Annotated in this window: 115 protein-coding genes and 2 pseudogenes (1 of these 117 running past the window's edge); 18 read left to right on the plus strand and 99 right to left on the minus strand. The window is 61.8% G+C overall.

Annotation, left to right across the window (positions count from 1 at the left end):
• The 15 genes from F753_RS44755 to ccmA form a co-directional block, all read right to left on the minus strand.
• On the minus strand, positions 1-656 hold a 656-nt coding region (locus F753_RS44755), incomplete at its 3' end, for a thiopurine S-methyltransferase (protein ID WP_023446662.1).
• Between the two features lie 61 nt (positions 657-717).
• The gene (locus F753_RS44760) at positions 718-2,106 is read right to left on the minus strand and encodes a sigma-54-dependent transcriptional regulator (RefSeq protein ID WP_023446663.1); all 1,389 of its coding nucleotides are present in this window, start codon (positions 2,104-2,106) and stop codon (positions 718-720) included.
• Positions 2,107-2,111: 5 nt separating this feature from the next.
• On the minus strand, positions 2,112-3,299 hold the full coding sequence (locus F753_RS44765) for a sensor histidine kinase (protein WP_023446664.1): 1,188 nt from the start codon (positions 3,297-3,299) through the stop codon (positions 2,112-2,114).
• Positions 3,300-3,461: 162 nt separating this feature from the next.
• Positions 3,462-4,931: a sigma-54 dependent transcriptional regulator gene (locus F753_RS44770; protein ID WP_023446665.1), complete on the minus strand. Its 1,470-nt coding sequence runs from the start codon at positions 4,929-4,931 to the stop codon at positions 3,462-3,464.
• A 373-nt stretch (positions 4,932-5,304) separates the two neighbouring features.
• Positions 5,305-5,601: a flagellar protein FliT gene (gene fliT, locus F753_RS44775; RefSeq protein ID WP_014820829.1), complete on the minus strand. Its 297-nt coding sequence runs from the start codon at positions 5,599-5,601 to the stop codon at positions 5,305-5,307.
• Positions 5,602-5,751: 150 nt separating this feature from the next.
• Positions 5,752-6,192, minus strand: coding sequence for a hypothetical protein (locus tag F753_RS50085; RefSeq protein ID WP_041207339.1), 441 nt, complete (start codon positions 6,190-6,192; stop codon positions 5,752-5,754).
• 17 nt (positions 6,193-6,209) lie between these two features.
• Positions 6,210-7,430 (minus strand): c-type cytochrome biogenesis protein CcmI, encoded by a 1,221-nt coding sequence (ccmI, locus tag F753_RS44785; RefSeq protein ID WP_023446666.1) that lies wholly within the window; start codon positions 7,428-7,430, stop codon positions 6,210-6,212.
• Positions 7,427-7,897 (minus strand): cytochrome c-type biogenesis protein, encoded by a 471-nt coding sequence (locus F753_RS44790; RefSeq protein WP_023446667.1) that lies wholly within the window; start codon positions 7,895-7,897, stop codon positions 7,427-7,429. The genes ccmI and F753_RS44790 overlap by 4 nt, the downstream gene beginning before the upstream one ends.
• A complete protein-coding gene (locus F753_RS44795; protein ID WP_014820832.1) occupies positions 7,894-8,424 on the minus strand; it encodes a DsbE family thiol:disulfide interchange protein in 531 nt (176 codons plus the stop codon). The genes F753_RS44790 and F753_RS44795 overlap by 4 nt, the downstream gene beginning before the upstream one ends.
• Position 8,425: 1 nt before the next feature.
• Entirely contained in the window at positions 8,426-10,399 is a 1,974-nt protein-coding gene (locus tag F753_RS44800; protein ID WP_023446668.1) for a heme lyase CcmF/NrfE family subunit, read from the minus strand.
• Positions 10,396-10,863, minus strand: a complete 468-nt coding sequence (gene ccmE / locus F753_RS44805; RefSeq protein ID WP_014820834.1) for a cytochrome c maturation protein CcmE — start codon at positions 10,861-10,863, stop codon at positions 10,396-10,398. Before ccmE ends, F753_RS44800 begins: the two co-directional genes overlap by 4 nt.
• On the minus strand, positions 10,860-11,036 hold the full coding sequence (gene ccmD / locus F753_RS44810) for a heme exporter protein CcmD (RefSeq protein ID WP_014820835.1): 177 nt from the start codon (positions 11,034-11,036) through the stop codon (positions 10,860-10,862). Before ccmD ends, ccmE begins: the two co-directional genes overlap by 4 nt.
• Positions 11,033-11,788, minus strand: a complete 756-nt coding sequence (locus tag F753_RS44815; protein ID WP_003299562.1) for a heme ABC transporter permease — start codon at positions 11,786-11,788, stop codon at positions 11,033-11,035. Before F753_RS44815 ends, ccmD begins: the two co-directional genes overlap by 4 nt.
• A gap of 93 nt (positions 11,789-11,881) precedes the next feature.
• Positions 11,882-12,553 (minus strand): heme exporter protein CcmB, encoded by a 672-nt coding sequence (gene ccmB / locus F753_RS44820; protein ID WP_014820836.1) that lies wholly within the window; start codon positions 12,551-12,553, stop codon positions 11,882-11,884.
• Entirely contained in the window at positions 12,550-13,185 is a 636-nt protein-coding gene (gene ccmA, locus F753_RS44825; RefSeq protein WP_014820837.1) for a cytochrome c biogenesis heme-transporting ATPase CcmA, read from the minus strand. The genes ccmB and ccmA overlap by 4 nt, the downstream gene beginning before the upstream one ends.
• A gap of 136 nt (positions 13,186-13,321) precedes the next feature.
• On the opposite strand from ccmA, the gene fliK reads away from it, so the two are divergent.
• Both fliK and F753_RS44835 read left to right on the plus strand, forming a co-directional pair.
• Positions 13,322-14,851, plus strand: a complete 1,530-nt coding sequence (gene fliK, locus F753_RS44830) for a flagellar hook-length control protein FliK (protein ID WP_023446670.1) — start codon at positions 13,322-13,324, stop codon at positions 14,849-14,851.
• A complete protein-coding gene (locus F753_RS44835; RefSeq protein ID WP_023446671.1) occupies positions 14,848-15,180 on the plus strand; it encodes an EscU/YscU/HrcU family type III secretion system export apparatus switch protein in 333 nt (110 codons plus the stop codon). The genes fliK and F753_RS44835 overlap by 4 nt, the downstream gene beginning before the upstream one ends.
• Here F753_RS44835 and F753_RS44840 read toward each other — a convergent pair.
• From F753_RS44840 to flhA, 15 genes are all read right to left on the minus strand, one after another.
• A complete protein-coding gene (locus F753_RS44840; RefSeq protein ID WP_023446672.1) occupies positions 15,161-15,601 on the minus strand; it encodes a rhodanese-like domain-containing protein in 441 nt (146 codons plus the stop codon). The two genes, F753_RS44835 and F753_RS44840, sit on opposite strands and share 20 nt — an antisense overlap.
• A 136-nt stretch (positions 15,602-15,737) precedes the next feature.
• Positions 15,738-16,151 carry a DUF2802 domain-containing protein gene (locus tag F753_RS44845; RefSeq protein ID WP_023446673.1) on the minus strand — a complete coding sequence of 138 codons (414 nt, stop codon included), beginning with the start codon at positions 16,149-16,151 and terminating at the stop codon, positions 15,738-15,740.
• Between the two features lie 3 nt (positions 16,152-16,154).
• A complete protein-coding gene (locus F753_RS44850) occupies positions 16,155-16,634 on the minus strand; it encodes a chemotaxis protein CheW (RefSeq protein ID WP_014820842.1) in 480 nt (159 codons plus the stop codon).
• 83 nt (positions 16,635-16,717) lie between these two features.
• Positions 16,718-17,518 (minus strand): CheW domain-containing protein, encoded by an 801-nt coding sequence (locus tag F753_RS44855; RefSeq protein ID WP_023446674.1) that lies wholly within the window; start codon positions 17,516-17,518, stop codon positions 16,718-16,720.
• A gap of 87 nt (positions 17,519-17,605) precedes the next feature.
• Positions 17,606-18,394 (minus strand): ParA family protein, encoded by a 789-nt coding sequence (locus F753_RS44860; protein ID WP_031298305.1) that lies wholly within the window; start codon positions 18,392-18,394, stop codon positions 17,606-17,608.
• Positions 18,395-18,480: 86 nt separating this feature from the next.
• A complete protein-coding gene (motD, locus tag F753_RS44865; RefSeq protein ID WP_023446676.1) occupies positions 18,481-19,323 on the minus strand; it encodes a flagellar motor protein MotD in 843 nt (280 codons plus the stop codon).
• A 5-nt stretch (positions 19,324-19,328) separates the two neighbouring features.
• On the minus strand, positions 19,329-20,069 hold the full coding sequence (locus F753_RS44870) for a flagellar motor protein (protein WP_014820846.1): 741 nt from the start codon (positions 20,067-20,069) through the stop codon (positions 19,329-19,331).
• A 16-nt stretch (positions 20,070-20,085) separates the two neighbouring features.
• A complete protein-coding gene (locus tag F753_RS44875; protein WP_023446677.1) occupies positions 20,086-21,201 on the minus strand; it encodes a protein-glutamate methylesterase/protein-glutamine glutaminase in 1,116 nt (371 codons plus the stop codon).
• 53 nt (positions 21,202-21,254) lie between these two features.
• Positions 21,255-23,447: a chemotaxis protein CheA gene (locus F753_RS44880; RefSeq protein ID WP_023446678.1), complete on the minus strand. Its 2,193-nt coding sequence runs from the start codon at positions 23,445-23,447 to the stop codon at positions 21,255-21,257.
• Positions 23,448-23,458: 11 nt separating this feature from the next.
• Positions 23,459-24,253 (minus strand): protein phosphatase CheZ, encoded by a 795-nt coding sequence (locus F753_RS44885; protein ID WP_014820849.1) that lies wholly within the window; start codon positions 24,251-24,253, stop codon positions 23,459-23,461.
• A gap of 23 nt (positions 24,254-24,276) precedes the next feature.
• A complete protein-coding gene (locus F753_RS44890) occupies positions 24,277-24,651 on the minus strand; it encodes a chemotaxis response regulator CheY (protein ID WP_011913679.1) in 375 nt (124 codons plus the stop codon).
• Between the two features lie 74 nt (positions 24,652-24,725).
• Entirely contained in the window at positions 24,726-25,451 is a 726-nt protein-coding gene (gene fliA / locus F753_RS44895; RefSeq protein ID WP_014820850.1) for an RNA polymerase sigma factor FliA, read from the minus strand.
• A 17-nt stretch (positions 25,452-25,468) separates the two neighbouring features.
• On the minus strand, positions 25,469-26,296 hold the full coding sequence (gene fleN, locus F753_RS44900; protein WP_023446679.1) for a flagellar synthesis regulator FleN: 828 nt from the start codon (positions 26,294-26,296) through the stop codon (positions 25,469-25,471).
• A gap of 91 nt (positions 26,297-26,387) precedes the next feature.
• The gene (flhF, locus tag F753_RS44905; protein WP_023446680.1) at positions 26,388-27,680 is read right to left on the minus strand and encodes a flagellar biosynthesis GTPase FlhF; all 1,293 of its coding nucleotides are present in this window, start codon (positions 27,678-27,680) and stop codon (positions 26,388-26,390) included.
• A 15-nt stretch (positions 27,681-27,695) separates the two neighbouring features.
• Complete coding sequence (gene flhA / locus F753_RS44910; RefSeq protein WP_023446681.1) at positions 27,696-29,816, minus strand: flagellar biosynthesis protein FlhA; 2,121 nt, start codon at positions 29,814-29,816, stop codon at positions 27,696-27,698.
• Positions 29,817-30,037: 221 nt separating this feature from the next.
• On the opposite strand from flhA, the gene sodC reads away from it, so the two are divergent.
• A complete protein-coding gene (sodC, locus tag F753_RS44915; RefSeq protein ID WP_023446682.1) occupies positions 30,038-30,559 on the plus strand; it encodes a superoxide dismutase family protein in 522 nt (173 codons plus the stop codon).
• Between the two features lie 43 nt (positions 30,560-30,602).
• On the opposite strand, the pseudogene flhB reads toward sodC, so the two are convergent.
• From flhB to fliE, 18 genes and pseudogenes are all read right to left on the minus strand, one after another.
• Positions 30,603-31,740, minus strand: a pseudogene (gene flhB, locus F753_RS44920) (flagellar biosynthesis protein FlhB).
• A gap of 27 nt (positions 31,741-31,767) precedes the next feature.
• Positions 31,768-32,544, minus strand: coding sequence for a flagellar biosynthetic protein FliR (gene fliR / locus F753_RS44925; RefSeq protein WP_014820856.1), 777 nt, complete (start codon positions 32,542-32,544; stop codon positions 31,768-31,770).
• Between the two features lie 4 nt (positions 32,545-32,548).
• The gene (gene fliQ, locus F753_RS44930; protein WP_023446684.1) at positions 32,549-32,818 is read right to left on the minus strand and encodes a flagellar biosynthesis protein FliQ; all 270 of its coding nucleotides are present in this window, start codon (positions 32,816-32,818) and stop codon (positions 32,549-32,551) included.
• Between the two features lie 11 nt (positions 32,819-32,829).
• Positions 32,830-33,606, minus strand: coding sequence for a flagellar type III secretion system pore protein FliP (fliP, locus tag F753_RS44935; protein ID WP_023446685.1), 777 nt, complete (start codon positions 33,604-33,606; stop codon positions 32,830-32,832).
• Positions 33,606-34,025 (minus strand): flagellar biosynthetic protein FliO, encoded by a 420-nt coding sequence (gene fliO, locus F753_RS44940; RefSeq protein WP_023446686.1) that lies wholly within the window; start codon positions 34,023-34,025, stop codon positions 33,606-33,608. Before fliO ends, fliP begins: the two co-directional genes overlap by 1 nt.
• 1 nt (position 34,026) lies before the next feature.
• The gene (gene fliN, locus F753_RS44945) at positions 34,027-34,500 is read right to left on the minus strand and encodes a flagellar motor switch protein FliN (protein WP_003299587.1); all 474 of its coding nucleotides are present in this window, start codon (positions 34,498-34,500) and stop codon (positions 34,027-34,029) included.
• Between the two features lie 40 nt (positions 34,501-34,540).
• Entirely contained in the window at positions 34,541-35,512 is a 972-nt protein-coding gene (fliM, locus tag F753_RS44950) for a flagellar motor switch protein FliM (RefSeq protein ID WP_014820859.1), read from the minus strand.
• Positions 35,513-35,525: 13 nt separating this feature from the next.
• The gene (gene fliL / locus F753_RS44955) at positions 35,526-36,059 is read right to left on the minus strand and encodes a flagellar basal body-associated protein FliL (RefSeq protein ID WP_031298308.1); all 534 of its coding nucleotides are present in this window, start codon (positions 36,057-36,059) and stop codon (positions 35,526-35,528) included.
• A gap of 244 nt (positions 36,060-36,303) precedes the next feature.
• Entirely contained in the window at positions 36,304-37,542 is a 1,239-nt protein-coding gene (locus tag F753_RS44960) for a flagellar hook-length control protein FliK (protein ID WP_031298309.1), read from the minus strand.
• A gap of 165 nt (positions 37,543-37,707) precedes the next feature.
• Positions 37,708-38,058 (minus strand): Hpt domain-containing protein, encoded by a 351-nt coding sequence (locus F753_RS44965; protein ID WP_014820862.1) that lies wholly within the window; start codon positions 38,056-38,058, stop codon positions 37,708-37,710.
• A 28-nt stretch (positions 38,059-38,086) separates the two neighbouring features.
• Positions 38,087-39,778 (minus strand): ATP-binding SpoIIE family protein phosphatase, encoded by a 1,692-nt coding sequence (locus tag F753_RS44970; RefSeq protein ID WP_031298312.1) that lies wholly within the window; start codon positions 39,776-39,778, stop codon positions 38,087-38,089.
• 1 nt (position 39,779) lies between these two features.
• Positions 39,780-40,085, minus strand: a complete 306-nt coding sequence (locus F753_RS44975) for an STAS domain-containing protein (RefSeq protein ID WP_003299593.1) — start codon at positions 40,083-40,085, stop codon at positions 39,780-39,782.
• A 237-nt stretch (positions 40,086-40,322) separates the two neighbouring features.
• Complete coding sequence (gene fliJ, locus F753_RS44980) at positions 40,323-40,775, minus strand: flagellar export protein FliJ (RefSeq protein WP_023446690.1); 453 nt, start codon at positions 40,773-40,775, stop codon at positions 40,323-40,325.
• Positions 40,776-40,778: 3 nt separating this feature from the next.
• Entirely contained in the window at positions 40,779-42,137 is a 1,359-nt protein-coding gene (gene fliI / locus F753_RS44985) for a flagellar protein export ATPase FliI (protein ID WP_023446691.1), read from the minus strand.
• Entirely contained in the window at positions 42,127-42,903 is a 777-nt protein-coding gene (fliH, locus tag F753_RS44990; protein ID WP_023446692.1) for a flagellar assembly protein FliH, read from the minus strand. The genes fliI and fliH overlap by 11 nt, the downstream gene beginning before the upstream one ends.
• Before the next feature lie 19 nt (positions 42,904-42,922).
• Positions 42,923-43,939, minus strand: a complete 1,017-nt coding sequence (gene fliG, locus F753_RS44995; protein WP_014820867.1) for a flagellar motor switch protein FliG — start codon at positions 43,937-43,939, stop codon at positions 42,923-42,925.
• Positions 43,932-45,713 (minus strand): flagellar basal-body MS-ring/collar protein FliF, encoded by a 1,782-nt coding sequence (gene fliF / locus F753_RS45000; RefSeq protein ID WP_023446693.1) that lies wholly within the window; start codon positions 45,711-45,713, stop codon positions 43,932-43,934. The genes fliG and fliF overlap by 8 nt, the downstream gene beginning before the upstream one ends.
• Before the next feature lie 13 nt (positions 45,714-45,726).
• Complete coding sequence (gene fliE / locus F753_RS45005; RefSeq protein WP_003299599.1) at positions 45,727-46,056, minus strand: flagellar hook-basal body complex protein FliE; 330 nt, start codon at positions 46,054-46,056, stop codon at positions 45,727-45,729.
• 255 nt (positions 46,057-46,311) lie between these two features.
• Between fliE and F753_RS45010 the strand changes: the two genes are divergently transcribed.
• Positions 46,312-47,499 (plus strand): benzoate/H(+) symporter BenE family transporter, encoded by a 1,188-nt coding sequence (locus F753_RS45010; RefSeq protein ID WP_023446694.1) that lies wholly within the window; start codon positions 46,312-46,314, stop codon positions 47,497-47,499.
• Positions 47,500-47,544: 45 nt separating this feature from the next.
• Here F753_RS45010 and F753_RS45015 read toward each other — a convergent pair whose 3' ends face one another.
• Positions 47,545-48,306, minus strand: coding sequence for an SDR family oxidoreductase (locus tag F753_RS45015; protein ID WP_014820870.1), 762 nt, complete (start codon positions 48,304-48,306; stop codon positions 47,545-47,547).
• Positions 48,307-48,523: 217 nt separating this feature from the next.
• Here F753_RS45015 and F753_RS45020 point away from each other — a divergent pair, with 217 nt between their 5' ends.
• Positions 48,524-49,528, plus strand: coding sequence for an NADP-dependent oxidoreductase (locus tag F753_RS45020; protein WP_023446695.1), 1,005 nt, complete (start codon positions 48,524-48,526; stop codon positions 49,526-49,528).
• 51 nt (positions 49,529-49,579) lie between these two features.
• On the opposite strand, the gene pyrF is transcribed toward F753_RS45020, so the two are convergent.
• Complete coding sequence (gene pyrF, locus F753_RS45025) at positions 49,580-50,275, minus strand: orotidine-5'-phosphate decarboxylase (protein ID WP_023446696.1); 696 nt, start codon at positions 50,273-50,275, stop codon at positions 49,580-49,582.
• Between the two features lie 166 nt (positions 50,276-50,441).
• On the opposite strand from pyrF, the gene F753_RS49330 reads away from it, so the two are divergent.
• Together F753_RS49330 and F753_RS45030 are read left to right on the plus strand one after the other, a co-directional pair.
• A complete protein-coding gene (locus F753_RS49330) occupies positions 50,442-50,609 on the plus strand; it encodes a DUF2897 family protein (RefSeq protein ID WP_014820873.1) in 168 nt (55 codons plus the stop codon).
• A gap of 122 nt (positions 50,610-50,731) precedes the next feature.
• On the plus strand, positions 50,732-53,299 hold the full coding sequence (locus tag F753_RS45030; RefSeq protein ID WP_023446698.1) for a bifunctional diguanylate cyclase/phosphodiesterase: 2,568 nt from the start codon (positions 50,732-50,734) through the stop codon (positions 53,297-53,299).
• 27 nt (positions 53,300-53,326) lie between these two features.
• Here F753_RS45030 and F753_RS45035 read toward each other — a convergent pair whose 3' ends face one another.
• The 7 genes from F753_RS45035 to F753_RS45065 form a co-directional block, all read right to left on the minus strand.
• Positions 53,327-53,845 (minus strand): superantigen-like protein SSL4, encoded by a 519-nt coding sequence (locus tag F753_RS45035; RefSeq protein ID WP_023446699.1) that lies wholly within the window; start codon positions 53,843-53,845, stop codon positions 53,327-53,329.
• 33 nt (positions 53,846-53,878) lie between these two features.
• Positions 53,879-55,309, minus strand: a complete 1,431-nt coding sequence (locus F753_RS45040) for an aminotransferase-like domain-containing protein (protein ID WP_023446700.1) — start codon at positions 55,307-55,309, stop codon at positions 53,879-53,881.
• 110 nt (positions 55,310-55,419) lie between these two features.
• Complete coding sequence (locus tag F753_RS45045) at positions 55,420-56,217, minus strand: OmpA family protein (RefSeq protein WP_031298314.1); 798 nt, start codon at positions 56,215-56,217, stop codon at positions 55,420-55,422.
• Positions 56,214-56,570 (minus strand): DUF4398 domain-containing protein, encoded by a 357-nt coding sequence (locus F753_RS45050; protein WP_041207346.1) that lies wholly within the window; start codon positions 56,568-56,570, stop codon positions 56,214-56,216. Before F753_RS45050 ends, F753_RS45045 begins: the two co-directional genes overlap by 4 nt.
• 8 nt (positions 56,571-56,578) lie before the next feature.
• Positions 56,579-57,403: a substrate-binding periplasmic protein gene (locus F753_RS45055; protein WP_031298316.1), complete on the minus strand. Its 825-nt coding sequence runs from the start codon at positions 57,401-57,403 to the stop codon at positions 56,579-56,581.
• Positions 57,404-57,529: 126 nt separating this feature from the next.
• Positions 57,530-58,459 carry an electron transfer flavoprotein subunit alpha/FixB family protein gene (locus tag F753_RS45060; protein WP_023446704.1) on the minus strand — a complete coding sequence of 310 codons (930 nt, stop codon included), beginning with the start codon at positions 58,457-58,459 and terminating at the stop codon, positions 57,530-57,532.
• On the minus strand, positions 58,460-59,209 hold the full coding sequence (locus F753_RS45065) for an electron transfer flavoprotein subunit beta/FixA family protein (RefSeq protein WP_023446705.1): 750 nt from the start codon (positions 59,207-59,209) through the stop codon (positions 58,460-58,462). It abuts the gene before it with no gap.
• 330 nt (positions 59,210-59,539) lie between these two features.
• Here F753_RS45065 and F753_RS45070 point away from each other — a divergent pair, with 330 nt between their 5' ends.
• Complete coding sequence (locus F753_RS45070; RefSeq protein ID WP_023446706.1) at positions 59,540-61,195, plus strand: electron transfer flavoprotein-ubiquinone oxidoreductase; 1,656 nt, start codon at positions 59,540-59,542, stop codon at positions 61,193-61,195.
• 64 nt (positions 61,196-61,259) lie between these two features.
• Here F753_RS45070 and F753_RS45075 read toward each other — a convergent pair whose 3' ends face one another.
• The 4 genes from F753_RS45075 to F753_RS45090 all read right to left on the minus strand — a co-directional run bounded on the left by F753_RS45075 (position 61,260) and on the right by F753_RS45090 (position 64,185).
• The gene (locus F753_RS45075) at positions 61,260-61,829 is read right to left on the minus strand and encodes a DUF1285 domain-containing protein (protein WP_023446707.1); all 570 of its coding nucleotides are present in this window, start codon (positions 61,827-61,829) and stop codon (positions 61,260-61,262) included.
• A 55-nt stretch (positions 61,830-61,884) separates the two neighbouring features.
• Entirely contained in the window at positions 61,885-62,499 is a 615-nt protein-coding gene (locus F753_RS45080) for a DUF4823 domain-containing protein (protein WP_014820884.1), read from the minus strand.
• 130 nt (positions 62,500-62,629) lie between these two features.
• On the minus strand, positions 62,630-63,526 hold the full coding sequence (locus tag F753_RS45085) for a radical SAM protein (RefSeq protein WP_023446708.1): 897 nt from the start codon (positions 63,524-63,526) through the stop codon (positions 62,630-62,632).
• A gap of 38 nt (positions 63,527-63,564) precedes the next feature.
• Entirely contained in the window at positions 63,565-64,185 is a 621-nt protein-coding gene (locus tag F753_RS45090) for a TetR/AcrR family transcriptional regulator (RefSeq protein WP_003299617.1), read from the minus strand.
• Positions 64,186-64,260: 75 nt separating this feature from the next.
• Between F753_RS45090 and F753_RS45095 the strand changes: the two genes are divergently transcribed.
• Complete coding sequence (locus tag F753_RS45095; protein ID WP_031298318.1) at positions 64,261-65,394, plus strand: aminotransferase class V-fold PLP-dependent enzyme; 1,134 nt, start codon at positions 64,261-64,263, stop codon at positions 65,392-65,394.
• A 204-nt stretch (positions 65,395-65,598) separates the two neighbouring features.
• Here F753_RS45095 and F753_RS45100 read toward each other — a convergent pair whose 3' ends face one another.
• The 14 genes from F753_RS45100 to F753_RS49335 form a co-directional block, all read right to left on the minus strand.
• On the minus strand, positions 65,599-66,996 hold the full coding sequence (locus F753_RS45100) for an amino acid permease (protein WP_023446710.1): 1,398 nt from the start codon (positions 66,994-66,996) through the stop codon (positions 65,599-65,601).
• 108 nt (positions 66,997-67,104) lie between these two features.
• A complete protein-coding gene (locus tag F753_RS45105; RefSeq protein ID WP_023446711.1) occupies positions 67,105-67,890 on the minus strand; it encodes a TatD family hydrolase in 786 nt (261 codons plus the stop codon).
• 119 nt (positions 67,891-68,009) lie between these two features.
• Positions 68,010-68,366, minus strand: coding sequence for a PilZ domain-containing protein (locus tag F753_RS45110; protein WP_003283656.1), 357 nt, complete (start codon positions 68,364-68,366; stop codon positions 68,010-68,012).
• A 31-nt stretch (positions 68,367-68,397) separates the two neighbouring features.
• Complete coding sequence (locus F753_RS45115; RefSeq protein ID WP_023446712.1) at positions 68,398-69,384, minus strand: DNA polymerase III subunit delta'; 987 nt, start codon at positions 69,382-69,384, stop codon at positions 68,398-68,400.
• On the minus strand, positions 69,377-70,009 hold the full coding sequence (tmk, locus tag F753_RS45120) for a dTMP kinase (protein WP_023446713.1): 633 nt from the start codon (positions 70,007-70,009) through the stop codon (positions 69,377-69,379). The genes F753_RS45115 and tmk overlap by 8 nt, the downstream gene beginning before the upstream one ends.
• On the minus strand, positions 70,006-71,076 hold the full coding sequence (gene mltG / locus F753_RS45125) for an endolytic transglycosylase MltG (RefSeq protein ID WP_023446714.1): 1,071 nt from the start codon (positions 71,074-71,076) through the stop codon (positions 70,006-70,008). Before mltG ends, tmk begins: the two co-directional genes overlap by 4 nt.
• Positions 71,073-71,888, minus strand: coding sequence for an aminodeoxychorismate lyase (gene pabC, locus F753_RS45130; RefSeq protein ID WP_023446715.1), 816 nt, complete (start codon positions 71,886-71,888; stop codon positions 71,073-71,075). Before pabC ends, mltG begins: the two co-directional genes overlap by 4 nt.
• A gap of 2 nt (positions 71,889-71,890) precedes the next feature.
• A complete protein-coding gene (fabF, locus tag F753_RS45135; RefSeq protein WP_031298320.1) occupies positions 71,891-73,135 on the minus strand; it encodes a beta-ketoacyl-ACP synthase II in 1,245 nt (414 codons plus the stop codon).
• Positions 73,136-73,308: 173 nt separating this feature from the next.
• Entirely contained in the window at positions 73,309-73,545 is a 237-nt protein-coding gene (gene acpP / locus F753_RS45140) for an acyl carrier protein (RefSeq protein ID WP_003283670.1), read from the minus strand.
• Between the two features lie 194 nt (positions 73,546-73,739).
• Complete coding sequence (gene fabG / locus F753_RS45145; protein WP_023446717.1) at positions 73,740-74,483, minus strand: 3-oxoacyl-ACP reductase FabG; 744 nt, start codon at positions 74,481-74,483, stop codon at positions 73,740-73,742.
• 14 nt (positions 74,484-74,497) lie between these two features.
• The gene (fabD, locus tag F753_RS45150; RefSeq protein ID WP_031298324.1) at positions 74,498-75,436 is read right to left on the minus strand and encodes an ACP S-malonyltransferase; all 939 of its coding nucleotides are present in this window, start codon (positions 75,434-75,436) and stop codon (positions 74,498-74,500) included.
• Between the two features lie 62 nt (positions 75,437-75,498).
• Positions 75,499-76,569 carry a phosphate acyltransferase PlsX gene (plsX, locus tag F753_RS45155; RefSeq protein ID WP_023446719.1) on the minus strand — a complete coding sequence of 357 codons (1,071 nt, stop codon included), beginning with the start codon at positions 76,567-76,569 and terminating at the stop codon, positions 75,499-75,501.
• Positions 76,570-76,572: 3 nt separating this feature from the next.
• Positions 76,573-76,755: a 50S ribosomal protein L32 gene (rpmF, locus tag F753_RS45160; protein WP_003293518.1), complete on the minus strand. Its 183-nt coding sequence runs from the start codon at positions 76,753-76,755 to the stop codon at positions 76,573-76,575.
• 12 nt (positions 76,756-76,767) lie between these two features.
• Positions 76,768-77,295 (minus strand): YceD family protein, encoded by a 528-nt coding sequence (locus F753_RS49335; RefSeq protein WP_014820897.1) that lies wholly within the window; start codon positions 77,293-77,295, stop codon positions 76,768-76,770.
• 103 nt (positions 77,296-77,398) lie between these two features.
• On the opposite strand from F753_RS49335, the gene F753_RS45170 reads away from it, so the two are divergent.
• Positions 77,399-77,977: a Maf family protein gene (locus F753_RS45170; protein WP_023446721.1), complete on the plus strand. Its 579-nt coding sequence runs from the start codon at positions 77,399-77,401 to the stop codon at positions 77,975-77,977.
• Between the two features lie 14 nt (positions 77,978-77,991).
• On the opposite strand, the gene sppA is transcribed toward F753_RS45170, so the two are convergent.
• The 3 genes from sppA to rluC are packed head-to-tail and all read right to left on the minus strand — an operon-like array spanning position 77,992 to position 80,597.
• Positions 77,992-78,975, minus strand: a complete 984-nt coding sequence (sppA, locus tag F753_RS45175) for a signal peptide peptidase SppA (protein ID WP_023446722.1) — start codon at positions 78,973-78,975, stop codon at positions 77,992-77,994.
• Positions 78,965-79,651, minus strand: coding sequence for an HAD-IA family hydrolase (locus tag F753_RS45180; RefSeq protein WP_023446723.1), 687 nt, complete (start codon positions 79,649-79,651; stop codon positions 78,965-78,967). The genes sppA and F753_RS45180 overlap by 11 nt, the downstream gene beginning before the upstream one ends.
• The gene (gene rluC / locus F753_RS45185; RefSeq protein WP_014820901.1) at positions 79,644-80,597 is read right to left on the minus strand and encodes a 23S rRNA pseudouridine(955/2504/2580) synthase RluC; all 954 of its coding nucleotides are present in this window, start codon (positions 80,595-80,597) and stop codon (positions 79,644-79,646) included. Before rluC ends, F753_RS45180 begins: the two co-directional genes overlap by 8 nt.
• A gap of 558 nt (positions 80,598-81,155) precedes the next feature.
• On the opposite strand from rluC, the pseudogene rne reads away from it, so the two are divergent.
• Positions 81,156-84,309, plus strand: a pseudogene (rne, locus tag F753_RS45190) (ribonuclease E).
• Between the two features lie 384 nt (positions 84,310-84,693).
• Here rne and murB read toward each other — a convergent pair.
• The 8 genes from murB to F753_RS45230 form a co-directional block, all read right to left on the minus strand.
• Entirely contained in the window at positions 84,694-85,713 is a 1,020-nt protein-coding gene (gene murB / locus F753_RS45195; RefSeq protein ID WP_023446726.1) for a UDP-N-acetylmuramate dehydrogenase, read from the minus strand.
• Positions 85,710-86,174: a low molecular weight protein-tyrosine-phosphatase gene (locus F753_RS45200; RefSeq protein ID WP_023446727.1), complete on the minus strand. Its 465-nt coding sequence runs from the start codon at positions 86,172-86,174 to the stop codon at positions 85,710-85,712. Before F753_RS45200 ends, murB begins: the two co-directional genes overlap by 4 nt.
• Position 86,175: 1 nt before the next feature.
• Entirely contained in the window at positions 86,176-86,940 is a 765-nt protein-coding gene (kdsB, locus tag F753_RS45205; protein ID WP_023446728.1) for a 3-deoxy-manno-octulosonate cytidylyltransferase, read from the minus strand.
• A complete protein-coding gene (locus F753_RS45210; protein WP_003299639.1) occupies positions 86,937-87,122 on the minus strand; it encodes a Trm112 family protein in 186 nt (61 codons plus the stop codon). Before F753_RS45210 ends, kdsB begins: the two co-directional genes overlap by 4 nt.
• A 45-nt stretch (positions 87,123-87,167) precedes the next feature.
• Positions 87,168-88,172: a tetraacyldisaccharide 4'-kinase gene (gene lpxK, locus F753_RS45215; protein WP_023446729.1), complete on the minus strand. Its 1,005-nt coding sequence runs from the start codon at positions 88,170-88,172 to the stop codon at positions 87,168-87,170.
• Positions 88,172-88,600, minus strand: a complete 429-nt coding sequence (locus F753_RS45220) for an ExbD/TolR family protein (RefSeq protein WP_014820907.1) — start codon at positions 88,598-88,600, stop codon at positions 88,172-88,174. The genes lpxK and F753_RS45220 overlap by 1 nt, the downstream gene beginning before the upstream one ends.
• Positions 88,597-89,229 (minus strand): MotA/TolQ/ExbB proton channel family protein, encoded by a 633-nt coding sequence (locus F753_RS45225; protein WP_031298327.1) that lies wholly within the window; start codon positions 89,227-89,229, stop codon positions 88,597-88,599. The genes F753_RS45220 and F753_RS45225 overlap by 4 nt, the downstream gene beginning before the upstream one ends.
• Before the next feature lie 71 nt (positions 89,230-89,300).
• Complete coding sequence (locus F753_RS45230; RefSeq protein ID WP_031298329.1) at positions 89,301-91,526, minus strand: DNA internalization-related competence protein ComEC/Rec2; 2,226 nt, start codon at positions 91,524-91,526, stop codon at positions 89,301-89,303.
• 150 nt (positions 91,527-91,676) lie between these two features.
• Here F753_RS45230 and F753_RS45235 point away from each other — a divergent pair, with 150 nt between their 5' ends.
• Complete coding sequence (locus F753_RS45235; protein WP_003299644.1) at positions 91,677-92,192, plus strand: DUF2062 domain-containing protein; 516 nt, start codon at positions 91,677-91,679, stop codon at positions 92,190-92,192.
• 6 nt (positions 92,193-92,198) lie between these two features.
• Here F753_RS45235 and F753_RS45240 read toward each other — a convergent pair whose 3' ends face one another.
• The 3 genes from F753_RS45240 to F753_RS45250 are packed head-to-tail and all read right to left on the minus strand — an operon-like array spanning position 92,199 to position 95,396.
• Positions 92,199-93,443: a lipoprotein-releasing ABC transporter permease subunit gene (locus tag F753_RS45240; RefSeq protein ID WP_031298331.1), complete on the minus strand. Its 1,245-nt coding sequence runs from the start codon at positions 93,441-93,443 to the stop codon at positions 92,199-92,201.
• Entirely contained in the window at positions 93,443-94,141 is a 699-nt protein-coding gene (gene lolD, locus F753_RS45245) for a lipoprotein-releasing ABC transporter ATP-binding protein LolD (protein ID WP_003299646.1), read from the minus strand. Before lolD ends, F753_RS45240 begins: the two co-directional genes overlap by 1 nt.
• 7 nt (positions 94,142-94,148) lie before the next feature.
• A complete protein-coding gene (locus F753_RS45250; RefSeq protein ID WP_023446734.1) occupies positions 94,149-95,396 on the minus strand; it encodes a lipoprotein-releasing ABC transporter permease subunit in 1,248 nt (415 codons plus the stop codon).
• Between the two features lie 36 nt (positions 95,397-95,432).
• Here F753_RS45250 and F753_RS45255 point away from each other — a divergent pair, with 36 nt between their 5' ends.
• The 3 genes from F753_RS45255 to F753_RS45265 are packed head-to-tail and all read left to right on the plus strand — an operon-like array spanning position 95,433 to position 97,099.
• Positions 95,433-96,068, plus strand: a complete 636-nt coding sequence (locus F753_RS45255; RefSeq protein WP_003299648.1) for a PilZ domain-containing protein — start codon at positions 95,433-95,435, stop codon at positions 96,066-96,068.
• Between the two features lie 3 nt (positions 96,069-96,071).
• Positions 96,072-96,380, plus strand: a complete 309-nt coding sequence (locus F753_RS45260) for a hypothetical protein (RefSeq protein ID WP_023446735.1) — start codon at positions 96,072-96,074, stop codon at positions 96,378-96,380.
• Positions 96,377-97,099 (plus strand): glycerophosphodiester phosphodiesterase, encoded by a 723-nt coding sequence (locus F753_RS45265; RefSeq protein ID WP_023446736.1) that lies wholly within the window; start codon positions 96,377-96,379, stop codon positions 97,097-97,099. Before F753_RS45260 ends, F753_RS45265 begins: the two co-directional genes overlap by 4 nt.
• Positions 97,100-97,244: 145 nt before the next feature.
• Here F753_RS45265 and sthA read toward each other — a convergent pair whose 3' ends face one another.
• From sthA to F753_RS45315, 10 genes are all read right to left on the minus strand, one after another.
• Complete coding sequence (gene sthA / locus F753_RS45270) at positions 97,245-98,639, minus strand: Si-specific NAD(P)(+) transhydrogenase (protein WP_003299651.1); 1,395 nt, start codon at positions 98,637-98,639, stop codon at positions 97,245-97,247.
• Between the two features lie 165 nt (positions 98,640-98,804).
• Positions 98,805-99,032, minus strand: a complete 228-nt coding sequence (nqrM, locus tag F753_RS45275; protein WP_003283705.1) for a (Na+)-NQR maturation NqrM — start codon at positions 99,030-99,032, stop codon at positions 98,805-98,807.
• Complete coding sequence (locus tag F753_RS45280; protein WP_023446737.1) at positions 99,029-99,952, minus strand: FAD:protein FMN transferase; 924 nt, start codon at positions 99,950-99,952, stop codon at positions 99,029-99,031. Before F753_RS45280 ends, nqrM begins: the two co-directional genes overlap by 4 nt.
• Positions 99,953-100,082: 130 nt before the next feature.
• Positions 100,083-101,309 (minus strand): NADH:ubiquinone reductase (Na(+)-transporting) subunit F, encoded by a 1,227-nt coding sequence (gene nqrF, locus F753_RS45285; RefSeq protein WP_172602804.1) that lies wholly within the window; start codon positions 101,307-101,309, stop codon positions 100,083-100,085.
• A 12-nt stretch (positions 101,310-101,321) separates the two neighbouring features.
• Positions 101,322-101,930 carry an NADH:ubiquinone reductase (Na(+)-transporting) subunit E gene (nqrE, locus tag F753_RS45290; RefSeq protein WP_014820916.1) on the minus strand — a complete coding sequence of 203 codons (609 nt, stop codon included), beginning with the start codon at positions 101,928-101,930 and terminating at the stop codon, positions 101,322-101,324.
• Positions 101,930-102,604, minus strand: coding sequence for an NADH:ubiquinone reductase (Na(+)-transporting) subunit D (locus tag F753_RS45295; protein ID WP_172602757.1), 675 nt, complete (start codon positions 102,602-102,604; stop codon positions 101,930-101,932). Before F753_RS45295 ends, nqrE begins: the two co-directional genes overlap by 1 nt.
• The gene (locus F753_RS45300; RefSeq protein WP_014820917.1) at positions 102,601-103,395 is read right to left on the minus strand and encodes a Na(+)-translocating NADH-quinone reductase subunit C; all 795 of its coding nucleotides are present in this window, start codon (positions 103,393-103,395) and stop codon (positions 102,601-102,603) included. The genes F753_RS45295 and F753_RS45300 overlap by 4 nt, the downstream gene beginning before the upstream one ends.
• Complete coding sequence (locus F753_RS45305; RefSeq protein WP_023446738.1) at positions 103,388-104,599, minus strand: NADH:ubiquinone reductase (Na(+)-transporting) subunit B; 1,212 nt, start codon at positions 104,597-104,599, stop codon at positions 103,388-103,390. Before F753_RS45305 ends, F753_RS45300 begins: the two co-directional genes overlap by 8 nt.
• Before the next feature lie 3 nt (positions 104,600-104,602).
• On the minus strand, positions 104,603-105,940 hold the full coding sequence (locus tag F753_RS45310) for a Na(+)-translocating NADH-quinone reductase subunit A (RefSeq protein ID WP_031298333.1): 1,338 nt from the start codon (positions 105,938-105,940) through the stop codon (positions 104,603-104,605).
• 334 nt (positions 105,941-106,274) lie between these two features.
• Positions 106,275-107,726: a glyceraldehyde-3-phosphate dehydrogenase gene (locus tag F753_RS45315; RefSeq protein ID WP_003299659.1), complete on the minus strand. Its 1,452-nt coding sequence runs from the start codon at positions 107,724-107,726 to the stop codon at positions 106,275-106,277.
• 158 nt (positions 107,727-107,884) lie between these two features.
• Between F753_RS45315 and mfd the strand changes: the two genes are divergently transcribed.
• From mfd to F753_RS45330, 3 genes are all read left to right on the plus strand, one after another.
• Positions 107,885-111,331 (plus strand): transcription-repair coupling factor, encoded by a 3,447-nt coding sequence (mfd, locus tag F753_RS45320; RefSeq protein WP_031298334.1) that lies wholly within the window; start codon positions 107,885-107,887, stop codon positions 111,329-111,331.
• A complete protein-coding gene (locus F753_RS45325; RefSeq protein WP_023446741.1) occupies positions 111,332-111,850 on the plus strand; it encodes a CsiV family protein in 519 nt (172 codons plus the stop codon). It begins immediately after the preceding gene.
• A 73-nt stretch (positions 111,851-111,923) separates the two neighbouring features.
• A protein-coding gene (locus tag F753_RS45330) for a DEAD/DEAH box helicase (protein WP_023446742.1) crosses the window boundary here: on the plus strand, positions 111,924-113,996 show its 5' portion. It continues 258 nt past the right edge of the window; only the first 2,073 of its 2,331 coding nucleotides appear in the window; the start codon lies at positions 111,924-111,926; its stop codon lies off the right edge, out of view.

The raw sequence follows: 113,996 nt of genomic DNA on the forward strand, positions 1-113,996 counted from the left end.
CCCCGCCGTTGCAGCCAATGGAAGTGCTCCTCGAGCCGCGTCAGACCGCGCTCGCGCATCCGCGGATTACGCTCCAGCACTTCCTTGGCTTCCAGCAGTTCCACGCTCCACTCAGCGGCGTACAGGTCGCGCACCTCACTCGTACCCACCGCGAAGGGCGGGCCTTCCATCTCTGCTTGGTCATAATCCAGCGTAACCAGAAGCTGCTGACAGCCGGCCGGGAGGATGCTCGACATCAGTGCCGCGTACCGCTGACGCATCGCGTGCGGCAATGCGATCAAGGCGGCGCGATCATAGACCGCCTGGCAGCCGAGGACATCGGCCGCACTGAGCGCGAAAAAGTCGCCGCAACGGATCTCCAGGGTATCGGAGCGATAGACCTTGAACGGCCCACGCTGGGAAATTTCAGCTTCGAGCTGCTGCTCGGAAAAAAATGCGTCTACAGCCTTCTCACTCAGCTCCACCCCCACGACATTGAACCCTTGCCCGGCCAGCCAGGCCAGATCCAGACTCTTGCCGCACAACGGCACCAGCACCATCGCACCATCAGGCAACGCCAGTCGCGGCCAGTGGCGACGCATGCCGGGATGAACATCGTCAAGGTGGAAACCAATCTCGTTGCGAGCCCAGCGCTCCTGCCAGAAGTCTTTGTGCACCTGGAAATCTCCATCATGAGGATGGCGGCAGCTTATCAGAGCGAGGTTGAGGGGAGCGCGCTCAGCCCGCGTAGAGCGATGCCTCGACATCCATCCCGGCGTCGCGCATCTGCGCCAGCTTGTAACGCAGGGTGCGCGCACTGATGCCCAGTCGATCAGCCGTCTCCTTGCGCCGTCCACGTTCGGCACGCAGGGTATCGATGATCAACTGAAACTCGCGGCGGCGCAGATCATCCCCCAGCCCCGAACAGGCCCCCGCCTCCCCTGCAGCGCCCTCGCACGGTTGTGCCGCGCTGCTGGCGACAGGCAAGCTGGTGACACCGCCCACACCCGCCAGGCACAGATCCTGCGGCTGGATCACGCCGCTCTGCTGAAGAATCAACGCTCGCTGTATCGCGTTGTCCAGTTCGCGTACGTTGCCCGGCCACGCGTGCGCCACCAGGCAGCGCTGCGCCTCGGCCGAAAGCCGCGCAGGCGCCTGGCGCATCTTCCTGGCGTGGCTGACCAACAGGCGTTCGGCGAGCGGCAGAATATCGGCCGGGCGCTGCCTCAGCGGCGACCACGCCAGTGGGAAGACCGAAAGACGGTAATAGAGGTCCTCACGGAAGCGACCCGCCGCTACCTCGCCAGCGAGATCACGGTTGGTGGTGGCGAGCACACGAATATCCAGAGCGATAGGCTTCCGCCCACCGACCCGCTCGACCTCTCGCTCCTGCAGCACACGTAGCAGTTTCGCCTGCAACCCCAACGGCATCTCGGATATCTCGTCGAGCAGTAAAGTACCGCCGTCGGCCTGCTCGAACTTGCCAGGCTGACTGGCAATCGCGCCGGTGAAAGCGCCCTTCTCATGCCCGAACAGGGTTGCCTCGAGCATGTTGTCTGGAATGGCAGCGCAATTGATGGCAATAAATGGCTTGCCGTGCCTCGGTGACTGCTGATGGATATAGCGCGCCAGCACCTCCTTGCCAGTACCTGACTCACCGGAGATCAGTACAGTGGAGTCACTTTGCGCCACCCGCCGGGCAAGAGCCAGCAGCTGCTGGCTGGACGGCTCGAGCGCCACCGGCCCCTCTGCCTCGGTAGCAGCGATGCCGTTCACATGACGCCCCAAGAGCTCAAGCAATGTGCCTGGCTCGAACGGCTTGACCAGATAATCGACAGCGCCCTGGCGCATCGCATCCACCGCCCTCGTTACCGCGCCAAAGGCGGTCATCAGCAGCACGGGCACCTGCGGATAGCGTTGCCGAACCAGCGAGAGCAGTTCGTGGCCGTCCATGCCGGGCATGTTCACGTCACTGATGACCAGGCCGAATGACTCTTCCTGCAGCGCACACAAGGCCGCTTCGGCGCAATCGACGGCACGGTACTCGTAGCCCCCAAGCTGCAGCGTGATGCCCAGGGCTTCGCGCAGGGCGTGATCGTCTTCGACGAGAAGTATCGTGGCGGCCATACAGGTCACTCCGGTTTGTGAGTGGCGGGAATCAGCGGCAGGCTCATCAGCGCACAGGTTCCGCGGCCTGGCCGCGAGCGCAACTGCAGGTCACCTTGATGGGCTCGGGCAACGGCCTTGGCCACTGCCAGACCCAGGCCGGTTCCCGTGGTTCGGGTGGTGAAAAACGGCTCGCCCAACCGGCCCAGTGTTTCGGCGTCGATGCCTTTACCGCAGTCGCTTATGCACATCCGCACCGTTTCGTCGCGGCGATACAGGTGGACCTTCAGACGCGGCGCCCCGACGCTGGCCTGTAACGCATTTTCGATGAGATTGAGCAATGCTCCGACCAACGTATCGCGATTGCACAACACCTCCACCCCCTGCACGTCACACTGCCAGCGCACGCTGGCGCCGTGCAGACGTGGCTCGCCGGCCGAACGCAGCGCCGACAACAGCGCAGCCGGACTCAGTCGGTCGTTCAGCGGCAGATCACCGCGGGCGAAGATCAGCATGTCACGGACCTGATGCTCCAGTTCGTGCAGACGAGCCTTGAGGCTACCGGCGAAGCGCTGCTGTTGCTGTTCGCTCAGCCCCCCCTGCTCGAGGTGACTGGCATATAGCAACGCGGTGGACAGCGGAGTGCGAATCTGGTGGGCAAGCGAAGCCACCATGCGCCCTAGCGACGACAGCCGTTCATGGCGCGCCAGCTGATCCTGGAGTCGGCGGGTCTCGGTAAGGTCGGTGAGCAGTACCAGCTGACCAGGTTCCCCGGCAAGCGAGCGCGTAGCGATGGATAGGCGGCGACCATTGCGTAGCGATATCTCGTGCCCGTCGTCCCGCCGCGGTGCAAAACAGCGGCCAATCACCTCGCGCCAGGGGTGCCCCACGAGTGGATCGCTCAACAGCTCAAGAGCAACCGGGTTCGCATCGCGCACTACACCCTGCCCATCGATCACGATGACGCCACCTGGCAGCAGGTCGAGAACGCTCTGCAATCGCTGCGCGAGACGCTCTTTCTCCTCCAGCTCCTGTCGTCGAAGCTCGCCGGCCTCGGCAAGTTGCCCCTTGAGCTCGGCGACGCGTACCTGCAATAGCTCCTCGGATTCACCAAGCTGTCCGGATACCTGACGAAAGAGCTCCAGCGATCGAGTCAGCGCCAGCACGTCTAGGGCATCGAATGAACTTTCGGATGGCTTGGTGACGGAATTCACGGGTCGCTTGCGCCTGTCAAAAGAAAGTCGGTTGACGGGGACCAGCAATCTTCGTGCCCGGCACTCAGCACGTCCCGCCATCGGCACGACCATGCCAAACGAAAAAAGCCACCTGATCCAGGTGGCCTTTTTGAACGTCTTTTTAGAACCGCTAGCAGCGTGCTAGTCGCCCATATCGTCGTCGCGACGATTCATGCCGTACTTGCGCATTTTCTCGACCAGCGTGGTTCGGCGAATCCTCAACCGCTCGGCCGCCCGAGCCACCACGCCACCAGCATCTTCGAGAGCCTGATGAATAAGCCCCTGCTCCAGATTGCCGAGGTATTCCTTGAGATCCAGACCCTCGATCGGCAGCATCGCCTGAGCTTCGGGTACTACCATTGGCGCACTGATTGCCGCACGCTCCTCCATCTCATCATGCAGGCTGGTCGCGTACTGCTCATCATCGTCGTCGACGTGGCGAAACTTCTTCGGCAGCTCCATTACCCCGATAACGCCATAGGGGTGCATGATCGCCATGCGCTCTACCAGGTTGGCCAGCTCGCGGACATTACCCGGCCAGTCGTGCCGGCATAGCGACATGATTGCAGCCGAGTTGAAACGTATAGAGCCGCGCTTTTCATGCTCCATGCGCGAGATCAGCTCGTTCATCAGCAACGGGATATCCTCGACACGCTCCCGTAGCGGCGCCATCTCGATGGGGAAGACATTCAGACGATAGTAGAGGTCCTCGCGGAAGGTCCCCTCCTCGATCATTTTCTCCAGGTCCTTATGCGTCGCCGCGATGATGCGCACATCGGCATTCTGCGTACGGTTGCTGCCAACACGCTCGAAGGTGCGCTCCTGCAGAACCCGCAGCAGTTTGACCTGCATCGGCAACGGCATGTCGCCTATCTCATCGAGAAACAGTGTGCCGCCCTCGGCAAGCTCGAAACGACCCGCGCGAGCAGTAATCGCACCGGTAAAGGCGCCCTTCTCGTGACCAAACAGTTCGCTTTCCAGCAACTCCGCCGGAATCGCTCCGCAATTGACAGGTACAAAAGGCCCCTGACGCCGCTTCGAGTGATAGTGCAGATTTCGCGCAACCACTTCCTTGCCGGTGCCGGATTCACCAAGAATCAGCACACTGGCTTCGGTGTCGGCGACCTGTTCCATCATCTGCCGGACGTGCTGCACCGCTCGGCTGGTGCCGACCAGGCTGCGGAAAAGATTGGGCTCGCGCTGGCGACCACGGGACTTTGCCTGGTCGTACATCTCGCGATAGACCTGCGCACGGTGCAGGGAGTCGAGCAGCTTGTTATAGCTGGGTGGCATTTCCAGGCTGGTCAGCACTCGGCGTCGCAGATCGTCCGGCCAGTCCGCCGGAGCGGGCTCACCGATCAGCATCAGCGGGACATTCTCATCCCATTTGCCCATCTGCTTGATCAGTTCGACAGCGCCGCCCTTGGAGGACACGTCGCCCAGCATGACACCGTTGACAACACGGCTGGACTCGAGGGCGGCGACCGCCTCCTGCCATTCACTGCTTGAACAAGCCAAATGATCCTCGCTGAGAAAGTTCAGGATGACGGCCAGGTCGCGCCGGCGGTCGTGATCATCGTCTATCAACAAAATCTTGGTTTCACGCCACATCTTGTTTATAGGGCTCTAAAGAAGCTGAAAGAAAGCCTGCGCTCGCATCCATGGAAGAACGGCGATCACACTGATGGCAGATGGAACGTAGATTAATGAAAAAATGAACTGAGTCAAATTTATGGCGTGAATTAGCGACCAAAGAACGAGCCAAAAATCAGTACCTTGAGAGACACCTCAAGATCGATTTGAAGACTTCGGTGCACGATGACCGCGAAGATAGGTATTTACCAGGCAATAAGCGCCAATTAGCCGCTCGCCAACAAAAGGGTAGCGGCATAATGCCACATACTTTGTAATGATAAATATTGAGGAAGAATTCAGCCCCAGTGATCCTTGGAAGAATTTGAAGCTGTCGGGCCTGAGGCCACGCTTAGGCGAACAGCTGGTAGACCTTGGTACCCTGTTGAGACTGATTCAGCTGACGCAGCTCGCTTGCGACCCGTGCCTGTTCAATCTGGCAGGTCATTACCAGCTCACCATACAGATCAAGAAGCTCCTGCAACCGCTGACGAACCACGCCGTTGTCGCGTTCATGTGCCTGCATCGCCTCGTCGACGGCATTACGGCACTCGCGATCCAGCATACTGATTGCGGCCCAGTCCTGCTGCGTCAGCGCATCGCGTAGAGCGGAACCAGTTTCTTCGAGGCGCTTGACGGAAGCATTCATTATCGACTCCGGGGCATGAGCCCGATGGACGGCATAGGCCGAGCCAGCTGGGAACGTTGCAGTGCAACGGTGCTGAACCTTTATCGGCAATAGGCAAGCCGCCTTTAGGCTGAAGCGCAAAAAGTTAGCGCCTGCTGCCGAGGACTAACATCAATAGCGGTCACGAAGACCCGGCGGAACACTGGGCGGCGCGACCGGCTCCCACGGGCCATCGGGGCGCCCAGCACAGTACCAGTCGCCATCCCACCGGTAATACAGGCGCTCCCGGTAAAAGAGATCACGCCCCTCCACGACATAGACCCCGAGACGATTGTCCCAGTGCGCAGCCACGTGCGGTGGCGGCGCATAACGCGGATGGCTCTTCTGGGTAGTTGGAGCCCTGGGTGCCGGTGGCGCCTTGATAGGAGGGGGTGAGATAACCGGCCCACTGGGCTCGGGCGCACGCGGCACCGGACTTGGAGCAGGCCCCTGAGGCGCGGAACCGTAGGGATTACCTGCGCAAGCGCCGAGCGCCAATGTCAATCCGAGCAGTACGACCCGCGGGCCGAACCGCGCAAGCCTAAGCGGGTGTGCTGACGAATTCGTGTGCATCTCTACCTCATGGGTGTTCAGGGAGCCTCGGCGCGGTCGATCACCAGATCAATGGCGTTATCGCTCGCAGTATCAAGCGCTTCGCTTTGACCCATCCACTCACCTTTTGTTGCGTCGCCGGAACGGGAGACCCGCGCCATTACCGTGACCTGCTCGACGCTGGAGATCTTCATCGAAGGCACCATCGCATCGGCATCGCCAAGCGTGACGGTTGCAGGCAGATCGGCAATCGTCAGGCGCTTTGCTGCCAGCGGAACGGGTGGCCCCGCTACTGCGCGAGCGAATACGAAAACCGTATCCTGCGGCGAAACCGATTCCGCCACCTTCGGATCCAGCGCAACCTGAATCTGCAGCGTGGCCCCTGCGGCATCAGCCTTCTCGCTTGCCGCTGATGCCTGTTCGGTGGTGGAACTGCCCCCTTCGATCTGCTGCCGCGCCCGCTCGATGCCGCCACGGATCGCTTCGCGCGAAGGATCTTCTTCGGGAAGCGCCGCAACCAGTTGCTCCCAGAAGCGCACGGCATCCGGATAACGCGCTTCCTCGAATGCCGCGATGCCAAGCAGGCCGAGACTGGTCACTTCCTGCGGATCGCCCTGCAGCGCTTCGTCAGTAAGGGCTTGCAGCTTATCGGACCACTGACGGTCACCGGCAAAATACAGCGCCTGCGCCAGCTGACCGAGCAGCTCGGGCTGACGGCCCGCAATTTCCACCACGCGCCCGAAAGCCTTGGCCGCGTCGGCTGGACGCTCCTGGTTCATATAAGTACGACCCAGGAAGTACCAGGCTTCGGCAGAATCCGGCTGCTCCTGTACGGCCTGCTCTAGATGAGCGGTCATTTCTTCGACTGTGCGAGGCTGCTCCGAAAACTGTCGAGCCATCTGAACTTTGTCGCTGGCGCCCCAATACATATAAAGCCCGTAGCCCATCAGGGGCACCAGAACCGCCGCAATCAGCGGAACGCTGCGACCAAGCTGGGCGATTCGCGGCTTGTCGCTATTCTCGGTGTCCTCCAACAGCTCGCGTGCAGCATCTGCTCGCCCAGCCTCCAACTGCTCGGCGGTCAAGGTTCCGGCAGAGTGCTGAGAGGTCAACTCGGCAAGGCGCTCTTCATACAAGGCAACGTTCAGCGCCGTACGATCTTCTTCGGCCTGGGCTCGACGGCCACGCAGGATGGGTAGCAACAAAAAGGCCAATGCCACCAGCAGCAAGGCGCCGGCGGCTATCCAGAAATCGATCATGAGTCTTTTTTATCCAGAAGCTGGGCGAGACGTTCGCGCTCGGTCTCGGAAAGGGTTAATGCAGGTGCCTTTTCGACCCGGCGACGACGCACCAGAATCACGGTCAGCACGCCGAAGCCGAGGACCAGCAAGCCAGCCGGCCCATACCAGAGCAGCATGGTTTTCGCGTTTACCGGCGGCTTGTACCGAACGAAATCGCCGTAGCGATCGACGAGATAGTCGACGATCTGGTCATTGCTTTTGCCCTCTTCCAACATGCGGAAGATTTCCTGGCGCAGATCCATGGCGATCGGCGCGTTGGAATCGGCGATGTTCTGGTTCTGGCACTTCGGACAGCGCAGCTCTTCGGTTAGGGTGCGGTAGCGCTCACGCTCGGCTTCGTCCCTGAATTCATAGGTATCGATTGCTGCCTGGGCGGTCGTGACCAGGAACAGACCAAGCAGCGCGCCGCAGATCAGTCGTTTCATTCGTCCACCAGCTCCTGATAGAGCGCTGCCAGCTGTTCTCGCCAGACCCGATCGTCGATCACGCCGACGAACTTGTGGCGGATGATGCCCTGCTTGTCGATGAGGAAGGTTTCAGGAGCACCATAGACTCCCAGATCCAGCCCAAGACTGCCGCGTTCGTCGCGGATGTTCAGCTGATAAGGATCGTGGAACTCGTTGAGCCACTTCAACGCCGCGGCGTTGTCGTCCTTGTAGTTGACTCCATGAATCACCACACCCTGAGCTGCAAGACGGTTCAGCACTGGGTGCTCGACCTTGCAGGCGACACACCAGGTCGCCCACACGTTGACCAGCGCCGGCTTGCCCTTGAGGTCCTCGGCGGTGATGACGCGCTGCTCGTCTTCCACCGACGGCAGCGAGAATGCCGGTAGTGGCTTGCCGATCAGCGCCGAAGGCAGCTCGGAAGGATCGAGGAACAGGCCGCGATAAAGGAACACTGCAACCACCAGGAAAATCACCAGCGGCAGCAACATCAGCAATCGTTTCACATCAGGCTCCTTGTGCGGCCATGCCCAGCGCTTCGCGCACGCGGGTCTTCACCTTGACTCGATAACGACGATCACTCGCCGCCAGCACACCGCCGAGCCCCATCATCAGCGCTCCGAGCCAGATCCAGCGAACGAAGGGCTTGATGTGAACACGCACGGCCCACGCCCCATCACCCAGCGGCTCACCCAGCGCGACATAAAGGTCGCGGGTGAAGCCCGCATCGATACCCGCCTCGGTCATCGGCATTTGCTGCACGGTGTACAGGCGCTTTTCCGGGTGCAGCGTGGCGATCTGCTTGTCGCCGTCGAGCACGCGAATGGTCGCCTTGTCCGACGTGAAGTTAGGTCCTTCGTGATGCACCGCGCCTTCGAAGACGAACTCATAGCCGCCAAGTGACAGCGACTCCCCAGGAGCCAGGCGCAGATCGCGCTCCGCACTTTGGTGGCTGGTGAGTACCACGCCAATGGCACAGACCGCCAGCCCGAGGTGCGCCAGATGCATGCCCCAGTAGCTTGGCGCGAGGCTGCGCATGCCCTTGAACAAACCCTTGTGGCGCGTCTTGTCCAGCAGATCACGGACGCCAGCGATCACCACCCAGGCCGCCAGCAAGGACACTGCAAGCACCGCCCAGTTGAAGTCACCGAACAGCAACGAGCCCAGACCACCAAGCACTACGCTGGTGATCAGCACTGGCGTGAGCATGCCGAGCAACCACTTCAGCGGAGTGTCCTTCCAGCGCACCAGGATTCCGACACCCAACGTCAGCATCAGCGCGCCAATCAGCGGAACGAACATCGCATTGAAGTACGGTGGGCCGACGGAAAGCTTGGCACCGGACAATGCGTCCAGCAGCAGCGGATAGAGCGTGCCGAGGAGAATCATCGCCGTGGCGACGACCAACAGCAGGTTATTGACTAGCAGCAGAGTCTCGCGCGACCACAGGCCGAACCCGACCTGGCTTTTGACCACAGGCGCGCGCATGGCAAACAGCGTCAGCGAGCCGCCTACCACCATCAGCAGAAAGATCAGAATGAACACGCCACGCTCGGGATCGGTAGCAAACGCGTGCACCGACGTCAGCACGCCGGAACGGACCAGGAAGGTCCCAAGCAGGCTCAGCGAGAACGCCGCGATTGCCAGCAACACGGTCCAGCTCTTGAACACGCCGCGCTTCTCGGTCACTGCCAAGGAGTGAATCAGCGCCGTACCGACCAGCCATGGCATGAAGGAAGCGTTTTCCACCGGATCCCAGAACCACCAGCCGCCCCAGCCGAGCTCGTAATAGGCCCACCAGGAGCCAAGGGCGATGCCCAGGCCGAGGAAGGCCCAGGCGACGAGCGTCCAAGGACGCGACCAGCGTGCCCAGGCCGCGTCAAGGCGACCACCGAGCAACGCGGCGATCGCAAAGGCGAACGCCACCGAGAAACCCACGTACCCCATGTAAAGCATGGGCGGGTGGACGATCAAACCGAAATCCTGCAGTAGTGGATTGAGGTCACGTCCATCCATTGGAACCTGCGGCAGCAGCCGCTCGAAGGGGTTCGAGGTGACGATAAGAAAGAGCAGGAAACCGATGCTGATCAAACCCATGACGCCGAGCACGCGCGCCAGCATGTCTTCCGGTAGCTGGCGGGAGAAGATCGCCACGGCAAAGGTCCAGCCGGCCAGGATGAAGGCCCACAGCAGCAAGGAGCCTTCGTGAGCGCCCCAGACTGCGCTGAACTTGTAGTACCAGGGCAAGGCACTGTTGGAGTTGTGGGCGACGTAGGCAACGGAGAAATCGTCGACCATGAAGGCGTAGGTCAGGCAGGCGAAGGAGAAACCGAGAAAGGCGAACTGACCCCAGGCCGCTGGTTGGGCCAGGCCCATCCACTGTCGGTCACCGCGCCAAGCACCGATCAGCGGCAGCGTGGCCTGGACCACTGCCAGGCACAGCGCCAGAATCATCGCCAGATGGCCGAGCTCGGGAATCATTTCGCGTACTCCTGCTTACCGCCCTCGTAGTGCTTCATCATGCCGCTCTTCTCCAGCGCCTGAGTTACTTCGGGCGGCATGTAGTTTTCGTCATGCTTGGCCAGCACTTCGTCGGCAACCAGAACACCCTCGGAATTGACCCGACCCAGCGCGACGATACCCTGCCCTTCGCGGAACAGGTCCGGGAGAATTCCCTGGTAAGTGATAGTGATCGCCTTGGCGCCATCAGTGACACGGAAGGCGACGCTGAGTGAGTCGTTGGTACGCTTCACCGAACCCTCTTCGACCAGGCCGCCTGCTCGAATCCGGGTGCCCTCAGGAGCCTCCCCCGCTGCGATCTGGGTCGGTGTGTAGAACAGGTTGATGTTCTGCTGCAGAGCGGACAACGCCAGCGCCACGGCGATACCGACACCGGCGAGGATCGCCAGGACGATGAAAAGACGCTTCTTGCGCACCGGATTCACTTCGACTCCTCCCGGCGCAAACGACGCGCCTCATCTTGCAGGTAACGCCGGCGTGCCAAGGCTGGCAGCGCGACGTTGAGAATCAGGACAGCCAGGCTGATGCCATAGGACGTCCAGACGTACACGCCATGATTGCCCATGGCGATGAAATCCGCGAAGGATGAAAAGTTCACGAGTTGTTTCCTACCAGAGCCTTGACCTCATTCTTCACCCAGCTGGCGCGCGATTCGCGACGCAGCACTTCCAGGCGCATGCGCATCAGCAGCACCACGGTGAAGAAGCAGTAGAAGCCGATCACCATCACCAGGAGCGGCAGCCACATTTCCACTGGCATCGCCGGTTTTTCGGTGACGGTGAACGTTGCCGGCTGGTGCAGCGTGTTCCACCACTCCACCGAATACTTGATGATCGGGATGTTCACCACTCCAACGATGGCCAGCACAGCGCACGCCTTGGCCGCGCTGTCACGATTGCTGATCGCCTGTCCGAGCGCAATGATGCCGAAGTACAGAAACAGCAGGATGAGCATCGAGGTCAGCCGCGCGTCCCATACCCACCAGGCACCCCAGGTCGGCTTGCCCCAGACCGCGCCGGTCAACAGGGCGATAAAGGTCATCCAGGCGCCGATGGGGGCGGCCTGCTGCAGAGCCACATCGGCCAGCTTCATCTTCCAGACGAGCCCGACCACCCCCGCCACGGCAAGCATCACGTAGATCGACTGAGCGAGAAACGCAGCCGGCACGTGGATATAGATGATCCGGAAGCTGTTGCCCTGCTGGTAATCCTCAGGCGCGAACGCCAGACCCCAGACCACACCGACGCTGACCAGCAGCACGGCTGCCCAGGCAAGCCAGGGCAGCCAGCGGCCGCTGATCTCGTAGAACCATTTGGGTGAGCCCAGCTTGTGAAACCATGTCCAGTTCATCGGATGACTCGTCGTCCAGCGGGACCTTGCAAATGCAGGCCCCGAGATTCGTTACGTCGACCGGGTGTGAGCACCGGCCATCTGGGTGTGTCGCTATTCGCCAACGCTGATCTTCAGCCCGGCAGCTATCGCAAAGGGTGTAAGGGTAACGGCCAACGCAGTCAGACTGGCCAGCCAAAGCAGGTGACCGACTGCCGGCAGACCTTGCAACGACGCTTGCAGGGCGCCGCTGCCGAGAATCAGTACCGGGATGTAGAGCGGCAGGATGAGCAACGCCAGCAGCAAGCCACCCCGCTTCAATCCTACCGTCAACGCCGCGCCCACCGCACCGAGCAGACTCAGAATCGGCGTCCCCAGCAACAGTGAAACCAGCAGCACCGGAATGGTCCCAAGCGGCAGACCCAACATCAAGCCCAACAGCGGCGCCAGCAGCACCAGCGCCAACCCGGAAAAAGCCCAGTGCGCCAGTACCTTGGCGAGAACCAGGAGCGCGAGCGGGTGCGGCGAAACGACCCACTGCTCGAGCGAGCCATCTTCGAAATCACTGCGAAAAAGACCATCCAGTGACAGCAGAACGGCCAATAGTGCTGCCACCCAGACCAAGCCGGGAGAGATGGTTTGCAGAAGCTGAGTCTCCGGCCCTACCGCAAGCGGGAACAACGCGATAACGATGGCGAAGAACACCAGCGGGTTGGCCAGCTCAGCCGGGCGACGGAACAGCAGACGCGTCTCGCGCGCCAGCAGAAGAGTGAATACGCTGCTCATGCGGCTCGCTGTCCCAGATCGAGCTCACAGTAGCCGGTAGGCTTTTCCGTCAGGCTGTGGTGAGTGGTCAGTACGACCAGTCCGCCCTGCTCGCAATGCGCTGCGAGATGCCTCTCAAGCTGAGCCACGCCATGTTTGTCGAGGGCGGTAAATGGCTCATCGAGAATCCACAGCGGCGGTGGCGAGAGATACAGACGCGCCAACCCCACGCGGCGCTGCTGGCCAGCAGAAAGGGTATGACAGGGCACGTCTTCGAACCCGCGCAGTCCCACTTCGGCAAGTGCATGCCATATCGCCTCGCGGCTGGCCGGCTGGTGCAACGCACAGAGCCAGGTGAGATTCTCCTCAGCTGTCAGCAAGCCCTTGATGCCAGCAGCATGGCCGATCCACAACAGGTTGCGTGCCAGTTCACCACGCTGAGCGCTGAGCGACCGGCCCTTGAGCAGCACCTCGCCTGCGGTTGGTTGCATCAGGCCGCATAGCAGGCGCAGCAGACTGGTTTTGCCGCTGCCATTGGGCCCGGAAATCTGCAGCATTTCCCCACTCTCGAGACGCAGATCCAGCTTGTCGAAAAGCAGCCGCCAATCCCGTTCGCAAGCGAGGGCTACGGCTTCGAGAAAGGGAGTTGACACGGCTGGCGACACCTCAAGATGAAAAAGGCCTGGCCGCTATACTCAGGAAGCAGGGCCAGGCGGGCGGAATTATACATGGCAACCTTTGGTGCCGAGGGCCGCGAACGCGAAAGGTTGTAAGAGCATTTGAGGAAAGATGACCGAGATCAAGAGTACCACTGCCCTGCCCCCAAGCAGCGCGCCGCGCCAGGCGGCAGCGGCGAATGACCTTGCTTTGAAACTGCTGCAACCAATGCAAGGCCTTCTGGCGGCTGGCGAAAACGCCGAAGCGGAGGTAGTCAGCATCAGGGAAGCGGCGCAGGCATTTCGGCTGGTGCTGCGGCTGACCATGGGCAGCGGGCGCCAGGCGACCGTCGAGGTCAGCAGCAACAAGGCGCCGCCACCCGGCACCGCATACGTCATCACCGCCCTGTCCGACACCCGGTTGCTGGCCGCTCCACAGATCGCCGGGCGCCAGCCCGCCTCGATGATCGACCTTCAGCAACTGCCGGTCGGCAGCGTCATCCAGGGCCGTGTCGTGGCGACCAGTCAACAGCAATCGGAGGACGGGCAGAAGATCTTCAAGGCGGTCATCAGCCTGCTCAACAGCCCCGTCGCTGGACAGAAGCTGAATATCGAATCAGCCAACCCGCTGGCACTCGGCAGCCTGCTGACAGCGCAGGTCAAGGGCGACCAATCCCTCGCATTCCTTCCGCTGAGCGGACGCCTCGATCAGCTGCATCTCGGCGAGCAACTGGGCGCCCAACACAACCGCCAGGCCTCGCTGGAAGGCCTGTTCAAGGCTCTACAGGGTGGTACCGGGGCTCTCCCCGAGGGGCTGCGCGGCGCCGCCGAAAAACTGCTGGGGCTGATACCCCAAATGCAGCAACTGGGCGATGCCAAGGCACTCGCCGCAGCGCTGGCCAGGAGCGGCGTGTTCCTTGAGGCGCGCTTGCTGGCCGGGCAAACCGAAGGACTGCAGGGCGACCTCAAGGCTGGGCTGCTGCGCCTACTGGCGCAAATGCCCAATCTTCCAGGTAGCACGCCGCTGGCCAGCGCCCAGGCCAGTGCCGCCATGGGCCAGTCGTTGCCTGCATTTGCGCGGCAAGCGCTGGGCTCCCTGGCGCAAAGCAATGTCCGTCAGCTCGCGCTGGGGTTCCCGCTACCAACCCGACTGCCGCCTGGCCTGGAAGAAGAAGCCGACCTCGAAATGCTGCTCAAGCTCGCAGCCGCCGCGGTATCCAGGCTGCAGACCCATCAACTGTCCAGTCTCGCGCAGACACAAATCGGCCCGGACGGCGCCCTCCTCACCACCTGGCAGCTGGAGCTGCCAATGCGCGACCAGCGCGATATCGTGCCGCTGCAAATCAAGCTGCAGCGCGAAGAAGAGCCGAGAAAGCAGGAAAAGGAGCGTGGCGAGCCGCTCTGGAAGATCGAACTCGCATTCGATGTCGCACCACTCGGGCCACTGCAAGTTCAAGCACAGTTGACGCGCGGCACCCTCACCAGCCAGCTGTGGGCCGAGCGCAGTGCCACGGCCCAGTTGGTGGCGACCGAACTTACCCATCTGCGTGAGCGCCTACAGGCAGCCGGGCTGAGTGTCGGAGAACTGAGCTGCAGGCAAGGAACGCCACCGCAGGGTCCGAGCACCAATCTGGAGCAACGCTTCGTGGACGAAAAGGCATGACCGACAAGCAGCCACGCCAGGCAATCGCGCTCAGCTATGACGGTGTCAACGCGCCAAGTCTGAGCGCCAAGGGTGATGACGAGCTGGCCGAGACGATCCTCGCCATCGCTCGGGAACATGAGGTGCCGATCTACGAGAACGCCGATCTGGTGAGATTGTTGGCCAAACTGGAGCTGGGCGACGAGATCCCGGAAGCGTTATACCGCACCATCGCGGAGATCATCGCCTTTGCCTGGTACCTCAAGGGCAAATGCCCGCCAGGGTTCCACGAACGGAGCTCAGGCGAACCAGCGCCGCCCCTGCCGCAACTCAGTGGGCCTGCGCGTTGAGTACGACGGCTGCACGATCTTCACCAGTGACCTGAGGGAGATCGTGCAGCTGCCAGGCGAAATAGCCGGCACGAAAATAGAACACCCGCTGGTAGCCCCAGGCCACGGCCATTCTTGCGGCTTCCGCGCTGCGCGGGCAGATTTCGCTGTCGCAGTAAATCACCAGCGGAAGCTCACGCGGCCACTCCGGCCCGGCCAGGCTGACGAAATCACTGGCCAGATCGAAGTGCACGGCGCCTTCCACGTGGCCCCATAACCATTCGCGGTCGGCACGCACATCGATGAAGACGGCGCCCAGTTCATGAAGGCGCTTGGCTTGAAAGACGTTTACGGTCATTGCGCCGTCCACATCGTCTGGCGCCTCGACGGCCTGAGCGCCAAGCGAAACCAGGAACAGCAACAGAATGAGAGTAAGCCGCATCATTGCCCTCCTCGTCCCAAGCATGGGACCTGGACAAGCTCAGCAATGCCAAGCTGATACGGATTGGAATGTGCAGAGTGTGGGAGGTTCCGGCACAAGGTCCGGAAGGGACGACCAGTCGACGGAAAAACCGCAATCAGGGTTTCTTGCGAGCCTGATGCAGTTTGCTCATCAGCTCCGCTTCGGATTGCGACAGGCCACAGGACTGCGTCAGGTCGTCGACGCTTGCGCCCATGCCGACCAGTTTGGCCGCCTGGGAGAAGGAGAAGTTGTTGGGGTCGCGCTGTTCCAGCTGGGTGAGCTTGTCCGGCAACGGCGCCAGCGTGCGACTCAACTCACGCAACTCATCGCCCATGCGCAAGCTGCCTTCCAGATAGGCATCCAGGCGGCTGCTCAGCTCCTTGATGCGCTTATCCCTGTTCGCATCGCGTTGCTGCTGTTGTTCGGCCAGAAACCGCTGCCGCCTGAGCAGCCACAGGCAGAAGCCCAGCAGCCCAAGACAGCAGAAGGCCAGCGCAACCAACGCTGCGACCAGCGACGCGATCAGCATGTATCAGATGCTCTCAAGCTCGGCCCATTCTTCTTCGCTCATCATCTTGTCGAGTTCGACCAGAATCAGCAGCTCGCCGTTCTTGTTGCAGACGCCCTGAATGAATTTGGCCGACTCATCATTACCGACGTTGGGCGCAGTTTCGATCTCGGATTGGCGAAGATAGACCACCTCGGCAACGCTATCGACCATGATGCCGATGACCTGACGATCCGCCTCGATGATCACGATTCGAGTATTGTCCGATACCGACGCGGTTTCCAGGCCGAAACGCTGACGCGTGTCGATCACCGTCACCACATTGCCGCGCAGGTTGATGATGCCGAGCACATAGCTCGGAGCACCCGGTACCGGCGCGATCTCGGTATAACGCAACACCTCCTGGACCTGCATCACGTTGATACCGTACGTCTCGTTGTCCAGACGGAAGGTCACCCATTGCAGTACAGGATCTTCGGAACCCTGCGCAGACGTCATCTTCATAGCCCCACCTTCTTCAGTTACCGCAATGGCGGTCGATTCTATCGCCGGGCCGCGCAACAGGCGCGACCGTCAATTGTTTGCTTTCAATGCGTCCGCGGCTTCGTCGCGCCCTGCATCTGTTTCACAGCGCCACTGGCGATCAGCTCGGCCAGCGCAGTCACGTCGACCAGCGCGCACATATGCTCGATTACCGTACCGGCCAGCCATGGACGCTGGCTGCGCTGCGTACGCCACTTGACCTCACTGGGGTCGAGGCGAATCGAGCGACTGACCTGATGGACCGCCAGCCCCCATTCGTAGCCCTGAACCGAGATCACGTACTGCAACCCCTCGCGGAAGTCGTCACGATACCGATCAGGCATCACCCAGCGCGCGGTGTCCAGCACCTTCAGATTGCCTGACTGGCTCGGCAGTATGCCAAGAAACCAGTCGGGCTGACCGAACAGCGGCGTCAGTTCCTGCCCGGCCAGCGGATAGATGGAGCCCAGGCACACCAGCGGCACCGCCAGGGTCAACCCTGCCACATCGAACAGCAGACACTCGAAAGGCTCCTCACCCCAACCCGGATGGGCGTCAGGCACGGCTTCGACTGGCTCGCTGGGCAGCTGCGGCGCAACCTCGAGCGCCACGACCGGCTCAAGAGTCGGCACCGAAGGCATCGTCAGAGGCGCTTCCACCACGGGCGGCGGCGCCGGCTGGACTATTTCAAGACGCGGCGGTTGGCTCTGCCGCGTATCACGCAGTTGCTCCTCGAGCACGGCCGCCTGGAATTCGTCCTGACTGACCGAGTCGGCCAGTTCGATGGCAGCGTCCTGCAACAGCCCATCGAGATAGGACTGCAGCGCCTGCTGGGATCGGGTTTCGGTTAGGACGGTGCGGCTCATGGAACGAACTCGTTATGAGAATCTGAACAGGCTATCGGCCACTGGCGCGACAAACTTGAGCTGGCAGGCGCCGAGCGGCATGGCACTTCACGCCACCTGCGGAGACACTTGCGAGGCCAGCAGATGCTTGAGCAAGGCCCGATAGGCAAGAACCGCACGACTGGTCGGATCGAACTGCGAAGGCGCCAGGCCGGCGCGGCTGGCATCGCGCAGCCGTGTATCGACCGGGATGAACGCTGGCCAGAGATGATCGGCATAACCGGCTCGCAGTACCTTGAGCGTATTCATCGAGGCCTGGGTGCGGCGGTCGAACAAGGTCGGCACGATGGTGTAAGGCAGCGCTTGCTTGCGCGAACGGTTGATCATCGACAGCGTGCTAACCATTCGCTCGAGACCCTTCATCGCCAGAAACTCCGTCTGCACCGGAATCACCAGCTGCTGACTGGCAGCCAGCGCGTTGACCATCAGCACACCGAGCAGCGGCGGGCTGTCTATGATGGCGTAATCGAAGTCCTGCCAAAGCTGCGACAGGCTCTTGGCAATGACCAGCCCGAGGCCGTTCTGCCCGGGCGACTGGCGCTCGAGTGTCGCCAGCACGGTACTGGAAGGCATCAGCGAGATACGCTCGTGACTGGTGGCCAGCAGCAGCTGCCACGGCAGGCCATCCGGCACGGTACCCTGGTGCTGGAAGAGATCGAAGACGCTATGGTCCAGGTTATCGGGATCATGCCCGAAATAGCTGGTCATCGACCCATGCGGATCCAGATCCAGCACGACGACGCGCTTGCCGGAATCGGCCAGCAAGCCCGCCAGTGCGATCGACGTAGTGGTCTTGCCCACCCCACCCTTTTGATTGGCTACAGCCCAGACTCTCATTGATCTTCCACCCGGCGAAGCTGACCGGAACGGCATTGCCTGAAACGGCAAAGCGACGGTGTTTTGACGACTGCGCCCTGAAGCGCTTACATGGACACAGCCGGTGCAGATTGTGTGCCAGCCCGACGCAATGCATCGTCAGGCCGTACATTGCTGCTGCCCATTCCGGTGACACTCCGGCGCACATCGAGATTACGCGACACCACCAGAATCACCCGCCGGTTGCGCGCCCGGCCTTCGGCCGTCGCGTTGTCCGCCACGGGCTGAAATTCGCCATAGCCCACCGCTGCCATCCGCGAAGGGTCCACCCCCTGCGCTGCAAGCATCCTCACAACGCTGCCAGCGCGGGCTGCGGACAGCTCCCAGTTGGTAGGGAACTGGCTGGTGCTGATTGGCAGATTGTCGGTAAACCCTTCGACATGGATCGGGTTGTCGAAAGGGGCCAGAATTCCGGCGACCTTGTCGATCAGCAGAAATGCCTGGTCGTTGGGAAGCGCATCGCCGCTGGGGAACAGCAGGCTGGAGTTGAGTTCGATCTCGATCCACAGCTCATTGCCACGGATCGTCAGTTGCTCGTTGGCGATCAGCTCGCCGAACGTCTCGCGCATGCTCTGCGCAATTCGCTCCAGCGGATCGAGGGTCGGCTTCCCCGCCGACGAAGCCGGGCCCGACAGATCCTCGACCTGGGACACATCCGCCTCGGTGGTCCGAGGTCGCTCCTCACCGATGGGGATGGGCTTGACCGAACGATCGACCTGATTGAACACGCCGACCAGCGAATCGGAGAGGATCTTGTACTTGCCCTCGTTGATCGAGGAGATCGAGTACATCACCACGAAGAAGGCAAATAACAGCGTGATGAAGTCGGCGTAGGACACCAGCCATCGCTCGTGATTCTCGTGCTCTTCCGGTGGTCTGCGTCTGGCCATGGCGGTCAGTCCATGAAGCCTTGCAGCTTCATCTCGATGGAACGCGGATTTTCGCCCTCGGCGATGGACAGCACGCCCTCCAGCAGCATCTCGCGATAGGCGGTCTGCCGCTGGACGACGCTCTTCAGCTTGTTGCCGACCGGCAGCACCAGCAGGTTGGCGAAAGCGACGCCATAGATGGTCGCCACGAACGCAACGGCGATGCCGCTGCCCAGCTGGCTGGGATCGGCCAGATTGCCCATCACGTGGATCAACCCCATTACCGCGCCGATGATGCCGATGGTCGGCGAGTAGCCACCCATGCTCTCGTAGACCTTGGCCGCGCGCAGGTCACGCCCCTCCTGGGTATACAGATCGACCTCGAGGATGCTGCGAATCACTTCCGGCTCGGCGCCATCGACAAGCAACTGCAGGCCCTTGCGCGCGTATGGGTCGGGCTCCGTCTCGGCGACCGGTTCGAGGCCGAGCAACCCCTCCTTGCGCGCAGTATTGCTCCAGGTAGTGACCATGAGGATGCCGCGCGCGAGATCGATGCGCGGCGGAAAGAATATCCAGCGACCGATACTCATCGCCCGCATGAACACGGCGATGGGCGTCTGCAGCAGGACGGCACCCAGGGTACCGCCAAGCACGATCAACGCGGCCGGCCCATTGAGCAGCGCCGAGATATGGCCGCCCTCGAGAAAATTGCCTCCAACGATGGCGACGAACGCCAACAGCAGCCCGATCAGGCTGAGCACGTCCATTAGAGGCGGGCCTCCATCAGATGCACGCCTCGGCCAGATTGCGACCGATATCGTCGAGCCCGTAGACCGCATCACTCAGGTTGGCTTTGACCACCGCCATCGGCATGCCATAGATCACGCAGCTGGCTTCATCCTGCGCCCACACCTGGCTGCCGCTCTGCTTGAGCAACCGTGCGCCTTCGCGACCATCGGCACCCATGCCGGTCAGCACCACCGCCAGCACCTTGTCGTGAAACGACTTGGCGGCCGAACCGAAGGTAACGTCGACGCAAGGCTTGTAGTTGAGGCGATCATCGCCCGGCAGGATGCGGACCGCACCGCGGCCGTCGATCATCATCTGCTTGCCACCCGGTGCCAGCAAAGCAAGCCCCGGACGCAGCACGTCGCCGTCCTCGGCTTCCTTGACACGAATGCGGCAAAGCTTGTCCAGACGATCGGCGAAGGCTTTGGTGAACGCGGCCGGCATGTGCTGGATGAGCACGATCGGCGCGGGGAAATTCGCTGGGAGCTGAGTGAGCACACGCTGCAGCGCCACCGGACCGCCAGTAGACGTACCGATGGCCACCAGCTTATACGCCTTGCGCTTGGGCGCCGGCGAACGAGCTGCCGGCGCCGCGGGCGCTGGCGCTGTAGCGCCGGTCCGAGGCGCTGCAGTAGCCAATGTCGAGGCAGTGCCACGCGCGGATACCGGCGGCGTACTTACGCTCGAGGTACAGAACGTGCTGTAGCGCCGGTTGCTGCGCGAAACGGTATGTACCTTCTCGCACAGCAGCTGCTTGACCTTATCCGGATTACGCGAAATGTCTTCGAAGTTCTTCGGCAGATAGTCGACGGCGCCGGCATCCAGTGCATCGAGGGTGACCCGAGCGCCTTCGTGCGTGAGCGAGGAAAACATCAACACCGGTGTGGGGCAGCGCTGCATGATCTGCCGCACCGCCGTGATGCCGTCCATCATCGGCATCTCGTAGTCCATGGTGATGACATCCGGCTTCAACGCCAGCACCTGGTCGATCGCCTCGCGTCCGTTGGTGGCGGTGCCGACGACCTGGATATTCGAATCAGAGGAAAGGATTTCCGAGACGCGCCGACGAAAGAAGCCGGAATCGTCGACGACCAGGACCTTGACTGCCATACATCACTCCTAGCGGCAGCGCTCCCATCCGAGGTAAGCGCTGCCTGACTGAATCAAATCCTGCGTGCGTAGCGCTTGAGCATGCTGGGAACATCGAGAATCAGCGCGATGCGGCCATCGCCGGTGATCGTCGCACCGGACATGCCAGGCGTACCCTGCAGCATCTTGCCAAGCGGCTTGATGACCACTTCTTCCTGTCCCACGAGTTGATCGACGACGAAGCCGATGCTCTGATTGCCGACGCTGAGAATTACTACATGGCCTTCACGCTGCTCTTCCTGAGCCGCATCGTTGACCAGCCAGCGCTTGAGGTAGAACAGCGGCAGCGCCTTGTCGCGGACGATCACCACTTCCTGGCCATCGACGACGTTGGTCCGCGACAGGTCGAGGTGGAAGATCTCGTTGACGTTGACCAGCGGGAAGGCGAAGGCCTGGTTGCCGAGCATGACCATCAGGGTCGGCATGATCGCCAGGGTCAGCGGCACCTTGATCACCACACGCGAGCCCTGGCCCTTGGTGGAGAACACGTTCACCGTGCCGTTGAGCTGGGAAATCTTGGTCTTGACCACGTCCATGCCGACACCGCGGCCGGACACGTCGGAAATTTCGGTCTTGGTCGAAAAGCCCGGCGCGAAGATCAGGTTGTAACACTCCAGATCGCTCAGGCGATCGGCGGCATCCTTCTCCAGCATGCCTTTCTCGACGGCCTTGGCGCGCAGGACGTTGGCATCCATACCCTTACCGTCATCACTGATGATCAACAGGATGTGGTCGCCTTCCTGCTCGGCGGAAAGCACCACCCGCCCGGTACGCGGCTTGCCGGCGGCTTCGCGCTCCTCGGGCATCTCGATACCGTGGTCGACCGCGTTACGCACCAGGTGCACCAGCGGATCGGCCAGGGCTTCGACCAGGTTCTTGTCGAGGTCGGTTTCTTCACCAACGAGCTCGAGGTTGATCTCTTTCTTCAGGCTGCGAGCCAGGTCGCGGACCAGGCGCGGGAAGCGACCGAAGACCTTCTTGATCGGCTGCATGCGGGTCTTCATCACCGCACTCTGCAGATCGGCCGTCACCACGTCGAGGTTGGAGACGGCCTTGGCCATCGCCTCGTCGCCGCTGTTGGAGCCCAGGCGTACCAGACGCACCAGCACCAGCTCGCCGACCATGTTCATGATCTCGTCCAGGCGTGCGGTATCGACGCGCACGGTGGTCTCGGCCTCGGCCGGAGGCTTTTCCGCAGGACCAGCAGCGGCCGGCTTGCTCACCGCAGCTGCCGGAGCGGCCTTGGCCGGAGCAGCAGCACGGGCAGGCTCAGGCTTGGGCGCCGGTTTGATCGGAACAGCCGCAGCAGGTTCAGCCGGAGTCTCGACGACCGCAGGCTCGAACTTGCCCTTGCCATGCAGTTGATCGAGCAGTGCTTCGAACTCGTCGTCGGTGATCTCGTCAGCTGCACCAGCTGGACCACCGCCTTTTGCCGGTTCGGCGCTTGCTGGCGCAGCGGGTTCAGCCGGGGCCGCTTCGAACTTGCCCTTGCCATGCAGCTGGTCCAGCAAGGCTTCAAATTCGTCATCGGTGATTTCGTCACTGGTCGGCGCAGCAACGAACTCGCTCTCGGCAGGCATCGAGGCACCCGCAGCGGCAGAGAATTGTCCCTTGCCATGCAGCTGGTCGAGCAGCGACTCGAATTCGTCGTCGGTAATCTCGTCGGTGGCAGGGCCAGTCGCTACTTCGGCCGCAGCCGGCTCGCTGGCGGCCGGCTGAATGGCATCGAGCATCTGTTCGAATTCGCTATCGGCGCCCTCGGACCGGGATTCGGCCACGACCTGCGGTTCGACTGCCGGCGCTGGCTCATCAGCCGAGGCTGGCTCCGCCAGACGTGCCAGCGCCGCAAGCAACTCACGCGAGGCTGGCGTCGGCTCGACGCGCTCGCGGACCTGGCTGAACATCGCGTTCACGGCGTCGAGCGCCTGCAGAACGACATCCATCAGTTCGGAATCGACTCGACGCTCACCCTTGCGCAGGATGTCGAAGACGTTTTCGGCGATATGGCAGCACTCCACCAGCTCATGCAGCTGGAGGAACCCGGCACCGCCCTTGACCGTATGGAACCCGCGAAAAATCGCATTGAGCAACGCCATGTCATCGGGGCTGCTTTCCAGCTCCACGAGTTGCTCGGACAATAGTTCGAGAATCTCGCCGGCCTCTACCAGGAAGTCCTGGAGGATTTCTTCATCGGCGTCGAAGCTCATATTCACTTCCCCTAAAAGCCCAGGCTTGAAAGCAGATCATCGACATCGTCCTGGCCGGAAACGACGTCTTCACGCATATCGGCATGCATCTGCGGACCTTCACCCTTGGAAGGCTCTTTTTCTTGTTTTTTCTTTTCCTGCTCGGCGCGCATCGCTTCGCGGTCATGCTGGATGCCCGCCACGCGATCGACCTGCCCCGCCATCAGGACCAGGTTAAGCAGGTTGCTTTCGAGTTCAGTGATGAGACGCGTCACTCGCTTGATCACCTGGCCCGTCAGGTCCTGGAAGTCCTGCGCGAGCATGATTTCGCTGAGGTTCTGCGACAGCTGGCCGCCATCGTTCATGCTGCGCTGCAGGTACTGGTCGATGCGCTTGACCAGATCGCGGAACTGATCGGCATTCATCTCACGACGCATGAAACGCTGCCAGTCGGCTGTCAGGCTCTGCGCCTCATAGCTCACGTAGTTCACCAGCGGCGCTGATTCTTCGACCAGGTCCATGGTGCGGTTGGCAGCCTTCTCGGTCATCTCCACCACGTAGGACAGGCGATCGGTCGCGTCCGTGATCGGCGACGGATCGCCGCCAGTGGCGCAGGTGTCCATTTCGAGCTTGACGATGGCGTTGTGCAGCTCGCGTGTGAGCTTGCCAACCTCCAGATAGAGCCCGTGGTTGCGCACCTGATTCAGCTCATTGAACATCTGCGTCGCTTCATCGAAGCGGCCCTGCTGCAGACTTTCGATCAACTTGGGTGCATGCGCCTTCAGAGTCGCTTCGAACTCTGCCAGGCTTTGGTCTGCTTGCGTCATAGTGCCCTCGCGGCGTTGCTGCTTCAGCCGTTGACGCGCTCGAAGATCTTCTCGATCTTCTCCTTGAGCACCTGGGCAGTGAAAGGCTTGACCACATAGCCGTTAACCCCGGCCTGGGCGGCTTCGATGATCTGATCGCGTTTCGCTTCGGCCGTCACCATCAGCACCGGCAGGTGCTTGAGGCGCTCATCGGCACGCACGGTGCGCAGCAGATCGATCCCGCTCATGCCCGGCATGTTCCAGTCGGTCACCAGGAAGTCGAAGCTGCCGCTCTTGAGCATCGGCAGCGCGGTAGTACCATCATCCGCTTCGGCGGTGTTGGTGAACCCCAGATCACGCAGGAGGTTCTTGATGATTCGTCTCATCGTCGAGAAGTCATCGACGATGAGGATTTTCATGTTCTTGTCCAAGTCGACCTCCGTAAGTCCCAAAATGCCTCAGCAAACCGAGCACGTCATACCGCAAACAATCGTCAATTGGCGCGCCATTCGCCGAGGCGCGCGCGCAAGCGCGCAGCGCACTGGCTATGCAACTGGCTCACACGCGACTCGCTGACCCCCAGCACCTGACCGATTTCCTTCAAATTCAATTCTTCGTCGTAATACAGCGACAGCACCAGCTTTTCACGCTCGGGCAGGTTGGCGATGGCGTCGGCCAGCGCCTGCTGAAAACGTTCATCCTCGAGATCACGGAACGGCTCCGGGTGGAGACTGGCAGCGTCTTCCTCGAGCTCGCCATGATCGCCTTCCTGCAGCAGATCGTCGAAGCTGAACAGGCGACTGCCCAGCGTATCGCCCAGAATGCCGTAATACTCGTCGAGACTTAGCTTAAGTTCGGCCGCAACCTCATGATCTTTAGCGTCGCGCCCGGTTTTCGCTTCGATCGCCCGGATCGCCTCGCTGACCATCCGCGAATTGCGATGCACCGAACGCGGCGCCCAGTCACCCTTGCGGACTTCGTCCAGCATGGTGCCGCGAATGCGGATACCGGCGTAGGTTTCAAAGCTGGCACCCTTGCCGGCGTCGTATTTCTTAGCTGCTTCCAGCAGTCCGATCATTCCAGCCTGAATCAGATCGTCCACTTGCACGCTTGCAGGCAGACGCGCCAACAAGTGGTAAGCGATTCGCTTGACCAACGGGGCGTACTGATCGATCAGGCGGTACTGCGCATCCTTTGCCTGAGCCTTGCTGTAATACATAGCGGATCCGGCACCTGTCATTCGTGGCTGGGTGAAGCGGGGCTGATGAGGCGCTCTACGAAGAACTCGAGATGACCCCGCGGCGTCGCCGGCAGCGGCCAGGTATCAACCTTCTGCGCGATCGCCTTGAAGGCTAGTGCACATTTCGAGCGCGGGTACGCTTCATAGACTGCGCGCTGCTTCTGCACGGCCTTGCGCACCGCTTCGTCGTAAGGAACCGCACCGACATACTGCAGCGCCACGTCGAGAAAGCGCTCGGTAACCTTGGTCAGCTTGGCGAACAAATTGCGGCCTTCCTGCGGTGCGTGCGCCATATTGGCCAACACGCGGAAGCGGCTGATGCCGTAATCGCGGTTCAGCAGCTTGATAAGTGCATAGGCGTCGGTGATGGACGTGGGCTCGTCGATGACCACCAGCAGCACTTCCTGAGCTGCGCGCACGAAGCTCACCACGGAATCGCCGATGCCAGCCGCGGTGTCGATGATCAGCACGTCGAGCTCGTCGCCAAGCTCGCTGAACGCCTGGATCAACCCGGCGTGCTGCAGGGAAGACAGCTGCACCATGCTCTGCGTGCCGGATGCGGCCGGCACTACGCGGATGCCGCCCGGCCCCTGGATCAGTACGTCGCGCAGATCACATTCGCCGGCGATGACGTCAGCCAGGGTGCGCTTGGTGGTAAGCCCCAGCAGCACGTCGACGTTGGCCAGGCCAAGGTCGGCGTCAAGCAACACCACACGCCGGCCGAGGTCCGCCAGCGCCAGTGCCAGATTGACCGACACGTTGGTCTTGCCGACGCCACCCTTGCCGCCAGTCACCGCAATCACCTGTACGGGATGCATACCCATGTTCACATGCCTATATCTTGCTGGGGCCTTGCGGCCGGCGATGCGTCCGCATGGCACGCATCTGATTCATTCGAGTACCGCTGTCGCAGCATCATCCAGCCCGCCGTGACGAGCCGTTGTACAACCCGGCGAACATGTCGGCCATGGTTTCTTCGCTCGGCTCCTCGCCGGACTGCAGGCTCACCGCCCGACTGACCAGCTGATGGCTGCGCGGCAGATGCAGGTCGTCAGGAATCCGGGGACCATCGGCCAGGTAGGCTATCGGCAAATGCTGGCTGATCGTGAGACCGAGCACATCGCCAAGGCTGCCCGCCTCGTCGAGCTTCGTCAGGATACAACCGGCCAGCCCACAACGACGATAGTTGTGCCATGCGGCCTTGAGCACCTGGCTCTGGCTGGTTGCCGCCAGCACCAGGTAATTCTTCGATTTGACGCCTTTGTCCGACAGCGCTTCGAGCTGCATGCGCAGCGTCGGATCGCTTGCCGGCAAGCCGGCGGTGTCGATCAGGATGATCCGCTTACGCGCCAGCGAGGCCAGCGATTTGCTCAGCGGCTGACTAGGATCGATCTGCACCACCGGCACGTCGAGGATCCGGCCCAGTGTCTTGAGTTGCTCCTGCGCACCGATCCGATAATTGTCCATGCTGGCCAGCGCAATGCTCTGCGCGCCGTGTTTCAGCACGTAGCGAGCAGCCAGCTTGGCCAGCGTCGTGGTCTTGCCGACGCCTGCTGGGCCGACCAGAGCAATCACACCGCCCTCTTCCAGCGGCTCGTTCTTGGTGACCTTGATTGCCTGCGCCAGATACGCCAGCACCATGCGCCAGGCCTGACGCGGCTCGTTAATGCCGGCGACCTTTTCCAGCAGGCTACGCGACAGCTCGGCCGGCAGGCCCAGGCGCTGCAGACGGCGCCAGAGGCCTGCCTGCTGCGGGCGACGGCTCTGCTCCTGGCCCCAGGCGATCGAGCCGAGCTGCACTTCGATCAGCTCGCGCAAACCGTGCAGTTCCGAGTACATCGCTTCGATGGCACGGGAGTCGGCTGCGGGGGAAGGCTCGGCGACCGTATCGGGCTGTGCCTTGCTGGCCGCGACGACAGGCTTCTCGTCAACCAGTTGACGATCCTGCATCTTCGCGCGCGGCGCAGCGCTCAGCTCGGCATGTGCATTGGCCAGGCGCGACTGCGTCTTGCGCAATTCGGCTTCCAGCGCCGGGTTGGGCTTGTTGGCCGCCGGCGCGGACTGCATGGGGTAATCGAGCACAGCGGTCAGCTCGACGCCACCGGCCACCCGGCGATTGCCGATGATCACGGCATCGGCGCCCAGCTCGTCGCGAACCATTTTCATGGCGATGCGCATATCGGCGGCGAAGAAACGTTTGACCTGCATGGCCTGCACCCTCGGTTAATTCTGACCCACCGTCGAGACGATGGTGACCTGCTTGTTGTCCGGTATTTCCTGGTAGGCCAGAACATGAATGTTCGGTACCGCCAGACGCGCGAATCTCGACAGCATCGCCCGTACCGGGCCGGCTACCAGCAGTACCGCCGGCTTGCCGAGCATTTCTTGACGCTGTGCTGCTTCTACCAGAGACCTTTGCAACTTTTCGGCCATTCCCGGCTCCAGCAAAATGCCGTCTTCGGAGCCTTGACCCGCCTTCTGCAGGCTATTGAGCAAAATCTGTTCCAACCGAGGCTCCAGAGTGATCACAGGCAGCTCCGGCTCTAGTCCCACAACGTTTTGCACGATTGCGCGAGACAACGCGACGCGTACCGCAGCAACCATTGCGGCGGGATCTTGACTCTTGGCGGCCGCATTGGCGATGGCCTCGGCGATGGTCCGGATGTCGCGCACCGGCACCTGCTCCTGCAGCAAGGCTTGCAGCACCTTGAGCAGCGTGGACAGCGAAACCATCCCGGGCACCAGCTCCTCGGCCAGCTTGGGCGAGCTCTTGGCCAGCAGCTGCAACAGCTGCTGGACCTCCTCATGGCCAAGCAGTTCGTGGGCATGCTTGTGCAGCACCTGATTGAGGTGGGTGGCGACCACGGTACTGGCATCCACCACGGTATAACCAAGCGACTGCGCCTGATCACGCTGGCTCGCTTCGATCCAGACCGCCTCCAGCCCGAACGCCGGGTCTCTGGCGGTAATGCCATTGAGCGGCCCGAACACCTGGCCCGGGTTGATCGCCAGCTCCCGATCCGGATAGACCTCAGCCTCGGCCAGACTCACCCCCATCAGCGTCAAGCGATAGGCGTTGGGCAACAGATCGAGGTTGTCACGGATGTGAACCGAGGGCATGAGAAAACCCAGGTCCTGCGAGAGCTTCTTGCGTACGCCCTTGATTCGCGCCAGCAGCTGGCCACCCTGGTTGCGATCCACCAGCGGAATCAGACGGTAGCCAACTTCCAGCCCCACCATGTCCACCGGGGTTACATCGTCCCAACCCAGCTCCTTGGTTTCGGCCGCACGCTGGGCCGGGAGCAGATCCTGCTGTTTCTGTACTTCCTGCTCGGCCTTCTTCACAACCTGCTTCTGCCGATGCCAGATCCAGTAGGCACCCGCTGCAGCCGCGGCGCCAAGGCCGAGGAAGGACATGTGCGGCATGCCGGGAACCAGGCCCATGGCAATCATGATTGCCGCGGAAACGGCCAGCGCCTTGGGCGAGGCGAACATCTGCCGCTGCACCTGCTGCCCCATGTCCTCGGAACTGGTAACGCGGGTAACCATGATGGCCGCCGCGGTGGACAGCAGCAGCGAAGGAATCTGCGCAACCAGGCCATCACCGATGGTCAGCAGTGCATAGACCTGGCCGGCATCGCTGAAGGTCATACCGTGCTGCGCCATGCCGATACCGACGCCGCCGATCAGGTTGATGAAGAGAATCAGCAGACCGGCGATGGCGTCACCACGGACAAACTTCGAGGCACCATCCATGGAGCCGTAGAAATCAGCTTCCGACGACACTTCACTACGACGCTTCTTGGCTTCTTCCTGATCGATCAGGCCAGCATTGAGGTCGGCGTCGATAGCCATCTGCTTGCCGGGCATGGCATCGAGGGTGAAACGCGCGCTGACTTCCGAGATACGGCCGGCACCCTTGGTCACCACGACGAAGTTGATGATCATCAGGATCGCGAACACCACGATACCGACGACGTAGTTGCCGCCGATCACCACATTACCAAAGGCCTCGATCACATGGCCGGCAGCGGAGCCGCCTTCATGACCGTTGATCAGCACCACCCGCGTCGACGCCACGTTCAACGCCAGACGCATCAGTGTGGCAACCAGCAGAATCGTCGGGAACACTGCGAAATCCAGCGGGCGCAACGCATAGACGCTGACCAGCAGCACGACGATCGACAACGCGATGTTGAAGGTGAACAGCAGATCCAGCAGGAACGGCGGCACCGACAGCATCATCATGCCCATCATCACGAGCAGCAGCAGCGGCACGCCGAGGTTGCCGCGCCCCGCACCCGTCAGGCCATTGCGAATATTGATGAGTTGCGTGCGATCCAACGTAGCCCCCGGGGATACAGAACGAATTCTTGACGCGACAAGCGTCCTGCCCGGGTTATAGCAAGAAGGGGTCCAACTTCTGCGGCCCGTCGCAGAGCCCGCCGCACGGTCTGTCCCCAGGCAGACCTGCGAGCCGCTGCGCCAGCGAACGCCACCGACAACTGGCAGTCACACTAGCAACCGGCGACAGCCCGTCGCCGTTCGTACAAAGGAGCTTCCAGATGAAACAGTGGATCATCGCCGCGCTGGCCGGCTGCACTGCGGTCGCCGTTCAGGCTGATACATTGAACGTCAAGGTGAACGCCGTGACGGCCCAGGGCGTCGGCGAATCGGTCGGCAGCGTCAAGATCGAAAACAGCGAATACGGGCTGGTGTTCCGCCCCGAGCTATCTGGCCTGCAGCCTGGCGCCCACGGCTTTCACGTTCACGCCAAGGGCAGTTGCGAGCCGGCCGAGATCGATGGCAAGCAGACCCCGGCCGGCGCAGCGGGCGGTCACTGGGACCCGAAGAACAGCGGAAAGCATGGCGAACCCTGGGGTGACGGCCATATGGGCGACCTGCCGGCGCTGTACGTCAACAGCGAGGGCAAAGCCAGTCAGCCAGTGCTGGCGCCGCGCCTGAAAAGCCTGGGCGATATCAAAGGCTTGGCGCTGATGGTTCACCAGGGCGGAGACAATCATTCCGACCATCCGCAACCCCTCGGCGGTGGCGGTGCGCGGGTCGCCTGCGGCGTCATCGAATAACGCTGGGACACGCAGCGAGCCGCCGATCGCCGCGTGAAGCGCCTCAGTCGTCGCGGCGCAGATTCGGCGGGATGGGCACATCATTCAAGGGGGCCGGCCGCCGCCCCTTGCCCGCGCGGTACTGGCGCAGCTGATAGACGTACGCCAGTACCTGCGCCACTGCCAGGTAAAGGCCGGCGGGAATCTCCTGGTCCAGTTCGGTGGAGTAGTACACCGCCCGAGCCAACGCAGGTGATTCCAGCACCGTCACCTTGTGCTCCTGGGCGATCTCGCGAATCTTCAGCGCGACGAAGTCGCCGCCCTTGGCCACCAGCCGGGGCGCACCGCCCTTGTCGCCGTCGTATTTCAGGGCGACGGCGAAGTGCGTCGGGTTGGTGATCACTACGTCTGCCTCGGGCACAGCCTGCATCATGCGCCGCTGCGCCGCCTCACGCTGCAGCTGGCGGATGCGTGACTTGACCTCCGGTTTGCCCTCGGAATCCTTGTACTCGTCCTTGACCTCCTGCTTGGTCATCATCAGCTTCTGCTTGTTGTCCCAAAGCTGGAACGGCACATCCACCGCCGCGATCAGGATCAAGCCGCAGGCCATCCAAAGGGCGCACCAGCCGACCACCTCGGCGCTGTGCATGATGGCCAGATCCAACGGCTGCTTGGCGATTGACAGCAGATCGTCCTGATACGCCGAAAGCACCGCCAAAGCGACGCCGAGCACCACCAGAAATTTGCCCAGCGCCTTGAGCAGCTCGACCAGCGCCTTGGTGGAGAACATCCGTTTGAGCCCCGCAGCAGGATTCATCCGGCTCATCTTCGGCGCCATCCCCTTGGCCGAGAACAACCAGCCACCCAGCGATACCGGGCCGACGATCGATGCGATCAGCAAGGCGATCAGCAGCGGCATGATCGCCTCCAGTGCAATCATACCGCTGCCCATCAGCAGTCGTACCATGGAGCCTTCGTCGAGCAGCGTTTCCCGGCTCAGCTCGAAGGTACCCTGCATCATTGCCATCAGGCTCTGCGCCAGACCTGCGCCAGACGCCAGCAGCCCGCCGATACCGCCAAGGGGTCACGGCGACCGTACTGAGCTCGCGGGAACGGGCCAACTGCCCTTTTTCGCGCGATTCGCGCAGGCGTTTCTCTGTGGGTTCCTCACTTTTGTCCGCGCCGCTTTCGCTCTCAGCCATGCGCGACCTCCGACCCTGTCGCTCTCATCAGCGCGCTCCCGCCAGCTCACGCAGCATGGCCAGCGCCTCGCTGACAAAAACCTGGTACTGCGCAAAGATGTCCGCCATGCCGATCCAGACGATGATCAGGCCCAGCACCAGGGTCAACGGAAAGCCAATGGAGAAGATGTTCAATTGCGGCGCGGCCCGCGTCATCAGGCCGAACGCCAGGTTCACCACCAGCAGTGCGGTGATCGCAGGCAGCACCAGCAGCAGCCCGGCGCCCAAGACCCAACCCAGCTTGCCCGCCACCTCCCAGTAATGATTGGTCGACAGACCACCACCTACCGGCAGCGTCACGAAGCTCTCGGCAAGAATCTCCAGCACCACCAGATGGCCGTTTACCGAGAGGAACAACAGGATCACCAGCATGTTGAAGAACTGACCGAGCACCGGCACCGAGATGCCGTTGGCAGGATCGACCATCGACGCGAAACCCAGGCCCATCTGCATGGCCAGCAACTGGCCGGACACGATGAATACGTGGAAGAAAAGCTGCAGGACGAACCCCAGCATCACACCGATCACCAGCTGCTCGGCGATCAGCAGCAACGAGGCCAGGCTGAGCGACTCCACCACCGGCATGGGCGGCAACGTCGGCACCAGTACCAGGGCGATGGCCAGCGACAGGTAAAGCCGCACCCTCATCGGCACCAGCTGCGTACCAATCAGCGGCATGCTCATCAGCAAGGCGGCGATGCGGAACAGCGGCAGCAGGAACTGCCCTACCCAGCCGCCGATCTGCGCATTGCTCAGCTCAAGCACGCGCTTACCCGATCAGCAACGGAATGTTCTGGACAAGGTTCTGGGTGTACTCCATCAGCTCGCGCACCAGCCATGGCCCAGCCCAGATCAGCGTCAGCAGCATCACCAGCAGGCGCGGCAGGAAGCTCAGGGTCTGCTCGTTGATCTGCGTCGCGGCCTGGAGCATCGCCACCACCAGGCCGACCAGCAGGCTTGGCACCACCAGCACGCCGACGATCATCGCCGTCATCCACAGCCCTTCGCGAAACAGGTCCACCGCTACTTCTGGAGTCATATGCGTGGTTCCTAAAGCGTGCCGAAACTACCGGCCAGCGTGCCGATGATCAGACCCCAGCCGTCCACCAGCACGAACAGCATGATCTTGAACGGCAACGAGATGATCAGCGGCGACAGCATCATCATGCCCATCGCCATGAGCACGCTGGCCACCACCATGTCGATGATCAGGAAGGGAATGAAGATCATGAAGCCGATCTGGAACGCCGTCTTCAGCTCGGAGGTGACGAACGCCGGCACCAGGATGGTCATCGGTGCAGCTTCCGGCGATGCGATATCGGTGCGTCGTGACAGCCTGACGAACAGCTCCAGATCGCTCTCGCGGGTCTGCGCCAGCATGAAACCCTTGAGCGGCACCTCGGCCCGGGCGATCGCTTCCTGCGCCGGGATCTGCTCACTGAGGTAAGGCTGCAGCGCTTCCTGGTTAATCCGCTCGAACACCGGCGCCATGATGAATAGCGTGAGGAACAGGGTCAGGCCGATGAGGATCTGGTTCGACGGTGTCTGCTGCAGCCCAAGCGCCTGACGCAGGATGGAAAACACGATGATGATGCGGGTGAAGCTGGTCATCAGCATGACGAACGCCGGAATGAAGCTCAGCGCCGTCATGATCAGCAGAATCTGCAGGCTGACCGAGTATTCCTGCTGCCCTTCCGCGTCGGTGGTCAGAGTGATCGCCGGAATCGAGAGCGGGTTGTTTCCCTGGGCCAGGATGCCGGAAGACTCCTGCGCCATGGCGAGCGGGCCGAGCAACATCAGCGCGACCACCAGCAGAATGCGCAACATCAAGGCTTATCCTTGTGGTCCTTGCCGAGCAGCTCCATCAGACGCTGGGCGAATTCAGGGTTGGCCGGCTCGGCGTCCGGCAGGTGCACCGGCTCCTGCATCACGTGCAGTGGCGTGATGCGGCCGCCACTGAGGCCGATCAGGATCTGCTCGCCGCCGACCTGGACCAGCACCAGCCGCTCGCGAGGCCCCAGCGCCTGGGTGGAGATCAGCTTGATCACCTGAGTGCCGCGGGGGTTCAGCTGCTGAACCCGACGCAGCAGCCAGGCGAGCAGGAAGATCAGTCCGATCACTAGCAACAGGCCGAGCATCAGCTTGCTCAGCTGAGCGCCCATGCCCGCGCTGCTCATGCTGGTTGCCGGCTCCGCGGCGAAGGCTGGCAGCGCGACGAACACTGCCAGGAATACGAGCGCGCGCACGTCAGCGCAGCTTCTTGATGCGTTCGGTCGGGCTGATCACATCGGTCAGCCGGATGCCGAACTTCTCGTTGACCACCACCACCTCGCCGTGGGCGATGAGCGTGCCATTGACCAATACGTCCAGCGGCTCGCCAGCCAGACGATCGAGCTCCACCACCGAGCCCTGGTTGAGCTGCAGCAGGTTGCGGATGCTGATTTCGGTACTGCCGACCTCCATCGAGATGGAAACCGGGATGTCGAGGATCACATCCAGGTTCGGGCCGTCCAGCCCCAGCTGCACGCCATTGGACTTGGGTGCGCTGGCGAAATCCTCCAGCGGTGCGCGCGGAGCGGCCGGGGCGGCTGCTTCCGGGCCCTGATTCAGCAGCGCATCGATGTCGTCCTGGCTGGCGTCGCCGGCTTCGGCCAGCGCTGCAGCCCATTCATCGGCCAGCGCCTGTTCCTCGGGGGAGGTGTTGTCGTGTTCGTCTGCCATCGCTAATCCTCGATCGGCTCGAATTGAGTAAAGGGCTGGCTCAGCGTGGGCGGACCACGGGCTCCAGCACCTGCAATGCCAGGTTGCCTTTGTGGGCACCCAGCTTGACCTTGAAGGACGGCATGCCATTGGCACGCATGATCATGTCTTCTGGCATTTCCACCGGGATCACGTCGCCCGGCTGCATGTTCAGAATGTCGCGCAATTTCAGTTGCCGCCTGACGACAGTCGCGCCGAGCGGAACGTTGACGTCGAGAATGTCTTCGCGCAGCGCCTTGACCCAACGCTCATCCTGGTCACTGACGTCCGACTGGAAGCCGGCATCCAGCATCTCGCGGATCGGCTCGATCATCGAATAAGGCATGGTCACGTGCAGGTCGCCGCCGCCGCTGTCCAGTTCGATGTGGAAGGTGGAAACCACCACCACTTCGCTGGGGCTGACGATGTTGGCCAGGGCCGGATTCACTTCCGAGTTGACGTACTCGAAGTTGACGTCCAGCACCGCGTGCCAGGCTTCCTTGAGATCGGTGAAGGCCTGATCGAGCACCATGCGTACGACTCGCAACTCGGTCGGGGTGAACTCGCGCCCCTCGATCTTGGCGTGGCGACCGTCGCCGCCGAAGAAGTTGTCCACCAGCTTGAACACCAGCTTGGCGTCGAGAATGAACAGCGCCGTGCCACGCAGCGGCTTCATCTTCACCAGATTGAGGCTGGTGGGTACATACAGCGAATGCACGTACTCGCCGAACTTCATCACCTGCACGCCACCGACCGACACATCGGCCGAGCGACGCAGCAGGTTGAACATGCTGATGCGGGTGTAACGGGCGAAACGCTCGTTGATCATTTCCAGGGTGGGCATGCGCCCGCGAACGATGCGGTCCTGACTGGTCAGGTCATAGCTCTTGATGGATCCCGGCTCGGAATCGCTTTCGGTATCCACCAGACCGTCGTCGACCCCGTGCAGGAGCGCATCGATCTCGTCTTGCGAGAGCAGGTCTTGAACAGCCATCTGCGGCAGCCTTCTATTGCAATACGAAGTTGGTGAAAAGCACTTGCTCGACGGCAAGCTTGCCAATTTCCTTCTGCGCCAGTTCCTGCACGCTGGCAGTCGCCTGCTGACGCAGCATCTCCTTGCCCACGGGCGTTTTCAACGCCTCGAAGTCCTGACTGGAGAACAGCATGACCAATCGGTTGCGCAACAACGGCATATGCACTTTCAGTGCATCCAGCGCAGCCTGATCACGCGACATCAACGCAATGCTGACCTGCATGTAACGCTGGCGCCCCTTGTTGCTGAAATTGACCACGAAGGCCGGCATCAGGACTTCATAGATCGCCGGCTGCTTGCCGGAGGCAGTGGTCGCGGCCTCTTCGGCCTTGTCGTCACCAAGGTCGCCGCCCTTGTTCATGAAGTAAAGCGTACCGCCGATGGAAAGCCCTACGGCCACCAACATGGCGACCACGATCACCAGGATGAGTTTCAGCTTTCCCTTGCCTGCCGGTTCCGCTTCCGGTCCGGTTGGCGGCACTGTTGGTGGAGCCTGTTTCTTAGCCATGCCAAATATCCGTCATCAACAGCGTTCGATTCTGATTTCAGGAGTTAGGAGCAACAGCTGTGCCAACGTTAATGCACGCCGGTACGGCGCAGCCTCGGGCTCCAGGCAGTGCGCTCACAAGGTATCAGGAAAAGGATGGAGATAACGCCTGGATAGGCGACGCGAAAGCGATTGCAGCGACGGGCGGCGGAAAACCGGCGCGCACCTGAACCGAGGCGCCGGATTATCCCTAAAAGCGGATGGCTCAGGCGTAGTAGTCGACGAGTCCGCGATCACCGGCGACTCGATTGGAGGCGATTTCCGTCACGCCGAGCTCCACCTCATCGCCTGCCAGATCGCCCTCACCCGACGCTCCACCCCGCGAGGAACCACCATCGGCTCCGCCTTGCCAGCCACGCGCCAGCGACTGATCGGATACGTTCACGTCCATCAGGTTCATGCCCTGCTGGGTGAACATTTCCCGTAGTCGCTGCATCTGCCCTTCCAACGCGTCGCGCACCCCCGCATGCGGGCTGAGGAAGGTCACCTGCGCCTGGTCCTTGGTCAGGTCGATGCGTACTTCCATACGACCGAGTTCAGCCGGGTCGAGTTGGATTTCCGCCGACTTGAGATTCTGGCTGGACAGCCACATCACGCGGTCGACGACCGCCTCGCTCCAGCCGGACTGCTGCATCTGTACCGGTTGACCCGGCACCAGTTGCGGACGCTGCGATTGCTGCACCTGCTGAGCGATGGCCTGGCTCAAGGGGTTGAGGCGCCCCGCAGCCAGTTCGCTGGCGCTGGCACGACTCTCCTTTGGCGCCTCCACGCTTTCCAGCAGGTCCTTGGTCAGCAATTCCACATCGAGCTCTTCGCCCTCACCCGCGTCCTGACTCGCCAGCAACGCGCTGGCAAAGCCATCGTCAGCCGAGGCCTTCGCCTGCGCATCGGTCAGCGGGTTCTGCAATTGCTGCTGGGCCGTCTTCTGCATAGCTGCCGGGGTTTCGGTCAGCGTACGCATGCCGGCCAGTGTTGCTTCGTCCGCATCGACGGCCTCATCGCCGGCGATGCCGGCAGCGGCCGTCGGCAGCCCCGGAAGCAGGGAGACAGCATCGACCTCGGTTTCAGGCTGGGCTTCGGACTCCGCCACGAACTGCGTGCCAAGACCAAGCAGCAGCATTGGATCGAGCTCCGCCTCCGGAATTTCCTCAGCCGGCGTTTCGGGAGGCAAGGTATTGCCGCTTTCGGCAACCGCCGGCTTCTCGTCGGTGGTCGCCTCCGCCGTTTCCTGCTCGCGCTTGTCCTCGACCGGCTTGTTGCGGCTGGCCTCGTTGCGCACCGGGCGCTCGGCTGGTTTCGTCTGACGCTCCTTGGCGTAGACATCGGAGAAGCTGGCGCTGCCGCTGTCTCGCCCTTCACGCGGCATCTCCGGCGCTTTGGCCGCAGCTTTGGGACGTGCGTCGACGGAAGGGGTTCTAAGCAACAGGTCGGGGGAAACAGCCATGAGGTCATTCCGCTACGGATGGATCGTGGCGGAAGCAGAGCAAGTTCCGGGCCAGCGGCATGAATGCCGGAAAAACGCCAGGAAGCGCGCTGACATGAACAGAAACGACGGCCCGGCGGCAGCGGCTCTGCTATTAGCGGGCACCGGCGTCAGAGATTTGGCCACTCAGCCGTGGCGCTGGCGCTCGGCGCGGAACAGGATGCCGACGATGGCGAACTCCCGCTCGATGGATTCGATGAGCGCCGGGGCTTGGGCGAGGTTCTCCTCCCGAGCGGCACTCTCGAGCTCCTGGCAGAGGTCGGCCAGCAGCGTCGCGCCCATGTTGCTGCAGCTGCCTTTGAAGCTGTGCGCAGCACGCCGCAAGGTTTCAGACTGGTCGGCGAGACAGGCCTGGCGGAGCAGCCGAACGCGCTCCTCGGAGTCGGCAAGAAAGGTATCCAGCAGCGCCGGATACTCACTCTCCATCACGTCCTGCAGCGTGGTCAGCACGGCGCTGTCGAGATGAGTGTTGGACACCGGTACACCCCTGAGTGAAAGCGGACGATTATGCCTCAGCCTGCCAGGCGAACTCCACGCTCAGCCCGCGCCCATCCGACTGCCAGTCGAATCGGTCGCTCAACTGGCGCACCAGATGTAAGCCGCGCCCACTGAAGCGGTCGCTGCCAAACTGCGCCTGCAACGCGCGCGACACGTCGAAGCCCGAGCCGCTGTCGCTGATGCCGATGCGCAGGCGCCCTCCATGCGGGGAGGTCTTGATGTTCAGCTGCAGATGCACATGACCGTCGACCAACGCCTGCAGGCGTTGTTGGCGTAAGTCGTAGTAATGCTTGAAACCGTCGGCATCACACTTGAGGCTCGAATCGAGTCCGAGCACGCCATGCTCCAGGGCATTGGAATAGAGCTCGCCCAACACGGTGTAGATCTCACCGACACGCGAGCGCAACTGATTGACCTGCAGCAGGATCTGCAGCAACGAAGGCAATGGATTGCCGCTGCGCAGGCTGTCGGCACGCAGCTCGAGCCGAATCGACCAGTCCATCGGCCGTGAGCGGTGCGCGGTGGCCGGGGCAATCGACGGCATCGTGATCACCTCCGGGCTGACTACGACCTCGACCAGGCTCAGGTCGTCGTGCTGCTGGCCGTGGAAATCCAGCAGCGCCTGCTCGATCTCGTCGAACAGCCGTGCCGGATCGTCGTTGGCGTCCAGCACGGCGAGCAGGCGCTGCTCGCCGAACAGCTCGTCATTGGCATTGCGACTCTCGACCACGCCGTCGGACAGCAGCAACAGCCGGTCGCCGGGGGCCAAGGGGTAGTGCTCGAACTTGTCGTCCAGCGCCGCCGGGGAGACGACACCAAGCGGCAGGTGACGGGATGCCAGGGCCGTGCGCCGGCCGGCCGCGCCGATCAGGTAACCGTCGGGCAAACCGCCGTTCCACACCCGCAGGCTGCCCTGTTTGGGATCGATATCGAGCAGCGTCGCGCAGCAGAACATTTCCACCGGGAGGATCTGTTTGAGCTTGGCATTCATCTCGCGAAGGATGTCGGTGCTCGAATAGCCTTTCGCCGCCATCCCGTAAAAGGTTTCCGCCAGCGGCATGGCCCCGATCGCGGCGGGCAGCCCGTGGCCGGTGAAATCGCCGAGCAGGACAAACATCTGCCCCGCCGGGGCCTGCGCCGCCAGCAGCAGGTCGCCGTTGAACAGCGCCTGCGGCGACTGGCGGAAGCGGATGGTCGGCGCGCTCAGGCAACCAGCATGTGCGACTTTGTCGAAGATCGCCTTGGCGGCCCGATGTTCGTCGAGCAGCTGCTGATTGCGCCTGGCGATCAGATCGCGCTGCTCGAGCACGGTCGCCTGCAGGCGGCGCAGGCGATGCATGGCCTGAATCTTGGCCTCGAGAATGATCGGGTTGTAAGGCTTGGCGATGAAGTCGTCGCCGCCAGCCTCGAGGCAGCTGACCAGCGCTTCGTGCTCGGTCAGCGAGGTGAGAAAGATGATCGGGACCAGCTCATCGCCGGCCAGTTGCTTGATGCGCCGCGCCGCCTCGAAGCCATCCATCACCGGCATCAGCGCGTCCATCAGCACCAGCTGCGGCCGCTCCTCCTGAAACAGCTCGACCGCCTCCTGCCCATCGGCTGCCGTCAGCACCCGGTGGCCCTGCTTGGCGACGATGGTGGAAAGCAGCATCCGATCGACCGGGCTGTCCTCGGCGATCAGGATCGACAGCCGCATGGGCATGTCAGGCGATCACGAACAATTGTTCGAAATTCGACACCGACAGGATCTTGCGCACATCGCCGTTGCAGTTGAGCAGGCGGATGTCCGCCTCGTCGCCACCGGCGTGATCGCGCAACAAGAGCAGCATGCCCAGCGCCGAACTATCCATGTAAGTGGTGCCTTGCAGATTGACCACGTAACGCTGCGGATTCACGTCCTGACGTTGGTAAGCATCACGGAAGGCCTGATGCGCATTGAAGTCGAAGCGTCCGCTGATGGATATGGTCAACTCCTGGCCATCCGTCGAAGGCTGCGAGGTAATGGTCATGTGGCACTCCTGATCCGGTACGTCTTGAAAGCGGCTTGCGAGCAGCCGTCGCGATAAGCGAAATGAACAGCCGTGTACCGGCTGAAAGGCGGCCACCCGGTTCTGAGACTTATCCTCGGAAGAGCCAGATGGCAGCTGAAACGATCTGTTGGCGGTCGCCGCGCTGAAACGCGGTCAAGATTTATCATTCAAGCAGCGGTACGGCAAGCACGAATCCGGCCTGAGACCGTGGCTGGATCACTGCTCACGCGTTCTCCCGGACAGCCGCTGGGCGTACTCGTCGAGCAACTTCTGCTCGCGCTTGTCCGCCGCGATCCGCGCTTCCTTCTGATAGCTTTCGACCAGCTTGCTCAGGCCTTCGACACGCGCATGGCGCTGGTGCCACTGCTGGCGCAGCTTCTTCAGGTTGTCGCGGTACCAGTTGACGCTGCGCTGCTGCTGCCCGATGGCCGACTCCAGCTGCGACAGGAAGCGCTGGTAATTCATCAGCCACTGCCCCGAGACGCCCTGACTGCCCTGCTGCATCCATTGCTGCTGGTAGTCCCTGAAGTACTGCTCCAGCTCACCGAGCTTGGCCTCGGCCTGATTCAGCTGAGTCTGGCCCTGGCCCAGCAACCGTGCGGCCTCCTGCTCGGCCTTTTCGGCCATCTCGATGACCGGCGCCAGGCGCGCCGCCCGACTGGCCGCCATCGGTTAGCCGCCCTGCCGTGGATTGAACACCGCTGCGAGTTGCGCGGCGCTGCGCGTCAGGTCCTCGCTCTCATCGAGGCCCTGGCGCAGGTAACTGACCATCTCGGCCTGGCGCGCGATGGCCATATCCGTTTCCGGATCGCCACCTGGCACATAGGCGCCGACACTGATCAGGTCGCGGCTCTGCTGGTAGCGCGACCAGAGCTGCTTGAAACGCTGCGACGCACGCACATGTTCGGCGCTCACCACCTGTGGCATGACCCGGCTGATGGAGGCTTCGATGTCGATAGCCGGATAGTGGCCTTCTTCGGCCAAACGGCGCGACAGCACGATATGGCCGTCGAGTACACCGCGAGCGGCATCGGCGATCGGGTCCTGCTGGTCGTCACCTTCGGAGAGCACGGTGTAGAACGCCGTGATCGAGCCGCCGCCCTGCTCGGCATTACCGGCGCGCTCGACCAGACTCGGCAGTTTGGCGAACACCGACGGCGGATAGCCCTTGGTCGCTGGCGGCTCGCCGATGGCCAGGGCGATCTCGCGCTGGGCCTGGGCATAGCGCGTCAGCGAGTCCATCAGCAGCAGCACGTTCTTGCCCTGATCGCGGAAGTACTCCGCAATACGGGTGCAGTACTGCGCGGCGCGCAGGCGCATCAGCGGCGCTTCGTCAGCCGGCGATGCCACCACCACGGAGCGCTTGATGCTTTCCTCGCCGAGGATATTCTCGATGAATTCCTTGACCTCACGCCCCCGCTCACCGATCAGCCCGACCACGATGATGTCGGCCTCGGTGAAACGGGTCATCATGCCCAGCAGCACCGACTTGCCAACCCCGGTACCGGCGAACAGGCCGAGACGCTGACCGCGCCCGACCGTGAGCAACCCGTTGATACTGCGGATACCGACATCCAGTGGCTCGCTGATGGGATGGCGCTTGAGCGGGTTGATCACCGGGCCGACCATCGGCACCCAGTCCTCGGCTTTCATGCCGCCCTTGCCGTCCAGTGCACGCCCTGCGCCATCCAGCACGCGGCCGAGCATGGACATGCCCATCGGCAGTCGTCCGGTATTGACCAGCGGCACGACCCGCGCGCCCGGGGCGATGCCGGCAAGGCTGCCGACGGGCATCAGATACAGCTTGCCGCTGGAAAAGCCCATCACCTCGGCCTCGACCTCGGTGGGGTGATAGCTGTCGTCGTTGATCACCAGGCAGCGACTGCCAACGGCTGCGCGCAGCCCTTCGGCCTCCAGCGTCAGCCCGACCATGCGCAGCAGGCGCCCTTCGAGCATGGGCTGGCTGGGCAGTTTGATCGCTTCGCCATAGGCTTCGAAACGCTTGCCGAAACTGGTTCGCTCAAGGCGCATCGGGCATGTCCAGATCGATGGTCAGATCGGCGGCAGGGGGACGGGTGGCATTCTCGCGCTGCTGTTCGAACAGTTGCTTGATGGCCTGGGTGAGACGCGTCTCGATGCTCGCATCGATGCGACTGTGCTCGGTTTCGATATGACAGCCACCAGGCAGCAGGCTGCTGTCCTCGAGAATTCGCCAGCTTTCCTCGTGCCGCTCGCGCAGCGCCTTGATCAGCTCGAAGTCCTGCGGATTGACGTGGATTCGCACATTGCTGGCGCCCATTGGCAGCAACTTCAGCGCCTCACGCAGCACCTGACGGATCTGGCTGGAATCGATCAGCAGATCACGCTGGATCACTTCGCGCGCCATGTGGCTGACCAGGGTCGCCATGGCGTGCTCGAGATTGCGATCCTGATCGGCAATCGGCTCGAGCAACTGACCCATCAGCTGCTCGAGGTTTTCCAGCCGCGGCGCCAACGCGGCCTCGGCCTCCTGCCGCGCCTTGAGCTGGCCGGCATGGAAACCATCTTTCTCGCCGGTGGCGAAACCTTCGTTGTATGCCTGCTGGCGGATCGCTTCGAGTTCGTCGAGCGTCAGCGGTTTGACTTCCTCGACCGGGACGTCCTCGCTGCGCGCCAGCTCTTCGGCGGGCTCTTCCACGACCCCTGTTGCAGGCAACTCGTCTTCTTCGCCCTGCGGGTCGAAGCTGGGCAGCGACCAGCGATCGAACAGGCTGACGTCTTTCGCGCGTATGACGTCGCTGGGGTTGTCCTTGGCCATGGGTGGAATTCGTACCTGGTTAGATCATCTCTTCGCCGCCCTTGGAACCCAGGACGATTTCACCGGCCTCGGCCATGCGGCGAGCAATGGTAAGGATTTCCTTCTGCGCATTCTCGACATCGCTGACACGCACCGGGCCCTTGGCCTCCAGGTCGTCACGCAGCAGCTCGCCGGCGCGCTTGGACATGTTCTTGAAGACCTTTTCCTTGATGCCGTCGTCGGCGCCCTTGAGCGCCATCACCAGCACGTCGGAGGATACCTCACGCAGCAGCACCTGAATGCCGCGGTCGTCGACTTCGGCGAGGTTGTCGAAGACGAACATCAGGTCTTCGATCTGGCTCGACAGGTCCTCGTCCACATCGCGGATGGCATCCATCAGCTGGCCTTCGATGGAGCTGTCCAGGTAGTTCATGATGTCCGCCGCGCGCTTTACGCCGCCCAGGCTGGCGCGGCTGGTGTTGGTGCTGCCGGAGAACTGCTTTTCCAGGATCAGGTTCAGCTCTTTCAGCGCAGCCGGCTGCACGGTGTTGAGCGAGGACACGCGCAGGACGATGTCCAGGCGCACCTTGTGGTCGAAATGCGAGAGCACCTCGCCAGCCTGGTCCGGGTCGAGATAGGCCACCACGATGGCCTGGATCTGCGGGTGCTCGTAGCGGATCACATCCGCCACCGCACGCGGCTCCATCCATTTCAGGCTGTCCAGACCGCTGGTGTTGCCGCCCAGCAGTATGCGGTCGATCAGGCCGCCGGCCTTGTCCTCGCCGAGCGCCTGGGTAAGCATCTTGCGGATGTAACCGTCGGAGCCGACGCCGAGGCTGGTTTGGTCGCCGACGATCTCGACGAACTCACTCATTACCTGTTCGATCTGTGCCTTCTGCACGTTGCGCATCTGCGCCATGGCAGTACCGACGCGCTGCACCTCTTTCGGACCGAGGTGACGCAGGACCTGCGCAGCGTCGGTTTCACCCAGCGAGAGCAACAGGATGGCGGCCTTGTCGACCTTGTTGAGCTTGGCTTGAACTCGATTGTCATTCATCGGCGTTGATCCACTCTTTCACCACCTGGGCTACCCGTCCCGGGTCATCGGCCACAAGGTTCTTGATCGCGTTCAGCTGGGCTTCATATCCCTCGCTGGGGCTCGGCAGCAGAATGTTCTGCGGGCCGCTCAGACTGACCCGGTCGCTGGCCAGGCCGGAGTCCAGTCCATCATCGTCACCCAGTTCGCCCGGACCGCTGGCAACCTGCAGGTCCTTGCCGCTGGACGGATTGGTGAGGCTCTTGAGCACCGGACGCAGCACACCGAACACCAGCACCAGGATGAACAGCACGCCGAGGACCTGCTTGACCACATCCCAGAACCACGGTTGCGAGTAGAACGGTATCTCTTCGAAGGTCTCACCGGCGCTGTCGGCGACGAACGCGGTGTTGATCACGCTGACGCTGTCGCCGCGGCTGGCATCGAAACCCACCGCGTCTTGCACCAGGCGAGTGAAGCGCGCCAGTTCATCGGCGTTCCATGGCACGCGAACCATCTCGCCGGCCGCATTGAGCGTCATCTGATCGTCGACCACTACTGCCACCGAGAGCCGGCGCAGGCGACCCTGCTGCTGCTTGGTATAGCTGATCGAGCGATCGAGTTCGTAGTTGCGCGTAGCCTGCTCACGCTTGTCGGCCGGATAAGGCGCGAGCATCGGCTGACCGGTCACGGGATCCATGACCTGCTGACCATTGGCATCGAGCAGAGGCTGACCAGGAGCCACGGCACCCGCGGCGGCTGCGGCCTGATTGGCCTGCTCGGGCGCGGTCGCCGGGCCAGGAGGCTGATTGCTCAGGGCGCCCGGCACGCCTTGCGGCGGCAGGCTGCTCTGGCGCTGCTCATTGACGCTCTGTTCGCTGCGCAACGCAGGCTGATCGGGGTTGAAGGTTTCCGAGGTGGATTCGACGGCGCTGAAATCCACGTCCGCGGAGACTTCGGCCTTGTAGCGGCCGCTGCCCAGCACCGGCTGCAGAATGTTGTGCACGCGCTGGGTGTAGAGGCTTTCCATGCGGCGGCTGTAGTCGAACTGCTTGCCGGCCATGCTCAGCTCGGTCAGCTCCTGCTGATCGGACAGCAGGTTGCCCTTCTGATCCACCACGGTGATCTGCGATTTGCCCAGTTCCGGCACGCTAGTGGCGACGAGGTTGATGATCGCCATCACCTGGCTCGGCTCCAGCGCGCGGCCCGGGTAAAGCTCCACCAGTACCGAGGCACTGGGCTTGCGCTCGTCGCGAACGAACACCGAGCTCTTCGGGATCGCCAGGTGCACACGGGCGCCCTTGACGTTGTTCAGGCTGGAAATGGTGCGGCCCAGTTCGCCCTCGAGACCACGACGATAACGGGTCGCCTCCATGAACTGGCTGGTACCCAGGCCCTGTTCCTTGTCGAGGATTTCGAAACCGATGTTGCTGTCGGCCGGCGCGATACCCGCACCGGCGAGCTTGAGACGTGCGCGAGCAAGATCATCCGCCTTGACCAGCAGGGCGCCGGAGTTCGGTTCGACGGTATAGGCGATATCCGCAGCGGCGAGGGTTTCCATCACCTGATTGGCATCCATCCCCGCCAGGCTGCCGAGCAGCGGACGATAATCGGGCTGCTGCGACCAGAGCACCACGGCAAAACCGATCGCCACGCTGGCCGCCAGCCCGACCAACAGGCCGACCTGCCGCAGCATGGACATATCCGAAAGGTTTTCCAGAAAGGACAAGCCCAGCAGGGGCTTCTTGACACCCTCGGGAGTAGCCGGCACCGGAACGTTCACCGCTTCAGCCATGATTCAATCCGCCTCACACCGGCATCTGCATGATGTCTTGATAAGCCTGAACCAGTTTGTTGCGCACCTGGGTCATGGCTTGAAAGGAAACGCTGGCCTTCTGGGAGGCGATCATCACTTCGGTCAGGTCGACACCGCCCTGCCCCATCTCGAAGGCAGATGACAGCTGGCTCGAAACCTGCTGGGTTTCGTGCACTTTATTCACCGCCTGGCCAAGCATGTCGGAGAAGCTTGGAGCGCCGACCTCCTGGGTTTTGACCTCCGGCTTGGCGCGCGCCATTGCATCGGTCTGCATGGCCCGCATTTCCAGCATCAAGCGATTGAATTGAACACCCTGACTCATCTAATCCTCCAACAGCCGCGGTTTTTTTGACGCATCGCGGCAGGCAAAGACTAGATAGCAACAAGGGTGCCAGATCGAATACCAGCGGCCAGGCGCGGCGATGACCTGCACTTACGCCCGTCGCAACTGTTACGTCCAATACGCGGGCGGCTGTACCGCGACGCTACCCGACCACGGCCAATAGGCTCTGTACGATAGGCTGCCGCAGCCGCGCGACGTCATACCTTGCATAACTTGCATAAGTAGAAATCAGCAATGAACGAAATCAGCCGTACCGCCCTGCGCCCCCTCAGTGATAGCTCGCCTTCGACCGTCGTCGCCGGCTTCATCGCCATGCTCACCGGCTATACCAGCTCGCTGGTGCTGATGTTCCAGGCCGGCCAGGCAGCAGGCCTGAGCACGGCGCAGATCTCTTCGTGGATCTGGGCACTGTCGATCGGCATGGCGATCTGCAGCATCGGCCTGTCGCTGCGCTATCGCACGCCGGTGGTGGTTGCCTGGTCGACGCCCGGCGCGGCCCTGTTGATCACCAGTCTGCCCGGCGTGCCGTACGCCGAAGCCATCGGCGCCTTCATCTTCGCCTCGGCGCTGATTGCCCTGTGCGGCCTGACTGGGAGCTTCGATCGGCTGATGCGGCGAGTACCGGCATCGCTGGCTGCCGCGCTGCTGGCGGGCGTACTGTTCAATATCGGAAGCGAGATTTTCCGTGCCGTCGAGGTTCAGCCGGTGCTGGTGCTCGGCATGTTCTTCAGCTACCTGCTGGCCAAGCGAATGCAGCCCCGCTACGCCGTGCTCGCAGCGCTGCTGGTCGGCTGCCTGATCGCCGGCATTTCCGGTCTGCTGGACTTCCAGCGCTTCAGCCTGCAGGTCGCGGTGCCGGTGTGGACCACACCGGCGTTTTCCCTCGCGGCGATCTTCAGTATCGGCATCCCGCTGTTCGTCATCGCCATGGCTTCGCAGAACATGCCAGGCCTGGCCGTGCTGCGTGCCGAGGGGTATCAGGTGCCGGCTTCGCCGCTGATCTCCACCACCGGCATCGCTTCGGTACTGCTGGCGCCGTTCGGCTCCCACGGCATTCATCTGGCGGCGATCACCATGGCCATCTGCGCAGGCCCAGAAGCTCATCCCGACCCGCAAAAACGCTATACCGCAGCTGCCTGGTGCGGGGTGTTCTACGGTATTGCCGGCATCTTCGGCGCAACCCTGGCCGCGCTGTTCGCCGCCTTCCCCGCGGCACTGGTGTTGTCCGTCGCCGCGCTGGCATTGCTCGGCTCGATCGGCTCGGGGCTGACCCAGGCGATGCAGCAGCCCGACGAGCGAGAGGCAGCGCTAATCACCTTCATGGTCACGGCGTCAGGGCTGACGCTGTTCGGCATCGGCGCGGCGCTGTGGGGATTGATCGCAGGTGTAATCACCTTGCTGATTCTGCGCCGTCGTAACTGAGCGGCGCTGAAAGGGGTGCCCGGCCAGACAGCGCCGGGCGCGCCGTCAGATCGCCGTCGCCCCGCCATCTACCGCCAGCGCATGACCGGTAGTGAAGGCGGCGCTGTCGCTGCACAGGTACAGCACCGCGGCGGCAATCTCTTCGACCTTGCCGATGCGCCCGACTGGGTGCATGGCCGCAGCGAACTCCGCCTTGCGCGGGTCGGCCTCGTAGGCACGGCGGAACATGTCGGTGTCGATCACCGCCGGGCATACCGCATTCACGCGAATCTGCTTCTTGGCGTACTCGATCGCTGCCGACTTGGTCAGGCCGATCACCGCATGCTTGGATGCCGCGTAGATGCTCATCTTCGGCGCAGCACCGAGACCCGCAACGGACGCGGTGTTGACGATAGCGCCACCACCCTGCGCCAGCATGACCGGCAGCTGGTGCTTCATGCACAGCCAGACGCCCTTGACGTTGACGCCCATGATCGCGTCGAACTCCGCCTCGCTGCCCTCGGCCAAGCGTCCCTGCTCGATCTCGATGCCGGCATTGTTGAAGGCGTAATCGAGCCGCCCGTACTGCGCCAACGTCTGCTCGATGAGCGCCTTGACCTCCGCATCGCGCGTGACGTCGCAGCGCACGGCGATCGCCTGGCCGCCAGCAGCACGAATGCTTTCTGCGCCATCGCGGATGCCCGCTTCGTCGATGTCGGCCAGCACCACCTTGAGGCCCTGCTCGGCGAACGCCTGCGCAGTGGCGCGACCGATTCCTGCTGCTGCGCCGGTAACCAGGGCAACCTGCCCGGAGAATGTCATGCTCATGATTGTTCTTCCCGAAGAATTCGACTCACCTTGCGCCCGCAAAATGACCGCACAAGGCTTCCCGGTCGAACTTATACCGCTATGCGCTCGCGCATTTAACTGCCGGCACGGTCATATCACCGAACTGGATGCCCGTTCATTCCAGCCTGCTGACGTAGCTTGCGGCGCGGCGCTGGCCGGGCTAAACCAAACCTTTCGCAAACACGAGGCTTATTCCATGACCCTGCTCAACCAGCAATTCCTGCTAGCCCAGCGGCCGATCGGTGCGCCGACCCGGGAGACCTTCGACTACGTCGAGAAGCCGGTGAGCGAGCCTGGCCCCAATCAGATTCTGGTCAAGGTCGAATACCTGTCCATCGACCCGGCCATGCGCGGCTGGATGAACGATGCCAAATCCTACATTCCACCGGTGGGCATCGGCGAAGTGATGCGCGCCCTCGGTGTCGGCAAGGTGATCGCCTCGCAGCATCCTGACTACAAGGAAGGCGACTATGTAAACGGCGCCCTGGGCGTGCAGGCGTACTACCTCGGCGAGCCGAAGGGTTTCTACAAGGTCGACCCGCAACAGGCTCCGCTGCCGCGTTACCTGTCCGCGCTGGGCATGACCGGCATGACCGCCTACTTCGCGCTGCTTGCGGTTGGCCAGCCCAAGGCCGGCGAGACCGTGGTGATCTCCGGCGCCGCCGGTGCGGTCGGCAGCGTTGCCGGGCAGATCGCCAAGATCAAGGGGTGTCGCGTGGTGGGTATCGCCGGCGGCGCGGACAAGTGCCGCTTCCTGACCGAGAAACTCGGTTTCGACGGCGCCATCGATTACAAGAATGAAGACTTGGCAGCGGGCTTGAAGCGTGAATGCCCGAAAGGCGTGGACGTGTTCTTCGACAACGTCGGCGGCGACATCCTGGATACGGTGCTGCAGCGCATCAGCGTCGGCGCTCGCGTGGTGATCTGCGGGGCCATCAGCCAGTACAACAACAAGGAAGCGGTGAAGGGCCCGTCCAACTACCTGTCGCTGCTGGTCAATCGCGCGCGCATGGAAGGTATGGTGGTGACCGACTATGTCACGCGCTATCCCGAGGCGATGCGCGACATGGCCGAATGGCTCGCGAGCGGCCAGCTCAAGAGCAAGGAAGACATCATCGAGGGACTGCAGACCTTCCCGGACACGCTGATGAAGCTGTTCACCGGCGGCAACTTCGGCAAGCTGGTGCTCAAGGTCAGCTGAGCAACTGCCCGCTGCGAAAAAGGCTGAGCCGTGAGGCCCAGCCTTTTTTCGTCATGCCAGCTCGGCCACCACGGCTGCCAGCGCTTGCGCCGGATCGGCTGCCTGCGCGATCGGCCGGCCGATCACCAGATAATCGGAGCCTGCAGCCATGGCCTGGGCCGGAGTCAGGATGCGGCGCTGATCGTCCTGCGCACTGCCGGCCGGACGAATGCCCGGTGTGACCAGCTGTAGCGCCGGGAACTGCGCCTTGAGCGGCACTGCTTCCTGCGCCGAACAGACCAGTCCATCCAGCCCAGCCTGCGCAGCCAGCCCGGCCAGCCGAAGCACCTGATCCTGCGGTGCGATATCCAGACCGATGCCAGCGAGATCGTCCTGCTCCATGCTGGTCAGCACGGTGACACCAATCAGCAGCGGCGTGGGTCCGGCCATACCAGAAAGCGTGTCACGGCAGGCCGCCATCATCCGCAGACCGCCGGAGCAGTGCACGTTGACCATCCACACGCCCAGCTCGGCAGCGGCCTTCACCGCCATCGCGGTGGTGTTGGGAATATCGTGAAACTTGAGGTCGAGGAACACCTCGAAGCCCATTCCCTGCAATGCCTCGACCACCGCCGGACCGCAACGCGTGAACAGCTCCTTGCCGACCTTGACCCGGCAAAGCCGCGGATCGAGCTGGCGCGCCAATGCCAAAGCAGCATCGCGGGAGGGGGAATCGAGCGCTACGATAATCGGAGTCTGGCAGGTCATGACACGTCCTCGGAAAAGTCGGCGCGCATTGTCGCAGAAAACACCACGCGCGACGAAAGCCTCCCTGCGGGGTCAGAATAGCTATCGCAACGCCGATAGTGACCACCCTGACGCAGCCACGTAGAGTGCGGCTCGTCACTGCCGCCCAACCGCCCGGAGGAAAAACATGCCCTGGTATTTTTGGCTTATTCTGCTCGTCGCGCTGGGCTCGATCGTCGGTAGCCTGCTGATGCTGCGCTCGACGGCAAAGAAGATTCCCCTGACCGAAGAACAGAAAAAACGCATCGCTCAACGCAATGCCGAGGCGGACGCACAAGACTCCCGCGACCGCTAAAAGTCGATAGAGCGCAGTCGCTCAAACCAGTGGTCCGCGCAATTTACGATGATTTTGCCGAGCGGTAGTGGCACCATGCCGCCATTGCCGCGATCCAATGCAGTGCTGGCAGGAATCCCCTCATGCAAACTCTCCTTCCCGACGATGGCCCGGTAAAACCGCAGGCCAGATCGATTTTCGCTCGCCGCATTCTTCCTGGCATGGTCGCCCTACTGGTCATCGCCCTCATTGTGGCCGCTGCCGCACTCATCCACATTGCCCGGAAAATCGATCAGGATGCACTGCAGCAAAGCCACTTCCTCGTAGGCAAGGCGCTGCAGGCACAGCACGACTGGATGAACCGCTCCATCGTCGACTATGCGTTCTGGGGCGACGCCTACGTGCATCTCAACAGGCAGGTCGACCTCGACTGGGCTTATACCCAGGCCAATCTCGGCCCATCCTTGTACAAGGACTTCGACTACGAGGTGGTGCTGGTCATCTCTCCGGCAGGCGATACGGCCTATTCCGTAGTTCGCGGCGAACTCCAGACAATCGACGGTTCCGAGTTTCTCCAGCACGGTTTACCGCAGCTGCTGGTGCGAGCCCGGGAAGCCGTCGAGGAGGAGTCGGGCGTCTCCGCGCTGCTCTGGGGTGACGGTCAGCCGGCGCTGGTCGCCGCAGCCGCGCTGACCACCGGTGGTACGGATATCGAAGAGGACGAAGGGCCGGCGTCGATTCTGTTGTTCGTCGACCTGCTGGACGCCGAGCGGCTGGCGGAGATCGGTGAGCAGTATGCGATCGAGGATCTGCGCCTGGCTCCAGACTCAACGCCAACCGATGATCCGCGCATCGAGCGACCGCTGGAGGATGGCTCGACCATCCAGCTCACCTGGACGCCGGCGCAGCCGGGGCGCCTGCTGCTGTGGGTTACCCTGCCAATCCTCGCGGTCGTGGCCCTGGGGCTGGGGCTGCTCGCCTGGTTGCTCATTCGCCATGCCTTGCGCAGCCTGCACTTGCTCGACATCAGCTATGCAAGGCTGGCCGCCAGTCGCAGCGCGCTGGCGGAAAGCGAGGAGCGGTTTCGCGATGTCGCCGAGGCCGCTTCCGATTGGATCTGGGAAACCGACGCGCAAGCTCGGCTGACCTTCCTTTCCAATCGCTTTCGCCAGATCACCGGACACGAATCCAGCCAGTGGCTGGGCCGCCCGTTGCTGGAACTGTTGATCAGCGACAGTGCCGCGCTGCAGAACTGGCTCCAGGCACCACAGGTCGCACCACTGCGCAGCAGCTATCGTGCCGCCGATGGCTGCGAGCGTTTCTGCCGGCTGGCTGCCCGCGCCATCCATCAGGACGACAAGCTGGTCGGCTATCGCGGCACCGCCAGCGACATCACCGAGGAAACCAAGGCGCAAGCTCGCGTTCAGTACCTCTCTCAGCACGATGCCCTGACCGGCCTGCCCAACCGCAGCCGGCTGCGCGACTACCTGGATCAGAATCTGGCGGCGCTTCGTAGCGGCTCGGCGCTGACATTGCTCTACATCGACCTGGACCGCTTCAAACCGGTGAATGACACCCTCGGTCACGCCGCTGGCGACGAAGTACTGATCGGCGTGGCATCCCGCCTGCGCCAACACACCCGCGACGGCGACCTCGTGGCGCGGCTGGGCGGTGACGAGTTCGTCGTCGCGCTCCACCGGATGAGCGAAGACACCGATATCGACCGTCTCTGCAACCGCATCATCGAGGCAATCAGCGCGCCCTTCGTCTACGAGGATCAGCAGATCAATATCGGCGCCAGCATCGGCGTAGCCCTGGCGCCCGACGATGCCAACCAGGCCAACGAACTGCTGCGTTGCGCCGACATTGCGCTCTACCAGGCAAAGGATGCAGGCCGGGGAACCTGGCGTGCCTATGGCCGTGAGATGGATCAGCGGCTGCACGAGCGGCTCCAGCGCGAAGAGGCACTGCGCGTCGCGATTGCCGAGCAGCAGCTGGAGGTCTACTACCAGCCGCGCTACCTGAGCCAGGGCATGCAGATCATCGGCGCCGAGGCACTGGTGCGCTGGAATCACCCCGAGCGCGGGCTGCTACTGCCAGAGCAGTTCATTCCACTGGCCGAAGAAACCGGACTGATCATTCCACTCGGGCGCTGGGTACTGCATCAGGCCTGCAGCCAGGCGACCCGCTGGCCAGGCGATACGGTCGTCTCGGTCAACCTCTCGCCATTGCAGCTGCATGATGATCGGCTGCTCGACGAGATAGCCCAGGCACTCGGCGAGAACGATCTGCCAGGCAAGCGGCTGGAGCTGGAGGTTACCGAAAGTGCACTGCTACGGGAAACACAGGGCACGCTGGACCAGCTCAAGCGGATCAAGGCGCTCGGCGTACACCTGGCCGTAGATGACTTCGGCACGGGCTACTCGTCGCTGACCAGCCTGCGCCACTACCCCTTCGATGTGATAAAGATCGACAACAGCTTCGTCGCCGGTATCGGGCAGTCGATGGAAGATCATTCGATCGTACGCGCCTTGATCGAACTGGGCCGCGGCCTGCAGATGCGCGTGACGGCCGAGGGCGTGGAAACCGAGGAACAGCTGCGGCTGCTGAAAGACGACGGCTGCACCGAGGTGCAAGGCTTCCACATGAGCCACCCGATGCCGGCCGATGAACTGCAGCGGCTGCTTTCGCAGCTACCAGCCAGGGACTAAAGCGCAGGGCCGGGGAACACATGCACCTCAGCGCTTGAATTCGAGGCGAATCTCCGCGCCCTCGATGAGCTCCTCGTCTTCTGCCTCGCCGGAAATCAGCCGGCCGCCGATCTGCATCGATCGCGACGGCCCGCCACCCTCGAAAAGTGGCGGCAACAGACGCATCGATTCATCACCCGGCCCCGGCGCCAGTTCCTCGACCAGTTCCTCGGGCAAGCGCAGATCGAGTTCCGGCTCGGGCAGTTCGACCTTCGCTGGCGGCGGCGTGGAGCGCTTGGCCGTCGAGGGCTGCGGCGCCGGGTCAGGTGCCTCGTCCTCGGGAACGGGTTCGGGCAGGCTGATCTCCACTTCCGGCGGCTCGGCATCGGAGGTTTCTTCGATCGGCGCCAGCTCGATATCGAGATCCGGCGGCACCTCTTCCTGCTCGACGATATTCCCGGGTTCCGAGTGCTGCTCCGGCGCGGGCGCACGCGATGAGGTCGATTCGTCGTCCCCGCACCCGCCCAGCAAGGCCAACGACAGCAATAACAACAGCGGCCTTCGCATCCGATCGCTCCTTACAGCGGCAGGTTTGGGGCGCTACTTGGCATCCCGACACAGTTCCGAAGCCAGCTGCCCGAGTGTCCGCAGCGCCCGCTCGGTCTCGTTATTCCAGGGGAGTCCACAGTTGAGACGAATGCAGTGGTTGAATTGTTCAGTGTTGCTGAAGATGAGTCCCGGCGCGATGCTGATGCCCCGCTCCAGCGCCCTGACGTGCAGGTCCTGGGTATTGACCCGCACCGGCAGGCTGACCCAGAGAATGAAGTTGCCCTTGGGGCGCGTCATTTGTGTGCCTTCCGGGAAGTAGCGCTGTACCGCCAGCTGAAACGCGCTGAGATTCTTGCGGTACTCCTGGCGGATGGCACGCAGGTGTCGATCGTAACCCCCGTTCTCCAGATAAGCCGCCACACCCATCTGAGTGACGCTGCACGCCGAATGGGTGCTGAAGGTCTGCAGGCGCTCGATCTCGGCCTGATGGCGCCCGGCGATGACCCAACCGATCCGCACCCCTGGCGAAAGCGTCTTGGAAAAGCTGGAACAGTAGATGACACGGCCGTCCCGATCATTGGACTTGAGCGCCTTGTACTGGCCCTGGTCGAACATCAGTTCGCCATAGATATCGTCCTCGACGATCTGGATGTCGAAACGTGCCGCCAGGCTCAGCAGCTGCTTCTGGCGGTGGTCAGGCATGCTCACGCCCAGCGGATTGCTCAGGCGCGCGGTCAGTACCAGCGCCTTGATCGGCCACTGCCCTGCTGCAAGCTGCAGCGCCTCAAGGCTCATTCCGGTATCCGGGTCGCTGGGTATCTCGATGACCTTCAGACCGAGCAGATCGGCCAGTTGCAGCAAGCCGTAATAGGTCGGCGACTCGGCGGCGATAAGATCGCCCGGCTTGGTCAGGACCCGTAGTGACATCTGCAACGCGTCAACGCAGCCATGGGTGATGACGATTTCGCTCGAATCCACCACCACACCGGCATCGCGCATGCGAATCGCCACCTGGCGGCGCAGCGGCTCGTAGCCCGGACTGAACATGTAGCTGAATGCCCGCGGGCTGTGAAACCGCGTGACCTTCGCCAGTTGCTGGTGCAACGCCCGCACCGGCAGGTAATCCACATGCGGCACGGCCGCGCCCAGCGGAATCAGCCCCTCACGGCGCGACTCGCTGAGCACCTGATTGATGATGCTGCTGCGGGTGACCAGTTTCGGCCGCTCGACCTGGGCAATATCCGGCGTCGGCGCAGTGAGTACGGGCGTCTGGTGGACGTAGAAGCCGGACTGCGGGCGCGCACGGATCATGCCCTGATCTTCGAGATTGGCGTACGCCTGCAACACCGTGGCGTGGCTGACACTCAGCTGTCGGCTCATCTTGCGTACCGACGGCACGCGCTCACCGGGGCGATATACGCCGCGCCGAATATCTTCGGCAAGCTGCTGGGCAATGCGCTGATAGAGCAACAGATTGGTCATCTCGCCGGTCTCCTGCCAACTGAACCGTAACAGTAGCGCACTGCTGGAGACCCAGACCAATACAGTTAGGTCACGTCTAGGCGAAACAGTCTGCCCAGATGGCCGCGCGACTAACGGTCGGGACCGAGATTGCCTTCCGCGTCGGAGAACAGGATCTCAACGCGACGGTTCTGCGCGCGACCGCGGGCCGAGGCGTTCTCGGCCAACGGAAAGCGCTCACCATAGCCGCGCACCTCTACCCGCTCGGCAGCGACGCCAAGATTGATCAGCAGATCCGCCACCGTTTGCGCCCGCGCCTGCGACAGCGCGAGATTCTCCTGGGCATCGCCGCGGCTGTCGCTATACCCCTCGATGCGAATCTTGCGCTGCGGATTGAGCTGGAGGAAATGCACCAGCTTGAGCAGGGTGCGATTGGCCGTGTGGCTGAGCTCGGCACTGCCGGCACGAAACAGCACGTCGCCAAGCGTCATGACCATGCCGCGATCGGTTTCGCTGGCAGCCAGGCTCATCATCTGGTCTTCCAGCCAGCGACCCTGTTGCTCGGCGGTCATCAACCTGGCGTCCTGCAGCATGCGCCGCAACCGGTCGCGCTCCATCTCCAGGCGCGCGACCTGTTCCTGATGCTGCAGAAGCTCACCCTGCCTCGCGGCGATTTCGCTGTAACGCTGACTCAGGTAGGCGTAATGCCGGGCGTCGGCGGCGCCCCCCCAGTACTGGTTGAAACGCTCGGCGCGTTGCTGCGTCTCGAGCGCACGCTGAACATCCTTCGGCGCGCTGCGCTGGACCATACTGTCCGCCTGAATGCGTTGCAGCGCCGCAGATGCGCGGTTCAATTCGAGCTCGGTCTGCGGCGTCGAGCAACCAGCCAGTACCAGCCCAGCCAGGGCTATCGCAAATCCACTTCTCACCTGGCCTCCCCCAGCAACTGCCGTAGCCGCTGAATGCGACGATTCAGATCGTCGATCTGCGCCTCGCGCTTGTCTTTCAGAACCCTGCTCTCCGCCAGACGAGCATCCAGCTCCGCTTGCTCGCCCAGCAGCCGGGCTTTGCGATTATCGCCTGCCTCGAGTGCCTCCTGGGCCTTGCTCAACTTGCTTTCGGCCAGCACAAGCTCCTCGTACGCATCGGTTGCGCCTACGGAGCGTGCCTGCGCCAAGGCCTGCGAGCTCAGGCGCAGTTGTTCTGTCGGGGCGGGGTCACTGGCACAGCCAGTCAGGAAAACCAAGACCAGAAATGGGCTGGCGAAAAGTCTTTTCAACACGGCGAGTCCTACTTTTTCGAAGCCTTTGCCCGCTCTGACTGCTGGTTCTTCCAGACGGTCAGGTTGTGCGCCACCAGTTGCTCAGGCACACCGGCGGCGCGCAATTCTGTCATCTTCCGCGCCAGTTGTCCGCGCAGCCAGGGATCATTGCAGGCCGAGTCGTGCGAAATGGCCAGGTGCATATCCCGGCCTACCACTGGAGGTTCGAGACGCTGCACCTTGTCCAGCAGCCCCAATGCATCAGCCGCCGCGACTGCACTGTACCGCTCATGCAGCAAGTAGTCGCCATTGCCCGCCACGATCCGCTTCAGCCCCTGAGCGAGGTCGGCGACCGGCTGCAATTGCAGGTGTTTTTTCGCGAAGGCGTCGAACTCGCTACCGAAGCGGCTGGTGCCAGCGATCAAGCCGGCGTGGCCTCCCAGATCTTCACGGCTGGCATAGAAGAAGCCGGGCTCATTGCGTACCCAGGCGACGGTCTGCAATTGCAGGATGGCCGGGTGGACGAAATCCAGTTCTTCGAGTCGCTGCACCGTCAGTGTCGCATCGGCCAGTACGTCGACCCGGCCACTGCGCACCTCTTCGAGCGCTTTGGTTCGGTCACCGGTGTAAAGCAGGTCCAGTTTCAGATCGAGCGAGTCGGCGATCTGCCCGAGCAGGTCCGCATTAGCCCCGATCAGACGCTTCGGGTTCTGCGGATCGCGCCAGAGAAAGGGAGGGTTGTCCGCTGCGCCAGTCGCCACCAGACGGTCGCACTTCCCCGCTGCCGCTGCCGTGAATGGCGTTGCCAACACCAGCGCGACCATGGCCAATTTCAACGGAAAAGCGAAACGCATGAAGATCCCCTTATTGCGCGAGTTAACTGATGCTGATCGAAGTTCGCCGATGGTACACCGACGAACCCGCCCATCGCCCATGAAAAAACCCGCTACATGAGCGGGTTTCTTCAACAGCGATCAGCTTCAGACGAGCTTTTCCAGCTCCGGCACGATCTCGAACAGATCGCCCACCAGGCCGTAGTCGGCAACCTGGAAGATCGGCGCTTCCTCGTCCTTGTTGATCGCGACGATCACCTTGGAGTCCTTCATACCCGCCAGGTGCTGGATGGCGCCGGAGATACCCACCGCGATGTACAGCTGCGGTGCAACGATCTTGCCGGTCTGTCCGACCTGCATGTCGTTGGGCACGAAGCCGGCATCGACAGCGGCACGGGAGGCACCAACAGCCGCGCCAAGCTTGTCGGCCAGCGAGTACAGGTGCTTGAAGTTCTCGCCGTTTTGCATGCCACGACCGCCGGAAACAACGATCTTGGCAGCGGTCAGCTCGGGACGATCCGACTTGGCCAGCTCTTCGCCAACGAAAGTCGACTTGCCGGCATCGCCAGCGCCTGAGACCTGCTCGACCGCAGCCGAACCGCCGGTGGCATTCACGGCATCGAAGCCGGTGGCACGCACGGTGATGACCTTGATGGCAGCGCTGGACTGCACGGTAGCGATGGCGTTACCGGCATAGATCGGGCGCTTGAAGGTATCGGCGCTTTCAACGGCGATGATCTCGGAGATCTGATCGACATCCAGTTGAGCAGCAACGCGCGGCAGGAAGTTCTTGCCGTTGGTGGTCGCCGCAGCCAGCACGTGGCTGTAGTTCTTCGCCAGGTCGGCGATCAGCGGCGCGACGTTTTCCGGCAGCTGATTGGCGTAAGCCGCGTCGTCAGCGACCAGTACCTTGGCCACGCCTTCGATCTGCGCGGCTGCTTCACCGATGGCACCGCAGCCACTGCCGGCTACCAGTACGTGGATGTCGCCACCGATGGCCTTGGCGGCGGCAACGGTGTTCAGGGTAGCGGCCGCGAGGACGGCATTATTGTGTTCAGCGATAACCAGGATAGTCATTTAGATTACCTTCGCCTCGTTCTTCAGTTTCTCGACCAGTTCAGCCACGGACTTGACCTTGATACCGGCGCTGCGGGCAGCCGGCGCTTCGACTTTCAGGGTCTTCACGGTAGACGTGGTGGTGACGCCCAGCGCATCTGGAGTCAGCGTTTCCAGCGGCTTCTTCTTGGACTTCATGATGTTCGGCAGCGACGCGTAGCGCGGCTCGTTCAGACGCAGGTCGGTGGTGACGATCGCCGGCAGGCTGAGCGCGACGGTCTGCAGGCCGCCGTCGATTTCGCGGGTCACGTTGACCTTGTCGCCAGCCACTTCCACCTTGGAGGCGAAGGTGCCTTGGGCATAGCCAGTCAGTGCACCGAGCATCTGCCCGGTCTGGTTGTTGTCGCTGTCGATCGCCTGCTTGCCGAGAATGACCAGCTGCGGCTGCTCCTTGTCGACCACGGCCTTGAGCAGCTTGGCGACCGCAAGGGAGTTCAGTTCGTCGTTGGACTCGACCAGCACGGCGCGGTCGGCGCCCAGCGCCAGCGCGGTGCGCAGCTGCTCCTGAGCAGCGGTCGGACCGATGGAGACGACAACGATTTCGCTCGCCACGCCCTTCTCTTTCAGGCGTACGGCTTCTTCCACGGCAATTTCGCAGAAGGGGTTCATCGACATCTTGACGTTGGCGAGGTCAACGCCCGAATTGTCCGCCTTGACGCGAACCTTGACGTTGTAATCGACCACTCGTTTGACAGCTACAAGAACCTTCATGGATTCCTCGTTACTCTCCGGTGAATAGAATTCCGCCGAGGCGAACCGAGCCTTGCTCGTGGCTTGGGTTTTGATAGCCGCTGCCCTGTTCGGCGAGTGCAAACCGTCCGTATCTTGACCGCAGGCCGCGGACGGGGTCAACAACGCATATGACCCGTCATAACGACGCGGTTCGGGCGATTCTAACAGGCTTCCAGAAAATTCAAACAAACGTTTGTATTGGACCGATTCGAGCGTCTATATATAATGCGCCGGCCCGGCTCGGTCAGGGACCGATCACAGCCCTCCACCACTTATATAACAACCAAGCCCTGAGTAGGAGAAAGCCCAATGGAACGCGAATACATGGAATTCGACGTTGTCATCGTCGGCGCCGGCCCTGCAGGCCTATCCGCAGCCTGCCGCCTGAAGCAGAAAGCCGCCGACGCTGGTCAGGAAATCAGTGTATGCGTCGTTGAGAAAGGCTCCGAAGTAGGCGCCCATATTCTATCCGGCGCAGTCTTCGAGCCGCGCGCACTGAATGAGCTGTTCCCTGACTGGAAAGAGCTCGGCGCCCCGCTCAATACGCCGGTCAAGCGTGACGACATCTACCTGCTCAAGACCGCCGAAGCCGCCAGCAAGCTGCCCAATGCACTGGTCCCCAAGACCATGCACAACGAAGGCAACTACATCATTTCCCTCGGCAACCTGTGCCGCTGGCTGGCCCAGCAGGCCGAGAACCTGGGTGTCGAGATCTACCCAGGCTTCGCCGCTCAGGAAGCGCTGATCGACGAGAACGGCATCGTGCGCGGTATCGTCACCGGTGACCTTGGCGTCGACCGCGAAGGCAATCCGAAGGAAGGCATGTACACGCCAGGCATGGAGCTGCGCGCCAAGTACACGCTGTTCGCCGAAGGCTGCCGTGGTCATATCGGCAAGCAGCTGATCAACCGCTTCCAGCTCAACGCCAACGTCGACCCGCAGCACTACGCCATCGGCATCAAGGAACTGTGGGACATCGACCCGGCCAAGCATGAGCAGGGACTGGTCGTGCACACTGCGGGCTGGCCGCTGAACGACGAAAACACTGGCGGTTCCTTCCTTTATCACCTGGAAAACAATCAGGTGGTCGTCGGCCTGATCGTCGACCTGTCGTACAGCAACCCGTATCTGTCGCCGTTCGACGAATTCCAGCGCTACAAGCACCATCCAGTGATCAAGCAGTACCTGGAAGGCGGCAAGCGCGTTTCCTATGGCGCACGTGCGATCGCCAAGGGCGGCATCAACTGCCTGCCGAAGATGGTATTCAACGGCGGCGCACTGATCGGCTGCGACGCCGGCACCCTGAACTTCGCCAAGATCAAGGGCAGCCACACGGCGATGAAGTCCGGCATGCTGGCGGCCGAAGCCGCTGCGGACGCACTGCTGGCCGGACGCGAAGGTGGCGACGAGCTGACCGCGTACGAAGAGGGCTTCAAGTCCAGCTGGCTGTACGACGAGCTATACAAGAGCCGCAACTTCGGCGCTGCCATTCACAAGTGGGGCGCAATCAAGGGCGGCGCGTTCAACTTCATCGATCAGAACATCTTCGGTGGCAAGATCCCCTTCACCCTGCACGACACCAAGCCGGACTACGCCTGCCTCAAGACGGCTGCAGAGTCGAAGAAAATCGACTACCCCAAGCCGGACGGCAAGCTGAGCTTCGACAAGCTCTCCTCGGTATTCCTCTCCAATACCAACCACGAGGAAGAGCAGCCGGTTCACTTGAAACTGACCGACCCGAGCATTCCGATCGAAAAGAACCTGCCGATGTACGACGAGCCGGCACAGCGTTACTGCCCGGCCGGCGTTTACGAGGTCGTGAGCAACGACGATGGCAGCAAGCGCTTCCAGATCAACGCGCAGAACTGCGTGCACTGCAAGACCTGCGACATCAAGGACCCGGCGCAGAACATCACCTGGGTCGCGCCCGAAGGTACCGGCGGGCCGAACTACCCCAACATGTAAGACCAGCAAAAAAAGGCTCCCTCGGGAGCCTTTTTCGATCATGGGTAACGAAACAGCCAGCGCACTACTCAGCGGCGCCAATCGGGAAGAACGTCCCGCCACTCCACACACCGAGGCAATCCTTGCCATCTACCTTGCCGGGCACCGCCAGCTCCACAAGCTCATAAAACACATTGCGATGGATCAGTGCCTCGAGGTTGGCGCGCACATGCACATATGGCGCCGGCTCCTGCGTTTGCGGATCGGTGACAACGCGCAAAGGGTGCTCTTCACCAGCCTCGACCTCGTCCTCGACATTGGTGATAAAGCGCAGGCTTTGCGTCTCACCCTCGCCACTGACTTCCAGCCGGACCGCAACGAAAGGCGCATCTTCGACCTGGATACCGACCTTCTCTACCGGTGTCACCAGAAAGTAGTCGTCGCCGTCGCGGCGAATCACCGTGGAAAACAAACGCACCATTGCCGGCCGCCCGATCGGCGAACCCTGATAGTGCCAGGTCCCGTCGCGCGCGATGCGCATGTCCAGATCGCCACAGAACGGAGGGTTCCACAGATGCACCGGCGGCAACCCTTTCTTCTTCCCGCCAGCGGACAGCTGCGCAAGCAGATCCCCAGCCTTGCCTGTATCGGTCATTCGGTCCTCCTCGATTGAATGAGGTAATCGCCTGTTCCCGATACTGCCACATCGCTCAACGTGACAGGCCCAACAACCGACGAGCATAGTCCTGCAGCGGCGGACGCAAGAGTTGCTCCGGCTTTGCGTCGTAGATGCCGAGCACGCCGCCACGATTACGAATGCGAGCGGTATCGACCAGATAGCGAGTTCCGGTTTCCACCAGCATCAACTGCACCACGCCGGAATCGACACCAAGGCGATCCAGTGCGCGCTGATCGTTCAGCTCGTCGAAACTGCCGATGCGATCATCAGCCGCGGCAAACCGCAGATACAGCAGATAATGCGCGCCCATTGCCGACGCTTCGGCCATTGCCTCCTCGAGCCCGAGCGGGCCACGGGCTCGACGAACCATTGGGAAGTACTCGACAAACCCGCTGAAGGCCTCTTCGGCCACGACGTTCGGCCGCGGGTATGCGTCTCCGGGCGGCACGAAATGTCCCTGCGCGATATAGATGAATGAGTCCGGCTGCAGGCGCCAGGAGTTGGAACGACGGGTCTCGCTGTGATCCAGAATTCCGGCATCGCGAAGGTGATAACGGGTACCCTCCGCCATGTCGCTGACCTTCATGCAGCCAGAAAGCATGAGCAATGCAAGCAAGCCAGGCACTGCCAGTAACAGAAATCGCATGGAACTCACCTCATAGGGCCGGCGACGAAAAACCGACGATTCGACAGCCAATGCAGCATCCACGCCACTTCCAGCACCGAGGCGAGCCGGTTCAGCTGGATGCTCTCGACTCCCCGCTCGAACGAGGCGGCTAGAGCCCTCGCTGCCACTCCTGACGCAACGGAGCGTTACGCGGGTCCTCGATGGCCTTACGTACCCGACGCAGCAGGCCCGGTTTATCGACACCCAAAATGCCCTTGAGCACCAGATAATTGGACGCGTGATCGCTGCGAAAAACCGTATCGGTCAGCTGCAGGTCCTCCAGCAACCACTCCAGCTCGCGAAACAGATCGGCCGGCACCAGCGGCTCGAAATCCTCGAAGGTTTGCCGAAAACGCGCTTCACCCTGCGGAAAACTGACCACCAGCGTAGACAGAAACTCGGGCTGCGCTGCATTCATCAGCCGCGCCGAATTGCGTGCGTGCTGGCGACTCAGTTGGCGACCGCCAAGCCCGTTGAGAATCATCACCGAGCGTGCGATGCCCGCCGCTCCCAGCTTATCCAGCGCGCTGAGCGTCGATTCGTAGGTCTCCCCCTTGTTGACCAGCGCCAGCACCTCATCGTCGCCGGACTCGGCGCCGACATAGGCCATGCCGAGCCCCGCATCCGCCAGTTCCTGCAGCTCGGCAACCGACTTCTTGCGCAGGTTGCGTGGCAGGCAATAGCTCGAGACACGTTGAACTTCGGGCAGGCACTGGCGGATCTGTTCAAGGATTCTCAACAGCCGGTGGGTCGGCAACACCAAGGCGTCACCGTCGGCGAGGAATACGCGTTGCACGATCAACTGCTCGCCGCAACGACGGATCTCGTCGAGCACCTCCGCCTCATCGCGAGCACGAAACTTCTTCTGCGGCGCGGTATACATCTCACAGAAGGTACAGCTGTTCCAGGAACAACCATTGGTCACCGGCAGGATCAGCGAATGCGCCTCGCTGGGCGGCCGAAATACCGGCTCGATGTAGCGGATGGGAAACTCGCTCGCGTTCATTGCGTCCACGCCTGTTCGATCTTCACGCTGCCGCCGATTCAGTCACGCTTGCGCTTGTTGCCCATGCGTACGCCGATATCCATGAGGAACTGGAAGAAGCCGTCCTGATCTTCCAGCACGTTGCTCCAGAACGGCGAGTGGTACAGCGCCACCGCACCATGCACCAGCGCCCAGGCGGCGCAATAGTGGAAATACGGCGGCACGTCTTCCAGCTTGCCTTCGGCAATACGGCCTTTGATCAACTGGGTCAGATGTTCGAAGTTGGAGGCGCGGATGCTGTGCAGCTGCTCGACCATTTCCGGCACCTGATTGCCCTTGACCACTTTCTCCTCGAGGCGGTCGAACAGCCGATAGCGCTGCGGGTCGCGCATGCGGAACTCGAAGTAGGCGCGCGAAAGCGCTTCCTTGTCGCGGTCCAGGTCGGGAGAGTGGAGGATCTGGTTCAGGTCGCGCTCGTAGTCCAGCATCAGCCGCAGGTAGATTTCGGCCTTGGACTTGAAGTGCTTGTAGATCGTGCCTTTGCCGATACCGACCGCATCGGCAATCATCTCGACAGTAACGCTGTCCTCTCCCTGGTCGAGAAAAAGCTGCAACGCAGTATCGAGGATTTCCTGTTCGCGGCGACGAAATTCGCGGACCTTACGAGGTTCATTCTGCATAGGAAGGCTGCTTGAGGTGAAAAACGAGGCAGCCATTATGCCTAACCGGTCATGAAATGCACGGGACATCCAACCATGATTCAAATAAATGACGAATTCCCGCAAATAGTCGGTTTGCGATATCTGAACCATGCTGCCGTCGCTCCCTGGCCCAGACGGGCGGCTCGGGCCGTGAGCGCCTTTGCCGAGCAGAATGCAACCTTGGGCGCGCGCGACTACCCCGAATGGCTCACAGTGGAACGCAGCCTGCGCCAACGCCTGACGAGACTGCTCAACGCGCCGAGCAGTGCCGATGTGGCGCTGGTCAAGAACACCTCCGAAGCGCTCTCATTCGTCGCCTTCGGGCTGGACTGGAAAAGCGGTGATCAGATCGTGATCAGCGACGAGGAGTTTCCGTCCAATCGGGTGGTCTGGGAGGCATTGCGGCCGCTCGGCGTGGAAGTCATTCAGGTCAGTCTCAAGGGTGTCGATCCCGAGGCTGACCTCCTTGCAGCGTGTGGTCCACGGGTACGCCTGATGTCGATCAGCGCCGTGCAATATGCGAGCGGCATGCGGTTGGATCTTCCGCGCGTGGGCGAAGGCTGCGAGCAACGCGGCGTGCTTCTGTGCATCGATGCAATCCAGCAATTGGGCGCCCTGCCCTTCGATGTCCAGCAGAACCGTTGCGCCTTCGCCATGGCGGATGGTCACAAGTGGATGCTCGGCCCGGAAGGACTCGGTGTTTTCTATTGTCGCAGCGACCTACGCGAGCAACTGAAACTGCACGAGTACGGCTGGCACATGCTGGAGCACGCCGGCGACTACGACCGTAGCGACTGGGAGCCCGCACGCAGTGCCAGGCGGTTCGAGTGCGGCAGCCCGAACATGCTGGGGGCAATGGCACTCGAAGCCAGCCTGTCGCTGCTGGAGGAAGTGGGGATGGAGCAAGTCGCCAGATCGCTGGACGAGCGAATCGAATGGCTGACTCACGGAATCAGCAACCTGAAAGGAGTAGAAACCCTCTCGCCAGGCCAAGCGGAGAGACGCTCCGGCATCGTCACGTTCCGCCTCGACGGCTGGCCCAATGCCGCTCTGTTCGAGCGACTCAAGACTGAACAGGTGGTGTGTGCACAACGCGGCGGCGGCATTCGCTTCTCGCCACATTTCTACACGCCGGAGCACGTCATAGACGAAACGCTAGGCCTTTTGCATGACCTGGCTGCGCACTGAAGGCGATCAGCCAGCGAGACTTGTATTCCAAATGCGTTTAAAAATCAGGGAAATCCGCCGGCAAACCCACGGAGCAGCGTTAATACTTGAGTAACTGGCCGGGCAATCCCCCCACTGCCCAGCCAGATGAGGTCGCTAGGATTGCGATTTCATACTCCTAATGGTCTTGGCCCGGCTTCCCTGGAAACCGGGTTTTTTTTGCTCTCAGGTCTGGGGCTGCGCCAGCAAACGAGTCCGCAATCGGTAGCACAGCCAGAGAAACCCGACCCAGACCGGAATCGCGAACACCGACATGCGGATGCCGGGTAGCCACAGCATGATGATCAGGATCCCGCTGACAAAGGCCAGGCACAGGTAATTGCTCAGCGGGAACCAGAACGCCTTGAAGCTCGGCTCAACGCCCTGGCGCTGCATGGCACGACGAAATTTCAGGTGCGCAAGGCTGATCATCGCCCAGTTGATTACCAGCGCAGCCACCGCAAGGGACATCAGCAGTTCGAGCGCGCCCTGCGGAAACAGGTAGTTCACCGCCACGCAGAGCAGGGTTACCAGGGCCGACACGCCCACCGCTAGCACCGGGACACCGCGGGCATTGATCTTCATCAGGCTGCGCGGCGCATCGCCCTGCTCTGCCAGGCCGTACAGCATGCGGCTGTTGCAATACACGCCGCTGTTGTAGACCGAAAGCGCAGCCGTCAGCACGACGAAGTTCAGCAGATGCGCCGCCGCATCGCTGCCGATCAGCGAAAATATCTGCACGAAGGGGCTGCCGCTGTAGGGGTCGCCCGCGGAGCCCAGCGTCTGCAACAGCGCGTCCCAGGGATACAGCGCCAGCAGCACCGTCAGCGCGCCTATGTAGAAGATCAGAATGCGATAGACGACCTGATTGATCGCCTTGGGAATCACGGTTTTTGGCTCCGCCGCTTCTGCCGCCGTGATGCCGACCAGCTCCAGTCCACCGAAGGAGAACATGATGATCGCCAGCGCCAGCAGCATGCCACTGAAGCCGTTAGGGAAGAAGCCACCGTGCGTCCACAGGTTGCTGATGCTTGCCTGCTCGCCCCCCTCGCCACTGACCAGCAGGAAAAGCCCGAGCAGGATCATGCCGACGATGGCGGCGACCTTGACGATGGCAAACCAGAACTCGGCCTCACCGAAAGCCTTGACGTTGCTGAGATTGATCAGATTGATCAGCACGAAGAACGCAGCGGCTGTGGCCCAGGCGGGAATATCAGCCCACCAGAACTGTACGTACTTGCCGACCGCCGTCAGCTCGGCCATGCCCACCAGGACGTACAGCACCCAGTAGTTCCAGCCGGAAAGGAACCCCGCATAACCGCCGCCATATTTGTGTGCGAAATGGCTGAACGACCCTGCGACCGGCTCCTCGACGATCATCTCCCCCAGCTGGCGCATGATCAGAAAAGCGATGAAGCCACCGATCGCATAACCCAGGATCATCGACGGGCCGGCACTTCTCAGAACTCCGGCCGAGCCCAGGAACAGTCCCGTTCCAATCGCTCCGCCCAGGGCGATCAGCTGGATATGGCGATTCTTCAGACCGCGCTGGAGCGGTCCGGTGTGCAGCGTTTCAGCGGTCATACGCCACCTTGTGGATCTTCAGGGCAAGAAAAACGCCGCTCGTGACGGCGAGAAGGAAGGCAGCGCACCGGACGTGCTGGAAAGCATCAATCCTGCGCGGCGGCGACGTCAGCTGCGCACCCTGGCCAGCGGGAACAATGTCTTGAAGTTGGCAGTGGTTTGCTCAGCCAGCGCCTCGAATGGAACGCCACGCAACTCCGCAACAAACTCGGCGACCTCCCGCACATACTGCGGCAGGTTGGCTTTGCCACGGTGGGGAACCGGCGCCAGATACGGCGAATCGGTTTCGACCAGCAAGCGATCAGCCGGCACTCTGCGGGCCACATCGCGCAGCGCATCGGCATTTCGGAACGTGACGATCCCCGACAGCGAGATATAGAAACCGAGATCAAGCGCAGCCTTGGCCATGTCCCAGTCCTCGGTAAAGCAATGCAATACACCCGCCTGCGGCAGCGCCGCTTCACGCAGCAGATCCAGCGTATCGGCGCGGGCAGCCCGGGTGTGCACGATGACCGGTTTGCCGGTCAGCCTGGCTGCTTCAAGATGCAGCCGGAAGGACTGCTGCTGCATCTGCGCAGCTTCGGGCTCGTAGTGGTAATCCAGACCGGTTTCACCAATGGCAACCACATGCGGGTGCTGGAGCTCGCCAAGCAACCAGTCCAGCACCGGCTGGCTCGCCGGCTCGAGATCCAGAGGATGAACACCGATCGAGCAATCCACGTCGGCATAGCGCTCGGACAGCGATCTGACCGCCGCTGCGTTGTCGGCGCTAACGCCGATGCAGAGGAAATGCCCGACACCGCGCGAGCGCGCAGCGTCCAACGCGGCATCCAGTGAACCGTCATGTGCGGTCAGGTCGAGTCGGTCAAGGTGACAGTGGGAATCTACCAGCATGAAATGCACTACTTGCTATCGCGAAAAAGGGGCGATTGTAGAGCAAATGGCCGGTTGTCAGGAAAGGCCAACGAAAACCCTGCCGTCTGGCGAGGGATGGCGTTCAGTGACTCAGAGCGTTACATCGTGTGGGTCGGACGGTCGGATTTGAGCGCACCGGCCAGATAGGTTTCGATCTTGTTGCGTGCAGTACTGTCGCCTTCGTTGAACTGCACGCCAATTCCCGCGGCGCGACTGCCCTGGGCACCCTTTGGGGTGATCCAGACGACCTTGCCGGCGACGGGAATCTTTTCCGGCTCGTCCATCAGGTTGAGCAGCATGAACACTTCGTCGCCAAGCTTGTAGCTCTTGTTGGTCGGGATGAACAGACCTCCATGCTTGATGAAGGGCATGAACGCGGCGTAGAGCACCGACTTGTCCTTGATGGTCAGGGACAGAATGCCATTACGCGGACCAAGATTTGCTGGCAGGCTCATGCGGTGTTCCTAACGAAAATTCCAGTCGATTCTAGCCCGCGCCGGGCAGCGTTGCCCACTGCACCAGCAGCGCTTCGAGAAGCAACACACGGTTGAGGTTGGCTTTGCCTAGCACTTTTTGCCGATGTTCGAGTAGCCAGTCCTGCAGCGCCATCACTTTGTGTTGCGCTGACTTCTGCGCAAGGTACTGCAACACCTTCTGCATATCGGCTGCACCGAGCTCAGCATCATCACCGGCCATCTGATACCGCAGGATCAGATGCGTCCACTCGCAAAACCAGTCGAACAGCAGGATCAGCGGCAGCGCATTCCAGCCCTCAGCCAGCTGACTGGGTGACTGTTGCTGCTTGAGCAGCTTCTTCACGCTGTCGACAACCTGCGCGCGCAAGTCCAGTACTTTCTGCTCATGCATCTTCAAGGCGGCCAGAGGTGACCCCGCCGCCAGTGTCAGTAGCTGCTCACGCAGCTCCGCTGCCAGCTCGGGGAGCTGTCCAGCCAGCCAGTCGAGACTCTGTTGCCGTCCCGGCAGAGGGCAGGCCTGCTGCACGCAACGGCTCTTGATGGTCGGCAACAGGCGACTCGGCTGGTGGCTGATGAGCAGCAGTACCGTATCGCCGGAGGGCTCCTCAAGGCTCTTGAGCAATGCGTTGGCCGCATTGAGATTCATCGCCTCGGCGGGCTCCAGCAGTATCACCTTGCGCCCACCCAGCTGCGCAGTCTGGGTGACGAAGCCGACCAGATCACGCACCTGGTCGACCCGTATGGCCTTGTCGACCTCTTCCGGCTCGAGGATGTAATGGTCCGGGTGCGTATGTGCAGCCAACAGCTGACAAGCCTTGCATTCACCACAGGCCGTGGCGTTCACGGGCCGCTGGCAAAGCAGCAGCGCCATCAATTGCTCGGCCAGCTGCCGCTTGCCGATGCCGCCAGGACCGTGCAGCAGGTAAGCGTGAGCATGCTGCGTACGACCTGCCAACTGCCGCCAGAGCTCCGCCTGCCAGGGGAGGACGTCAGCCATCGAGGCGCCCCATCAGGTCGGGAATCAGGGCCTGTACATCCTGCTGCACGACATTCAATGGCTGCCCTGCATCGATGATTCGATAACGCGACGGCGCAGCCTTGGCGCGCTCCAGATAGGCGCGCCGTACCGATTCGAAGAAGCGGAGGCCTTCCTGTTCGAAGCGATCCAGACGACCGCGCGCCGCAGCACGGGCCAGCCCCACCTCGACCGGCAGATCGAAGATCAAGGTCAGATCAGGTCGCAGCTCGCCCTGCACGAAGACTTCCAGCTGGGCGATCCGCTCGATAGAAAGCCCTCGACCCCCGCCCTGATAGGCATAGGTGGCATCGGTGAAACGATCGCAGAGCACCACCGCCCCGCGCTCCAGTGCCGGACGTATGACCTGCGCGAGATGCTGAGCACGTGCGGCGAAGACCAGCAGCAACTCGGTATCCACCGCCATCGGCTCGTCGGCCGGGGGGAGAAGCAGCTCGCGGATACGCTCGGCCAGCGGCGTCCCGCCGGGCTCACGGGTCAGCACGACATCCACGCCACATGCGCGCAGGCGCTCGGCGAGATATTCACGATTGGTGCTCTTCCCGGCCCCTTCAGGGCCTTCGAGGGTCACGAAGAGTCCTTTCATTGTACGCTTCCGTTGTCCGCCGGTGCCTGCCGTGGCGGCGGGCTGGAGCGGTAGTCGGCGCGGCGCTTGAGCTGATACTCGCGCACCGCACGGTTGTGCTGATTGAGCGTATCGCTGAAAACATGGCTGCCATCGCCACGGGCGACGAAGTAGAGACTGGTGCCATCCGCCGGATTCAGCGCGGCGTGGATCGCCTCGCGCCCGACCATCGCGATCGGGGTCGGCGGCAGGCCGGCATTGGTGTAGGTATTGTAGGGTGTCGGCGTGCGCAGATCGGTGCGGGTGATCCGGCCCTTGTACTTCTCACCCATGCCGTAGATAACGGTTGGGTCGGTCTGCAGCAGCATGCCCCGCGCCAGCCTGCGCACAAAGACGCCGGCAATCTCTCCACGCTCACCGGGCACGCCGGTTTCCTTCTCGATGATCGAGGCCATGATCAGCGCCTGATAGGCGTCCTTGTAAGGCAGGCCTTCGGCGCGCTGCTGCCACTCCTCCTCGAGGACCTGCTCCAGCCGGGCGTAGGCACGGCGCAAGAGGTCTGCATCGGATGTGCCGCGGGTGAAACGATAGGTATCTGGGAAGAAGCGCCCTTCCGGGTGCTGGCCAGATGCACCTATGCGCGACATGATTTCGGCATCAGTCAAACCATCCAGGGTTTGCTCCAGCTTGGGCTGATTTTGCAGGGCGCTACGCAACTGGCGGAAATTCCAGCCCTCGACCAGGGTCAGGCTGTATTGCACCACTTCGCCACGCTGCCAAAGCCCAATCATGTCCCGCGCCGTCATAGTGGGGGACAGGCGATACTCGCCGGTATGCAAGCTCTGCCCGGACAGGTTCAAACGCCAATACAAACGCAACCAGAAGGCATCCTCCAGTACGCCTTCGGCCTCCAATCGCTGAAGCACGCCACTGGGCGTATCGCCCGGACGCACGTCGAGCAGCAGGGCCTCGTCGGGAACGGCCAGAGGCTGCTCGAGCGCAGCATGCTGTTTCCAGGTGAACAGCCCGAGCGCAATCGCCGCCAACAGCAACACTGTCAGCAGCAGAACAAGAATTTTACGGATCACGAATCACTCAACAGGTCGGCGACAACGGACTGCAGTTTACGGGTCAGCGGACCGACGGGCCAGACGCACTCGGCCAAAGCTGTCACGGGCCAGATGCCGTAAAGGCTGTTGCAGAGGAATACCTCATCGGCCTGCACAAGCTCGGCATAGCTGATGTCGTCGATCACGACCGGGAGCCCGTGCTGTGCTGCGCGCGCAATGATCTCCGCACGCATGACCCCAGCGACTCCGCAACGAGTCAGCGGCGCGGTACGCAGTTTGCCGGCTTCCACGATGAACAGATTGCTGAAAACGCCCTCCACCACCCGGCCGGACATATCGCGCATCAACCCTTCCGCGTAGACCGGATCATGCCACTCGGCACGCGCCAACACCTGTTCCAGGCGATTCAGATGCTTGATGCCGGCGAGTCGCGGTTGCTCGGCAAGCCGGGTCTCGCACGGAAATAGCCTGATGCCGGTTTCAGCATGCTGTGGCGGATAAGCTGGAGAGGACGAGCCTAACAGCAGACGCTGCGGCTGACACGGCTGTGGCGTTGCATAACCACGCTGTCCGGCGCCACGCGTGACGATGAGCTTGGCGACGCCCTGCCCCAGTGCCCGGCAGAAGCGCATCAGCTCATTGCGCAGCAGATTTGCATCAACGGGAATGGCAAGGCGCTCACAGCCATCTTGCAGCCGCTGCAGATGGCGTTCAACCAACCGCGCCTGGCCACCTGCGACGCGAATAGTCTCGAACAGCCCATCGCCGTAGGCCAGTCCTCGATCATGAATGGGCAGCCCATCACAGGGCTCCCCGTTCAGCCAGCTCAATGTCACTCGGCGAACCGGCGGAATACCAGCGAACCGTTGGTTCCGCCAAAACCGAACGAGTTGGACACCGCCACTTCGATCGGTCGGGGCTTGGCCTCGTGCGGAACGAAATCGAGGTCGCAGCCTTCATCCGGCTCATGCAGATTGATGGTCGGCGGCGCGACCTGATCACGAATAGCCAGAACACTGAAGATCGCTTCCACCGCACCGGCAGCACCCAGCAGGTGGCCGACCATGGATTTGGTGGAACTGACCGACAGCTCATAGGCGTGATCACCAAATACGCTGCGAATAGCAGCAGCCTCGGCCTTGTCACCTGCGGGAGTCGAGGTGCCGTGTGCATTGATGTAATGCACCTGATCGACATTCAACTGGGAGTCCTTCAGCGCATTGCGGATGCAGCGCGCAGCACCGGCGCCGTCGTCGGGCGGCGAGGTCATGTGGTACGCATCGGCGCTCATGCCGAAACCGATCAGTTCGGCGTAGATGTGCGCCCCCCGGGCTTTGGCATGCTCCAGCTCCTCCAGCACCAGCGCACCGGCACCATCGGAGAGGACGAAACCGTCGCGCCCCTTGTCCCAGGGCCGGCTCGCAGCCGCCGGGTCATCGTTGCGGGTGGACAGTGCGCGTGCTGCCGCAAAGCCTCCGATACCAAGCCCACTGGCAGCCATCTCGGAACCGCCGGCCACCATGACATCCGCCTCGCCATAGGCAATGTTACGGGCGGCCATGCCAATGCAGTGGGTGCCCGTGGTACAGGCGGTAGCGATCGCATAGTTGGGGCCCTGCAATCCCAGATGGATCGACAGGAAACCAGACACCATGTTGATGATGGAGCCCGGCACGAAGAAGGGAGATATACGCCGCGGACCTTGCTCGATAAGTGCCTTGCAGCTGTTTTCGATATTGGTCAGGCCGCCGATACCGGACCCCATCGCGACGCCGATGCGCTCCCGATTGGCGTCAGTGACCTCCAGCCCGGAATCACGCACCGCCTGGAAACTCGCGGCAAGGCCGTACTGAATGAAGAGGTCGAGCTTGCGTGCCTCTTTTGCCGGCAGATACTGCTCGACATCGAAGCTTTTGATCGACCCGCCAAAACGAGTGGAATAGGCAGAAAGATCCATGTGCTCGATCAGGCCGATACCACTGCGGCCGGCGAGAATTCCCTGCCAGCTGCTTGGCACATCGTTACCCAGTGGCGATAGCATGCCCATCCCGGTGACTACGACGCGTCTACGCGACACAGCGATTACTCCTATACCTAAACGTACTTGGCTCGGTTCCCGCCAAGACAGGAACCATCCCCGGTTGGGTGCAATGGAGCCCCCGCGACCTGGATGAATCCCTCTCAAAGAAAAGCCGCACTACCTCGTTCAAAGGCAGTGCGGCTGTTCCTGTTTCTGAAGCAGATTACAACTTACTGCGCGTGCGCGTTGATGTAATCGATGGCTTCCTGAACGGTGGTGATCTTCTCAGCTTGCTCGTCCGGGATCTCGGTCTCGAATTCCTCTTCCAGAGCCATCACCAGCTCAACGGTGTCAAGAGAGTCGGCACCCAGGTCTTCGACGAAGGAAGCGCTGTTGGTTACTTCCTCTTCTTTAACGCCAAGTTGCTCGGCAACGATTTTCTTGACGCGTTCTTCGATGGTGCTCATACCTTGTTTTCACTCCTATGGAAAAATCAGGCAGCTGGTTTGCGCGGTAGTGTATAGAAAGCGTTTTCCGCATTTCAAGCTGGAAGCAGGCAAGCATGACGCCGCCTTCAACCTTCTGTCTATAAACCAGCTGCGGTTTTATAGCTAATTTAAAGACAGCCTCTAAGACTGTCCTCCTGCGTAGGGCGTCACACTCAGCTCATGTACATGCCGCCATTCACCGGAACGGTAGCACCGGTGACGTAGGCAGCGCCGTCCGAAGCGAGAAACGCAACGACCTTTGCAATTTCTTCGGCCTGACCGAGACGCCCCAGGGGAATCTGCCCCACGAGCGCATCACGCTGGGCTTCCGGCAACTCGCGAGTCATGTCGGTATCGATGAAACCAGGCGCCACGGAATTCACCGTGATACCACGAGAACCGACCTCACGAGCCAATGCACGGCTGAAACCCTCCAGACCGGCCTTGGCTGCCGCGTAGTTTACCTGTCCGGCGTTGCCCATGGCACCAACCACCGAACCGATATTGATGATTCGACCCCAGCGAGCCTTGGTCATGCCACGCAGCACGGCCTTGGAAAGGCGATACAGGCTATTCAGGTTGGTGTTGATGACGTCATGCCACTCATCATCCTTCATGCGCAGCATCAAGTTATCGCGGGTAATACCGGCATTGTTGACCAGAATTGCCGGCTGTCCGAGATGCTGCTGAATGTGCTCAAGAGTGCTGCTGACAGATTCATCGTTGCCAACATCGAGCACCAGCCCAGCGCCTTCGATACCGTTTTCCTTCAGTGTCTCGGCGATGCGCTCGGCGCCGTTTGGCGTGGTCGCAGTACCAATTACGATCGCGCCCTGGCGGCCCAACTCAAGGGCAATGGCCTGGCCAATACCGCGGCTCGCGCCGGTAACCAACGCCACCTTACCTTGCAGATTCATAGCATTCTCCTTGTTCAAGCCAATGCGGCACGAGCGGCCGCGAAGGCCTCGGGGGTATCCAGATTGTAGGTGCTGACGCCCTTGACGCAGCGTTTGTTGAGGCCCGACAGAACCTTGCCGGGGCCGCACTCGACCAGCGAGGTGACGCCACGGTCTCCCAGAGCAACCATGGACTCGACCCAGCGCACCGGACTGTAGAGCTGTGCCAGCAGATCACGCTTGAGCACTTCCAGATCCGCGACGACTGCTGCGCTGACGTTCTGCACCAACGGAATCTGCGGCGCTTGCCATTCGATCGACTCCACCGAGGAAGCGAAGCGTTCGGCAGCCGGGCGCATCAGATCGCAGTGAGAGGGGACACTCACCGGCAAAGGCATCGCACGCTTGGCACCTTTGGCCTTGCACACTTCGATCGCGCGCTCTACCGCCGCCGCACTGCCGGCAATAACCACCTGACCCGGAGCGTTGAAGTTGACCGCACTGACCACCTCACCTTGCGCAGCCTCGGCACAGGCGGCCAATACATCGGCATCTTCCAGCCCGAGAATGGCGGCCATGCCGCCCTGCCCGGCCGGCACTGCCTGCTGCATCAATTGACCGCGCAATTCAACCAGCTTGATGGCGTCAGCGAACGGCAGGCTGCCCGCCGCAACCAGAGCGGAGTACTCACCGAGGCTGTGTCCGGCAACGAATGCGGGCCGCGCGCCGCCTTCTGTCTGCCACAAACGCCAGATTGCAATGGAGGCGGCAAGAATCGCCGGCTGGGTCTTGTCGGTCTGATTCAGCTGTTCTTCCGGACCGGTCTGGGTCAACGCCCAAAGGTCGTACCCGAGCGCCGAAGATGCCTCGGCAAAAGTATCGACGACCACGCTTTGCTGGGCACCCAGCTCGGCCAGCATGCCAAGGGACTGAGACCCCTGACCGGGAAAGACGAAAGCAAGTGATGCGGACATGAAACGACTCTCTTGTGATTCTGTTCGTCTGAAGAATACGCCAGTGACCGGCGTTGCGAATTTCAGTTGGATGGCTGGCCACCACCTGCGGTCACATCATTCACATCATCGTACGGATGAGGTGGCCGCAGAAAATGTCCCAGCCTGCTCCTCAGTTGCTCAGGGAGATCATGCTCGACATCCTGCGCCGCGCGCCGGATCGCTGCTTCGAAGCCGTCCGCACCAGCACTACCATGACTCTTGACGACAATTCCCTGCAGCCCGAGAAAGCTCGCACCGTTGTACTGAGCCGGATTGAGATCCGCCCGCAGACGGCGCAACAACGGCAATACGACAGCACCGACAATGCGCGCGCCAAGCGAACGCTTGAAAAGCGCCTCGACTCTGGCGACCAGCATCCCAGCCAAGCCCTCGCTGGATTTGAGCAATATGTTGCCGACAAAGCCATCGCATACGACCACGTCGGCTTCACCGCGATACAGCCCATCCCCCTCGATGAAGCCCTGATAGTTGAGATCAGTGGCCTGCTGCAACAGCAGCGCAGCTTGCTTGACCTGCTGATTGCCCTTGATCTCTTCGGTACCGACATTCAGCAGCGCGACCCTAGGCTGCTGTCGTCCCAGCGATTCGGCCGCCACAGCCCCCATGACAGCAAACTGGAAAAGCTGCTCGGGCGGGCAATCGACATTTGCGCCCAGGTCCAGCAGCAGGCATGGGTCAGCCTGCGTAGGGAGCGCTGTCACCATCGCCGGCCGATCGATACCTGGCAGCGTTTTCAGAACCTGGCGCGCCAATGCCATCAGCGCGCCGGTGTTACCGGCGCTTACACAAGCATTAGCTTTACCGTCGCGAACCTGCTCGAGGGCAATACGCATGGAAGAGCGCGGCTTGCCACGCAATGCCTGAGCAGGGCGTTCAGCCATACCAATGATTTCAGGCGCATCGACGATTTTCAGGCGCGAACGATCGACCCCAGGATGCTGGGCGACAAGCTGTTCGAGAAGGGAAGATTGGCCGACAAGGACCAGATGCAGCGAGGGGCTTTCAGCCAGACAGGACAGACTGGCCGGAACAATGCAGTGGGGACCGAAGTCCCCACCCATTGCATCGATCGCGATGACCGGAGCGGACAAGGATTACTCGTCAGCGCCCTTGTCGATCACCTTGCGACCACGGTAGAAACCGTCCGGGGACACGTGGTGACGCAGGTGAACTTCACCGGTGCTCTTTTCCACGGACAGCGCGTTCGGCTCGAGAGCGTCATGGGAACGACGCATGTCACGGGCGGAACGGGATTTTTTGTTCTGCTGAACAGCCATTTGGATCAACTCCTAAACGTTTGGGTCACGCTTTAACTGCGCCAGTACGCTGAACGGGTTGGACCGCGTTACCTCGTCCTCACTCGGTTCAGGCTCATCTGGCCCAACCGGCGGCTGGCAAATTTCAGGGTCATGGAGTGGAACAATCGGCAGAGCGAGCAACAGCTCGTCTTCGACCAGCGCCAGCAGATCCAGAGGATCCTCTCCCACTTCCAGCACGTCATACCCTTTGGGCAGGTGCTGGCTGCTCGCCCCTTCATTCACAACCGCGTAATCGCACTCGCTGTGAATCGGCAGAACAACCGGCTCCAGACAACGCTGGCAAATCATTTTGACTTCAACGTCGAGCTGACTACGGATAACCGCAGTACGCTGCTCGTCGCGCCCAAAGGCAAAACTGGCGCGCACCACACCCTGATCATCCTCAAGAGGATCGGCGAGCCGCTTCAGCTGCGACAATTGCAGCTCACCGGCTAGGGTGGCCGCTCGGTCGGCGAGCTTGCGCGGATCAACGTGCGGTGGTATCGGTCCTTTCAACATAAGCGCGGCATTCTAGGGACGCGCCCGCAGCCTGTCAAAGGAATTCCGCCCAGCTTCACGACGCAACGCATACAATCTCGCACCTATATATAAAGGAGGAATCATGCGCCGCCTGCTGCTTGCATCCAGCTCACCCTATCGACAGGAATTGCTCTCCCGGCTGGGGCTGCCGTTCGAAAGCTGCGCCCCGGATATCGATGAAACCCATCTACCCGGAGAAAGCGCCGAACAACTCGTAAACCGACTCGCAGAACAGAAGGCCAGAGCGCTTGCCGAGCGGTATCCGAATCACCTGATTATCGGCTCCGATCAGGCTGCAGTATTGGACTCGAAGATTATCGGCAAACCGCACACGTTCGAGCGGGCAAAACAGCAACTGCAATCCGCCAGCGGCAACAGCGTCCGATTTCTGACCGGACTGGCGCTCCTCGACAGCGCGACAGGCAGAATTCAGGCCGACTGCATACCGTTCACCGTACACTTCAGAGAACTAGATGAAGCCCGAATCGAGCGCTATCTGAGAATTGAAAAGCCCTACGATTGCGCGGGCAGTTTCAAGGCTGAAGGATTAGGCATCAGTCTTTTCCGCGCCACCGAAGGCGAGGACGTTACCAGCCTGGTAGGCCTTCCACTCATCCGCCTGGTGGACATGCTACTGAACGCAGGCTACGACGTTCCGTGAGCGCGAGCCGGCTTCTATCGCAACACCGGCCCCTGCACCCCAACCAGAACAGCCAAGCGTTCGGCGACGCCAGCACCAAGTTTCTTGGTAAAACGATCCAGCGGCGACTCTTTGACAGTGAAGTCCACCAGCTCGGGCTCACCGATCACCTCGCGCGCGACATGCGCCGTACTTCCCAAACCATCGATCAGCCCGAGCTCCAATGCCTGCTCCCCAGACCAGATCAGACCTGAGAACAACTCCGGATGCTGCTCCTCCTGAAGGCGATCGCCGCGACCACGCTTGACGCTGTCGATGAACTGCTGATGGGTGGTAGCCAGCACGCCTCGCCAGAACTGGGTCTCCTCAGGCTTTTCCGGCTGGAACGGATCCAGAAAAGCCTTGTGCTCACCCGCCGTATAGACACGCCGCTCGACGCCGAGCTTTTCCATGGTTTCAACGAAGCCAAAGGTGGCCGCGGTTACACCGATCGACCCCACTAGACTGGACTTGTCAGCATAAATCTCGTCCGCGGCGCTAGCGATGTAGTACGCACCCGACGCCCCCAGGTCGGTAATTACCGCATAAACCTTGATGGCCGGATGTTCGCCGCGCAAACGCCGGATTTCGTCATAGATATAGCCCGACTGCACCGGACTGCCCCCCGGGCTGTTGATTCGCAGCACCACACCCTTGGTATTGGCGTCCTCGAAGGCCGCCCGCAAGGCACCGACGACGTTATCGGCGCTGGCAGGCTCTTCATCCGCGATCATGCCGCGCACATTGATGACCGCCGTATGACTACCCTCCGCGCCCTTGCTGGAACCAAACTGCAGCGCCGGGGAAAACAGTGCCAGCGCGCCGAACAGGTAAATGAAGGTCAATAACTTGAAGAAGATACCCCAGCGCCTAGCGCGCCGCTGCTCCTGAACCCCTGCAAGCAGCGTCTTCTCCAGCAGCTTCCAGCTGTTACGATCACCCTTGGACTCGTCTACCGGAGCCTTCCACTCATCCGACATTTGCATTCACCTCAGAAACCGCCAAGGAGCGCAGCCAATCACCAAGCTCCGAAAAATGATTGATCGCAGTGCGCGGCTTACACTGCTGCAAGATGTGCAGTGGCTGTGCGCCATAAGCGACAGCTACGCCATCCACACCCGCGCGATGAGCCATCTGCAGGTCAAACACCGAATCACCGACCATCAGCGCCTGCTCCGGACGAGCACCGCAGTGAGAAAGAATCTGGTGGATCATCAGTGGATCGGGCTTGCTTGCCGTCTCGTCCGAACAACGGGTGATATCGAAGAAGTCCTCCCACCCCTGCCCAGCCAAAACGCGATCAAGGCCGCGACGCCCCTTTCCAGTCGCGACAGCGAGCATATACCCGGCGTCACGAAACTCGGATAGCGCCTTGGCGACTCCCGGATAAAGAGCTGAAGGCTGGGTCTCCAGGGACAGATAATACTCGCTATAGCAGTGACGAAAATCCTCGATCAGCGCGACATCCGCCTGATCCGGATACAACACGCCAATCGCTTCCGGCAAGGCCAACCCGATGATGCCTTTGACCGAGGCATCATCGACCTGCGGCAAACCACAATTTTGCGCCGCAACATGTATCGACTCAACAATACGCCCGATCGAGTCGACCAGCGTGCCATCCCAATCAAATATCAGAACCCGGTACTCACTCACCGAGACGCTCCAGCGTTCGCGCCCACATTTCGTCGACGGGCGCCTCCAGGGATAACTCACCGCCATCAGGCAGCGGAACCTTCAGCGCGTATGCGTGCAGGAACAATCGCTTGCCGCCTAGTTCGCGAATCTCGCGAGTGAACTCCTCATCACCGTACTTGCTGTCGCCAGCGATGCTGTGCCCGGCATGGCGCGCGTGCACACGAATCTGGTGCGTGCGACCGGTAACTGGCTTGGCCTCCACTAGTGTTGCGAAGTCACCAAAGCGACGAAGCACGCGAAACAATGTCAGCGCTTCCTTGCCATCCTCGGTCACCTCGACCATTCGCTCACCAGAGCGCAGCGTGTTCTTCAGCAACGGCGCATTGACCTGCTTCTTCGAGGTTTCCCAGCGGCCACGCACCAGAGCCATATAACGCTTGTCTACACCGTCACCGCGCAACGCCTGATGCAGGTGGCGCAACATGCTGCGCTTCTTGGCGACCATCAGCAGACCGGAGGTATCGCGATCCAGTCGATGCACCAATTCAAGCTCCTTGGCATCAGGGCGCAGCTGCCGCAAAGCCTCGATCACCCCGTAGCTGAGTCCGCTACCACCATGCACAGCTATGCCGGCCGGTTTATTCAGTACGATGAGCGCCTTGTCCTCGTGCACGATGGCCTTTTCCAGCCTTTCCAACAGTCCTTGAGCAAGCGGCTCAGGCTCGTCGCGCTCGGCCAGGCGCAGCGGCGGCACACGCACCAGATCACCGGCTTGCAACTTGTACTCAGGCTTGATGCGCCCTTTGTTCACACGCACCTCGCCCTTGCGCAAGATGCGGTAGATCAACGTCTTGGGCACGCCTTTGAGCTGGTTGCGGAGAAAGTTATCAATGCGCTGGCCGGCAAGTTCCGGCGCGACCTCGAGTATTTGCACACCGGAGGTCTGGGAGGGGGTATTGGTCATCGTGGCATCATATCAATTTTCATGGAATTGAAGCACTTAAACATTGCTGTTATAGTCGCGAACGCCGCCAAAAGCGGTCAGGTCCAGGGATGCCAGCGATACCGCCAACCCAGACCGGCAAAAAAAATGTTCTAGGACGTGAGGCCGTCCGACGGAGCTTCCCTCAAGTAGCGGAGAAGTTGCGAAACAAGCCTTGAAGACATGATGCGTGCCCCCTATGGGAATCGCGATAATCGACAACCCGCTCCCCGGATTCTGCGAGCGGCACCCGATTTTCAAAGTATGCGTGTTGGGTGGAGATGCACAGCATCGGATTGCGTAGCAAAGGCTTTCACAGACGCTTCATTCCGTCCGCTACCGATGCCTGATTCCTCCTCCCGAACCATTGCTTCTGTTCCGACAGCAAGCAGGAGACGTCGTCGCGACGCCGGCCCATTTGGCCGCACATCGCTGGACACTGGAGTGCTTTACAACCATTCCTGACTCACCTGACACCGACCGCGAGAGTCGTGTGTGCCGAACGCCGTTTCCGGATGCCACGGAAACCGACGGTACTACATGAAAAGAATGCTAATTAACGCAACTCAGCCCGAAGAGTTGCGTGTCGCACTGGTCGACGGCCAACGTCTGTTCGATCTGGACATCGAATCAGGTGCCCGCGAGCAGAAGAAAGCCAACATCTACAAGGGCAAGATCACCCGCGTCGAGCCCAGTCTCGAAGCTGCTTTCGTCGACTTCGGCGCCGAGCGCCATGGCTTCCTCCCCCTCAAGGAAATTTCTCGCGAATACTTCAGCAAGTCGCCTGAAGGCCGCGTGAACATCAAGGACGTCCTGCGCGAAGGCCAGGAAGTCATCGTTCAGGTCGAAAAAGAAGAGCGCGGCAACAAAGGCGCTGCACTGACCACCTTCATCAGTCTGGCCGGCCGTTATCTGGTCCTGATGCCGAACAATCCGCGTGCTGGTGGCATTTCGCGCCGCATCGAAGGTGAAGAACGCAATGAATTGCGTGAAGCCCTGAACGGTCTCGATATCCCCGCTGACATGGGTCTGATCGTCCGCACGGCAGGCCTGGGCCGCTCCAGCGAAGAGCTGCAGTGCGACCTCGACTATCTGTTGCAGCTCTGGACCGCAGTCAAGGATGCGTCCCAGGATCGCCCCGCGCCATTTCTGATCTATCAGGAATCCAACGTCATCATCCGCGCCATCCGCGACTACCTGCGCCAGGATATCGGCGAAGTGCTGATCGACAGTGTCGAAGCACAGGACGAGGCATTGAGCTTCATCCAGCAGGTGATGCCGCAGTACGCCAGCAAGATCAAGCTGTACGAAGATTCCGTACCGCTGTTCAACCGCTTCCAGATCGAAAGCCAGATCGAGACGGCCTTCCAGCGTGAAGTAAAACTACCTTCCGGCGGCTCCATCGTCATCGATCCGACCGAAGCACTGGTATCCATCGACATCAACTCGGCTCCCCCCCCCCCCCCCGGGGGGCGCCACCAAGGGTGGCGACATCGAAGAAACCGCCCTGCAGACCAACCTGGAGGCGGCCGAGGAAATCGCCCGCCAACTGCGTTTGCGCGACATCGGCGGACTAATCGTCATCGACTTCATCGACATGACCCCGGCCAAGAACCAGCGCGCAGTCGAGGAGAAGATGCGCGAAGCACTGGAAGCCGACCGTGCACGTATCCAGGTCGGCCGTATCTCGCGCTTCGGTTTGCTGGAAATGTCCCGCCAGCGTCTGCGCCCCTCTCTGGGCGAGACCAGCGGCATCGTCTGCCCACGCTGCAACGGCCAAGGCATCATTCGTGACGTCGAATCGCTGTCGCTGGCGATTCTGCGCCTGATCGAAGAAGAAGCCCTCAAGGACCGCACCGCCGAGGTTCGCGCCCGCGTGCCGTTCCAGGTAGCAGCATTCCTGCTCAACGAGAAACGCAACGCGATCACCAAGATCGAGCTGCGCACCCGTGCGCGCATCTTCATCCTGCCGGACGATCACCTGGAAACGCCGCACTTCGAAGTTCAGCGACTGCGTGACGACAGCCCAGAAATCATGGCAGGCCAAGCCAGCTACGAAATGAGCCCGACCGAGGCCGAAGAAGCTCAGCCGGTCAGCTCCACACGCACCCTGGTTCGTCAGGAAGCGGCGGTCAAGACCGCACCGCAGCGCACCGCACCGGCGGCAGCCGCCGCAGCGCCAACCGAAACACCCGTTGCCGCGCCGGTGCAGGAACCAAGTCTGTTCAAGGGCCTGATCAAATCCCTGGTCGGACTGTTCGCAGGCGAGACGAAAGAACCGCAGGCCACAGCCGAAGTCGAGAAGAAGCCCGCCTCGCCGCGCCCGCAGCGCAATGACGAGCGCCGCAGCGGACGCCAGCAGAACCGTCGCCGCGATTCGCGCGGTGGCCGTGATGAGGAGCGCAAGCCGCGCGAAGAACGCCAGCCCCGTGAGGAGCGCCAGCCCCGTGAGGAGCGCCAAGCTCGCGAGGAGCGTCAGCCCCGCGAAGAGCGCCAGCCGCGCCCACCACGCGAGGAACGCAAACCCCGTGAACAGGCCGAAGTTGCCGAAAGCCAGCCGCGCCGCGAGCGAGCCCCACGCGAGGACCGCAAGCCCCGCGAGGAGCGTAAGCGCGAACTGCGAGCACCAATCGACGAAGCTCCGATCGCTGTAGCAGCAGAAGAAGAGCAGGCCGAGCGGCAACCACGCGCCCCGCGCGAAGAGCGCAAACCGCGCGCCGAACGGCAAGCCCCGGTAGCCGCCGATGAGCTGCTGCAGCAAACCGAGGATGCGAACGAAGCCGAGGACGCCCAGGACTCCAACGAGGGCAGCGAAGGCAACGACGGCGACCGCCCACGCCGCCGCTCCCGCGGCCAGCGTCGTCGCAGCAATCGCCGTGAGCGTCAGCGTGACGCCAACGGTAACGAAATCGACGAGGTCGACGAGAGCAACGCCCCGGTGAAAACCGAGGAAATCGCCGTCGCAGCAACAGCCGCCGCCCTGGCCGCGAACACCGCCGACACCGAAGCGGCGCCACAGGCCAAGCTCGCTGATGACGCCGTGATTCAAACCAGCACCGAAGGTGTAGCGACGATTGTCGAGCATGCGCCAAGCGTGGAAAGTACGGACGAGCAGTCGATAGCTATCGAAGCTGCAGACGAGACATCGACACACGCTGCCGAAGTTGCGCCGAGCGAAGCACCACAGGTCGTCCAAGCCAACGACACCCCACAGCCTGCCCCGGAGCCGGTGGTCGAGAAAGTCGAAGTCGCACCGACCCTGGCGCCAGTACTGACGCCTAGCGGACGCGCGCCTAATGATCCGCGCGAGGTCCGTCGCCGTCAGCGTGAAGCCGAGCGTCTGGCCAAGGAAGCGGCAGAAGCCGACGCCAAGGCCGCAGCGGAGCAACCTCTGGCCAGCCCGGAGATCGTCGCCAGCGAGCCAGTCGTCGAAGCGCAAGTTGAACAAGTTGCGGAGCCGGTGCCTGCCGACGCCCAGCCTGAGCCGTTCGCCGAGCCAGTCACCACCCTCCACGAGCAGCCGCTCGCCGAGGCTGACGAGCCCGCCGAACAAGCACAGGTGTCGACCGCTGAAGTAGACGAGCAGAAGCCAGAAGCACCGACAACTGAGGAAGTGGTTCAGCCATCACCCCAGGAGTCGGAACAAGCTGCAGAAGGTGACCAGCCAGATAACCGTGAGAAGCCGCAAGGCTAAACACCGCTGGCCAAAAAAGGGATGCTTCGGCATCCCTTTTTTTTTGCATTGTCCCGTCCTGAATAAGGTTTACACCTTCGTCTTATTCGTCGGGAGAACGCTCATGGCAGAAGGGGTGCGGCGCAGTCAGCAAGGCTACTCACTGCCCCATCTCTCCCCGAAAAAGCCGTCACTGCGAGCTTGAGAAGCCGGACCGGCTGCAGGTCGAAATTGAGCTCGCTTACATCCGATGCACATCGCAGATTCTGCTTGGTTGCCCGCGCTAGGCGAACCGAAGTGCGCGATCAGTACAACTCAAGAAGGACGCGAGCGACCAGAACCAGATATCTACAACACCGCACGGCCTGGCTTTAAAGCAGCCAAAACTGACCGTACGAGTCGTAGTCAGAGCACATTTGGCTCGATCTCAAGGCTGACGCCGAAGCGCTCCAGCACATCGACCTGGATACGTCGCGCCAGGTCCAGCAGCTGCACCCCCGTGGCCAGGCCATGATTGACCAGCACCAACGCCTGCAGCCGATGAACCCCTGCGTCGCCGTCACGAAATCCCTTCCAGCCAGCCTTCTCGATCAGCCAGCCAGCCGCCAGTTTCACTTGACCGTCGGCTTGCGGATAACCGACCAGCTCGGGGTAACGGTCGCGCAGCGTCTGAGCAGCGGCAGCCGGCACCAGCGGATTCTTGAAGAAACTCCCAGCATTGCCCAGCTGCTGTGGATCCGGCAGCTTTTCACTGCGGATGGCACAAACAGCTCGGCTCACATCCTGCGCGGAGGGTACGGTAATCCCCTGCTCCGCCAAACGCTGGCGGATCGGCCCATACTCAAGATGCAGCGCTGCCTGACGACGCAACGCGAAACGCACTCGCAGAATCAGAAAACGCCCGGGCTGCTGTTTGAACAGACTGTCGCGATAACCGAATGCGCAGTCGTCCTCGCTGAACTCACGGATGATCCCAGTTTCACTATCCAGTGCAGTGAGCCCTGCAAATACGTCCTTGATCTCGACACCGTAGGCACCGATGTTCTGGATTGGTGATGCACCAACGGTACCTGGTATCAGGCTCAAATTCTCGAGGCCCGCCAAGCCTTGCTCCAGCGTCCAGAGCACGAATGGGTGCCAGGGCTCGCCTGCCTCCGCCTCGACCAGAACCTGCTCGGCAGACTCATCGACGATGCGTTTGCCACGGCTGGCCATATGCAGGACAAGCGCCGGCACGTCACGAGTCAGCAGCAAGTTGCTGCCGCCACCGATCGGCAGCAGCGGAACGTCGAGCCGACGCGCCTGGGCGAGCGCGTCACGAACATCCTCATCGTTATGAGCGGCCGCGAAGTAGCGCGCACGCTGATCGACAGCGAACGTGTTGAATGCCTTGAGTGATCGGTTTGATTCGAGGGTCAGGCTCACAGTCGTCCCTTCAATTCCACGAGCAGCGCATCACAGGCCTCCTCGAGGAGATCCAGTACTTCCTCGAAGCCATCTGTCTCGCCGTAGTAAGGGTCTGGCACCACGCCACGCGCCAGGTCGTAGCGGCGTAGCAACAGATCAAGCTCCGCCCTGCTCGCTTCGGGGCGCAAGGCCTCCAGTCGAGCCAGGTTGTCGTGATCCATCGCCAGAATAAGGTCGAAACGCAGGAAGTCTTCCGGCTGCACTTGGCGCGCGCGCAGCGCTGTCAGCCGATAGCCGCGTTTGCCGGCTGCGGCGCAAGCACGCGAGTCCGGAGCCTTGCCCACATGCCAATCGCCGGTCCCAGCAGAATCGATCTCGATCCGACTGCCGAGCCCAGCCTGCTCGACGCGCTGGCGAAACACGCCTTCGGCGGTGGGCGAGCGGCAGATGTTACCCATGCAGACGAACAGGATTCTCATCTCAGCCGCCCAGCAGACGACGGACCCGCTCCAGGTCTTCCGCGGTATCCACCCCCGCAGGCGGTGCCTGTACCGCGTCTGCAACATGAATACGCTGGCCGTGCCAGAGCGCGCGCAACTGCTCCAGACACTCGGTATCCTCAAGCCAGCAAGGACCCCAGGAAACGAAATCAGCGAGGAAACCGGCGCGATAGGCGTAGATACCAATGTGCCGGCGGTACGGCACGCCAACAGGCAGTACGCTGCGATCGGCGGCAAACGCATCTCTTGCCCAGGGCAGCGGCGCCCGGCTGAAGGTCAGCGCCAGGCCATTGGTGTCCGAGAGCACCTTTACCACGTTTGGATTGAACAGCGCCTGCACATCGCTCAATGGCTCGGCGAGCGTGGCGATGGCCGCCTCGGGGTGCGCAGCCAGATTGGCGGCAACCTGATCAATGACTGCCGGGGGAATCAGCGGCTCGTCGCCCTGCACGTTGACCACGATGGCGTCACTCGGCAGACCAAGCTGCTCGCACACCTCAGCCAGCCGGTCGGTGCCGGAGTTGTGGTCGGGGCGGGTCAAAACAACCTGCGCACCGAATGCCGAGCAGGCATCGACGATGCGTGAGTCGTCGGTGGCGATGACCGCGCGCTGAGCCGTGCTCTTGCTTGCCTGCTCCCACACGTGCTGGATCATCGGCTTGCCGGCGATGTCCTGCAACGGCTTGCCAGGCAGGCGGGTCGAGGCATAGCGGGCGGGAATCACGACAGTGTAGGCAGTGGTCATTTGTCGAGGCGCTCATCCACGTCCAGCGTACGGGCCTCGCTCTCGAGCATCACCGGGATGCCATCGCGCACGGGAAACGCCAGGGCGTCGGCCTTGCAGATCAGTTCCGACTTGTCATCGGTCAGCTTCAGCGGCCCCTTGCATAGTGGGCAGGCCAGTATGTCGAGCAGTTTGGTATCCATGCGCAGTCCTTGGAAGCGTTCGACTGCGATGGCAGTGCGAGCGGCTTAAGAGTGATCGGGCAGCAATCGCGCCAACTGGCCGTCGAACCAGGTGACGAAAGCCGCAGAAGGTACGGCGTGCACCTGAAGATATGACCAACCCGGCGGTGCGAATGCCCGGCATTTCACCGCATCCTTCTCGGTCATCACCAACGGCAGGGCGGGGCTGAATTCCAGCTGCTCCTGGCTGTAGGCGGCGTGATCGGCGAAGGGGTGCGGAATCGGACGCCAGTGTAGCGTTTCGAGCGTGGTGAAGAAACGCTGCGGGTTGCCGATGCCAGCCACCGCGTGCAGCAGCTGGCCGGCGGGAAAGTGATCGAGAGGCCAGCGCTCGCCGGAGCACAGTTCGACCAGCGCGACCGGCCTGAGGCTGAACGCATAGCCGTCGGCGGTATCCGCATCGGTGCCGTTGACCAGCACAGCATCCACGCTATTCAGGCGTTCGGCCGGCTCGCGCAAGGGGCCAGCCGGCAGGCAGCGCCTGTTGCCCAGACCGCGTGCCGCATCGATCAGTACGAGTTCGAGGTCCCTGGCCAGCCGATAGTGCTGCAGGCCATCGTCGGAAAGGATCAGGTCAAGCGATTCGGTCTCCAGCAGGCACCGTACCGCGCGTGATCGGTCGGGATCTATCATAAGCGGCACGCCGGTACGCTGCACGATCAACAGCGGCTCGTCGCCTGATTGCTCCGCCGAGTGTTCGGGTTGAACGCGCCAGGGCAGCGTCGACGGCTTGGCACCGTAGCCGCGGCTGACGACGCCGACGCGCAGCCCGCGGCTACGGCAATGCTCGATCAGCCAGAGAATCAGTGGAGTCTTGCCTGTTCCACCTACGGTGATGTTACCCACCACGATGACCGGCACTGGTGCGCGATAGGCAGCGCTTTCACCTTTGAGAAAGCGCCGTCGCTTTGTCTCGACCACGCGCCGATAGAGTAGCTCCAGCGGAGCAAGCACACATAGGGCCGGATGCCCCTGATACCAGGCGCGTTGCAGGCGATCGGCGAATGACATCAGGGAGAGGCCTGCGCCTCGACCGTGGTGATGCGCAGTTGGCCGAAGCCCAGCTTGCCGGCGGCATCCATCGCGGTGATCACCGCCTGATGCGGGGTCTTACCATCGGCGCTGATGACCATCGGCAGCCGATTGTCGCCGCCTGATTCCTTGCTCAACGCCGCCATCAGCGAATTGAGGTCGCTCTTCAGTAGCGCTTTGCCGTTGAGCGAATAATTGCCGGCCACGTCGATCAGCACTTCCAGCTGGCGGACCTCGGCATCCTGCGGCGGTGTACCGCTGGCGGCTTCCGGAAGATCGACCTTGAGCTGCGTTTCACGGGTGAAGGTCGTGGTGACCACGAAGAACAACAGCAGAATGAAGACCACGTCGATCAGCGGTGCCAGCCCAATCTCCACGTTCTCCCGGGGTTTGCGACGGAATTTCACGCCTTGTCCTCACCGAGATCGACATCGCGGTCGCCCTGCACCACTTCCACCAGCTTGATCGCTTCCTGCTCCATGCCAACGACCAGCTCGTCGACGCGGCGTTGCAGGAAACGATGGAAGAACAGCGCTGGGATACCGACCATCAGGCCAGCCGCGGTGGTGATCAGCGCTTTGGCGATGCCGCCGGCGAGCAGGGGCGCATTCGCCATGCCCGAGTCCATAAAGGCACTGAAGATTTCGATCATGCCCAGCACCGTACCCAGCAGCCCGAGCAAGGGCGCGATGCCGGCAATGGTGCCCAGCGCGTTGAGGTAACGCTCGAGGTCGTGAACGACCCTGGCCGCGGCTTCCTCGATGCATTCCTTCATGATCTCGCGACCACGCTTGGAGTTGCTGAGGCCGGCGGCAAGAATCTCGCCCAAAGGCGAATCCGCGCGCAGCTCCTTGAGCTTCTGGTTGCTTAGTTTCTTGTCCTTGATCCACTTCCACACCTGGCCAAGCAGATGCGGCGGCGTGACACGACTCGGGCGCAGCGTCCACAGGCGCTCAGCAACGATGCCGGCGGCGGCGATGGAACACAGGATGATTGGCAGCATTATCCAGCCGCCTGCTTTGACCAGCTCCCACACGAGATGAATCCCCCTCGAAAAAGTGGCGCCACTCTAGCATAGGGTCGCGGGGTCGCCGACGGCCGCCGTTCTCATTTTTCCCGCCAGAACCGACGTTCCGCACGCTGTATCTCCGCCACCGAGAAATCGCCGAGATCGATGCGGATCGCGCCGTGCAAGGCGGTGTCGTAAACGTCGATTGCGGACGCTTCGAGGCGAGCGGTCACAGTCGGATGAGGATGACCGAAAGCGTTGTGCAGGCTGCGCGAGATCAGCGCGGCGCTCGGTTCCACCGCTCGCAGGAATGGCTCCGACGATGAGCTGCGGCTGCCGTGATGAGGCAATAGCAACCACTGCGCCTTTACATCCTGTCCGCTGAGCAGCAACGCCTGCTCCGCGGCCTGATCGATATCGCCGGTAAGCAGCACCCGTTCGCCATTGGCCTCGACCAGCAGAACGCATGACGTCTGATTGCTTTCCCGGGCCGCCTGCCATTGCCAGAGACTGAAACGCACGCCGTTCCACCGCCACTCGGCACCGTTTTCACAGGGCTTGGCATTCAGATCGGTCGCATGTCGTTGCGGCTCCCCACTGACGGTCCGCGCGACCGGAAGCAGTCGACGGATCGCCTGAGCGCCACCGGAATGATCGTTATCCGCATGGCTCAGCAGCAGTATGTCCAGCCTCTTCACGCCCAGGCTTCGCAGCGACGGGAACACGACACGCTCGCCGGTATCGAAATCACCCTGTCTCGGTCCCGCATCGTAGAGCAACGCGTGCTCCCGGGTCCGCACCAGTACCGAAAGCCCCTGCCCCACATCCAGCACCGAGACCTGCGCCCGTCCTTCGGCTACTTCGGAATACGGCGGATACACCAACGGCGCCAGGAGCACCAGTCCGAGCGCACGCACCGGCACACCTGACGGCAATAACATCAACAGCACACCCAGCCCAATCATCAGCAAGGCCCAGATGGGTATACCGACCGCCAGCCAGGCGGGTTGCCAGGTAGCCATGGCGGACAGCAGCTCCAACAGCAGCGCCAGCGAGGTGCCGACCAACCAGAGTAGCGTCTCGCCGATAGCGCCCAACGGCAGAAGCAACGTACCGAGCAGCGCGAAGGGAACGGTGAGGCTTACCCAGGGTACGGCAATCAGATTGGCCAAAGGCCCGCTGGCGCTGACCGGCAGTCCCAACGTCAGTAACAGAGGCAGCAGGCCGAGGGAAGCTGCCCATTGGGCGCGCGTCAGCGTCGCCCACCACTTCCATCGGCCGAGCCGACCGGAGAACGCCAGCGCGAGCACCGCAACGGCCCCGAATGAGAGCCAAAACCCCGGCTGCAACGAGACCAGGGGATCGACCAGCAGGACACCATTCAGCGCCAGCAACAGCGGCTGCCAGACACCCAGATGACGAAAGCGCAAGCGCCAGAGCAGGACCACGGCGACCATGAGACACGCACGACGCACCGGCACATCGAACCCCGCGAGCCATCCATAGGAAAGCGCACCAGCGAGAGCCAACGCGCATGCGCATGGAAGCCAGGGCCAACGGCTGGGCCAGAAGCCCCATCGAGCTGCTAGCGCAACCAGTCCGTATAGCAAGCCAGCCAGCATGCCGATGTGCTGTCCCGATATGACCATCAGGTGCACCGTGCCGGTGTCCTGCAACACCTGCCAATCCTCACGACTCAGGCCGGAGTCATCACCGACCACCAGTGCCGCGATCGCGCCTTGTCGACCGGACGCGGAGACCTCCATCAGACGGAGCCTCAAGCGGTCGCGCCAACTATTCACGGAGTGCGGCGCGAAGAGGCGCTCTCCCGCCTTGACCGAACCGGTCGCGCCAATGCGACGCGCCAGCAACCAGGCTTCGTAGTCGAACGCATGCGGATTGACCAGGCCACGCGGACGTTTCAGTCGAGCCGCAAGCCGCCAACGCTCGCCGGCCCGCACTTGCGGGCCGCCGTACCAGGACAGACGCACCTTCGACGGCAGCCCAGCATGCCTCGACTCGATATCCTCCAACTCGAAGCGCACGACATCGCCCGTGCTGGTGGGCAATCCACTGACCGTCCCCTGGATCCAGTATGTCCGGCCATCTTGCGAAACGGGCAGGCGATCATCAATGGCACTCTGGCACTGCCAGCATGCCCAGGCGAACCCGAGGAGAAGCAACCCAGACGACGCCCAGCGCCGACGCGAAAGCAGCAAGCCCCCCAGCACGCCAAGCACGCACAAGATCCAGACAGAGGGCAACGCCGGTAAGAAACGGGGCAAGACGAGGCCTGCCGCGAGCGCCAACATCCATGTGCGCATGCTTTTTCGACTCCTGGAATCCATTCCGGGACCGCTGTGGGCGGATGGTCAATTTGTCGCGGGCGTAGACCTAATGTCACAAAACTCCTGTCAGCGCCGCATCGCGATTCGAGGCATAATCGCCGGGCTGCAGCCTGCCAGAGAACCTTCATGCCGCGTCGCTTTTTCAAACGCTACATGCCGCACCCCGATCGCATCAAGACTAACAAGTCCCTGCGTTTTCTCGGCGCGCTGATTCACGATCCCAATCTCTGGCATCTCAATAGGCACTCGGTGGCGCGAGCCATGGCTATCGGCCTGTTTTGGGCGATGATTCCGATGCCCATGCAGATGCTCGCGGCGGCCGTCTGTGCGCTTCCCGCGAGAGCCAATCTGCCCATCGCGGTAGGTTTGGTCTGGCTGACCAACCCGCTGACCATGCCTCCGGTGTTCTATTGCAATTACAAGGTCGGAACCTGGCTGCTGGATACACCGGCCTCTGACATGCCGGCAGAATTGAGCCTGGCCTGGGTAAGTCACATGCTGCAGCACAACTGGCAGCCGCTGTATCTGGGCTCGCTGGTTTCGGGCGTCGTTTTCGCCATTCTCGGCTACGTTCTAACTCAGGCTTACTGGCGCTGGTGGGTCGGGCGCAGCTGGCGCCGGCGGCAGAACGGCCGGCGCTAACGGCCATCACTCGTAGCGCAGTGCCTCGGCCGGCTGGGTCTGCGCGGCTCGCCATGCCGGATAGAGCGTAGCCAAGAAGCTCAAGGTCAGCGCCGCGACCGATACCAGCACGACGTCCTCCAGACGCAGCTCCGATGGCAGGGTGCTGATGAAGTAAACGTCGGAACTAAAGATATGCTGGCCTGACACTTTTTCCAGCCAGGCCACCAGAGCACTTACGTTCAGCGCACCGAGTACGCCCAGAATCACGCCTATCACGGTGCCACTGAAGCCAATGATGCTGCCCTGAACCATGAAGATCGACATGATCTGCCGTGGAGTCGCGCCAAGCGTGCGCAGAATCGCGATATCGGCTCGCTTGTCGGCAACGACCATGATCAGCGTCGCAATGATATTGAAGGCAGCCACCGCAACGATCAGCATCAACAACAGGCCAATCATGGTCTTTTCCATCTTCATCGCGCTGAATAGGCTGCCCTGCGTATAAGACCAGTCCTCCACGCGGTAGCCATCACCGAGCATTTCAGCCACCTGCGCTGCCACTTCCGGCGCCCGATACAGGTCGCTCAGCTTGAGCCGCACGCCCTGCACCTGCTGCGGCGCCCAACGATGGATCTGCGCAGCATCGGCGCGGTGGATCATCCCCAGGCTGCCGTCCAGATCGGCGCCCACCTTGAATACGCCAACCACATTCAGCCGCTGCATGCGAGGCGTGACTCCACCGGGCGAGGAACTCACTTCCGGCACGATCAGTGTCAACTTGTCGCCCAGCTTCAGACCGAAGCGCCGGGCGGTCATCAAGCCGACGATGACGCCGAACTCACCCGGTTTCAGCGCATCCAGACTGCCTCCGACCAGGCGATCACCGACGATGGATACATCCGCCTCAGCCTGCGGATCGATACCGCTGATCTGTATCGGCTGCATGCTGCCCTTGAATGACAGCATGCCTTCGAGCTGGGTGACGGGTGCGCTGCCGACAATCTGAGGATGCGCCGACAGGCGCGACGCGACGGCCTGCCAGTCGTCCAATGGCTGATCACCAATGACGGTGGCGTGGGACACCATCCCGAGAATGCGCGAACTCATCTCGCGCTGAAATCCGTTCATCACGGACAGGACCATGATCATCGCCAACACGCCAAGTGCCAGGCCGATCAGCGAGGTCAGGGAGATGAACGAGATGAAATGGTTGCGCCGCTTGGCACGGGTGTAGCGGCTGCCGATAAAGACACTCAGAGGCCTGAACATCATTCGACCACCAGACGTCCGTCTTCCAACCGCAGGATCTGATCCATCTGCGCGGCAAGCTGACGGTCATGGGTAACCACCAGGAAGGCGGTCTGCAACGACTTGCTGAGCTCCAGCATGAGGTCCTGGATGCCTTGCGCCGTGTGATGGTCAAGGTTTCCGGTAGGTTCGTCGAGCAGTACCAGCGCCGGCTCGTTCACCAGCGCCCGTGCAATCGCCACACGCTGGCGTTCACCGCCAGAGAGCTCCGCCGGCTTGTGCTCGAGGCGATGCCCGAGTCCGACACGCGTCAACAGCGCAGCGGCCTTCTGCCGCGCTTCCGGGATCGGCGTCCGCCCGATCAGCAACGGCATGCAGACGTTCTCCAGTGCAGTGAATTCGGCGAGCAGGTGATGGAACTGGTAAACGAAGCCCAGCGCGCGGTTACGCAATAACCCGCGATCCTTTTCGTTGAGCGCCGAAAGCTCCTCACCGGCCAGCCAGACACTGCCCTCACTGGGCGTATCCAGCCCGCCAAGCAGGTTCAACAGGGTGCTCTTGCCCGAGCCGGAACTGCCGACGATGGCGACGCGCTGCCCCGGGAACAACTCGAGTTGCAGGCCGGACAGCACTTCCACCGACTCCGGACCCTGCTCGTAGCGTTTGCCAAGATTGCGGCAGCTCAGCACCGCGTGCTTTTGCGAAGAAAGCTCGTTCATAACCTGTTCACTCATAACGTAGCGCCTCTGCCGGCTGGGTGCGCGCAGCGCGCCAGGCCGGATACAGGGTCGCGAGGAAACTCAGGACCAGCGCGGCAACACAGACCTGGATGACGTCGGCCGCCATCAGCCGTGACGGCAGATAGTCGATGAAATAGACGTCGGCGCTGAGAAACTTGTGTCCGATCAGGCGTTCCAGGGCAGCGATCCAGCTGCTGACATTGACTGCCGCGAACATGCCCAGCAGCGCCCCGACCAAGGTGCCGACGACGCCGATCACCGTACCCTGGACCATGAATATCGCCATGATCTGTTTCGGCGTCGCGCCCAGCGTGCGAAGGATGGCGATGTCGCCGCGCTTGTCGGTTACTACCATCACCAGCGTCGAAATGATGTTGAACGCCGCCACCGCCACGATCAGCAGCAGCAACAGTCCGATCATGGCCTTCTCCATGCGAATCGCCTGGTACAGGTTGCCATGGGTGCGGGTCCAGTCACGGGAATAGAAATCGTCGCCGAGCTGGCCGGCCAGCTCCCAGGCAATGCGGGGCGCCTGGAACAGGTCGTCGAAACGCAGACGAACCCCCTGGACCTTGTCCGGCTTCCAGCGCTGCAGCCGTGCTATGTCAGCGATGTTCGCCAGCGCAACGTAGCCATCGATCTCACCAGCTCCGACATGAAAGATTCCGGTCACGGTAAAACGCTTCATGCGCGGGAACATCCCCGCTGGAGTCACGGTGACTTCGGGCGCCACGAAGGTGATCTTGTCCCCCACGCCGACACCGAGCTTGGTCGCAGCCTTGTCACCGATGACGATGCCGAACTCGCCTGCGGCGAGATCGTCCAGCGAACCCTCGCGGAAAAACTGATCGATGATCGAAACCCGCCGTTCGGCCTCGGGATCCACTGCGTTGATCAGGATTTTGGTCACCTGCCCCTGATGGGTCAGCAACCCCTGGCTTTGAATGAAAGGTGCCGTCGCCGCGACCTGGGGGTGCCCTTCGAGGCGCTTCCCAAGTGTCTGCCAGTCGCCAATTGGCGTCGGGCTTTCGATCGTCGCATGCGGCACCATGCCCAACACGCGGGTACGCATCTCGTGATCAAAGCCGTTCATCACGGAAAGCACGACGATCATCACCAGCACACCCAGGGCGAGCCCGATCATGGATGTCAGGGAGATGAAGGAGACGAAGAGGCTACGACGTCTGGCGCGGGTGTAACGCGCGCCGATAAAGACGGACAGCGGTCTGAACATAAGATCGACGGGTTCGCTGGCGGGGGAAAAAACAACATGCAGCTGACGTCACCGCGGGGCCTGATACACTCTGGCCATTACTGCATCCCGGGTATCGCCATGCCGACACAAGACACTGAAGAACGCCGCGAATACTACCGTATCGAGGATCGTGTGGCACTGGAAATCATCCCGGCCGGCCAAGGCCAGGAGGCCGACGCAGCGCCCCTACCGCCGCTTTTCAGCCTGCTCGGCGAGCTGCACCAACTTGATTTCGAAGCGCAGCATTTGTTGCGGCAGATTGCCGAGAGCAATCGCACGCTGGCCAATTACCTGAAGGTGCAGAACAAACGAATCGAACTCCTGGGCCAGGCACTGGCGCAGGATCTGCTGAAGGATCAGGGCGCACCGCAGCCGGTGATATTGTCCGAAGGCGGTATCAGCTTCGCCAGCGAGCAGCCCAAGGCTGAAGGAGAGGGGCTCACACTGAAGCTGATTCTGCTGCCCCAGGGGCTTGGCCTTGTGCTGGCCGCGCGGGTCATCTACTGCACGCCGATGGATGACGGGCGTTACGATATCGGCACAGAGTTCGAAGCGTTGACTGATGCACAGCGACAGTTGCTCGCACGACATATCCTGCAGAAACAGGCGCTGGAGCGGCGCCTGGCCCTGGAAAGCCTGCAAGGAGATTGACCGATGCGCCGCCTGGCGACTCTGCTGCTCGTACTGACATTCAGTCCACCCCTGTTCGCCGAAGACATTCGGATACCTGTTGGCCAACAAGGCCTGCCGGAAATGACCATGCCTAGTCGTGGCGACTCGAAGAACCAGGTTCTGGACCGCTTCGGCCTGGCCGATGAAGAGCGACCCGCCGTCGGCCAGCCGCCGATCACCCGCTGGGATTACCGGGAGTTTTCCGTGTACTTCGAAGGCGACCGGGTGATCAACAGCGTGCGCCATCATCAACGCACCCCATCACCCCCTAAGGAAGACTTGCAACCGTGACACTCATCTACGGCCATCGCGGCGCCAAGGGCGAAGCGCCAGAAAACACCCTGGTGAGCTTCGAGCAATGCCTCCAGCACGGCGTGCGCCGCTGCGAGCTGGATCTGCATCTTTCCCGCGACGGCGAATTGATGGTCATCCACGACCCGACACTCAAGCGCACCACCGGTCGCCGGGGAAAAGTCGTGCAACATGATGCCGACGAGCTTGCGAACTACGACGCCCGGGAAGGCGGGCCTGGCTGGAAGACACCCTGCCCTATTCCGAGGCTGAGCGAGCTGTTCGAAAAATGCGATTTCGAGCACTGGCAGCTTGAGGTCAAGAGTGCTTCACGGGTGCGCGCCGCGCGTACGGTCATGGCGATCAAGGAGCTGGCCGAACAGCATCGGTTGCTCGATCGCATCACCGTCACGTCGAGCTCTCGTGAAGTCCTGCGTGCGCTGAACCGGCTAGCGCCGGAGATATCACGCGGGCTGGTAGCCGAGTACAACTGGCTAGACCCACTGAAGGTCGCCCGTCAATATGGCTGCAGCCTGCTGGCATTGAAGTGGACGCTGTGCACCCCGGAGCGTCTGGAAAAAGCGCGTAAACAGGGCCTGCATGTATCGGTGTGGACAGTCAATGAACCAGCCCTGATGCGCCGCCTGGCCGACCTCGGCGTCGACAGCCTGATCACCGACTACCCCGGCCTGGCTGTCAGTACGCTATCGCGATCCTGACAGCCAACACACCGCGGCACGATCCGGCAGCGCAGGCCGCTGCCGGATTCACCCTCACCTGATCAGAAGCTCTCCCGGTTAGGCCAATGCCAATCACGGGAGTCGCCGCCCTCTCCAGCCGCCTCAGGCCAGCGGCCGGAGCTGCTCAAAAAAGCCGGTTGAGCCCGTCGAACGCAGCGACGCGGTAGGCTTCGGCCATTGTCGGGTAGTTGAACGTAGTGTTGACGAAGTACTTGATGCTGTTCGCCGGCCCCTTCTGGTTCATGATCGCCTGGCCAATGTGCACGATCTCCGAAGCCTGATAACCGAAGCAGTGCACACCGAGCACTTCCAGCGTTTCGCGGTGGAAGAGAATCTTCAGCATGCCCACTGGCTCGAACGAAATCTGCGCCCGCGCCATGCTTTTGAAGAACGCCTTACCGACTTCATAGGGAATCTTCGCCTGGGTCAGTTCGCGCTCATTCTTGCCGATCGAGCTGATCTCGGGAATGGTGTAGATACCGGTCGGTACGTCATCGACGAAACGCCAGGAGTCATTCTCGACGATGCTGCCCGCTGCCGAGCGGCCTTGGTCATAAGCGGCACTGGCCAGCGACGGCCAACCGATCACATCGCCGGCAGCGTAGATATTGCCGATCTCGGTGCGGTAGTGCTCATCAACCTGAACCTGACCACGACTGTTGGCCTTGAGACCGATGTTCTCCAGACCGAGCTTGTCGGTATTGCCGGTGCGTCCGTTGCTCCAGAGGAATGCGTCTGCCTTGATCTTCTTGCCCGACTTGAGATGCAGGATGACGCCGTTCTCCAGCCCCTCGACCCGCTCGTATTCTTCGTTGTGGCGAATCAGCACGTTGTTGTTGCGCAGGTGATAGCTGAGCGCATCGGAAATCTCGTCATCGAGGAAGCTGAGCAGCTGCTCGCGGTTGTCGATCAGGTCGACCAGCACGCCCAGACCGCTGAAGATTGATGCATATTCGCAACCGATGACGCCGGCCCCGTAGATGATCATCCGCCGCGGCGTGTGACTGAGAGTAAGAATGGTGTCGCTGTCGTAGATACGCGGGTGATTGAAGTCGATATCAGCCGGTCGATACGGGCGCGAGCCGGTGGCGATGACGAACTGGCTGGCAACCAGCTTTTCCACCATGCCATTGAGGCAGACCACTTCGACGCTCTGCTCATCGGAGAAGCTGGCAGTCCCGAAGAAGGTATCGATGCGGTTACGCGCGTAGTAACTCGTGCGGGAAGTGACCTGCTTGCTGATGACCTTCTCGGCACTTTTCAGCACGTCCGGAAAGGAGAACCAGCGTGGTTCGCCGATCTGGCGGAACAGCGGGTTGGTGTTGTACTGCATGATCTGCCGTACCGAATGGCGCAAGGCCTTGGACGGGATGGTGCCCAGGTGTGTGCAGTTGCCCCCAACCAGCGGACGGTTATCTACCACGGCGACCTTGCGTCCCGCCTTGACGGCATTTATTGCCGCGCCCTCCCCGGCCGGACCGGAACCCAATACCACCAAATCGTAGTTATAGACCGCCATATACACTCCTGAAAACGCAGCGGGAGACGCCGCTGCTGTCAACGAATTCGCCGATGTCCAAGGACGCAAACCAGCCACTTCTTTCAAGCTCTGCGCGCGCCGTGCCCATCAGGAGCCCGGTCAGGCAAGCCCGCTCAGGGCTGCCTGGACGCGCAAAGGTTCACATCAACGCTTGGTGGCGTCGTAGGCGAGATCGGCGTTACCCGCGTTCTTCGCCTCGTTCACTTCTTCGCACTTCTCGCGGCTACCGCCACAGATGGAGCACTCCTTCTCGATGCCCAGATTGGCGATACCCCCGCAGGAACCCGCGATGGGCTTGCGGCCCATGATCACGCCGATGGCCATGCCGAATACAACAAGCAGCATCACCAGAAAAACCAGTAACCAAGTCATTGCTCTACTCCCGCACCGAACAGCTCGTCAAAAGCCTTGGTGCTCGTTGTTACGAAGCCTTGCCCCTCGCGCACGACGAAGAACGCGGCGATCGCATTACGCTCTGCCAGTGCCAGTCCCCGCTCGGGCCCCAGCACCATCAACGCGGTAGACAACCCGTCAGCACGCAAAGTCGATTTATCGATGACCGTCACCGCAGCGAGGTGATGCTCGATCGGTCTGCCGCTTTGCGGGTCCAGGGTATGTGAATAACGCCGGCCGTCCTGCTCGAAATAGTTTCGATAGTCGCCGGAGGTGGATACGCCCAGACCATCGAGCTCGACGATCTTCTGCGCAACCCGCTGGTCATCCCTGGGCGCTTCAATGGCTATGCGCCACGGTGAATCATCGGGCTTGCGGCCCTCAGCCTTGAGCTCGCCAGTGATCTCAACGAGGTAACTCTCTACGCCGAGCGCCTTCAAACGATCGACAACGCGATCAACCGCATAACCGGCAGCGATGCTGTTGAAGTCCAGCTGCAGCGCCACCGTCTTGCACAACTGATCGCCATCGATACGTAGATGCCGATGGCCGGTCAACGCCCGCGCCGCCTCGATATCCGCCGCGGATGGAACCTGCTCGGCACGACCTTGCGGACCGAAGCCCCAAAGGTTCAGCAATGGCTCGAGTGTAAGATCGAACGCGCCATCGCTGTCGGCCGATAGCTGATCGCCCGCTGCGACCAATTCGCGCACCGTATCCGGCATCGGCTCGCAGCTACCAGCCGGCAGCGCATTGAAGCGCTCGACGTCGGAATCGCTACGGTAGGTGGACAGCTGTTTATCGATGTCGCCGAGAATGGCCTCGACTTCACCGTGCAGCTCCTCCCTGGAGGGGACGTCGCCGCTGTTTACGTACTTGACGGTATAGGTACTGCCCATCGTTGGGCCGCTGATGACCTCAACCCTGTCCTGAAACAGACAGCCCGTCAGGGCTGCCGCGAGAGCGACAGCGATGACGGGCCGGAGGTACACGACAGCATGGAGAGCCTGCAGTGACGCTCGGGTCATGCTAGCCGCCGAAGTCGTCGAGCAGAATATTCTCCGGCTCGACGCCGAGGTCGGTGAGCATCTTGATCACCGATGCGTTCATCATGGGCGGGCCGCACATGTAGAACTCGCAATCTTCCGGAGCCGGATGATCCTTCAGATAGTTCTCGTACAGCACGTTGTGGATAAAGCCGGTCGGGCCATCCCAGTTATCTTCCGGCAGCGGATCGGACAGGGCCAGATGCCATTGGAAGTTCGGATTCTCCGCCTGCAACTGGTCGTACTCTTCCACGTAGAAGGCCTCGCGCATGGAGCGCGCGCCATACCAGAAGCTCATCTTGCGCTTGGACTTGAGACGCTTGAGCTGGTCGAAGATGTGCGAGCGCATCGGTGCCATCCCCGCACCACCGCCGATGAAGACCATCTCGGCGTCGGTGTCCTTGGCGAAGAACTCGCCGAACGGTCCGTAAACGGTGATCTTGTCGCCCGGCTTCAGGCTGAAGACATAGGATGACATCTTGCCCGGCGGAATGTCGTCACGGCCTGGCGGCGGTGAGGCGATACGGATGTTGAACTTCACCAGGCCACGCTCTTCCGGATAGTTCGCCATGGAGTAGGCGCGAATAACGGTCTCGTCGCACTTCGACACGTACTTCCACTGGTCGAACTTGTCCCAGTCGCCGCGATACTCTTCCTGAATGTCGAAGTCCCGGTAACGCACTTCATGCGGCGGGCACTCGAGCTGCACATAACCACCAGCGCGGAAGTCGACGTTCTCGCCTTCCGGCAGCTTGAGTGTCAGTTCCTTGATGAAGGTCGCGACGTTCGGATTGGACTCAACGGTGCATTCCCACTTCTTCACGCCGAAGACTTCTTCCGGCACTTCGATCTTCATGTCCGCCTTGACCGGGGTCTGACAGGACAGGCGCCAGCCTTCGCCCGCCTCACGACGGGTGAAGTGCGACTCCTCGGTGGGCAGCATTTCGCCACCACCGCTCTCGACGATGCACTTGCACTGCGCGCAGGTACCACCGCCGCCACAGGCGGACGAGAGAAAGATGTTGTTGGCAGCCAGGGTCTGCAGCAGCTTGCCGCCGGCGGGCACGGTAATGGTCCGTTCGCCATTGATTTCGATGGACACGTCACCGCTGGATACCAGCTTGGCGCGTGCAGCCAGGATGATCACCACCAGCGCAAGCACGATGGCGGTGAACATACCGATGGCGAGGAAAATTTCGTAACTCATCAGTTCGTCCCGTCCTTACAGCTGTACGCCAGAGAAAGACATGAAGCCCAGCGACATCAGTCCGATGGTGATGAAGGTGATACCCAAACCCTGCAACCCATCCGGAACATCGCTGTATTTCAGCTTCTCGCGAATACCGGCCAGCAAAGCGATGGCCAGCGCCCAGGACAGGCCGGAGCCCATGCCATACACCACGCTCTCGCCCAGGTTGTAGTCGCGCTCGACCATGAACAGCGTGCCACCCATGATCGCGCAGTTCACGGTGATCAGCGGCAGGAATACACCCAGCGCGTTGTAGAGGCTCGGCACATACTTATCGAGGGTCATCTCGAGGATCTGCACGATGGCCGCGATCACGCCGATGTAGCTCAGCAGACCGAGGAAGCTGAGGTCCACTTCAGGCAGTCCGGCCCAAGACAACGCACCGGCCTTCAGCAGGTAGGTATAGATCAGGTTGTTGGCAGGCACGGTGATGGCCTGCACCACGATGACCGCGATGCCCAGGCCGATGGCTGTTTCCACCTTCTTGGAAATCGCAATGAAGGTACACATGCCGAGGAAGAACGCCAGGGCCATGTTCTCGATGAACACGGCGCGGACGAACAGGCTGATGTAATGCTCCATTAGTAAGCCTCCTTGTTCGAGACTTGCGGCGCCATCTTGAAGGCAGGCTTCTCAACCTGCTCCTTCTTCCAGGCACGAATGCCCCAGATGAACAGGCCGATCAGGAAGAATGCCGAAGGCGGCAGCAGCATCATGCCGTTGGGCTGATACCAACCGCCGTCGTTGACCACCGGCAGAATGGTGTAACCCATCAGTTTGCCAGCGCCAGTCAGCTCGCGAATGAAGCCGAGTGCAATCAGCATGGCGCTATAGCCCAGACCGTTGCCGATACCGTCGAAGAACGACAGCATTGGCGGGTTCTGCATGGCAAACGCTTCCGCACGCCCCATCACGATGCAGTTGGTGATGATCAGACCGACGAACACCGAGAGCTGCTTCGACAGCGAGAACGCGTAGGCCTTGAGCACCTGATCCACCAGGATCACCAGCGAGGCGATGATCACCATCTGCACGATCATGCGGATCGAGTTGGGGATCTGGCTGCGGATCATCGAGATGAACAGGTTGGAGAACGCCACCACCAACGTCAGCGCGACAGACATCACCAGCGCCGTGTTCAGGTTGGAGGTGACCGCCAGCGCCGAGCAGATTCCGAGAATCTGCAGGCCAATGGGGTTGTTATTAAAGATCGGATTGAGCAGAACTTCTTTGACAGTGGGTTGCGACATGATCAAGCCTCCCCAGCGCGCAGATTAGCGATAAATGGACCGAAGCCGTTCTCGCCCAACCAGAAGTGCAACAGCGAGTTGACACCGTTGCTGGTCAGGGTCGCACCGGCCAGGGCATCGACCTGGTGGTCGGCTTTCGGGCTCTGAGGGTCGACACCGCCCTTGACGATCTGCACCGCCAGTTTGCCGTTGTCGTCGTACAGTTCCTTGCCGGGCCACATGCCGCGCCACTTCGGATTGTCGACCTCACCGCCAAGGCCCGGGGTTTCACCGTGCTGGTAGAAGCCGAAGCCGGCAACGGTATTCAGGTCACCCTCGACTGCCATGAAGCCATAGAGCGTCGACCAGAGACCGTAGCCACGAACCGGCAGGATCAGCGTATCGATCTCGCCCTCGCCCTGCCCTTCGACGATATAAACGGTGCTGTAACGCTCGCGACGCTTGATCGAGGCAATATCCTGCTCCCCAGGCAGCGCCTGGGACAGCGCAGGGTCCTTGGCAGCGGCGAGCGGATCGAAGGTCTTGGCTTCGAATTCATCGCTGAACTTGCCGGTTTCCAGATCGACCAGACGGGCGACGATGCGCTCGTTGAACAACTGCTTGACCTGATTACCGGACATGCCCGCCTCGCCCAGACCGGCGATCGCCAGGATGCTGCGCTGCTTGTCCAGCAGACGGTTTTCCTGCTGAGTCGGGCGAAGCGCCACGGCGGCGCCAGCCACGAAGATGGAGCACACCAGGCAGACCAACAGGGCTACCGTCAGCGTGCGAACGGTGGATTCTTTCTGACTAGACATTACGTGCCAGCCTCCGCTTGATATTGGCCTGAATGACGAAATGGTCAATCAGCGGCGCACACAGGTTGGCGAACAGGATCGCCAGCATCATGCCTTCCGGGAAGGCGGGGTTGACCACGCGGATCAGCACGACCATCACACCGATCAGGATGCCGAACACCCACTTGCCGGTATTGGTCATGGAGGCCGACACCGGGTCGGTCGCCATGAAGATCATGCCGAAGGCGAAGCCACCGACGACCATGTGCCAGTACCAGGGCATGCCGAACAGCGGGTTGGTGTCGGAACCGATCAGGTTGAACAGGAAGCTCAGACCGATCATGCCGAGCATCACACCGGAAACGATGCGCCAGGAGGCAATCTTGCTACCGATCAGGATCACGCCGCCGATGAAGATCGCCAGCGTGCTGGTTTCACCGATCGAGCCATGAATGGTACCGACGAAGGCGTCCATCCAAGTGATGCCGTTGTCGATCACGTTTTCGATGCCGCCGACGAAGCCGAGGCTCAGCGCAGTTGCGCCGGCATAGCCATCGACCGCAGTCCAGACGCCGTCACCGGACATCTGTGCCGGGTAGGCGAAGAACAGGAACGCCCGCGCAGTAAGCGCCGGGTTCAGGAAGTTCTTGCCGGTACCACCGAAGATTTCCTTGCCGATTACCACGCCGAAGCTGATACCCAGCGCGACCTGCCACAGCGGAATGCTCGGCGGCAGGATCAGGGCGAACAACACGGACGTAACGAAGAAGCCCTCGTTGACCTCGTGCTTACGGATCGAAGCGAACAGCACTTCCCAGAACCCACCGACGATGAAGGTCACCGCGTAGATCGGAAGGAAGTAGGCTGCGCCCTGGATGAAGTTATCCCAGAGACTGTTCGGATCGAAGCCCGCCAGTGCGCCGACCAGACCGAAGCGCCAGCCTTCTTGAGCTGCGAGCAGATCAGGGCTCTGCGCGAAGATCAGGTTGGCCTGGTAGCCGGTGTTCCACATGCCGAAGAACATCGCCGGGAAGGTACACATCCAGACGGTGATCATCATGCGCTTGAGGTCGATGCCGTCGCGCACGTGGGCCGTGGTCTTGGTGACGCTGCCGGGACGATAGAGGAAAGTGTCGGCCGCTTCGTAAAGCGCGTACCACTTCTCGTACTTGCCGCCTTTTTCGAAATGATGCTCGATCTTGTCGAGGAATGCGCGAATGCCCATGCCTTAACCCTCCTTCTCGATGCGGGTCAGATTGTCCCGCAGGATCGGGCCGTATTCGTATTTCCCGGCACAGACATAGCTGCACAGCGCCAGATCTTCTTCATCCAGCTCCAGGCAACCGAGTTTCTGCGCCACTTCGGTGTCACCCACGATCAGTGCACGCAGCAACTGGGTCGGCAGGACGTCCAGCGGCATGACCTCTTCGTAGTTACCTACCGGCACCATCGCCCGTGGGCTGCCGTTGGTGGAGGTAGAGAAGGCGAACTTCTTGCCGCCCATCAGCTTGGAGATATAGATGTTGAGAATCGAATGCTTGTCGACGCCCGGGCGCATGTAATGGAGCATCTCGCGCTCCTTGCCCTCACGCAGGCAGGAAACCTGCTGGTGGTAGCGACCAAGATAGGCGAACGCACCATGGGCGGTACGACCACCCAGCAGCGAGCCGGAAACGACGCGATTGGCTCCAGGTTGCAGCTCACCGGCGGTCAATTCGTCGAGGTTGGCACCGAGACGGGCACGTACCAGACGTGGCTGCTCGACAACCGGGCCGGCCAGGGCGACAACGCGCTCCACCGACAAACGCCCACTGGTGAACAGCTTGCCCACGGCAATCACGTCCTGATAACCGATGGTCCAGACGCTTTTGCTGGCACTTACCGGGTCGAGGAAATGGATGTGGGTACCAGCCAGCCCGGCAGGATGCGGACCGTTGAAGCTTTCGACCTGAACCTTGGCCAGGGACTCGCCTGGCAACGAGGCATTTGGCGCCTTGCACATGAACACCTTGGCCAGATTAGTCAGGACCTTGAGTCCGGCTTCAAAGGCTTCAGGCTGTTCAGCGATGATGATCGCCGGATCGGCTGCCAGCGGATGCGTGTCGATCGCGGTCACGAAAATCGAGGCAGGCGTGGCATCGACGGCCGGCACCTTGCTGAACGGGCGCGTGCGCAGCGCGGTCCACAGGCCTGACTGCTGCAGGTTTTCACGCACCTGCTCGCTGCTCAGACCATCCAGCTGGGCTAGCGAATAGCTCGTGAAGGTGACCTCTTCATCGCCCTCAAGGTCGATGACCACCGATTGCAGCACGCGCTTTTCGCCGCGGTGAACTGCACTGACGACACCGGCGCCGGGCGCGGTGTAATGCACGCCTTCGGACTTCTTGTCGGAAAAAAGGATCTGCCCCAGCTTAACCCGATCACCGACCTGAACAGCCATGGTTGGCTTCATGGTCGGATAGTCGAAGCCGACGACGGCGACGCTGCGCACGGGCCTGCCGGCCTCAATACGCTGCGCCGGCGCGCCGGCTATGGGCAAATCAAGCCCTCGTTTTATATTGATCATCGGTTTGCCTAACCACTGATTTTAGAAAGCTTTTTTGCAGGCCCAGCGGCATGGCGCAAAGTAGGATTGCGCCGCGCGCGCCAATACGTTATTGACGCGACACCATGTCGCGGACCCAGGTAAAAAATCCGCCCGATTATAGAGGTCGCAGACCTTGACTGACCACCCAAGCATTGCGGATTTTTGACTCGAAACAAGAGAAGCAAAATTAGCGGTGCACGAAATCGAGCCGACCGCTCGGCCGCTCAACCCCGGCAGCTCGCGCTATTACTTACCGCCCAGAAACGCGAAACGGGAGCCTCGGCTCCCGTTTCGATTTCACCGTCCGCGGCGTTTAGCGCGGGAAGGCTGGCGGGTTAACCCCTGCCATGTCTTCCATCACCCGCACGACCTGACAGCTGTAGCCGAACTCGTTGTCGTACCAGACGTAAAGCACGACACGGTTGTCGTTGCAAATGGTCGCTTCGGCATCCACCACGCCAGCATGGCGCGATCCGACGAAATCAGTGGATACAACTTCCTGAGAGTTGACGAAGTCGATCTGTTTCTGCAGATCCGAGTGCATGGCCATCTGGCGCAGGTACTCGTTGATCTCTTCGCGACTGGTGGCCTTCTCCAGGTTCAGGTTGAGAATTGCCATGGACACGTTCGGCGTCGGGACGCGGATCGCGTTGCCGGTCAGCTTGCCTTTGAGCACCGGCAGCGCCTTGGCTGCAGCGGTGGCCGCACCCGTTTCGGTGATCACCATGTTCAGCGCAGCGCTGCGACCACGACGACTGCCCTTGTGGAAGTTGTCGATCAGGTTCTGATCGTTGGTGTACGAATGCACCGTTTCCACGTGACCGTTGACAATGCCGTACTGATCGTTCACTGCCTTGAGCACCGGCACGATGGCGTTGGTGGTGCAGGATGCGGCGGAGATGATCTTGTCATCGGCGGTGATATCGCCATGGTTGATGCCATGCACGATGTTCTTCAGCTCACCCTTGCCCGGCGCGGTCAATACGACGCGAGCAACACCCGGGCACTTGAGGTGCTGACCCAGGCCTTCGGCGTCACGCCACTTGCCAGTGTTGTCGACAAGCAGCGCGTTCTCGATGCCGTACTGGGTGTAATCCACCGAGGACGGATCGTTGGAGTAGATCACCTGAATCAGGTTGCCGTTGGCGGTGATGGTGCTGTTCTCTTCGTCGATGGTGATGGTGCCATCGAAAGGACCATGCACCGAGTCGCGACGCAGCAGGCTGGCACGCTTGACCAGATCGTTGTCCGCGCCCTTGCGCACGACGATGGCGCGCAGGCGCAGGCCGTCGCCACCACCGGTTTTCTCGATCAGGATACGCGCCAGCAGACGGCCGATACGGCCGAAACCGTAGAGAACCACGTCAGTGCCTTTGTGACCAGCTGCGGCGTGACGCTTGTCGGCCACCTCAGCCAGCTCTTCACGGACGAACTGCTCGAGATTGCGACCGTTGCCCACTTCCTTGTACTTGGCGACCAGCTTGCCCAGGTCCACCGAAGCGGCGCCCAGGTTCATTTCGCTCATCGTCTTGAGGATCTGGAAGGTGTCGTGCACCGACAGCTCGGTTTCGTCGGCGATGCGGTGACGGGCGAAACGGTGTGCCTTGAGGATGGCGATCACCGAACGATTGATCAGGCCACGGCCGTAGATCGAAGTCACCACGTTGTTGTTGCGATACAGCTGACCAATCAGCGGAATCATCGCTTCGGCGAGCGCTTCGCGGTCAATCCATTCACCAAGACACTGGTCGGGCTTCTGAGTCACGGGCAGTTCCTTCCAACATGTAGGGGCTGAGAAAAGGGGCTACATTATGACGGCGCACCCTAGCGCCGGCAATCTGCAGCGGACGAAACACTGACAGCCAAGCGCCTCGATAGTTACAATCCCGGCGGCCTATTTTTTGATCGGAGCCACGCCCACTCGTGTCCGTCTTGCGCCTTCCCCCCCTGCCTGCCGCCAGCGGCAAGCAACATTGGGGCAATCTTCCAGGAGCTGCGCTAAGCCTGGCGATTGCCGAAGCATCCAGCAACGCCAAACGCTTCACGCTCCTGCTCACTGCCGACAGCCAGAGCGCCGAGCGCCTGCAGGAAGAACTCGCCTTCTTCGCGCCACAGCTGGCGGTATTGCATTTTCCTGACTGGGAAACGCTGCCCTACGACATCTTCTCGCCGCACCAGGACATCGTCTCCCAGCGCATTGCCGCCCTCTACCAGCTACCGGAGCTGAGCCACGGCGTGCTGGTAGTGCCAATCACCACCGCCCTACACAGGCTGGCGCCAAAGCGCTTCCTGCTGGGTTCGAGCCTGGTGCTGGACGTCGGGCAGAAGCTGGATGTGGAGCAGATGCGCCTGCGCCTGGAAGCAGCCGGCTATCGCTGCGTGGATACCGTGTACGAGCACGGCGAGTTCGCCGTGCGCGGCGCGTTGATCGACCTGTTCCCCATGGGCAGCCCCCTGCCCTACCGCATCGACCTGTTCGATGACGAGATCGAGACACTGCGCACCTTCGATCCGGAGAACCAGCGCTCGATCGACAAGGTCGAGTCGATCCGCCTGTTGCCGGCACGCGAGTTCCCCCTGAAGAAGGAGGCAGTCACCGGCTTCCGCGCGCGTTTCCGCGAACGTTTCGACGTCGATTTCCGCCGCTGCCCGATCTACCAGGATCTCTCCACCGGTATCACCCCGGCAGGCATCGAGTACTACCTGCCGCTGTTCTATGAAGAAACCGCGACGTTGTTCGATTACCTGCCCGAAGACAGCCAGGTGTTCTCCCTGCCCGGCATCGAGCAGGCCGCCGAGCAGTTCTGGAGCGACGTTCGCAATCGCTACGAAGAACGCCGCGTCGACCCCGAGCGACCGCTGCTGCCGCCGGCCGAACTGTTCATGCCGGTGGAAGACTGCTTCGCTCGGCTCAAGCTCTGGCCACGTGTGGTCGCCAGCCAGCAGGATGTCGAGCCTGGCATCGGCCGCGAACGCTTCACCGCGCAGGCCCTGCCGGAACTGGCAATCGAGGCCAAGGCGAGCGAACCGCTGGGCAAGCTGCGACGCTTCCTCGACGAATATGCCGGGCGTGTGCTGTTTACTGCCGAATCAGCCGGCCGCCGCGAAGTATTGCTGGAGCTGCTCGCCCGTCTGAAGCTGCGCCCGCAGGAAGTCGAAGGCTGGGAGGAATTCCTCGCCAGCCAGGAGCGTCTGGCGATCACCATCGCCCCGCTCGACGAAGGCCTGCAACTGGACGACGTCGCACTGGTCGCGGAAAGCCCGCTGTTCGGTCAGCGCGTCATGCAGCGCCGGCGACGCGAGAAGAGTCGCGACGGTGGCGAGAACGTCATCAAGAACCTCACCGAGCTGCGCGAAGGCTCGCCGGTGGTGCACATCGATCACGGTGTCGGTCGCTACCAGGGCCTGGTCACCCTGGAGATCGAAGGCCAGGCGCAGGAATTCCTGCTGCTGCAGTACGCCGAGGACGCCAAGCTCTACGTACCGGTCGCCAGCCTGCACCTGATCGCCCGCTATACAGGCAGCGACGACGCGCTCGCGCCACTGCACCGGCTCGGCTCGGAAACCTGGCAGAAAGCCAAGCGTAAGGCGGCCGAGCAGGTCCGCGATGTCGCGGCCGAGCTGCTGGATATTTACGCCCGCCGCGCCGCACGCGAGGGTTATGCCTTCAAGGACCCGCAGGTCGACTACGAAACGTTCGCCGCAGGCTTTCCGTTCGAAGAGACGCCCGATCAGCAGGCCGCCATCGACGCGGTACGCGAGGACCTGCTGTCGGCCAAGCCGATGGATCGCCTGGTCTGTGGTGACGTCGGCTTTGGCAAGACCGAGGTGGCCATGCGTGCCGCCTTCATCGCCGTCCATGGCGGCCGGCAGGTTGGCGTACTGGTGCCGACCACCCTGCTCGCTCAGCAGCACTACAACAGCTTCCGCGACCGCTTCGCCGACTGGCCGGTGCGGGTCGAGGTGATGAGCCGCTTCAAATCCGCCAAGGAAGTGCAGAGCGCCATCGCCGAACTGGCCGAGGGCAAGATCGACATTCTCATCGGCACCCACAAGCTGCTGCAGGATGACGTCAAGTTCAGCAACCTGGGCCTGGTCATCATCGACGAGGAACACCGTTTCGGCGTGCGCCAGAAGGAACAGCTCAAGGCATTGCGCAGCGAAGTGGACATTCTCACGCTGACCGCCACGCCGATTCCACGCACGCTGAACATGTCCATCGCCGGCATGCGCGACCTGTCGATCATCGCCACGCCGCCGGCGCGCCGGCTGTCGGTTCGCACCTTCGTCATGGAACAGCAGAACACCGTGATCAAGGAGGCGCTGCTGCGCGAGCTGTTGCGCGGCGGCCAGGTCTATTACCTGCACAACGATGTGAAGACCATCGAGAAATGCGCCGCCGACCTTCAGGCACTGGTGCCGGAGGCACGCGTCGCGATCGGCCACGGGCAAATGCGCGAGCGTGACCTCGAACAGGTCATGAGCGACTTCTACCACAAGCGTTTCAACGTGCTGGTGGCCTCGACCATTATCGAAACCGGCATCGACGTGCCGAGCGCCAACACCATCATCATCGAGCGCGCCGACAAGTTCGGCCTGGCGCAGCTGCACCAGCTGCGTGGCCGGGTAGGCCGCAGCCATCACCAGGCCTATGCCTATCTGCTGACCCCGACCCGCAAGGCAATGACCGATGACGCGCAGAAGCGCCTGGAGGCCATCGCCAATGCCCAGGACCTCGGTGCAGGCTTTGTCCTCGCCACCCACGACCTGGAAATCCGCGGCGCCGGCGAGCTGCTCGGCGAGGGTCAGAGCGGGCAGATCCAAGCGGTTGGCTTCACCCTTTATATGGAAATGCTCGAGCGCGCGGTCAAGGCGATCCGCAAAGGCGAGCAGCCGAATCTGGAGCAGCCGCTCGGCGGCGGGCCGGAAATCAACCTGCGCCTGGCAGCCCTGATCCCGGAAGACTACCTGCCGGATGTGCATGCCCGCCTGATCCTCTACAAGCGCATTGCCAATGCGGCCGACGAAGACGGGCTGAAAGAACTGCAGGTGGAGATGATCGACCGCTTCGGCCTGCTACCGGAACCGACGAAGAACCTGGTGCGCCTGACACTGCTCAAGCTGCAGGCGGAAAAGCTTGGCATTACCAAGATCGACGCAGGCCCGCAGGGTGGGCGCATCGAGTTCTCGGCCGACACCTCGGTCGACCCGATGGTGCTGATCAAGCTGATCCAGAGTCAGCCGAATCGCTACAAGTTCGAAGGCGCCACGCTGTTCAAATTCCAGGTGCCGATGGAACGCCCGGAGGAACGCTTCAATACGCTGGAAGCGCTGCTCGAGCGGCTGGCGCCCAATGAGCAAGGATCGTAGATGCCACTTCGCTATCTGGTCTTGCTGCTGACGCTGCTGGCGCCTCAGGCTCACGCCGAGGCGCTATATCGCGTCGAGCTGATCCTGTTTCGCCACGCCCCGCCACTGGAAGCCAGCCAGCACGCGCCCTACGACTGGGCCGATAGTGCGCAGGTGCTGGACAGGCGCGCCGAACGCCAGCCAGCCCTCGAGCACGTTGCCGCCAGGCTTACGCCGGACCAGGGCTACCAGGTACTGTTGCAACGCGCCTGGCAGCAAGCAGTCAGCGAAGATGCGCCGACCATTGCACTGCACCAGGGGCAACGCCATTTCGAGCACTACCCGATTCAGGGTCTGCTGAGGGTCAGACCTGGGCGCTATATGCAGACTGACATGACCTTCTGGGTGAACCGCTTCGGCGAGTACGGCCAGTTGCTCGCCAGCGAGCGCCTGGCGCAGCGGGTTCGCCTGGTCCCTGGCCGTCTGACCTACATCGACCATGACAGCCTCGGGCTGCTGATCGAACTGAAACCACTATGAGCATTTCGCGCCGATATCCGGCCCACAGCCGGCTGGCCCTCCTTGCCGCACTCCGGCACAGAGGGCCTGGCAGATGAGCCCTCCACTGGCACCTCGCGACGAACGGCTGATCGACGATCTGCCGCCCGTGCCGCTGCTCAGTCTCGGCAGTCATCTGGCGATCAACTACCAGCCGGGCAATCAGCGCATGGTCAGCGACCATCAGCACCGCGCCGGCCTGTCGTTTCTTTATGGGGACGCGCGCATCCACGGCAAGCGCGACGGCGAACGTGTCCGCCATCTGGTCGGCAACGAGCTGCAGCTGATCGCACGCCATCCTCAGGCCGAACAGGCACTGCGCAGACAACTTGAACAGCTGGGCTTCCGGCCGGCGCTGCGCCAGAGCCTGGCGCTGCCGAAGGAGTCGGCGGAGATGTTCCAGCTGCCCGGCGAAGATGCCTGGCTCAGGTTCGTTCAGGAGCAACTGCCCGAACTGCGCCGACAAGGCTGGCAGATCGATATCCATCCCGGCTTCGCCTACGACCTGACCGCCATCGACAGCTGGTACGCGCAGATCGACGAGTCAGCTGATGACGACTGGTTCGATCTCGATCTAGGCATCATCGTCAACGGGCAGCGCATCGGCATGCTACCGGTCCTGTTGCGGCTGATCCGCCAGAACCCTCAATTGCTCAGCCCTCGCGCCATCGCGCTGCGTAGCGATGAGGAGCAGCTGCGCGTGCAACTGGACCGGCCGGGACAACACGACAAGCAGGCGCTGCAGGTGACACTGCCGCTGGGGCGCATCAAGCCGATTCTGGCGACCCTCGGTGAACTCTACATGCGCGAACAGATGGATGGGCCATCGCTGCGTATGAGCAAGGCCGACGGCGCGCGCCTGGCTGGGCTCGACAGCCTGGCACCGCAATGGAAAGGCGGTGAACGACTGCGTGAGTTCGCCGGGCGCCTGAGGAACCCTGATATCAAGGCCTGCCCGACCCCAACCGGGCTCGCGGGCAAACTGCGGCCCTACCAGCAGCAGGGCCTGGTCTGGATGCAGACGCTGCGCGAGCTGGGTGCGGGCGGCATCCTCGGCGACGACATGGGCCTGGGCAAGACGCTGCAGAGCCTTGCACACATCCTCGCCGAAAAGCAGGCAGGACGGCTCGATCGTCCGGCACTGGTGGTGATGCCGACCAGCCTGATTCCCAACTGGCAGGACGAGGCCGGCCGTTTCGCCCCGCAGCTACGGGTATTGACGCTCAAGGGCAGCACCCGGCAGAAACACTTCGGCGAACTTGGCGAGCACGATCTGCTGCTGACCAGCTATGCGCTGCTGACGCGCGACATAGCCGCACTGCGTGAGCAGCCGCTGCACCTACTCATTCTCGACGAGGCGCAGCACATCAAGAACCCGTCCGGCAAAGCGGCCCAGGCCGTACGCGAAATGCAGACCCGGCAGCGCCTGTGCCTGACCGGCACGCCGCTGGAGAATCACCTCGGCGAGCTCTGGTCGCTATTCCACTTCCTCATGCCCGGGTGGCTTGGAGACGCCAAAAGCTTCACCCAGGAGTACCGCAATCCGATCGAAAAACACGGCGACGATGCACGACTGGCGCACCTGCGCGCCCGCATTCGGCCGTTCCTGCTGCGGCGCACCAAGGAACAGGTAGCCACTGAGCTGCCGGCCAAGAACGAGTTCGTCCACTGGGTCGAACTGAATGACGTCCAGCGCGAGGTCTACGAGACCTTGCGGCTGGCAATGGATCGCAAGGTGCGCGACGAGATCGAGCGCAAGGGACTCGCGCGCAGCCAGATGGTCATCCTCGAGGCGCTGCTCAAGCTGCGTCAGGTCTGCTGCGACCTGCGCCTGCTGAAGGGTGAGTCGGCACGAGCCGCACGCGGCAGCAGCTCCGGCAAGCTCGACAGCCTGCTGGATATGCTCGACGAACTGATGAGCGAAGGCCGACGGGTGCTGCTGTTTTCCCAGTTCACCTCGATGCTGGCGTTGATCGAGCAGGCGCTGCACAAGCGCGGCATCGAGTACGTCAAGCTGACGGGTGAGACCGATGATCGACGCACACCGGTCGAGCGCTTCCAGGCCGGCGAAGTGCCGCTGTTCCTGATCAGCCTGAAGGCCGGTGGCACCGGACTCAACCTGACGGCG

Origin of the sequence: Stutzerimonas chloritidismutans AW-1 (assembly GCF_000495915.1) — a bacterium.
GTDB classification, from domain to species: Bacteria; Pseudomonadota; Gammaproteobacteria; order Pseudomonadales; family Pseudomonadaceae; genus Stutzerimonas; species Stutzerimonas chloritidismutans.

What these genes read in the sequence shown, in the direction of transcription:
- F753_RS44860 (WP_031298305.1), bottom strand. Translation starts at nt 18,394, where the DNA reads ATGAGAGTCTGGGCTGTAGCCAATCAAAAGGGTGGGGTGGGCAAGACC.
- kdsB (WP_023446728.1), bottom strand. Translation starts at nt 86,940, where the DNA reads ATGACCACTGCCTACACTGTCGTGATTCCCGCCCGCTATGCCTCGACC.
- fliP (WP_023446685.1), bottom strand. Translation starts at nt 33,606, where the DNA reads ATGTTGCGCATTCTGCTGGTGGTCGCGCTGATGTTGCTCGGCCCGCTC.
- F753_RS45280 (WP_023446737.1), bottom strand. Translation starts at nt 99,952, where the DNA reads ATGGGCAGTACCTATACCGTCAAGTACGTAAACAGCGGCGACGTCCCC.
- F753_RS44850 (WP_014820842.1), bottom strand. Translation starts at nt 16,634, where the DNA reads ATGAAGATGACGTCTGCGCAGGGTTCCGAAGATCCTGTACTGCAATGG.
- lolD (WP_003299646.1), bottom strand. Translation starts at nt 94,141, where the DNA reads ATGAACGAGCTTTCTTCGCAAAAGCACGCGGTGCTGAGCTGCCGCAAT.
- fliM (WP_014820859.1), bottom strand. Translation starts at nt 35,512, where the DNA reads ATGGCTGTTCAAGACCTGCTCTCGCAAGACGAGATCGATGCGCTCCTG.
- F753_RS45325 (WP_023446741.1), top strand. Translation starts at nt 111,332, where the DNA reads ATGCCACTTCGCTATCTGGTCTTGCTGCTGACGCTGCTGGCGCCTCAG.
- F753_RS50085 (WP_041207339.1), bottom strand. Translation starts at nt 6,192, where the DNA reads ATGCACACGAATTCGTCAGCACACCCGCTTAGGCTTGCGCGGTTCGGC.
- fliF (WP_023446693.1), bottom strand. Translation starts at nt 45,713, where the DNA reads ATGGCTGAAGCGGTGAACGTTCCGGTGCCGGCTACTCCCGAGGGTGTC.
- fleN (WP_023446679.1), bottom strand. Translation starts at nt 26,296, where the DNA reads ATGGGTATGCATCCCGTACAGGTGATTGCGGTGACTGGCGGCAAGGGT.
- F753_RS45115 (WP_023446712.1), bottom strand. Translation starts at nt 69,384, where the DNA reads ATGGCTGACGTCCTCCCCTGGCAGGCGGAGCTCTGGCGGCAGTTGGCA.
- flhF (WP_023446680.1), bottom strand. Translation starts at nt 27,680, where the DNA reads ATGCAGGTCAAACGTTTCTTCGCCGCCGATATGCGCATCGCCATGAAA.
- sodC (WP_023446682.1), top strand. Translation starts at nt 30,038, where the DNA reads ATGAAACAGTGGATCATCGCCGCGCTGGCCGGCTGCACTGCGGTCGCC.
- fabD (WP_031298324.1), bottom strand. Translation starts at nt 75,436, where the DNA reads ATGTCCGCATCACTTGCTTTCGTCTTTCCCGGTCAGGGGTCTCAGTCC.
- fliT (WP_014820829.1), bottom strand. Translation starts at nt 5,601, where the DNA reads ATGAATGCTTCCGTCAAGCGCCTCGAAGAAACTGGTTCCGCTCTACGC.
- F753_RS44875 (WP_023446677.1), bottom strand. Translation starts at nt 21,201, where the DNA reads ATGGCAGTCAAGGTCCTGGTCGTCGACGATTCCGGCTTCTTTCGTCGG.
- nqrE (WP_014820916.1), bottom strand. Translation starts at nt 101,930, where the DNA reads ATGGAGCATTACATCAGCCTGTTCGTCCGCGCCGTGTTCATCGAGAAC.
- F753_RS45095 (WP_031298318.1), top strand. Translation starts at nt 64,261, where the DNA reads ATGATTCAAATAAATGACGAATTCCCGCAAATAGTCGGTTTGCGATAT.
- F753_RS45310 (WP_031298333.1), bottom strand. Translation starts at nt 105,940, where the DNA reads ATGATCAATATAAAACGAGGGCTTGATTTGCCCATAGCCGGCGCGCCG.
- fliH (WP_023446692.1), bottom strand. Translation starts at nt 42,903, where the DNA reads ATGGCCAAGGACAACCCCAGCGACGTCATACGCGCGAAAGACGTCAGC.
- F753_RS45305 (WP_023446738.1), bottom strand. Translation starts at nt 104,599, where the DNA reads ATGGGCATTCGCGCATTCCTCGACAAGATCGAGCATCATTTCGAAAAA.
- F753_RS45100 (WP_023446710.1), bottom strand. Translation starts at nt 66,996, where the DNA reads ATGACCGCTGAAACGCTGCACACCGGACCGCTCCAGCGCGGTCTGAAG.
- fliJ (WP_023446690.1), bottom strand. Translation starts at nt 40,775, where the DNA reads ATGGCGGCCAGTCGGGCGGCGCGCCTGGCGCCGGTCATCGAGATGGCC.
- F753_RS45085 (WP_023446708.1), bottom strand. Translation starts at nt 63,526, where the DNA reads ATGAACGCGAGCGAGTTTCCCATCCGCTACATCGAGCCGGTATTTCGG.
- F753_RS44960 (WP_031298309.1), bottom strand. Translation starts at nt 37,542, where the DNA reads ATGGCTGTTTCCCCCGACCTGTTGCTTAGAACCCCTTCCGTCGACGCA.
- F753_RS45030 (WP_023446698.1), top strand. Translation starts at nt 50,732, where the DNA reads ATGCAAACTCTCCTTCCCGACGATGGCCCGGTAAAACCGCAGGCCAGA.
- fliI (WP_023446691.1), bottom strand. Translation starts at nt 42,137, where the DNA reads ATGCGCCTTGAGCGAACCAGTTTCGGCAAGCGTTTCGAAGCCTATGGC.
- F753_RS44880 (WP_023446678.1), bottom strand. Translation starts at nt 23,447, where the DNA reads ATGAGCTTCGACGCCGATGAAGAAATCCTCCAGGACTTCCTGGTAGAG.
- F753_RS44870 (WP_014820846.1), bottom strand. Translation starts at nt 20,069, where the DNA reads ATGGACGTGCTCAGCCTGATCGGGCTGCTGTTGGCGTTCGTCGCCATC.
- nqrM (WP_003283705.1), bottom strand. Translation starts at nt 99,032, where the DNA reads ATGACTTGGTTACTGGTTTTTCTGGTGATGCTGCTTGTTGTATTCGGC.
- F753_RS45015 (WP_014820870.1), bottom strand. Translation starts at nt 48,306, where the DNA reads ATGAGCATGACATTCTCCGGGCAGGTTGCCCTGGTTACCGGCGCAGCA.
- F753_RS44855 (WP_023446674.1), bottom strand. Translation starts at nt 17,518, where the DNA reads ATGAGCCGCACCGTCCTAACCGAAACCCGATCCCAGCAGGCGCTGCAG.
- rpmF (WP_003293518.1), bottom strand. Translation starts at nt 76,755, where the DNA reads ATGGCTGTTCAGCAGAACAAAAAATCCCGTTCCGCCCGTGACATGCGT.
- F753_RS45065 (WP_023446705.1), bottom strand. Translation starts at nt 59,209, where the DNA reads ATGAAGGTTCTTGTAGCTGTCAAACGAGTGGTCGATTACAACGTCAAG.
- F753_RS44815 (WP_003299562.1), bottom strand. Translation starts at nt 11,788, where the DNA reads ATGAACTGGACATGGTTTCACAAGCTGGGCTCACCCAAATGGTTCTAC.
- F753_RS45105 (WP_023446711.1), bottom strand. Translation starts at nt 67,890, where the DNA reads ATGCTGGTAGATTCCCACTGTCACCTTGACCGACTCGACCTGACCGCA.
- F753_RS45010 (WP_023446694.1), top strand. Translation starts at nt 46,312, where the DNA reads ATGAACGAAATCAGCCGTACCGCCCTGCGCCCCCTCAGTGATAGCTCG.
- F753_RS49335 (WP_014820897.1), bottom strand. Translation starts at nt 77,295, where the DNA reads ATGTTGAAAGGACCGATACCACCGCACGTTGATCCGCGCAAGCTCGCC.
- F753_RS45020 (WP_023446695.1), top strand. Translation starts at nt 48,524, where the DNA reads ATGACCCTGCTCAACCAGCAATTCCTGCTAGCCCAGCGGCCGATCGGT.
- fliE (WP_003299599.1), bottom strand. Translation starts at nt 46,056, where the DNA reads ATGAGTCAGGGTGTTCAATTCAATCGCTTGATGCTGGAAATGCGGGCC.
- F753_RS44845 (WP_023446673.1), bottom strand. Translation starts at nt 16,151, where the DNA reads ATGCTGATCGCGTCGCTGGTCGCAGCGTTGGTTGCGCTGGCCTTCTGC.
- fliK (WP_023446670.1), top strand. Translation starts at nt 13,322, where the DNA reads ATGACCGAGATCAAGAGTACCACTGCCCTGCCCCCAAGCAGCGCGCCG.
- F753_RS44890 (WP_011913679.1), bottom strand. Translation starts at nt 24,651, where the DNA reads ATGAAAATCCTCATCGTCGATGACTTCTCGACGATGAGACGAATCATC.
- F753_RS45040 (WP_023446700.1), bottom strand. Translation starts at nt 55,309, where the DNA reads ATGACCAATCTGTTGCTCTATCAGCGCATTGCCCAGCAGCTTGCCGAA.
- F753_RS49330 (WP_014820873.1), top strand. Translation starts at nt 50,442, where the DNA reads ATGCCCTGGTATTTTTGGCTTATTCTGCTCGTCGCGCTGGGCTCGATC.
- acpP (WP_003283670.1), bottom strand. Translation starts at nt 73,545, where the DNA reads ATGAGCACCATCGAAGAACGCGTCAAGAAAATCGTTGCCGAGCAACTT.
- F753_RS45080 (WP_014820884.1), bottom strand. Translation starts at nt 62,499, where the DNA reads ATGCGATTTCTGTTACTGGCAGTGCCTGGCTTGCTTGCATTGCTCATG.
- fabG (WP_023446717.1), bottom strand. Translation starts at nt 74,483, where the DNA reads ATGAATCTGCAAGGTAAGGTGGCGTTGGTTACCGGCGCGAGCCGCGGT.
- fliG (WP_014820867.1), bottom strand. Translation starts at nt 43,939, where the DNA reads ATGAATGACAATCGAGTTCAAGCCAAGCTCAACAAGGTCGACAAGGCC.
- F753_RS44770 (WP_023446665.1), bottom strand. Translation starts at nt 4,931, where the DNA reads ATGTGGCGTGAAACCAAGATTTTGTTGATAGACGATGATCACGACCGC.
- F753_RS45090 (WP_003299617.1), bottom strand. Translation starts at nt 64,185, where the DNA reads ATGCAGAATGAACCTCGTAAGGTCCGCGAATTTCGTCGCCGCGAACAG.
- ccmI (WP_023446666.1), bottom strand. Translation starts at nt 7,430, where the DNA reads ATGATCGATTTCTGGATAGCCGCCGGCGCCTTGCTGCTGGTGGCATTG.
- sthA (WP_003299651.1), bottom strand. Translation starts at nt 98,639, where the DNA reads ATGGCGGTCTATAACTACGATTTGGTGGTATTGGGTTCCGGTCCGGCC.
- F753_RS44970 (WP_031298312.1), bottom strand. Translation starts at nt 39,778, where the DNA reads ATGCCCATGCGGCTGTCGATCCTGATCGCCGAGGACAGCCCGGTCGAT.
- F753_RS45240 (WP_031298331.1), bottom strand. Translation starts at nt 93,443, where the DNA reads ATGTTCAGGCCTCTGAGTGTCTTTATCGGCAGCCGCTACACCCGTGCC.
- F753_RS44760 (WP_023446663.1), bottom strand. Translation starts at nt 2,106, where the DNA reads ATGGCCGCCACGATACTTCTCGTCGAAGACGATCACGCCCTGCGCGAA.
- fliN (WP_003299587.1), bottom strand. Translation starts at nt 34,500, where the DNA reads ATGGCAGACGAACACGACAACACCTCCCCCGAGGAACAGGCGCTGGCC.
- F753_RS45300 (WP_014820917.1), bottom strand. Translation starts at nt 103,395, where the DNA reads ATGTCTAGTCAGAAAGAATCCACCGTTCGCACGCTGACGGTAGCCCTG.
- tmk (WP_023446713.1), bottom strand. Translation starts at nt 70,009, where the DNA reads ATGAAAGGACTCTTCGTGACCCTCGAAGGCCCTGAAGGGGCCGGGAAG.
- F753_RS45210 (WP_003299639.1), bottom strand. Translation starts at nt 87,122, where the DNA reads ATGGATACCAAACTGCTCGACATACTGGCCTGCCCACTATGCAAGGGG.
- F753_RS44790 (WP_023446667.1), bottom strand. Translation starts at nt 7,897, where the DNA reads ATGAAACGACTGATCTGCGGCGCGCTGCTTGGTCTGTTCCTGGTCACG.
- lpxK (WP_023446729.1), bottom strand. Translation starts at nt 88,172, where the DNA reads ATGTCATTCGCCGATCGCCTGCAACGCGCCTGGTATCAGGGGCATCCG.
- F753_RS44975 (WP_003299593.1), bottom strand. Translation starts at nt 40,085, where the DNA reads ATGACCATTACCTCGCAGCCTTCGACGGATGGCCAGGAGTTGACCATA.
- F753_RS44840 (WP_023446672.1), bottom strand. Translation starts at nt 15,601, where the DNA reads ATGCGGCTTACTCTCATTCTGTTGCTGTTCCTGGTTTCGCTTGGCGCT.
- F753_RS45035 (WP_023446699.1), bottom strand. Translation starts at nt 53,845, where the DNA reads ATGCGAAGGCCGCTGTTGTTATTGCTGTCGTTGGCCTTGCTGGGCGGG.
- F753_RS45230 (WP_031298329.1), bottom strand. Translation starts at nt 91,526, where the DNA reads ATGCGCACATGGATGTTGGCGCTCGCGGCAGGCCTCGTCTTGCCCCGT.
- F753_RS44885 (WP_014820849.1), bottom strand. Translation starts at nt 24,253, where the DNA reads ATGACGCAAGCAGACCAAAGCCTGGCAGAGTTCGAAGCGACTCTGAAG.
- F753_RS45060 (WP_023446704.1), bottom strand. Translation starts at nt 58,459, where the DNA reads ATGACTATCCTGGTTATCGCTGAACACAATAATGCCGTCCTCGCGGCC.
- pyrF (WP_023446696.1), bottom strand. Translation starts at nt 50,275, where the DNA reads ATGACCTGCCAGACTCCGATTATCGTAGCGCTCGATTCCCCCTCCCGC.
- sppA (WP_023446722.1), bottom strand. Translation starts at nt 78,975, where the DNA reads ATGTCGGATGAGTGGAAGGCTCCGGTAGACGAGTCCAAGGGTGATCGT.
- F753_RS44800 (WP_023446668.1), bottom strand. Translation starts at nt 10,399, where the DNA reads ATGATTCCCGAGCTCGGCCATCTGGCGATGATTCTGGCGCTGTGCCTG.
- fliL (WP_031298308.1), bottom strand. Translation starts at nt 36,059, where the DNA reads ATGGCTAAGAAACAGGCTCCACCAACAGTGCCGCCAACCGGACCGGAA.
- motD (WP_023446676.1), bottom strand. Translation starts at nt 19,323, where the DNA reads ATGGCCAGACGCAGACCACCGGAAGAGCACGAGAATCACGAGCGATGG.
- F753_RS45110 (WP_003283656.1), bottom strand. Translation starts at nt 68,366, where the DNA reads ATGAGCCTGCCAGCAAATCTTGGTCCGCGTAATGGCATTCTGTCCCTG.
- F753_RS45070 (WP_023446706.1), top strand. Translation starts at nt 59,540, where the DNA reads ATGGAACGCGAATACATGGAATTCGACGTTGTCATCGTCGGCGCCGGC.
- rluC (WP_014820901.1), bottom strand. Translation starts at nt 80,597, where the DNA reads ATGACCAATACCCCCTCCCAGACCTCCGGTGTGCAAATACTCGAGGTC.
- F753_RS45250 (WP_023446734.1), bottom strand. Translation starts at nt 95,396, where the DNA reads ATGTTCAGACCGCTGTCCGTCTTTATCGGCGCGCGTTACACCCGCGCC.
- F753_RS45200 (WP_023446727.1), bottom strand. Translation starts at nt 86,174, where the DNA reads ATGAGAATCCTGTTCGTCTGCATGGGTAACATCTGCCGCTCGCCCACC.
- F753_RS45235 (WP_003299644.1), top strand. Translation starts at nt 91,677, where the DNA reads ATGCCGCGTCGCTTTTTCAAACGCTACATGCCGCACCCCGATCGCATC.
- F753_RS45255 (WP_003299648.1), top strand. Translation starts at nt 95,433, where the DNA reads ATGCAGCTGACGTCACCGCGGGGCCTGATACACTCTGGCCATTACTGC.
- F753_RS44835 (WP_023446671.1), top strand. Translation starts at nt 14,848, where the DNA reads ATGACCGACAAGCAGCCACGCCAGGCAATCGCGCTCAGCTATGACGGT.
- F753_RS45075 (WP_023446707.1), bottom strand. Translation starts at nt 61,829, where the DNA reads ATGACCGATACAGGCAAGGCTGGGGATCTGCTTGCGCAGCTGTCCGCT.
- F753_RS45260 (WP_023446735.1), top strand. Translation starts at nt 96,072, where the DNA reads ATGCGCCGCCTGGCGACTCTGCTGCTCGTACTGACATTCAGTCCACCC.
- fliQ (WP_023446684.1), bottom strand. Translation starts at nt 32,818, where the DNA reads ATGACTCCAGAAGTAGCGGTGGACCTGTTTCGCGAAGGGCTGTGGATG.
- F753_RS45170 (WP_023446721.1), top strand. Translation starts at nt 77,399, where the DNA reads ATGCGCCGCCTGCTGCTTGCATCCAGCTCACCCTATCGACAGGAATTG.
- fliA (WP_014820850.1), bottom strand. Translation starts at nt 25,451, where the DNA reads ATGTATTACAGCAAGGCTCAGGCAAAGGATGCGCAGTACCGCCTGATC.
- ccmB (WP_014820836.1), bottom strand. Translation starts at nt 12,553, where the DNA reads ATGAGCAGCGTATTCACTCTTCTGCTGGCGCGCGAGACGCGTCTGCTG.
- F753_RS45055 (WP_031298316.1), bottom strand. Translation starts at nt 57,403, where the DNA reads ATGCGTTTCGCTTTTCCGTTGAAATTGGCCATGGTCGCGCTGGTGTTG.